The organism is Testudinibacter aquarius (assembly GCF_004342725.1).
GTDB lineage: Bacteria > Pseudomonadota > Gammaproteobacteria > Enterobacterales > Pasteurellaceae > Chelonobacter > Chelonobacter aquarius.
Genome location: NZ_SMCP01000003.1, coordinates 115,344 through 230,686, shown reverse-complemented (window position 1 = coordinate 230,686; position 115,343 = coordinate 115,344). Strand labels below are relative to the sequence as shown.

Genomic DNA, 115,343 nt, shown 5'->3' with positions numbered 1-115,343 from the left:
ACCATTCATACCATCGGTGTGCCAATTCACTGGGGCTTTGCCGGTGTGGGCAAAAAAGGCTTCTTTGCCAATAACTTGACACCAAGTGTCGGCGATGCCAATACACAAACACCAGAATATAAAACCTTCTTGGTGAACATTGAAAAAGTGACGGGGGCTTAATATGGCAGTTCAAACTCAAGATATTATTAAAGCCTCTGCGACTTCGTCCCTGACCCCGCCGCCACAGACGCGGGATCATAAAGTCGAAGTAGCAAAACTGATCGATGTCAGTGCCTGTATCGGCTGTAAAGCCTGTCAGGTGGCGTGTTCCGAATGGAATGATTTGCGTGATAAACCCGGTACGTGTATCGGGATTTACGATAACCCGATTGATTTAACCGCCAAATCTTGGACGGTGATGAAGTTCAATGAAGTGGAAGAGAATGATCGTCTGGAATGGTTGATCCGCAAAGACGGCTGCATGCACTGCGCAGAACCGGGCTGCTTGAAAGCCTGTCCGTCACCGGGAGCGATCATTCAATATGCTAACGGGATTGTGGATTTCCAATCGGATAAATGTATCGGTTGCGGTTATTGTATTGCCGGTTGTCCGTTCAATATTCCGCGTATTAACGAAGCAGACAACCGTGCTTACAAATGTACGCTCTGTTCCGATCGCGTTAATGTCGGGCAAGAGCCGGCATGCGTCAAGACTTGTCCGACCGGCGCAATCCATTTCGGCAGCAAGGAGTCCATGAAGCAGTATGCAGAGACCCGAGTAGCTGATTTGAAAGCACGCGGTTATGAAAACGCCGGTTTGTACGATCCGCAAGGCGTCGGCGGTACGCATGTGATGTATGTGTTGCACCATGCCGATAAACCGGAGTTGTATTCCGGTTTACCGAAAGATCCGTCAATCAGCCCGGTCGTCAGTCTGTGGAAAGGTATGTTGAAACCGCTGGCGGGCATGGCGATGGGTGCGTTGGCAATTGCTTCTGCCGCACATTACATTGGGGTCGGGCCAAATACGGAAGAGGACGATGAAGAACTGCAAAAACCACTCGATCCACATGGGAAAGGAGAATAATCATGGTTGATTTAAACAGAAAAGTTATTCGCCATAACCTGAAAGAGCGGTTGAGCCACTGGTTGTTGGTGCTGTGCTTCTTTATGACCGCACTTTCCGGACTGTCGTTTTTCTTTGCAGACTTTGCTTGGATTGCAGAAGTATTGGGCACACCACAACTAGCACGGGTGTTGCACCCGTTCACCGGTTTGGTGATGATTATCGCCTTTGCCATTTTGGCGAAACACTATTGGCGTGATAACTTGATTGAAAAAGGCGACTGGCAGTGGTTGTTCAATGTGGTTGAGGTGCTGAAAGGTAACGAACACCATGTTGCGGATGTTGGTCACTACAATATGGGACAAAAGTTGCTGTTCTGGACCTTGATTATGGCGTTAGTCATTTTATTGGTCACCGGTGTCATCATGTGGCGTCCCTATTTTGCCGAGAATTTTTCTATTCCAGTGATTCGGATTGCATTATTGCTGCACGCTACCAGTGCCATTGCCCTAATATTGGGGATCATGGTGCATGTGTATATGGCAATTTGGGTTAAAGGCTCGATTCGAGGTATGGTTGAAGGCTGGGTAACAGCGCGTTGGGCAAAAAAACACCATCCACGCTGGTTCCGTGAGTCCATTCTACCTGAATTGGAGAAAGAGCATAGACAAGGGAAGCAAGAGCATAAATAAATGAGTATTCGCATTCTAGCGGAAAGCGAAATCAAACAAGCAGCGGCGGGGTTTTTTGCTCCACCGCTGCTTTTCGCCAATCCGAAAAATTTATATCAACGCCGGGCAGCCCGTTTGCGTAAGCTGAGCGAGAATCACCCGTTGCAAGATTATCTGCGTTTTTGCGCCAATATTGCCGATGCCCAGTTAGACTTATTGCAAACGGCACCGATTGCTGCGGATGTGCGCTTAAGTGCGGTCAAAGACAATGCTGCATTATTGGCACAACAGCCGTTGCATTGGAAAAACTGGCAGCGCGATCCGATTTGGCTTGAACTGTTACAGCAGTTGTTACAACGGATTAAACCGAGTGCCAATGATGCCATTTTAGCGACGATTGAGTGGTTGGAAAAAGCTTCTGCCAGCGAGCTGAACGCACTAGCCAATCAGCTGTTACGTGATAATATGCTGTCTAATCAAAGTGATAAGGCTATCTTTCTGTGGGCGGCACTGTCGTTGTACTGGACTCAATTGGTACAACAAATTCCGCATCAAGCCAAAACCGAACTGGGCGAAAACCGCCAATTCTGTCCAGTTTGCGGCTCTGCGCCGGTTGCCAGTACGATTCAGCTTGGGGAAGTGCAAGGTACGCGTTATCTGCACTGTTCGTTGTGCGAAAGTGAATGGCATATGGTGCGGGTGAAATGCAGCAATTGTGAGCAAGGCGGCAAGTTGAATTATTGGTCGCTGGATTCAGATCATGCGGTGAAAAGTGAAAGCTGCGATGACTGCCATAGCTATCTGAAAGTCTTGTATCAGGATAAAAACCCTGAGGTTGAAGCCGTTGCCGACGACCTCGCCAGTCTTTTCCTCGACGATGAAATGGAGAAAATGGGCTACGCCAAAAGTGCGGTCAACCCGTTTTTATTCCCCTCAGAATAGTAAGAGCAAACAAACAAGGGGGATTGATTTTATCCCCCTTCTATCTTTTAAGCCCTGGCTTTCAGAAAACGCTGTGCGCATTCTGAGGCGGCGGTCAACCCACCTGCCATCATGATAATATCTTTCAAAATTAACCGACCTGCCCCCGACAGGTATGGGAAGCCGTAATTCGGTGTCGGCAGGTCACCGCCTAAATTCAGTACATACGTCTCCGGAGTGGTGATCAAAAACGAGAGCGTAACAATCGACATTCCGAACGTTAGCAAGCCGCCGAGCATGCCTGTCGTCGGATTCCAAATTCCCGATAAGGTCAGTAAGCCAATAGTGACAATCACTGCGCCCAAACCGTAAGAGAACGGATAAGTCCCGTTTTGTTTATGCCAATCAATATTTTTTTGTACCATTTTTCCTTCTGGGTTTTTGTATAAGGTATATTCTTTGACCAACTCGCCTTTCTCATTTTCAACCATTTTTTGACTGTCTTTGTAGAAAAAACTCATAAACGGACTGTTGGCAACAAAATGCACAATGCCGTCGGCTTCATACTGAAATGCCTTCAAGCCGCCAATCCACAACATCACGATACAGATAGCGATTCGGATAAAATTAATAAATATACGTTGTTTATCGGCAAGAAATTCTGCCGCAATTTTGATGATATTAACGCTCATGTTGACCCCATTATTATTAGATTGAAAAATGCCTTAAAAAGCTTCAGCGAAGCGGTATGATTACCTAGATAGCACCGATTGCAACTGAATATTATTCTCATTTAATAAAGTGTGACAGGTGAAATAATCGCAATAACACCGATGTAAAATCTTAATGGCAATAGAATATGATCTCATACATAAAAATAACGAGATGGGAATAAGGCGGAAAGTGCGGTTTGGGCAGATCGCTATTGATCTGCCCAATGTTCAAATGCTTATTTTTTACCGATTTCGTCCGTAACTTGGCCGTAAATCATAATGGTAAACACGACGGTTCCACCGAGAATATTGCCTAACGCTGTCGGACCTAAGAAGGTGACGAAATAGTCATAGAGATTGGCATCTCCTTGAATCACCAGATAAGCCATTTCTGCTGAACCGACCACCACATGAGTAAAATCCCCCAAGGCGATCAAATAGATAAAGAAAAAGATCATCACAAATTTGCCGTTACCGACCGTTGGCATCATCCACACCACCGATGCAATCAAAATACCCGCCGGAATACCGCGCAGAATATTGTCGCTGACCGACATTGAGGCAACGTGATGGGCTATGTCATTCATTGCCACCACAAATTCAGGATTGAAAACGTGGTGGTTTTGTAAAAACAACGCTGCCAAGGTGGTGCCGATTAAATTGGCACCGAACACCGTTGTCCATAACTTTGCTACCGCCAGCAGTTTTTTTAGACTAAGCGGATTAAATAAGGGAACTACGGTAGTAATAGTATTTTCGGTAAACAATTGCATCCGCCCTAAAATCACCAACAAAAATCCGACGGTATAGCCCATATTGGTAATCAACGGAGCCCAAGGTTCATTTGGTGTATAAGCGGTAAATACGGCCTTGAAAATAAAGGAAAATGTAATGACTAATCCTGCGGTAATGCCTGAAAAAATCAGCGCTTTAGTTGGGCGCGATAGTTCTTCAATCCCGTCTTGGCGGATAATTTCATACAGCAAGCGCGGGCTCAAACGCTCGTGTTCCTCCACCGCCATGCGATCGCGATAGGATAATTTGCTGCTGTTTAATTCTGATTTCATTATTCCTCCTGTTCGAGTATAGGGGCTGTTGATCTTTGTTTATAATTTGAGCTATAGACTATTTTTCGCCAATACAAGGAAAAAGTTGTGAAGTTTAGTGATTCTAAACGAACGACTTTTAACGCAGTAGTGGCGAAAAAGAGTCATAGTCCTGCGGATTGTGCTTATTTTAAACGACAACTCAAAATATAAACAAAGATCAACAGCCCCTATTATTTGAGCAAAAAATTAAAAAAGTTTGCCACTATAACATAAACCGTGAGTAAATAAAAAATGCCATCAACAACCGCCCCAACCGCACTTAAATGCAGCAAACAGAATTGTGCCTGTTAAATCGTCGCTAAATATCATATAATTTCTCCCCTTTACAGTGAATTTATAATCGGTATTTAGAATGTTTGAAATTAATCCCGTCAAAAACCAAATCAGTGATCTCGGGCAACGCACCGAGGTTCTTCGGGGGTATCTTTGACTTCGACGGCAAAGTCGAACGATTGGAAGAGGTTAATGCTGAATTAGAGCAGCCGGATGTGTGGAATGACCCGGAAAAAGCACAAGCACTGGGCAAAGAGCGGTCAGCGTTGGATGCGGTGGTCGATACCATTCGCACCTTGGATCAAGGTTTGCAAGATGCCGAAGGATTGTTGGAATTGGCGGTAGAAGCCGAGGATCAGGAGACCTTCGATGAAGCAGTTGCCGAGCTGCAAGAGCTGGAGGCCAAACTGGCGCAATTGGAGTTCCGCCGCATGTTCAGCGGTGAACACGACAGCGCCGATTGCTATGTCGATTTGCAAGCCGGTTCCGGCGGTACCGAAGCGCAAGACTGGACCGAGATGTTGGTTAGAATGTACCTGCGTTGGGCGGAAAGTAAGGGCTTTAAAACTGAATTGATGGAAGCTTCCGATGGTGATGTTGCCGGGATTAAATCTGCTACCATTCGGGTCAGCGGCGAATATGCTTTTGGCTGGCTGCGTACCGAAACCGGTATCCACCGCTTGGTGCGCAAAAGCCCGTTTGATTCCAACAACCGTCGCCACACCTCGTTTAGTGCCGTGTTTGTTTACCCTGAAATCGATGAAGATATTGACATCGACATCAATCCGGCGGATTTGCGGATTGATGTTTACCGTGCCTCCGGTGCGGGCGGACAGCACGTCAACCGAACGGAAAGTGCGGTGCGGATCACCCACATTCCGAGCGGAATCGTGGTGCAATGCCAAAACGACCGCTCACAGCACAAAAATAAAGATCAATGTATGAAGCAGTTGAAAGCCAAGTTGTATGAAATGGAACTACAAAAGAAAAATGCTGAAAAACAAGCGTTGGAAGACAGCAAATCCGACATCGGCTGGGGCAGCCAGATCCGCTCGTATGTGCTGGACGATGCCCGTATTAAAGATCTGCGCACCGGCATTGAAAACCGCAACACCCAGGCGGTGTTGGATGGTGATTTGGACAAATTTATCGAAGCCAGCTTAAAAGCCGGCTTGTAACCGAATATTGAAATAACCCTAAGGAATACATAAGGAATACATTATGTCAGAACAACAACTTCCGGAACTGGATCTGCACGGTGAAATGTTGGTGCGTCGCGAAAAACTGACCGCACTTCGCCAGCAAGGCAATCCGTTTCCGAACGATTTCCGCCGTGAGCATTTGGCGCAAGATCTGCATCGCCAATATGAAAACGAAGACGGCGAAACACTGAAAGCGCAAGAAATTGCCGTGAGCGTTGCCGGACGGATTATGACCCGACGTAAAATGGGTAAGGCTAGTTTTATCACTTTGCAAGATATGAGCGGCAGAATTCAACTGTATGTGGCGCGCGATCTATTGGCGGAAGGCGAATATGAGAGCCTGATGTCGCTGTTGGATTTGGGCGATATTGTCGGTGCCAAAGGTACACTGTTCAAAACCAAAACCGGCGAGTTGACCGTGCGCTGTACCGCACTTGAGCTGCTGACCAAAGCATTGCGCCCATTGCCGGATAAATTCCACGGCTTGAGCGATCAAGAAACTCGTTACCGCCAGCGTTATCTGGATTTGATCAGCAACGATGATTCGCGCCGTGCGTTTGTGATCCGCTCCAAAGTGATCAGTGGCATTCGTCAATTCTTCCTGGATAAAGGTTTTATGGAAGTGGAAACGCCGATGCTGCAAGTGATTCCGGGCGGGGCGGCGGCGCGTCCGTTCGTCACCCATCACAATGCGCTGGATATTGATATGTATCTGCGGATTGCGCCGGAACTTTACCTGAAGCGCTTGGTGGTCGGCGGCTTTGAGCGGGTGTTTGAGCTGAACCGCAACTTCCGCAACGAAGGGGTGTCGGTACGCCACAATCCTGAATTCACCATGTTGGAATACTACCAAGCCTACGCTGATTACCACGATTTGATGGACAACACCGAAGAGCTGTTGCGCAAATTGGCGTTGGATATTCTCGGCACCACCACCGTGCCATACGGTGAATACACGTTTGATTTTGGCAAACCGTTTGAACGCTTGACGATGACCGATGCCATTTTGAAATACGGCGACAATATCCAAGCTGAACAACTACAAGATTTTACCCAAGCCAAAGCCCTAGCGGAGAAATTGGGCATCGAAGTGCAGAAATCATGGGGCTTGGGCAGCGTGATCAATGCCATTTTTGAAGAAGTGGCAGAACACCATCTGATTCAGCCGACGTTCTTGATGGCGCACCCGGCTGAAATTTCACCGCTGGCACGGCGTAACGATGACAATCCGGAGGTGACCGATCGTTTCGAATTGTTTATCGGCGGACGTGAAATCGGCAACGGTTTCTCCGAGTTGAACGATGCCGAAGACCAAAACGCCCGTTTCGACGAACAAGTTGCCGCTAAAGAAGCTGGCGATGATGAAGCGATGTTTAAGGACGAAGACTTCGTGACCGCACTGGAACACGGCTTGCCACCAACTGCCGGTGAAGGCTTGGGCATTGACCGCTTGGCGATGATCTTCTCCAACTCACCGTCAATCCGTGATGTGATTCTATTCCCGGCAATGCGGCAGCATAAAGATTAACTGGTGTTACACAAAGAAAAGCCGCTATCAGCTGATGTTGATAGCGGCTTTTTCGTTTTTCGATTTGCCAACCGCACTTTGTACCATAAGTTATGCCAAGTGCGGTTATAAGAAGTGCGGTTATAAGAAGCTCGGTTATAGAAAATAACGATATAATATAATTAATAAAGTTATACTCTGTAATTATCAGTATAAAAATATTATCGCGTATTTTGTAATTATGAAAAAATGATAAAATTGTACTTTATGAATGCGAAATTAAAATGTGAAATCAAAAGAAGTGATTTCCACGGGTAAATGATGAAGAATGAGTATAGCATACGAATAATTTATATTGTCTTAATGGGGTTTGGTTTTCCTATTATGCGCTATATGAGCTTATATTTTGATCCTTTAAATAATAATGCCATTCGCTTTCTTTTTGGCAGTTTATTTTTATTATTGATTTGTGTATTCAAATTTAGAAGTATTTTAAAAGACTGTTTAGCTGATCCGATTTTAATTTCTAAATTAAGCCTGCTTGGTTTATTGATGACGGCAAATATGTACTGCTTTATGAACGGACTGCGTCACACCAGTGCGTTGACCGGCAGTATTTTCGGGATTTTAGCGATGCCGCTTGGTATCTTGATGATAGCGCTGTTTTATCAGGATGAACGGCGTAAAATTCAGCAGCGTACGTTTTATCTCGGCGGCGGGTTGGCAGTTATCGGCTCGTTAATTTTTGTTTTTTATGGCAATCAAGCCACTGCTGGGAATGAGAGTGCGGATTTTATTCACGGTGCTTTTTTTCTTGCGACGGCTATTTTTATACAGTCTCTACAAAATGTCATTGTCAAAGATATTGCGACAAAACTGCATGTTATTATTATCAGCACCACCACTGCGACGATTGCCGGATTAATTTTTCTAGCGCTAGCAATCTTCAGTGGCAAAATAAATCAACTCAGTGTGGTCAGTGATAGCTTATTAATTGCGTTGGCGCTGTCCGGTATTTATGGCATTTTAAGCGGAATGTTGTTGGCATTTTATATCGTGCAAAAACAAGGTGTGGTGATTTTTAATTTAATCCAATTGTTAGGGTCTGTTAATCTTTATTTATAATTTGAGCTATAGACTATTTTTCGCTAATACAAGGCAAAAGTTGTGAAGTTTAGTGATTCTAAACGAACGGCTTTTAACGCCGTAGTGGCGAAAAATAGTCATAGTCCAGCGGATTGTGTTTAAAATGAACACACTCGTCGTTGTAATCCTCATCAATAGTCCCGCTATTGATTTCGGCTTACGCCTAGATTGTGTTCATTTTAAACAACAACTCAAAATATAAATAAAGATTAACAGACCCTAGTACCATTATCTACTGCGCTGGTCGGTTATGTTGCCTTGAATGAACAAATTAATCTTATGCAGGCAATTGGAGCGCTGATTGTGCTCTGCGGTTGTTTGTTGGCGTTGAAAAAAAGATGAGCCATATTCAAATTGAATACAGCTCATCCACTTTAGTCGGCTGATGAAGGGCGTTATGCGCCGGTAATCTCACTCACCGCGACTTTACGGTTTTCATAGCGGGATTTGGTACAGGCGTCTGCGGTGGCAATTGCCGCCCGTGCCGCTTCGCCGGTCAGCAGTTTGGCAAACTCTTCAGTGGGTTGCATTCCATGCAAAATATCATTGAGATATTTCATCTCTTTACGCATCACAGTATTGAGCCATAATGGTGTCCGTTTGCCGGGTTGGCCGTATTGAATAGCGCCGTCCATGCTGGCGCCGGTATAAATACGGGTGCGGTCGTCATCTTCTTCCTGACTTTCGTGAATTAAAAAGTGTGAATCTTGCCCATTCACGCGCAATGTGCCACCGCAATGGTACATGTCGAGTTTAATGGCGCCTTTTTCCCCTTGAATCAACACATAGTGTTCGCCCCAGCGGAATGCCGAACCCCATTCGAGCAAGGCAAATCGGTTATCATCAAATTCTAGATTAAGGAACAGCATATCGTCTTCATCACCGAAACTTTCTCCCTGATGTGCCACATTGCCGGCGGTCATGGTGACGGTTTTCGGTGCACCGCCCATAATAAACTGCACACAATCCAGTTCATGAATGTGGTGATACAGATGTCCTCCGGATTTTTCACGGATTTTTTTCCAAGAGATTGAAGGCTGTTGTTCTTCCCAGCCGTTGCGCGCCGAGTGACAATACAGCACTTTGCCGATCACCCCTTGTTGAATCAGTTCTTTGGCATAATGAACGCCGTTGAAAAAATTCATGATATGTCCTGCCATAAAGATCACACCGTTTTCCTCACAGGCACGCACCATCTCGTCACAGTCTTGGTAGCTGAGGGCAATCGGTTTCTCACAAAAAACGTGCTTTTTATGTTTTGCCGCTAAAATAACCGGCTCTTTATGCAAATAGTTTGGGGTTGCCACAATCACACAGTCCACATCGGCACGGTTAATCGCCTGTTCTAAACTGGCTGCGGCATCACAGCCCAATTCGGCGGCAATTGTCTCCCCGTTGTCGGGGTCGTATACGACGGTAATGGTGGCATCTTCGGTTTCTTGCATAATGCGCGCCAAATCTGCCCCAAAATAGCCGACGCCGATGACAGCATAATTAATCATTTTTTTCTCCTCACATTGAATTACGGTTTAATACAGATACTTGAATTTGCAATAATTTGATTATTTGACGGATCCTTCAGATAATCCTCCTGCAATCTTGTTTTGGATAAAACAGAAGAAAATCACGGACGGAATAACCACCAGCACCGATGCCGCCATCATATCGCCCCAATCCAAAATTTCTGCACCGTTTAATGAACGCAAGGCAACGGCAACCGTCATTTTGCTGGTATCATTCACCAGAATTAAGGCATATAAGAATTCGTTCCACGCATTGATAAAGGTGTAGATTGCGGTGGCGACAATGCCCGGTGCGACCAATGGCAGCACGATCTTAAAGAACACTGTGAATTTATTGGCGCCGTCAATCCGGGCGGCTTCTTCTATTTCTATCGGCACGGTGCGGAAAAAGCCGACGAGCAGCCAAACCGCATAAGGCACACTGAACGACAGATAGACAATAATCAGTCCGGTGGTAGTGTTGGTTAATCCGACTTTTGCCATGGCAATGGAATAGGGAATCGCCAATAAAATCGGTGGAAAAATATAGGTGGTGATCAGCAATTTCGACATGATTGCACCCAATTTAGGGAAAAAGCGCACAATGCCGTAGGCTGCCATCGAAGAAATAACAATGGCGATAAACGTCGTGACCAGGGCAATCAGCAAGCTGTTTTTAATGTTCACGGCAAAATTCAAGCCGTTAATCACATGATCGAAATAATCGAGCGTTAATACTTTCGGCCAGAAGCGTGTCGGATCACTGGTTAATTCTCCTTTGCCTTTCAGGGAAGAGATCACAATCCAAACCAATGGGAATACCGCAATAATGGTGGCGACAGTCAAAAACAGATACGAGACAATATCACCGAAAATTGAGCTTTTCTTTTTCATCATTTATTCCCCTTCTTTTTCCCAGCGGTTGATCACTTTGAAGTAGATAAAGCAGATTAGCAGCAGGAAGATAAACAACAGTACCGTAACCGCCGAAGAACGACCCAGCATTTTAGTGCCCCAGCCCATGTTGTAGGCATAAATTGGAATGGTCATCGTGGAGTTCGCCGGGCCACCGCCGGTGATCAGATAAATAATATCGAAGTTGTTAAACACCCAGACGGTTCTCAGTACCACCAATAAGCCGATCACCACTTTAATGTGCGGTAACGTAATGTGACGGAAAACCTGCCAAGCATTGGCACCGTCAATTTTGGCGGCTTCATATTGTTCTGCCGGCACGGTTTGCAAAGCAGATAAAACGTTTACCATGATCAACGGCGCACCAAACCAGATGTTAATGAACACCAGACTGACAAATGCCCAAGAGCTGTCGGATAAGAAGCTCGGCGCAATGTCCATCAGCCCCAGTTTGGTGATCATATTCGGCAAGTAGCCGTAAACCCCATTCAGAATCCATTGCCAAGAAAAGGCGATAACAATGGTTGGAAATGCCCAAGGAATAATCAGCAAAATTTTATATAGCCATTGCAGATGGCGGATACGATTTAAGGCGATGGCTAAGGCAAATCCAACCAATACTTGCCCGACCAGTGATAGTACTGTCCATTTAATCGAGTTGAAAAATGCCCACCAAAACTGCGGATCGATCAATACCGCACGGTAGTTGTCAAACCCAACAAAGCTGTAGTGGGGCATGATCAAATTTTTGTTGGTAAAGCTGTAAAAAATGCTGGAAAGAAACGGATAAACAAACAGCGCCGAGACGACCAGCATCGCCGGCAACACAAAAATCCAGCGGGTATAGCTTTTTTGAAGCATAAGTAACCTCCTCTCCATTAAAACAGAGCACGGAAATAACGGGGTTATTGAATTAGGGTGGGTCGAAGCCAGCAAACAGCAGCTCGCCTCGACCCGGAGCGTCTATTTTGCAGTCACTGTTGCAAACAACTCGTTCAGTTGTTTTTCCGCTTTTTGTGCCGCAGCCATTGGATCGGTACCGTGTGTCACAATATCTTGGAACATCGCTTCAATAATGTGTTGGTTAGTCAGCAATCCGCCCTGCACACTCGGACCATGTTCATAGCCGATTGCACTTCCGGTGCGTACCGCACTTTCAATCACTTTTTCTGCATGGGCAAATTGTTGAATCACCGGATTGTCTTTATACGCAGGATCGTCTGAAATACCGCTGACTGCCGGCAGCATCCCGACCGGAACCGAACTTAAAAATTGAATATAGCGATCTTTTTGATATAAGGTTTCAATAAATGCTTTACTGATTTCCGGGTGTTTACTGCTTTTCCAAACAACGAGTGGAATATTCGAGGTTTCAATGCCGTAATCTGGATCGTTTATATTAATTTTTGGCATTGGATAGGCATCAATTTGTTCCAAAAGTTGTGGTGAATTCGCTTTTACGCCACCGATTTGGAAACCGGAATTGAAGTCAAATGCAGTTTTACCTTGATAATACAGTGTGGCTTGTTGCAGCACGTTATAGTTAATCGAATCTTTCGGCGAAGTTTCTTGATACATTTTCACCCAATATTTGATGCCGTCCTGCGCCAGTGGGCTGGTTAAATCTACTTTTAAATCCGGTGTCAGCAAGCTGCCGCCACCGCTCTTGACATAGAAATTCAAAAAGCGGGTTGCCATAAAATCATTGGTTCCCATCGGCACCGACAGCCCGTAAACGCCGTCTTTGGTCAACGCTTTAGCTGTTTGATACAATTCATCCCAGGTTTTTGGCACTTCCAGATTATTTTGTGCCAACAAATCTTTACGAATCCACATCACTTGCGCATGGGAGTACAACGGAAGGGAATAATTTTGGTTATCGACCGTACCTTCGTTAATGGCGGCAGCTGAGAATTTCTCCAGTCCCAGGGTATCAATGACATCATTGATTGGTTGCAAGGCGCCGACATTAATCATTTCCACCACTTGGTTTGGCAGTGCGGTACTCATATCCGGTACATTGCCGGACGCCAGACCGGTTGTCCATTTAGTGTAAAAGTCATTCCAAGAAAAGGTTTCAATTTTGATTTTCACCTGCGGATGTTGTTGCATAAAATCATTGGCGGCTGCTTGAATCACTTCCAGGCGCGGACCTTGAGTGAACGAGTGCCACACGGTAATATTGCCGGCCAATTCACCATTGGTTGTTGCTGGAGTGGCTGTGTTCGCTGTTTTGCTGTCATCGCAACCGCTTAAGACAAAAGCACCCAACACTAATGAAGCCGCTGCCGTCATTACTTTTCTGAATTTCATATCATGCTCCTTATGAATAGCTCGTTACAGGGGGTTATAAGAGCGATTGCTCTGTTTGCGGATCAAAAAAATGTGCCCGTTTCATATCAAACGCCAGGCTGATTTTTTCATCCATCTTGATTTGTTGTCTGGAGTGTACAATCGCTTTAATCGGTTGCTCCCCCAAACTGGTGTGAACAATGTACTCGGCGCCCAGTAGCTCTGCCACATTGACCGGTGCGGTAATCATCGCTTTTTGATACGAACCCAATAATAACGGTTCGTTCGAAATATTTTCCGGGCGAATCCCTAAAATGACCGCTTTGCCGACCGCACTTTGGCGTTCTAGTTGCCGATAAGCCTCATCAGGAATGCTGAGCTGATAGTTATCGGCGGTAACAAAAAAGCCGTTTTCAATTTTGCCGTGCAGGAAATTCATGGTGGGTGCGCCGATAAAACCGGCGACAAACAGGTTGTCAGGGTGGTCATAAATCGCTTTTGGTGAGCCGATTTGTTTGACCACACCACCGCTCATCACCACGATTCTGTCTGCCATTGTCATTGCTTCGGTTTGATCGTGGGTTACATACACGGTGGTGGCATTCAGGGTTTTATGGATGCGGATAATTTCGGCACGCATATTGCTGCGTAATTTAGCATCAAGGTTAGACAGTGGCTCGTCCATTAAAAACACTTTTGGTGAACGCACAATCGTTCTCCCCAGCGCCACCCGTTGCCGCTGACCACCGGACAAGGCTTTCGGTTTACGATTTAACAATTCGTCTAACCCTAAAATTTTAGCGGCTTCTTTAACCTTGCGGTCGATTTCACCACTGTCCATTTTGCGCAACTTCAAGGCAAACGCCATATTTTCATACACACTCATATGCGGATATAGCGCATATGACTGGAACACCATCGCAATATCGCGATCTTTCGGTTCAATATCATTCATTAGCCGGTCATCAATATAAAACTCGCCATCAGAGATACTTTCCAACCCGGCGACCATGCGCAATGTTGTCGATTTGCCGCAGCCGGAAGGACCGACCAGTGCGATAAATTCTTTGTCTGCAACTTCCAAATTAAAGTCTTGTACGGCTTCAAAACCGTTGGTGTAACGTTTAAAAATATGACGTAGTGATAAAGTAGCCATCTTGGTTTCCTTCGGTCATGGAGTGAAGATTTTTCTGACAACGGCAGAAATATGATTTAATATGATGCTATAAACATAAGACATCATACATCTAAAATTGGATAGACATATGATGTCCTATCTTTGAATAAATAACCGTGATGAAGATCACAAAACAATAAAAATGAAGAAATTAACCAAAAAAGCGGCAACTTTGGAGTTGCAAGAGAAAATTAAATCGCTGATTTTAGAAAAAAATCTAAAACCGGGCGATTTAATGCCGACCGAAAATGAATTGATTGAGCTTCTGGGGGTCAGCCGTTCTAGCCTACGTGAAGCCATTAAATCATTGGAAGCACTGCATATTTTGGATATTCATCACGGGATCGGAACCTTTGTCGGCGAATCTTCTCTGGTGCCGATGATTCGTGGCTTGGCATTTCATGCACAACTGCATTTACAAAATGATTTGAAGTGCTTACTGGATATTTTGGATGTGCGCGAGATTTTGCAATATGGTTTTGCACCACTTGCACTGGCAAAAATAAGCGATCAAGCGGTTGAACAGTTGCAACAGCTCGTCTCCACAATAGAACAGAATGCACGGCATGCTCAATTTTCAGCAGGAGAAGAGCAGCAAGTTCACTTGTTAATTTATTACCCGACCGAAAATCAATTGTTGCTGCAATACTTGGATGCTTTTTGGCAGATTTATCAATTGTTGGATCACGAATTGCCACCCAATAATATCACCCCGACCGCACTTGCCATGCAATATCGTGACTGGGTTGATGCCATCGAGGCGCGCGACTTGGAGCGTACTCAACATGCGATTCTGGTCTATTTTCAAGGGATCCGCAGACGTTTAACCGCCACCGTTTAACAAGGAGAACACCTTCCATGAATTCAATCAAAGTTGCGCTGATCGGCTGTGGTTTTTTTGGTCAGCAATTGGCTTACGGCTTTCAAAAAAATGGCGCTGAACTGGTCGGCGTACAGGATATAAACCATCAACAGGCCGTTGATTTAGCGACTTCATTAAATACTGTCGCTTACCTTGATGTCGCTGATATGTTGCAACAAAGTAAGCCAGATCTGGTATTAATCGCCACCTACAACTATGCGCACCGCCAAGTTGCCGAACAGGCTTTACAAGTCGGCTGTGCCGTGTTTATCGAAACGCCGTTTGCCACTGAAGCAGAAGATTGCCAGCAAATTTTGACACTGGCGGCACAGAACGATAAACCGGTATTTATCGGGCATGTGTTGCGTGCTTTGCCGGGGTTGCTCAAAGCGAAACAATTGATTGAACAGCAGGCGCTGGGGAGAATCACCGTTGCCAGAGCTAACCGCCAGCGCTGGATTGATTCGGCGCGGGATAAAAACTGGTGGAAAAATGATATCAAATTAACGGGCGGCAAGCTGCTGCATGAAATTCATGAACTGGATTTATTGTGTTGGCTGTTGGGCGAAGTAGACTCGGTTTATGCTCAATCCACCAATCGCGCCCACTCAGACACGCCGGATAACCATGATATTATTCAACTGTTGCTGCAATTTAAAAACGGCGTTTTTGGCTCGTTGGAAATGGGCACGGCTTACCGTCTGCATGAATGGGGTATTTCGATTCACGGCGAATTGGGATCGTTGGTAGTGAATTTCTTTACCTCAACGCTCACGTTGTCATTTGCTGACGGGCGTCGCCAGCAGTTTAATTTATACGATGAATTCGAGGCGGATTTGTCGTTGCGCGAAAACGGAAAAAGTACGCAAAAATACAACCAAATTAATGAACTCTGTCCGTTTTGGCTGAGTCGCGCGGTAGAAATCGAAGCGCTAAGCGTGTTACAGCACTTGCAAGGACAACAACGCAGCGTGCTGCATGACAGCCCGGCGCGAGCTGTTTGCGTTGCGGTGGCAGCCAAGCGTTCAATTCAGGAAAAAGTATTAATCAAAGTACAATATAATTAATTTTTCTGACCGTACTTTTTAGTTAAACTGAATGTCTGAAATCAACATAGATTAATTTAAAAGGACAACGATTATCGAAGCGTGGCAGCGTGGGTTTGTGCTACATCGCAGACCCTACAACGAAACCAGTCTGTTGGTCGATCTTTTCACTGAGGAGAGCGGACGTTTGACGGTGTTGGCGAAAGGCGCACGAGCAAAGCGTTCGGCGCTGAAAAGCCTGTTGCAGCCGTTTACGCCGTTGCTGCTGCGTTGGAGTGGCAAAGGTGATTTGAAGATTTTGACCAAAGCTGAGGCGATTTCGCTTGCCTTGCCGTTGGAGCATACCGCACTTTACAGTGCTTTTTATATCAATGAGTTGGTGTGTCGGGTGATTGAAACCGAAGCGCCTTATCCGCAGCTGTTTCAGGATTATCTACACTGTTTGACCGCACTTGCTACTTGCCATATCAACCATGCCGGCAATGAAAGTGCGGTTCACACATCAGTCGAACCATTTCTACGCAAATTTGAATTTCAACTGCTACACACCCTCGGCTACGGTGTGGACTTTTTGCACTGTGCCGGCTCAGGCTTGCCGATTGAGCCGCAGATGAGTTATCAATACCGTGCTGAACAGGGTTTTATCGCCTCACTGCTCAAAAACAGCCAAACCTTTTACGGCGATGAACTACTGATCTTCGCCAGTTTAGCCTTCGACAAATTGGGTGCTGAACAAAAGCATATCCTGCAAGCCGCCAAACGCTTTACCCGTATGGCGCTGAAACCTTATCTCGGCAGCCAACCCTTGAAAAGCCGTGAGCTGTTTCAAGGGATTTTACCGGGTAAAATGAAATGATGGCACGTCCTAGCCTTTCGAACGCAGGTTAAACTCTGCCAACGCTTGATCAAATTGTTCAGCGACCGCACTATCTTCCGTAGAAAACAGCGATGAGGTGATGGTGATGAAAGAGCAGATTAAAAAACCCGGAATAATTTCGTACAGCTTGGCTAAATCCGCCCAGCCAAGATACTGCATTAGCGGACTCCATACCACCACCGTCACTGCGCCGCAAAGCATGCCCCACAGGGCGGCTGACGAGGTGATATTGCGATTAAACAGCGATAAAATCACTACCGGTCCGAATGCGGCGCCGAACCCTGCCCAGGCATAAGACACTAGTTTCATCACACCCGAAGAGGGATCTTGTGCAATCAGAATGGCAATGGCGGAAATCACCAAAACCATAAAACGCCCGACCCAGACCAGCTCATTGCTGGAAGCGGTTTTGCGCAGAAAACCTTTATAGAAATCTTCCGTTACCGCAGCGGAACACATTAGTAATTGTGCGGATAAGGTGCTCATCACTGCCGCCAAAATAGCAGACAACACAATACCGACAATCCAAGGATTAAACATCAAACGGGATAATTCAATAAACACCGATTCTGCGTTATCCAACGGAATTTGATTGGCACTAAAATAGGCCAAGCCGAAATAACCGACCGCCACTGCACCGCCAAGACATAAAAACATCCAGGTAATCCCGATTTTGCGCGCATTTTGCAATGATTGCACCGAGTCTGCCGCCATAAAGCGGGCTAAAATGTGCGGTTGTCCGAAATAGCCCAAGCCCCAAGCCAGTGCCGAGATCACACCGATGCCGGACACATTGTGCAGCCAGTTGGCATAGGGAATACCGGTCATTTCCGATTTTGCGGTTAATGCCAAATTGATGTCTTCCCAGGTTAAATGCAGCAACACCATCACCGGCGCCAGCAAGAGAGCAAAAATCATTAAAGTGGCTTGAATGGTGTCGCTCCAAGAGACCGCCAAATAGCCACCGATAAAGGTGTAGGTGATGGTTGCCAGTGCACCCAGCCAAAGTGCGGTCGAATAATCCAGTCCCAGCAGGCTTTGAAACAATTTTGCGCCGGCAACGACACCGGAAGCGCAATAGATGGTGAAGAAAAACAGAATAATCGAAGAGGAGATGATTTTCAGTGCTTTCTTTTGTTGTGGAAAACGCTGGGCAAAAAATTCCGGTAAAGTGAGTGCATTTTTATATTTTTCGGTAAAAATCCGCAAGCGGGCCGCCACCACCCGATAATTCAGATAAGCGCCAATCGTCAGGCCGACGGCAATCCAAGCCTCCGACAGCCCGGATAAAAAGATCGCCCCGGGTAAGCCCATCAGCAACCAGCCGGACATATCGGAAGCGCCGGCCGACATTGCCGTAACAAAGCTGCCCATTTTGCGCCCGCCTAAAATATAGTCGTCAAAATTTTGGGTAGAACGGTAAGCATAAACGCCTATTCCCAAAATAATCAGCAGATATAACCCGAACGTAATATAAATTTGATAGTTTTGCATGGTTCTTCCTATAAGATTATTGTTCTTGTGTTGCCATTAAAGAGGCATTGCCGCCAGCAGCAGTGGTGTTTTCACTGCGTGAAAATTCATCGTAAAGCGGCATAATATCCTGAGTTTGTTGCCAATCATAACATTTAAAAATCGCATCACGGCTTTGCTGTAAAGCTAAACGCTGCGCTGCGCTCAATGGCGCTAAAAACACGCCTTTCTGGCAATTTTTCCACTGTGTGGCAATCCGAACGTCGCTTTGTGGTGATTGCGCCAACGGATGTGACGGCTCGACCACAATCGAGAACCCGAGCGCCCGTAGCCTCTCAGCCGCCTGTTGCGCTGCTTGAAGATCACCGTTTAAAATTGCCACCTCGCCGCTAAAATACGCCAGTGTATTTTCTTCGCCGGTAATACTGTCGAGTTGCGGTTTTGCATGAAGCAAGGTTTTTTCATCACCGAAGCGGCTGTAGTAATCCGTTGCGCGGGTCAGGCGCTGCAAGTAAAATTCGCCGCCGGCTTTCGGGCCGGTGCCGGACAAACCGTGTCCACCGAACGGCTGCACGCCGACCACTGCACCGACAATGTTACGGTTTACATAAAAATTACCGCACTTAAGATGACGTTCGACAAAATCAATCTGCTTGCGAATCCGGCTATGGCAACCGCCGGTCAACGCATACCCTTTGGCATTTATCGCCTGCAACTGCTGTGCCAGCTGTGCTTTGTGGTAAGGCACGATATGTAAAATCGGCCCGAACACTTCTCGTTGCAACGGCTGCAAATCATCCAACAGGTAGATCGCCGGCGCAACATAGTGGCCGTGTGCCTGTGCTTCGGGGTTATCCGCACTTTCCAATTCGATATAACGGCGTGCAAGCCCACGCATTTTAGCTTTGTGCGCCAGCAGATTCTGTTTGGCTTCCTCATCGATCACCGGTCCGATATCGGTCGCCAGCAGGGCAGGATTGCCTAGTGTCAGTTCTTGTAGCGCCTGTGCCAACATAGTATAGAGTTTGTCCGCTACTTCTTGTTGCAACAACAGCACACGCAAGGCGGAACAGCGTTGTCCGGCGGAGTCGAACGCTGAACTCAGCACGTCCGCCACCACTTGTTCGGACAATGCCGATGAGTCCACCACCAACACATTTTGTCCGCCGGTTTCGGCGATTAGCACGGGTTCGTTTTCGGCTTGGGCGCACTGTTCGGCAATCAGTTTGGCGACGTCGGTCGAACCGGTGAATACGATGGCATCGAACGGCAGCTTGACCAAAGCCGCACCGACATCGCCAGCGCCTAAGATCAACTGTAAGGCGCTGCGTGGTAAACCGGCTTGATAGAACAAGTTGACTGCGGCATACGCAATTAAAGACGTTTGCTCCGCCGGTTTGGCGATCACCGCATTACCGGCGGCAAGAGCGGCAGCAATTTGTCCGGTAAAAATAGCCAACGGAAAATTCCACGGCGAAATACAAAGTGCGGTTCCTCTTGGCGGCGCCAGTTTGCCGCGTTGCTGCAAATCATCTAACTGAGCGGCGTAATAACGCAAAAAATCAACCGCTTCACGCAGCTCAGCAATGGCATTCGGCAGGGTTTTCCCCGCTTCTAAAACGGCCAGTTTCATCAATAAACCATGATGTTGCTGATACAAATCCGCTGTTTTGCGCAAAATCTGCGCACGCTGTACCGCACTTTGTGCTTGCCATTCGCTCTGGCGGGCGGCATTGAAGACCGATTCAAGATGCTCGGGCGCAAAAAACGCCACCTCGGCAACGACTTGATTCAGATCTGCCGGATTACGCACCGGATGCGGCGTTAAATGGCTGGCTTCATTGTTCACCGCCAATAGCGATCTTGCGTTGGCAATCTGTGCTTGATTAAGCGCCTGCTCTAATTTATCCAATTCTAATTCATTGGCCAGATCAAAGCCCGATGAGTTGAGCCGATCGGCAAACAGCGCCGACGGCGCACGCACGGCCCTGTTTTCCTCTCCTTGAGAAGCGGCGTAATGTTGCCAAGGCGGTGTCATCAATTGTGCTGCCGGTATGCTTTCGTCGACCAATTGGTGCACAAACGAGGAGTTCGCCCCGTTTTCCAGCAAACGGCGCACCAAATAGGCCAGTAAGGTTTCGTGCGTGCCGACCGGTGCATAAATCCGAACCGGTCGATTGAAATCCTGCCGGTCGATCAGTTGGTCATATAACGTTTCGCCCATGCCGTGCAGACATTGAAATTCATAGCGTTTATCGTGCCCTAATTCGTAAATCGTACACAGAGTTTGCACATTGTGGGTCGCAAACTGCGGATAAACCACATCTTGCGCCGCCAGCAATTTCTGTGCACAAGCTAAATAGGCAATATCGGTGTGGTTTTTTCGGGTATAAAGCGGAAAGCCGTCTAAGCCGTCGGCTTGCGCCCATTTAATTTCGCTGTCCCAATACGCGCCTTTTACCAGACGGATCATTAAATAGGCCGATTTTTCCCTGGCCAGTGCAATCAGGTAATCGATGACATAAGGGCAGCGTTTGGAATACGCCTGCACCACAAAACCGATGCCGCGATAACCTTTCAGTTCCGGTTCATCGAGCAGTTTTTCGACCAAATCCAGTGACAGCTCCAGCCGACTTGCCTCCTCAGCATCAATATTCACACTGATATTGTACTGCTTTGCCAGCAGGTACAGCCGTTTCAGTTTGGGATAAAGCTCCGTCATCACCCGATCATATTGCGCGCGGCTGTAACGGGGATGAATCGCCGATAACTTAACCGAAACACTGTTAGCGCGATAAATATCGCTATGCGCTGCTTTGCCGACAGTTTCGATTGCGGTTAAGTAGTCTTGAAAATAGCGCTCCGCATCCGCTTGGGTCAGCGCTGCTTCGCCCAACATATCGAAAGAGAAACAGTATCCTTTTTCCGTACGCTTTTTCGTGCGGTTTAACGCCTCTTGAATATTAATGCCGGTGACAAACTGCTCCCCCAGTACTTTCATTGCCTGCACCATTGCCAATCTCATCATCGGCGCAGAAAGCCGGGCGAAGCTGCGGGTCAAAGCGCTGGACAATGTCTCCGGATCAAAAGAGCGGCTCAAATTTTTACCCAGCAACAGCCCGTAGCTGGCGGCATTGATGAAAAAAGAGGAGGATTTGCCGATATGTGCCCGCCAATCACCCTCTTTTAACTTATCGTGAATCAATTCGTCACGAGTTTGATTGTCGGGAATCCGCAGCAAGGCTTCCGCCAGACACATCAATGCAATTCCCTCTTCGTCACCTAACGAAAACTCTTTCATCAGCGCATCTACGCCGTACTCTTTTTTCTTGATACTACGCACACGATTAATCAAATCAATACCGTTTTGCGTGATCCGCGCTTGCTGTTCGGTAGTAAAAATTAAGGTTTTTTGTAAAGCATCGACAGCATCTTTTTCATGAATTCGATAGTGTTTGCTGATATTTTGGCGTGACGGGGGGTAATGTTTGGCGAGATGAAATTGCATAGCAAAGCCTCTTTGTTAAATAATTATTAAAAATTAGCAAAAAAAACGTTGCTCGCAAATCTGATTATTATTGTTTTTTGAAACCAATCACTGTTTTCTTCATTATTAGGAGCTGTTGAGATCTGAATTAAAAACATGTGATATGGCTATCTTCGTCCTTACCAAGCTTGGCAGCACGTTTTGAAAAGCTGAGCGCTGTTTTAAAGCGTGCTGCTGAGTAAGTTGGAAGTTTAACATTTGGAAGCTTAAAATGACGAACCCGGTTGCTGCAAAAACGCCTGCTCTTCCGCACTGCTTTCTCTGTTTAAAACGAAATTGCGGTGGGGAAAGCGTCCGAAGCGATCGATTATTACCTTATGTTGCTCGGCAAAATCCAATACCAGCGGATTATTCAGCGCTGCAAACAGTGGCAGCCCTTCCGCCTGCACAGCTTGAGATTCACTGTGCATATAGGGCAGCAGTAAAAATTGACGTTGCTGCAGATTTAACTCGGCATAAGCCGCCAATTGCACGCTTTCCCGTGCTAATTGCAACGCTCGCTCATCTTGCGCAAAGGCGAGTGGGCTATCGCGATGCAAATTACGCGAAAATTGATCCAGCACGATGATTTCCGCTAAACGCCCATAAATGGAGTCACGCCAGAGCAAACATTGATTATTGACCACTGCTTGCCATAATTCACTAAACTTGAGCCTGATTTGCTGATCAAATTCCTCACTTTTCGCAAACCAATACGGCTGGTTTTTTTGATCAAACCAGAAATCTAAGACCTGTTGTATTTGTTGTGCCATGATGTTTACTCCTATATTTATCGGTTCCCTATTGTAGCAACCGCACTTGGCTTATGCTATCAGCTCTTACAAGATGCTCCGGCTTTGTGCAGTTTGCCGAAATCATTTTTCGGATTGGGTTTGCTGATATTGTTTGGTGCACCTTTTTGCACCGGGAAAACCGAATCCATTTGCCAGGCATTCCAACCGCCGTCATAGATTACCGTATTGGTCCAGCCGGTGAGTTGGGTGATAAACCACGGTACGCCGGCGCGCCAGCCGGTGCCGCAGTAAAATGCCAGGTGATCGCCGCGCCGAATGCCTTGCCCTTGCCATAAATTAAAAATTTCATAAGGATTGCGCAAGGTGCCGTCCGGATCGTAATAATCCGCTACATTAGAGGAGTCGGTGCCGGCAAAGCCCCAAATAGCGCCTTGTGGTTCGCCCTTGCCCGGAATGTAGTCATAACCGCTGACTTTGCCGGTATATTCGTCCCACGAACGAATGCTGACCAGTTTTAATTGGTACTTCTTCATTTCGTCGATGGCTTGCTGCGGCATCGAAATAGTGTATTGCGGATTTTGCGGAATGGTTGCACCGAAAGCGGCAACCGGCTGAGGAATGTTCACTTTGGTTTCAGTCGGATAACCCAGATCTTTCCACATATACAAGCCGCCATTCAAATAGCGCACGTCTTGCACCCCAGCCCATTTCAACGCCCAAAAAATCCGCAATGCCGCCAGTTGGTTGTCGGAGTACAGCACGACGGTTTTATCTTTATCGATACCGTTTTTAATCAAATTCTGTTCAATCAACGCCGGATCGGACAGATTCCACACGGGTGCATTTTCGACCCAATCGGTATCAAAATGGTAAGCGCCGGCAATATGTTGGGCATAGCTGTTGGCTTTTTCTAATGGACCCCACGACACTTCAAATACCATCAGGTTGCTCGGATCATTATTAAAACTCTCCGCTTTTTCGCCGTTCATCACCGCATTCAGCCACTGCGGTGACACACTCCAAGCATAATTCGGAAATATCTGCAACGGGTTGCTCTCAACATTGGCGTAATTGATAAACTCGTTAAATACCCGCACTTTGTAGCCTTTTGCCGCAAATTCGGCGCTGATTCGCTCTAAATCATCGAGATTATCGTCATAAAACACCAGGGTTTTATCTTTGCTGATCCCTTTATCGGCGGCAAATGCCTCAAATCGGTCAGCCGAAATATTGTCCAACCAAGTGGTGCTGAATTGGATTGCACCCATGATGTGTCCACCGCGAATCGCATTTGGGCTTTTGAAGCCGTTATACAGACTGTCGTGACGGCTGTCGATAATCACATATTCAGGATTATCCAGATTTTTTAGCAGCTCAGCGGTGTCAATCGTGGTGACAGTTTGGTTATCGCAAGCGGTCATGGCTAAGCCGACGGCGAGGGTAAGTGTAGTTTTTTGCCATAGTTTCATTAGGTTATCTCCAATTTATACGGATTATGCGGAACAATGAAGTTTGCTGAAAAAACGTGAAGTCAGCCAGACACCGATGATCATCATCAAGGTTGCCAACCAGCCTTGCCAAGAGAAATAGGCGGTTGCGACTAAGGTGTTGGCAATGGTGCAGCCACCGGACAGTGCAGCACCAATGCCCATCAAGAAGCCGCCGACCGCACTTTTTGCTAATTGAGCGGGTGCTGGCGAACGCAGGCACAACTCGCCACTGAGTTTTGCTGTCAGCAATGCGCCAAGCGGAATGCCGATCACCAGATAGGTTCCCCAATTTAGGTAACGGCTTTGCCCGGTGACCAGATATTGAATCAGATTGGCAGATGGCACGCTGATCCCCAAACCAAAATTGCGTCCGGTTGGCGCACTCAGCAGCCAAGCGGCGATACCGATTGCGCCAAGCAAAGCGCCGAGTAGTATTGGATTACGATAGGGTTTTAATAAAAAGGAGTTTGAACCGCACTTTGTGGTTGTTTTGGGTAGAGAGGTTGAGCTTTTTAGCCAGCGGTAACTCACAAGTGCGGTGGCGGCGACCAACAGCGCAACCAAAATCCAAGGTGAAATATTTAAGGTTTGGTCGATATTGCCATACTCCGGCGGATCTGCCAGCAGCGGTCTAAACCAGGCTTTCAGCACGCCTCCCTGCGCGGCTGCCATCGTCAACGCAAAAATCAGCACGGTGAACCAGTTATTAATCTTGCCTTCACCACTGCGATACCAGCCACCGGTGGCGCAACACCCCGAAAATGTCATACCGACACCAAACAGCAGCCCACCGATCAACGTTGCCAACAGCGGCAAACTGTCGCTAGGCAGCGTCAAAACACCAACACTTTGTAATGAAAACAGTGCAATCGACTGCAAACTGACTGCAATCAACACAACAATTAGAAAAGGGTGGATTTTTGCCGCAGGCAAATCACGAAAAGCAGACGTCAGGCAAAAGCGCCCACGCTGTAACACAAAGCCGAAAATCAGCCCAAGAAATAAGCCACTGAGAGTCATAGATTAAACCTTAATACTATGAGAAAGAGAGGGAATTATTACAGCATAAAATTTTTGTTAAGGCGAGGGGAAATTTTGAATCCCCGTTTTATTCCTAGTTCAAATAGATTTTATTCGGTGTGTATCAATGCCGGTCATATTTCACTGGTGAAGGTGTTGTTGCAAGGGAGGATGTAAAAATTTGCACAGTGATTGGGTTGCGATTAGGCGGACGGCCCGATGGCGTAAGTTTACAATCTGTACCTTTTTTCTATTTGATTTATAAGTAAAATCTAAGAATTGTAATTATTTTTTCAGCACAAGTTACAAACTTGCGCTATCAGTAGTATTATATTACCCAACAGACGATTGGAAATTGAGCCAACAGGTAATTTACTCTCAACTTCACAAAGGAGATAGCATGTTATTAAACCCCCCACAGCGATTCGCACGTCTGTGCGCTATATTCATGACCGCACTTAGCCTGTTCTTTGCCGCCCTGCCTGCAGCCGCCGCCACGCCAGAGGAAATCACAGAGCAAGGTCTTTCTGCCCAAAGAAATGGCGACTACGACCTCGCCAAATTCTATTATGAACAAGCCGCTGAACAAGGATATGACGAGGCACAAAACAATCTCGGGTACATGTACCAACAAGGACTAGGGGGCAAAACAGACTACGCGCGCGCCAAATTCTATTACGAACAGGCTGCTGCACAGGGAAATGCCGACGCACACAACTATCTCGGGTTCATCTATGAAAATGGACTAGGAATCAAAAAAGACTACGCCCGTGCCAAATCTTATTATGAACAGGCCGCTGCACAAGGATTTGCCAAAGCACAATTTGGTCTCGGGGCCATGTATTACAACGGAAAAGGGATCAAAAAAGACTACGCCCGCGCCAAATCCTATTTCGAACAGGCTGCCGCCCAGGGCGATGAGGAGGCTGCCGAAGCATTACGCGAGTATTTCTAAGGGTTTTAACACGTAAGGCAGATTTTTGCAGGGCAGAACAAGCGCAGCGGTTTCTGCCTTCACGCGGCCTAAAAAATGCGGTAGTTCTGGAAAGTATGCTGGTTATTTTTTACCTTATTCCTCTTGCGTTTTTCAACAGCATATTTTTCAGATCACCATCATACTTTTCAGGTCACCAACAAGCATTCTGCTACGAACTCGACAAAACTTCTGACGGTTGGCACAAAACCCCGATTTTTGTAATAAATCGCATACAGTGGCACCGGGTCGAGAGTCCAATCGGGCAATAGCTTGATCCAGCTTGGATTGATCAAACTACCGACTTCCGGCAGCAGCGCAATCCCGATATTGTCGTTCACCAACTCAGCCAACAGTCCGGCATCGTTGGCATTGACTCGTTTGCTGGCGCTAATTTTTTCACTTTTTCCGTGTTGATGGAATAGCCATTCACGTCCGTCACTCTTATGCAGCAAAGTATGTTGTGCCAATTTATCCGGGGTCTGCGGCGTGCCGTTTTGGCGCAGATAGTCGGCAGAGGCGTACAGTCCTAATGTCATCTCGCCCACCTTCTTCGCGACCAAATCCTCTTGTTCGGGCGAGCCGACGCGCAGTGCAATATCAATCCCATCTTGAATCATATTGATTCGGCGATTTTCCATATGAATATCCAACGACACCTCAGGATAGCGGCGGAGATATTGCCCCAAGTGCGGTGTGATACAGTGGCGCAACACTTCGCTCGACAGCGATATGCGCAGCAATCCGCGTGGTGTACTCAGGCTTTGTGCCACGCTGTTGACCGCATTGTCGGCGCATTCCAACATCATGATCGCATGGCGGTAAAACGGTTCGCCGAGTTCATTTAAACGCACGCCGTTGCGCCCGCGATCCAGCAGTTTACTACCCAGTGCGGTTTCCAATTCGGTCAAACGGCGGCTTAAACGGGATTTGGGCAGATTCAGTTGCTCTGCTGCACGGCTCAAACTGCCTGCTTGCACCGTCGCGACAAAGAAGCGCATATCATTCAGATCAATTCGTTCCATTTATGCAACCTTAAGTTTGATTTTTGTATCTTGTTCACATTTCGCAACGATTATAAACTGCACCCATCAATTCAGCAATCTGGATAACAGAAGGAGGACAATATGCGTATTCCTGAACTGAACCGAATTAATGAACTGGCGCGTAAAGCCAAGCTGACCGCACTTTCAGTGGAGGAATTAAATGAGCGTGATCGCTTGAGACAACGCTATCTCATGGCGATTCGCGGACAAGTCAATAATTCACTTGCCAGCGTGACGGTGGTCGATCCGCTCGGCAATGACGTAACACCGCTGAAACTGCGCCAAGCGCAACGCAGTGGTATGATGACAAATTAATGAATAACAAAGGAAAACACGATGCGTACTATTAACAAAATTTATTCAGCCCCGAGCAAACACTGGGTTGGCGATGGCTTTTATGTTTCTCCGCTGTTTTCACATATGGCGGACGACAAATTTACCAGCCCGTTTTTGATGTTGGATTATGCCATGCCACAACGGTTTGCGCCAAATGAGGCTAATCCACGCGGCGTCGGTTCACATCCGCATGCCGGCTTTGAAACCGTGACTATTGCGCTGCAAGGGGAAGTGGAACACCGTGACAGCGCCGGTAATGGCGGAGTGATCGGCACCGGCGATGTGCAATGGATGACCGCAGGTCGGGGCATTGTGCATCAAGAGTTTCATAGTGAGCGCTTCAGCCGTGAGGGTGGTGTGTTTGAGATGGTGCAATTGTGGGTCAATCTGCCGGCGAAAGATAAAAATGCTGCTGCGGGTTATCAAAGCATTCCGGCGGCCAAGATTCCGGTGTGTGAGTTGGCGGATTCTGAGTCGACAAAGAGTGCCGGCAGTTTGCGGGTGATCGCAGGGAACTACGACGGTAACAAAGGCGCAGCGCACACGTTTACCGAGTTGAATATGTGGGAAATTGACCTCAATCCAAACGGAAAAACTGTGCTGACAATTCCGGCGGAACACAATCTGATGTTAGTGGCGTTGCGTGGCAATGCGTTGATTAACAACGATAAAGTAGCTCGCCCGACCGAGTTGGTGACTTTCAAGCAAGAAGCCGGCGAAATCAGTTTGCAAGCTGGTGATGAAGCCGTCAAACTGCTGCTGCTCAGCGGTGTGCCGATTGATGAACCGATTGCGGCGCACGGCCCGTTTGTGATGAACACCCGTGCCGAGTTGGTCGAAAAATTCAATGCGTTTAATCGTGGTGAATTTGGTGCGCTGTAGCATGAACCGGTAGTAAAAAGTTGTACTAAAAAGTAGAAGTGCGGTTGGGGAGCGATCTCGAACCGCACTTTTGTGTTGTTAATGCTATAAGTGCGGTTTTAATGCAGTGATACAGCGTTCCACCACTTCCTCAAACGAGCCGTCAATATCAATATGCAGCACGTCAGGTTCGTCTTGTTGCGGCACTTCCAACGTATCAAACTGACTTTTCAGCATATCCACTTTCATATAATGCCCTTTACGCTGTTTCATTCTGGCTAACACCAACTCGAAATCTCCTTCCAAAAACAAGAACTTGATATGCTGATTGCCGTCGCGGATGAGATCACGATACTGCCTTTTCAACGCAGAACAGACGATAATCCCGATTTCGCTTTTCTGCTCCAAACTAAACGCCGCATCGCGAATGCGTTCTAACCAAGGGGCGCGATCATCATCATTTAACGGTTGTCCTGATCCCATTTTGAGGATATTGGCACGTGGGTGTAAATCATCACCGTCGATCAACTTGATCCCCAGCCGATGAGCAAGTGCGGTGCCGACAGAGGTTTTGCCGGTGCTGGAAACCCCCATTAGAATAAAACTTTTTCCTTTTGTCGATGTCATTGTGTTCTCCTGAAACGGCTACGATTTAGGTAGTAACATAGCCTAAAATAGGAAAAATAGTTACCGATAACAATTAATATAGTGATCTTGATCACGAATTTATTGATAACAATAAACTTGACTATACCTTTATCTCCTAGATTATTTGAGCTAGATCTCAATTTTACATTTTCATCACAAATATCCCTTTACCGCTAAAATAATAAAAAGTATGTTATCGGTAACGTTATTGAGCAGAGGGGCCATCTGCTTCTTGGATGGCAGGATGTTAGCGGCAGTTTAACCGCACTTTTAAAAGGATCTTACTATGTTAATTTTAACCTTGCTGGTCGCCATTTTGTTGTTGCTGGTGATGATCATCAAATTCAAAGTTCACGCCTTTGTCGCACTGTTGATAGTCAGTTTGCTGACTGCCGTTGCCACGGGAATTCCGGTGGATAAAATTCTGCCGACACTGCTCGGCGGTTTCGGCAGCACTCTGGCATCGGTTGCATTGTTGGTTGGTTTAGGGGCGATGATCGGGCGCTTATTGGAGATCACCGGGGGTGCCAAAGTGTTGGCAGACACGTTGATCAATAAATTCGGTGAGAAAAGAGCGCCGCTTGCGTTGGGTATCGCCTCATTGTTGTTCGGCTTTCCGATCTTCTTCGATGCCGGTTTGGTGGTAATGTTGCCGATTATCTTCAGCGTGGCAAAACAGTTTGGCGGCTCGCTGTTCCGCTATGCATTTCCGGCTGCCGGGGCATTTGCGGTGATGCACGCATTTCTGCCGCCGCATCCAGGCCCGGTTGCGTCCGGTGACTTACTGGGGGCGAATATTGGTCTGTTAGTGATTGTTGGTTTGGTGTGTGCGATCCCGACTTGGTATATTGCGGCCTATTTGTACGGGACATTTTTGGGCAAAAAAATGCATTTGGATCTGCCGAAAGCGTTCTTAAATGCCAATGCCATCAGTGAAACCGTCACGCAAAATCCGCCAAGTTTCCGCAAAGTATTGAGCATTTTGTTGTTACCGTTGCTGTTAATCATGTTGGATACCGTATTGAACACCTTAAGTGTGTCAAAAGTGGTGGACGGTTCAGAAATGTGGGTGCAAACCTTGCGTTTCTTCGGCAAAACGCCGATCGCTTTATTAATCACCCTGCTGTGTGCGATTGTGATGTTAAAAGGACAGCGCAGCTATGAGCAAATCGAGAAAATTTGTGACAATGCACTGGGTCCGATTTGTGCGATTATTTTGGTGACCGGCGCAGGCGGCATGTTCGGCGGCGTATTGCGCGCCAGTGGCATCGGCGATGTCTTGGCTGGCATGTTGTCGGATACCGGGATGCCGGTGATTGTGGCGGCATTTATCATCTCGCTGGCATTGCGTGTGGCACAAGGTTCGGCAACCGTTGCTCTGACCACCGCTTCCGCATTGATTGCGCCGACTGTGGCGGCGACCACCGGCTTAAGCGCATTCGATCTCTGTTTTATCGTGATCGCGATTGCTTCCGGCGCGACGGCATTCTCGCATGTTAACGACTCCGGTTTCTGGTTGGTCAGCCGTTTCTTGGAGATGGACACCAAAACCACCTTGAAAACATGGACAGTGATGGAAACCTTAATCGGCTTTGTCGGCTTTACCATCGCTTGTATCGGCAGTATTTTATTGTAACCTCACCACACTGTGACAACCAACCGCACTTTTCCGCTGTTTTCGGCAGGTCAAGTGCGGTTTTACGTCTTTTTCTCCAATCAATAGTTCGCGACAATTTCTGCATTTATTCGCTTTAATTCCGTGTGAAAAATCGTGTTGAATGATACAATCCTGGCTTAAATTATTCGCCAATCTAAGAGAAAATTATGGCTCGCCAAAAGAAAACCCGCAAAATCAGCGATGTTATGCCGGTGCGCAGAACCGACAAAGCGCCGCCGATGGCAAATGTCAAAAGCAAAAAAGGCCGCAAACCGACCCGTTATGAACTGGACGTGCAGGCACGAGAAGAAAAGCGTAAGAAGAAACACAAAGGGCTTGATGCCGGTTCTCGTCATAGTGCTGCCGATAAAAACAGCAATAAGCAAAGTGTGGTCAAGGCTGATCCACGCGTCGGCAGCCGCAAAAAAATTCCGTTGATGATCGAAATGGTGAATAAACCGGAGAAAGGCAAAGTGATCACCCCGATCAAACCTGAACCAACGGAAATCAAGAAAATTGACCCGATGTTAGAACTGGAACAGTTGGAAAACAACGAATGTTTGAATGAATTGTTGGATCAATTGGATGCTGGCAAAACCCTTTCTGCCGAAGATCAGCAATTTGTCGACGACTGCTTGCGCCGGATTGAACAGCTGATGCAAGAGCTGGGGCTGAATGAAGAAGACGAAGATGAAAATAGTGAAGATGCGCTATACCGCACTTTTAATACGATTGATATCAATAAGTTTCGTTAATGAGTGAGTTTTAACGGATGAACTGGACGATTGTTTTAAGCCTTGTCGCCGTTGTGATTGTGGTGGGATTGGCAAGTTATGCGACATGGCTGTTGCTGGCATTGCGCCGTCAAAAACAAAAAATCGCCGCCGCACGACAAAAACGGCATGATTTTACCTTTGACAGCGTGCAAATTATCGCCAAAGCAATGTTAAACGATGATTGTAATTTATCCGAAGGGGTTTTGCGCCTAAATGCGCTATTGCCGGGGTTGCAACCGCAGGCTTTGGACAAATACAGTGCGATGCAGCAGCTTTATCAGACGGTGATGGAGATGCCGACTCATGAGGCGCGTCGTGCTTTGCCGAAAAATCAGCGGATGCGTTTGGATTTAACCCGTGAAAGCGCCGAAGCCGAACTCGAACAAAAAATCAAATTGGAATTGCGCCAATTGTTGAGTGATATTGAAATAAATAACAGGAAAAATAATGTCAGAAATTGAATGGGATCTCAATCTAATCCAGAAATATAACCAATCCGGGCCACGCTACACTTCTTATCCGACCGCACTTGAGTTTAGCGACGACTATACCGAGCAGGATTTTTTGCAAGCCAGCCAACGCTATCCTGATCGCCCGCTGTCGTTGTATGTGCATATTCCGTTCTGCCACAAGCTCTGCTATTTTTGCGCCTGTAACAAAATTATTACCCGTCATCAGCACAAAGCGGATATCTATTTGGATTATCTGGAAAAAGAGGTACAGCAGCGCGCTAAATTGTTTACCCAGCGCAACGTCACTCAAATACATTGGGGTGGTGGCACCCCGACCTATTTAAGCGAACAGCAATCTGCGCGTTTAATGCAAATGCTGCGTGATCATTTCCGGGTTGATCCGGCTGCGGAAATCAGCATTGAGATGGATCCACGTGAAATCGAGCTGTCGATGCTCGATCATCTGCGTCACATCGGTTTCAACCGCATCAGCATGGGGATTCAGGATTTTAATAAAGACGTGCAGACGGCAATCAACCGGATTCAAGATGAAGCATTTATTTTTTCACTGATGGAAAAAGCCCGTGAATTGGGGTTCACTTCGACTAATATTGATTTGATCTACGGTCTGCCGTTCCAAACGGTGGAGAGCTTTATGGCAACTTTGCAACGGGTCAGTGAGCTGAATCCGGATCGCATGAGCGTGTTTAACTACGCACATTTGCCGTCTCGTTTTGCCGGACAGCATAAAATCAAAGATGCGACGTTGCCGCCGCCGACCAGCAAGTTGACGATTTTGCAAAAAACCATCGAAACCCTGACCGGTGCAGGCTACCGTTTTATCGGCATGGATCACTTTGCCAAACCGGACGATGAACTGGCGATTGCACAGCAAAACGGTGTGCTGCACCGCAATTTCCAAGGTTACACCACCCAAGAAGAAGCTGATTTGCTCGGTTTGGGCGTGTCTGCCATCAGCTTAATGGGCGATCACTATGCTCAAAACCAAAAAGAGTTGAAGCAGTATTATGCAGATGTGGAAGATCACGGCAATGCGCTGCACAAAGGTTTCGTCATGAGCCAAGAAGATTGCTTGCGCCGTGATGTGATCAAAGCACTAATTTGCAATTTCAAATTAGATTATGCGCCATTGGAACAGCAATATGGCATTGATTTCAAAACCCATTTTGCCGAAGATTTGGCACTGTTAAAACCATTGGCAGAAGACGGCCTGCTCACTCTCGGTGATACCGCCCTAACCGTTTCTGCCAAAGGGCGGTTACTGATCCGCAATATCTGTTTGTGCTTCGACACTTACTCACGCCAGCTGGCTAAACGCCAGCAGTTTTCAAGGATTATTTAATCGTTATTATTGGTGGGCTAATAGGGATATTAGCCCATTTTTATCTTTGATAGGGATAAAGCAGCCCCTAAGATAACCGTAAGATTTTTAAGATCAAAGTGCGGTCAGGCAAATAAGTCATTTAATCCTTCGGAAATAGTTGGATGAGTAAAAATCTGATTTTTCAGGTAATCAGCCGGAATGTGATGATCCATTGCCATTTTGAATAGGTTGATGATTTCATGGGCTTCCGCACAAAATAGGGTAACACCCAAAATTTGATTATTGTCGCTATCAATAATCGCTTTTAATAAGCCATCGGTTTGATTTAATATTTTAGCCTTTGGAATTGCCTCTGCACGCAGGGTGGCAACACGATAAGGTCTTCCGCTCTTAGCAGCTTGGCTCTCTGTCATACCAATTTGTGCCAGTGGTGGTTCGGTGAACACGGTGGTTGGAAAGTGCGGTCGATCTTGGGTATTGCGTTTTCCTTCGCCTAATAACTGTTCGCGTACAATACGGTAGTCATCAAGGGAAATATAGGTAAACTGCGGACTGCCGGCTACATCGCCCATTGCCCAAATATGCGGCGCTGCTTGCAGCTGTGAGTTGATTTTGATAAATCCACGTTCTGTCAGCCCAATCCCGGCATTTTCCAACGCCAGCCCGTCAGTGTTTGGACGGCGACCAACCGCAAGCAAAACGGCATCTGCACTGAAAGTACCTTGAGAAGTGATGACTTGAGTTTTGTTTGAATGTTGTTCAAAGCGTTTCACATCAGCACCCAAGATAATGTCAACACCTCGAGCTTGCAACACGCGCGTCATTTCATCGGCAATATCACGATCTTCCCGTGGCAGGAACGTATTTCCACTGTCAATAATCGTTACCTTAGCACCGAATTGGTGATACATAAAAGCAAATTCCAGCGAGATATAACCACAACCGATAATCACTAAACGTTTCGGGTGAGTATTCAAAGATAAAATCCCGGTGCTGTTATAGATCTGTTTTCCGTCTGCGCCGGGAATATTCAGTTCAACGGGCAGGCTCCCGGTATTGATAAAAATACGCTCGGCAGTGACACGGAATTCGCCGTCACGTCCACTGAGGAGCACCGTATTTTGATCTTCAAAACGTGCTTTGGCAGTGATGATTTGCACGTTGTCCAGCGCATCGAGTTTGCTAAAATTCGCTGCGCGTAATTTGGTGACCAGACTATTTTTCGCTTGCATAGCCTGTTGAAAAACATGATTTTTATCAGCGATAGCTGCATTTTGTTCACCTTCAACCAATAGCTTTTTAGATGGAATGCAGCCGATGTTGATGCAGGTTCCGCCATACATTTGCTCACTGGCCTCAGCCAGAATCACTTGCTGTCCGTGTTTTGCCAGGTCAGCAGCTAGGGTTTTTCCGGCTTTGCCAAAGCCGATGATGAGATTTTGAGTGTTCAATTGTTGCATAATTCGATCCTTAAGTATTAAACGAGATTATTTCGCATAAAAATAGTAATTTTAATAATAGATGAATTAGGACGATAACAAGTCTCTATTATGCTCATTATTTACCGAAAAAATCTTATTTCCTGTACATTTTTCAAGCACCATTATAAGCAGATTCTTTCCTAATAAAAATGGTTTCACTGTAATCACCTTTTAATTTCTATTACAATAGACCGAATTCATGTAAAACATCGCAAAAGGCAGGGGAATATGATTATCGTAACAGGCGGCGCAGGGTTTATCGGCAGTAACATTATCAAGGCATTAAACGCAATCGGGCGTAAAGATATTTTGGTGGTCGACAATTTAACCGACGGCACCAAATTCGCCAATTTGGTGGATTTGGATATTGCCGATTACTGCGATAAAGAAGATTTTATCGGCTCGATTATCGCCGGCGATGAATTTGGCGAGATTGAGGCGGTGTTTCACGAAGGGGCGTGTTCCGCCACTACCGAGTGGAACGGCAAATATGTGATGAGCAACAACTATGAATATTCCAAAGAGCTGTTGCATTACTGCTTGGATCGCCGTATTCCATTTTTATATGCATCTTCTGCCGCGACCTACGGCGACAAAACCGAATTCAAAGAAGCGCGCCAATTTGAAGGCCCGTTGAATGTGTACGGCTATTCCAAATTCCTGTTCGACCAATATGTGCGCGAGATCCTGCCGGAAGCGGAATCGCCGGTGTGCGGCTTCCGTTATTTCAATGTGTACGGCCCACGCGAAAACCACAAAGGCAGCATGGCGAGTGTGGCGTTTCATCTGAATAATCAAATTTTGAAAGGCGAAAATCCGAAATTGTTTGCCGGCAGTGAGCATTTCCGCCGTGATTTTGTGTATGTCGGCGATGTAGCACAAGTGAATATCTGGTGCTGGCAGAACGGTGTTTCCGGCATTTATAACTGTGGCACCGGCAAGGCGGAATCGTTTGAAGCCGTCGCCAAAGCGGTGCTGGCATTCCACCAAACCGGACAGATTGAAACCATTCCGTTCCCGGATCACCTGAAAAGCCGCTATCAGGAATATACTCAAGCGGATTTGGCCAATCTGCGTGCCACCGGTTATGACAAACCGTTCAAAACCGTTGCCGAAGGGGTGGCGGAATATATGGCGTGGTTAAACAAAAAGTAACGAATAAAACAGAATTGGAAAACTCGCAATGAGAATTTTGGTCATTGGCCCGTCTTGGGTCGGCGATATGATGATGTCGCACAGCTTGTATCAAGTGTTGAAACAGCGTGATCCCGACTGCGTGATTGATGTGATGGCGCCCAATTGGTGCCGCCCGCTGTTGGCGAGAATGCCGGAAGTGAATCAAGCGATTGCGATGCCGATCGGACACGGCAGTTTTGCCCTAGGCGAGCGTTACCGTTTGGGCAAATCACTGCGCAATCGATATGATCAGGCGATTATCCTGCCTAATTCGCTTAAATCGGCGTTTATTCCATTGTTTGCCAAGATTGCGCAACGACGTGGTTGGAAAGGCGAAAGCCGCTATTTTCTGTTGAATGACTTGCGCAACAACAAACAGGATTATCCGTTAATGGTGCAGCGTTATACCGCACTTGCTTTTGACAAAAGTGCGGTTCCGACGGCAGACCAATTGCCGATTCCTTATCCTTATTTGCAAGTGGACAGCGCACAGATTGCTAAAACTAAGGCAAAATTTGAGCAGCAGACCGCACTTGCCGAACATCGCCCGATTATCGGTTTTTGTCCGGGGGCGGAATTTGGTCCGGCAAAACGCTGGCCGCATTACCATTACGCCAAACTAGCAGAATTGCTGATCGCACAGGGCTACCAAATCCATATTTTCGGCTCCGGCAAAGATGATGCCGTCGCCGAACAGATCCGCAACAGCCTGCCGACTGCACTGCAGCGTTATTGCATCAACCTTGCCGGACAAACCCAGTTGGAAGAAGCGATTGACCTGATTTCCTGCTGCACCGCCGTGGTCAGCAACGACTCTGGCTTAATGCACATCGCCGCCGCCTTGCAACGCCCACTGGTCGCACTCTACGGCCCGACCAGCCCGCAATACACCCCACCACTCAGCGACAAGGTGGAAATTATCCGCTTAATCGACGGCGGTTTAATCAAAGTACGCAAAGGCAACGACAGCACCGAAGGCTATCACCAAAGTTTGATTGATATTCAACCGGAATTGGTGGTGGGGAAATTGACCGCACTTTTGAGTTAATAGGAAATAGCATGAAAATTTGCCTGATCAAAACCCATCAATGGGTTAGCTTTTGCACACTTTACTGATATTGAGCGATGCGCAATGTATGCTGCTGGAGTAGAAATGGTGAATTTGTAACTAAAGATAAAACTCCCTAATACTAATCTAATTATTATAGCTTATTGATATTAGGGAATAATTTAATTAAAGGGAGTAATTTATCAGTAATTTTGCAGTATCTTCATCAATGATTAAATCTGTAATGAAATTTCCTTTAATAGCACCAATCAGCGCATCAAAATTTGATGGGCCGGCACTTAAAAATATTTTAGTTTCTATTTTTTGTAATTTTTCTAAACTAATGCCAAGTAAGCGGTTATCTACATTCTCATATTTAATTGCTTGTCCGTTTATGTCATAAAATCTACCACATAAAACACCAACAGCTCCGAGATCTCTAAAAATTTCCATCTCTTTTTTAGATAATACACCACTGCTGATTAATGGATTCGAATCCTGGGTATTCCCAACGACAATTAAGGCTTTATTGCATTTTTCTAATAAAGAAAAACTATGTTGAATAACTGGTTCACTCATTAATTCTGTTGCTAATTGAGGATTGGAAACGATGGCAGGAACGTGTAATGATACGCATTTTGCGGATAATTTTTGAGCAATTTTAGTTGATGATTCTATTGTTGTGAAATCAGGCTGCGGCAAAATTGAACCGAGCATCTGTATTACATTGACATTATTCAGTCTTTTGGGAGCAATATAGTTTCCTAGCATATGTATAGTTCTGCCCCAAGCAACACCTAAAAAGTCATTATCTTCTATAATATCAGATAAATAGGCAGCTCCAGCATTAGCCATGTGTTGACGGAACTCCTTAGATGGCATGATAGAGGAATGAACATCGGGAACAATTAATACATTATTTAACTTAAATTTATTTTTGATATTAATTGCAGAATAATCATTCAGGTAATCATCAAAATTAAGTTCTATCTTAATAATTCCTCTCTCTCTAGCTTGTAGTAAGTATTTATTGATAGTTAAACGAGATACATTCATTTTATCCGCAACGTCGGATTGGTTCATTCCTTCTTGGTAGTACAGCCATGCGGCATTTAGTATAGGATCGATTTTAAGCGTTTTCTTGTAGGCCGTCATTTCTTCTTCCATTTACTTGATAGGTAGGTATGTACCCTATTCTATCTATAATTCTTGTTGTTAACTACTTTTATACCTTAAAGATATTGCAATTTCAGCCGGTCTCAATTTGTCTGAGACAAAAAATTTAGTCATACCTTCCCTTTTTATTGTGATTATACAAATTGTTAAATTTGTTACCTAGATCACAAATTATACAAAAGTACACATTGAGTTATCAATAGTAACAATGTATCTTATCAAAAGAATATACTTAGTTAACAAATGTAAGTTTGAGGTGAGGTATGTCTGAGAATAGGATTGAGATAGAAGGGATCAAGAAAAAATTTGGTGAACATACTGTTTTACATGATGTTTCTTTAACTATAGCAGGGGGAACGGTTTTAGCATTAATGGGAGCTAATGGGGCAGGAAAATCAACACTGGTAAAAATTTTGAGTGGAGTTTATAAGGCAGATGCGGGTGTTATTAAGATAAATGGTCAACCATGCCGGATACACTCACCGAATGAAGCGATTAGAGAGGGTATTTTGACTGTTCATCAAATCATTAATGATGGTGTAGTGCAGGGTTTAACAGTCGCTGAAAATTTATTATTAGATAAGTTGTGTCTAGCAGGTTCTGAAACATTTATTAACAGCAAAAAATTACAGTCTGAAGCACAGGCTATTGCAGCTTATGTCGGATTAGATTTACCGATGGATATGCAGGTAGCCGAGCTATCCCAAGCCGATAAACAATTAGTGGCAATTGCTAGAGCATTAACAAAAAAACCTAAACTGCTTATTTTAGATGAGCCGACATCAAGTTTATCAGATTCTGAAACAGTTAAGTTATTTGAGGCAATTAAGCGCATGAAGCATGAAGGGGTTGCCATTATTTATATTTCGCACCGTATGTCAGATATTAGAACTTTAGCAGATCGGATAGCAACGCTAAGAGAGGGATGTATTGTTGGCAATTTTGAACAGCCATTAGATTATTCAAAAGCAGTGGATTCCATGCTTGGTCATACTGTAGCAGATATCAAACATACTTATTGTGAGGGGCAAGAGACTATTTTGGAACTTAAAAATTATCAATTAAGAGGGAATTCTGAGCCATTTAATATTTGTTTCAAAAGAGGGGAAATTGTTGCATTGACAGGATTATTATCCTCAGGGTGTGGAACAGTAATTGAATCATTATTTGGTATAGATACAGTATATGCAGGAAGTATCTTTTTGGAAGGAAATATTTGGAAGCCTAATAGTCCAAAAGATTCTATTGATAAAGGTGTCTTTATGCTTCAGGAAGAGAGAGGGAATAATGCAGTTATTCCAGATTTTTCAATTGAACATAATGTTACGCTACCTTTTCTAAGAAATTTTTCAAATAAATTAGGATTTTTAAATCGAAAAAAAGAAAGGAATAATGTTAGGGACATTCTTAAGCAGACAAAAGTTAAATATGAAGATCAACAAGATTTATTGCTAAATTTATCTGGTGGTAACCAACAAAAAGTTATGATGGCCAGATGGATGATTCATGAAAGTAAAGTATTTTTACTAAATGAGCCTTTTCAAGGAGTTGATATTGGTTCCAGAAGAGAAATAGGAAAACTCTTAAGGGATACAGCTCATTTAAGAACCACAATTGCAGTATGTACAGATATAGAAGAAGCTTTGGAAATTGCAGATAGAATTATTGTATTTAACAATAATAATCTAATCGGAGTGCATTATATTAATAATATCAATATGTCTCTAATTATAGAGCAAATAGCATCAGATATTCATCACTGAGTTTATATGTGAATTTAGGAGCGGTTTATGGAAAAAGTAAGAAGTTTTAGTATTAAATATGGTCTAATAATTTTATTATTTATTATGCTTATATTATTCACAGCAATAGAACCTATGTTTATGAGTACATTAAATATGATGATTATTCTTCAATCGGTTTCTATTGTTGCAATATTAGCTTTGGGAATTACAGCGACATTGGCAATAAACGGATTTGATTTATCAGTGGGGTCTACGGCTGCTTTTTCTATGATGGCATCGAGTTATGTAATGGTCGTATTAGATGCTGGCGCTACTACGGCTATGATCGTTTCGATCTCCATTGGAATTATTGTAGGGTTAATTAATGCATTTTTAATCATAAAAATGAAAATTCCAGATTTATTGACAACATTAGGCATGATGTTTCTATTATTGGGATTACAGCTTATTCCAACACAAGGTCGCTCTATTTCTACCGGAATGAGCTTAGCAGATGGAACTAGTGCAGATGGTGTATTTTCGGAGCTATTCTTATTTTTAGGTCGAGCAAGAATATTTGATCTTATTCCTGTCCCGGTCGTGATTATGTTATTCCTTGCTGTTATTACATATCTATTTTTAGAGAAAACTCGGCATGGAAGAATGATGTATGCAATTGGCTCTAATGAGCAAGCGGCTAGATTAGCTGGCGCTAAAGTTCATTTTTATCGTTATGTGGCTTACGTTTTATCGGGAGTTTATGCTTCTATAAGTGGTATTTTGTTGGCTGCCAGAATAGGGCGCGGTGATGTTAGTTCCGGAAGCTCATTATTGATGGATGGTGTAGCAGGCGCGTTAATTGGATATGCAGTATTAGGTGCTGCTCGTCCAAATGCTTTAGGGGCAGCCGTAGGTGCATTATTTGTGGGGGTTTTATTAAATGGATTAACAATGATGAATACGCCTTATTATACACAAGATTTTATTAAAGGTGCTGTGTTGGTTCTCGCGTTGATGTTTACATTTGGGTTGTCTAAAAAAGTAAACAATTAAGTTTAATTTAAAAAGGAGTTCAATATGAAAAAGTTATTATCTGGTTTAGTTTTTTCGGCATTTGCTATGGGCAGTTTGAATACGGTGATAGCAAGTGAATTATCTGATTTTCAGAATCAGAAATTTAAAATTGCCCATGTTCGATATTTATCGCAAGGAGACTTTCCAGAACAGTATTTAAATGGTGTTAAAAAGCAAAGCCAGAGTTTAGGTATGAAGCTTGATGTCTATGATGCTCGGCAAGATGCGGCATTACAGAGAAACCAATTAGAGCAAGTCATCATGAAAGGATATGACGGCATTATTTTACAGCATGGGTTTACCGATTCTCTAAAGGATTTAGCGGAAATAGCTGTGAAAAATGGGATAAAGGTTGTTGCATTTGATGTCAATGCTGAAAATCCGAATATTCCACAAATTAATCAAGATGACCATGAAATAGCAAGATTATCTTTATCTCAGGCGGTTAAAGATAATGGAGATAGTTGGAAAGTTGCTTATGTGTATGTTCCAGGTATTCCACCGCTAGATCGTCGTGATGAAGTCTTTGCAAAATTTAAAGAAAAATACCCGAATATTAAAGAGATTGCTCGATTTGGAACAATGAATAATCCTATTCCTAACCAAGTTGCAGATCAAGCCGCCGCAGTATTTAGAGCAAACCCTGATATTACAGTTGCTTTTTCACCATATGATGAATTTGCTAAAGGAATCAAGATTGCGGTCGATGAAGCAGGCTTAGGTAACAAAGTGAGAATATATAGCGCCGATATTTCTAATTCAGATATTCAAGCAATGAGAGAGCCAAATAGTGCGTGGGTTGCAACTGTTGCAACTAATCCGGCGATTATGGGGGAGGTTAGTGTTCGCGCTTTAGCTAAACTTTTGAAAGGTGAATTTGTAGAAGCTCAAGTTACAGTACCACCAGTATTAATTACACAGGAAATACTTAATAAAAGTAATATTAAAAATATTAATGAGTTAATAGAAAAAATTCCTGAATTCAAATCTTCCGATGTTTTATTAGAAGATTGGATGATTTCAAGTAATTAATTTTTAGAAGGATTGTCATATGAGTTATATACCGTCTACATATCGTGTTTTAAATAGTGATTCATTACCGGCATATTTATCAACTAAATTACCAAAAGAAATTATACTGGGTGGTGAGCCTAGTTCTTGGAAGGTTGATGAAGTAGGTGATGGCAATATTAATCTTGTGTTTATTGTTTCTGGTTCTCAATCCACTATAGTTGTCAAGCAGGCAATTCCCTATGTAAGAGCGGCTGGAGAGAGCTGGGCATTATCGCTGCAAAGAGCTTTTTTTGAATATAACACACTTAAACTTGAATATGAAAATGTCGGGAGAAGTTTAGTTCCTGATGTTTATTTTTATGATGAATCTATGGCTACTTTTGCAATGGAATATATTTCTCCACATATTGTTTTGAGGAAAGAAATGATAAAAGGTAAGAAATTCGATAGTCTAGCTAATGATATTGGAACTTTTTTGGCAAGAAATTTATTTTTCACATCAGATATAGGGCTAAATGCTAAAGATAAGAAAGAACTTACTTCTAAATTCTCATTGAATCATGAGTTATGTAAAATTACTGAAGATCTGATTTTTACTGAACCGTATTATGATGCAGAGAGAAATAATTGGTCGACACCTTTATTAGACGAACATATATATCATATTTGGTCAAATAAAGAATTGATAAGAATTGCAATGAAGTATAAGTATAAATTTATGACGGAAGCACAAGCTTTATTGCATGGGGATTTGCATACGGGGTCTATAATGGTGACTAAAGATAAAACAATTATTATTGATCCGGAATTTGGTTTTATGGGACCAATGGCTTTTGATATTGGTAATTATATTGGAAATCTTATTATGTCTTATACATCTCAACCTGCTCATATTAAAAATAAAAATCAGTTAAAAGATTATCAGACGTGGATTTTAGAACAAATAAATGATACATGGGATAAGTTTGTCAGTGAATTTACTCAATTATGGAATGCTAAACAGGAAGGAGATGCCTACCCAAATGAGATTTATCAACAAAAAACGATGAAAAAATCTCTAATTATAGAGCTTCAATATGATTTTTTTAGAAATGTTTTTATTGATACACTAGTAAATGCAGGGATGGAAATTAATAGAAGAGTAATAGGGTTTGCCGGTGTAGCTGATTTGAAAACAATCTCCGATGAAAATGAGAGAGCTTATTGTTGCCACCATGCTTTAAATATTGGGTGTTACCTAATGTTAAATGCTAGTAAATTTAATACTATTTATGATGTTTCTGATTATATCAGAAGTTCTAATGGGGAGGTTAAATATGAAAATTAATGGTAAATATTATAGAACGATTTGGTTGTCTAATGATGGGCGAAGTATAGAGATTATTGATCAGACAAAACTACCGTTTAAATTCGAAATATTAAGATTATCTACCATAGAAGAAGTTGCAAATGCAATTAAAAATATGAATGTGAGAGGAGCACCATTGATAGGGGTAACGGCAGCATATGGAATGGCAATAGCAATGCATACAGATTATTCTGATAGGAATATAGATAAATCGTATAAGCTACTATTGAATACTCGACCAACAGCCATTAATTTGAAATGGGCATTAGATAGATGTGTTGCAAATTTAAAAGTTATCCCAAAAGATCAGAGAGTTAATAAAGCCTATGCTTTAGCTGAGATTATTGCCAATGAAGATGTCGAAATTTGTCAAGTAATTGGCAGTTACGGACTCAAAGAAATTGAAAGAATCTTAGAAAAGAAACAAGATAAATCTATTATTAATATTTTGACCCATTGTAATGCGGGCTGGCTAGCAACGGTAGATTGGGGAACTGCATTATCACCTATCTATATGGCTCATGAGGCTGGTATTAATGTACATGTCTGGGTCGATGAAACGCGTCCACGTAATCAAGGCGGATTGACCGCATTTGAACTAGGGGCTCACGGCGTACCACATACGCTTATTGCAGATAATATTGGTGGGCATTTAATGCAACATGGGTTGGTTGATTTATGCATTGTCGGTACGGATAGAACAACTGCCAGAGGAGATGTTTGTAATAAAATAGGGACGTATTTAAAAGCATTGGCGGCTAAGGATAATAATGTTCCATTTTATGTTGCTCTTCCTTCGCCATCAATTGATTTTACCGTCCACAACGGCATTAAAGAAATACCGATTGAGGAGCGTTCTGGAGAGGAGCAATCCCATGTTTATGGTATAGATAAAAATAATGAACTGAGTTGGGTTAATACTGTACCTAAAGGAACAGAATGCGGTAATTATGCATTTGATGTTACACCGGCTGAATTAATCACTGGCGGATTAATCACAGAATATGGTATTTATGAAGCATCAGAAAGAGGTTTGAATCAACTTACAGCAGGTAAGAAACTGAAGGCGGTTCATGATGGATAGAGTAAATTTAGCAGAAAAAATAATCTTTATATATCGGGAGATGAATCGATTAGGGCTTAATCAAGGAACATCTGGCAATATCAGTTGCCGATTTAATAATGGAATGTTAATTACTCCGAGTGGTGTTCCTTGTGATGTTTTAACTCCAGAGCAAATAGTATTTGTTGATAATAATGGCTATAGCGAGGAAGGGAAAAAGCCATCGAGTGAGTGGCATTTTCATTTAGCTTGCTATGAAGTCAGACGAGAGTTAAATGCAGTTATTCATAATCATGCTTTGTATTCCACTGCTATTTCAATTCTAAATAAAGATATACCGGCTATTCATTATATGGTTGCTGTAAGCGGGCGTGATTCAATTCCTTGTCTTCCTTATGCAACTTTTGGTAGTTTGGAATTATCAGCGATTGTAGCTAAAGGTATTCAGTTGTCTAAAGCCATTTTATTACAACACCATGGCGTGGTATGTATGGAAGAAACGTTGGATAAAGCACTATGGCTGGCAAATGAAGTCGAGGTATTAGCAAAACAATATGCAATACTATTAAACATTACAAATAATGTGCCGACTCTTTCACATAAAGAAATGTTAGTGGTGCTAGACAAATTTAAATCTTATGGACTTAAATGTTAAAAGATTACCAAACCCATCTTACAAAAAAGGGTTAAATCCATTTTTCGGATTTAACCTTTTTTGTTTAATACGGCGACACTTTATTCAATTCCGGTGGTGACTGAGAACATTCGGCTTTCATGTGGTGCAAGCATAATCAATGTACCACTGCGTTGTGCGGCTAAATAGCCTTCAGGGCGGCAGGTTGCCGGCAGGACAAAGGCGCCGACTTGCTGATCAGCATTATATAAAATCCAGCGGGTGGCATAATTAAAGTGTTCAGATGAAAATTTAGTCAGGTAACAATGCCCATCCGGTGATTGCATACGATATTCTAAATTTGCTTGATATTGCTGCAAATCGTCCATGAAGAAGACGATTTCCGGATTGTATAACTCATCATTATCTAAACAAGTCAAATGGTACTCGCCTTGTTTGATTTTTTCATTGAATGCGCTCCATTTTGGAGTTGGTTTGACATGTGCTGGAACAGACTCGCGCAGTTTTATCGCGGTGTCAGGGATATTTTGACTGAATTTTGCGCCATGTTCATAACAGTAATTCATGTGGCACATATATTGCAGCGGCATTTCGACACTGGCAAGGTTGGTGACTTGCATTTGAATATCAAACAGGCTGCTGTCGGCATAAAGAATGACTTTAGGTTGCGCCAGATAATGATCGCCAAAACCTTTGACATATTCATATTCACTGCAAAGCGCAACATGGTCATCTTCAAATTCCAGCCATGCTTTATCCATTGCGGCGCAGGGCATTTCACCGTGCAGAGGGTGGTTATCTTCCTGCGCAGGGCAACCGTTGCGGATTAAACCCGAATGAAAACTGAAGCAACCGTAAGTATCAATAATTTCGGTACCGCACTTGGGTTCGCTAAACATATTTTTCATCTTCAAGCTATGCCCATTGAAATAAGCATCCCAAATAATTTGTCCGTAGAACGGCAGCACGGTGATAAAGCCTTTTTGGTTACTAATTTTTATCGCTTCGATACCGGAGTTATACTTAAAACCTTCGACGGTAATCTGGCTATTTTGTAAGAGTATTTTTTTCTCGCTACTGAATAGCTCTCTATATAAAGGAATGGTGGTTTTCATTTTTTCCTCACATAATCTTATTTCGTTTCATTGCGTTTGCCGTAGAAATAGTAACCGACATAGGCAAAGCAGAGTAGTGGTACAATAAACGCATGTTGAATTGAGCCGATGGAATCAGAGACTAATCCGTGAATGGCGGGTACGACGGCGGCACCGATAATCGACATCACCACAACCGCCCCTGCGACTTCACGGTGTTCTTGTTCAACCGTGCCCAGCACAGAAGCATAGATTGTCGCCCAACAAGGACCAAATAAAGCGCTGGCAAAAATAGCCGCATAGACCGCAGAGAAATCCGGCACAAATGCGGTGTAAGCCAAGGTGATGACGCCTAATACGGAATACCAAACTAGCACCCAATTCGGTTTGAATTTTGTCATTAAGAAATTAGCAATGAATTTTCCGATGAAGAAGCCGATAAAGCTATAGACCATAAAGTCTGAGGCATCGCGTTCATTCATATTGCTTAAATTCAGCGCCAAGCGGATGGTGAACGACCACACTGCGACTTGCATGCCGACATACAAGAATTGCGCCAAGATCCCTTTTTTGAAAGCACTGTTTTTCAGCAAATATTTTAAGGTATCGATAAAGTGTACATCTTGTTTTTTGCCTTCATTAACCGTTTTACATTTTGGAAATTGCGTGACTAAGAATAAAAAAGCAACGGCAATTAAGACAAAAATCAGATACTTATAAGGCTGTAAGGTGTGTTGCAACATCGCCAGTTTAAAATCGTGCAGCTGCTCCGGCGTCATGGCAGCGACTTGTTCGTGCAGGCTGGCTCCTTCTTGGAAGATTAGATATTTGCCCAACAAAATACCGAAAATAGCGCCGATAGGATAGAAAGTTTGGCTGATATTTAAGCGCAAAGTGGCATAATCTTTATGCCCGATCATTGAACTGTAAGTATTGGCGGAAGTTTCCAAGAAACTTAACCCAATGGCGATCGAAAAAATAGCCGCTAAAAACATGGTGTAAGTCGCCATATGCGAAGCCGGGTAAAACATCAGGCAGCCACCTATATATAAGGTCAGACCAATTAAAATAGCGATTTTATAACTGGTTTTCTTAATGATAAGTGAGGCGGGAATAGCGATCAGAAAATAGCCGCCATAAAAAGCGCTTTGCACTAACGCACTGGCGAAATCGCTTAAGGTGAATACGCTTTTAAACTGGGTGATCAAAATATCATTGAGACTGGCAGCTGCACCCCATAGCGGGAACAGGCAGGAGAGCAAAATGAATTGAAACAGCGGGGTTCTGTTCAGATAGCCGTCAGGCATTTGGATAATATTTTTCATGATACGGCTCCTATTGTTGCGCCTGTTTAAAAAGATTAAATTGTGTTTGGTCAGGATAAGAGGATTGAGTTCCTTTGCCGGTCACGCTGTAAGCCGCATATAACGAGGCTTGCTGCATTGCCTCGAGTACGTTTCCGCTGTGAATATAGTGTTGCGCGAAACAGCCGATAAAGGCGTCGCCTGCACCACTGGTATCGATGGCATTGACTTTACAAGGCGGCACTTTCACGATTTGATCACCGTACAGCCAAACCGAGCCTTTGTCGCCTAAGGTTACAATCAGGTTTTTCAAACCTTTTTCCAGTAAGAAGTGTGCGGCGGCTTGAACCTGATCCATATTAGCAACCGGCATACCGGTCAAGATTTCCAGTTCGGTTTCGTTTGGCATAAAGAAATCACACTTACAGGCGTATTCAAGCGAAAGCGCTTTGCTCGCCGGAGCAGGATTTAAAATCACTTGGATTCCGTACCGATGGGCAAAGTCAATGGCGTAATACACGGTTTCCAGCGGAATTTCCAACTGGAGAATAATTAATTTGCATTGTTGCAATTCAGCGGCAGCGCGATCAATGTCTTCCGGTTTTAAGTGAGCATTGGCGCCTTTGATAATCAAGATTCGGTTTTGTGAACTGGAGTCGACAAAAATAGGCGCGACACCGCTAGAGACACCGCTGACTTTTTCAACATATTGCGTGTTAATCCCGTTTTGTTGAAAATTGCGCAGGGTATTCTCCGCAAAAATATCATCACCGACTTTGGATAACATCATTACGCTTGCCCCAGTGCGGGCTGCGGCAATGGCCTGATTTGCTCCTTTGCCGCCACAACCCATCTGAAAGGTTGGCGCTTCCAAAGTTTCCCCCGCTTTTGGCATTTGGTCGACATAGGTAATCAAATCGACCATGTTTGAACCAATAACTGCAATATCCATAATCTCTCCTTTTTTTGTTAAAATAAAAACATTAATTAATAAAATTAGTTTATAATAATAAAAATGTTAAAAAAGTTACACCGATCACAGATTTTAAATTAAATTGGCATATCATATGAAAAACTGCTTCGTTATGAAGTATAAATTCAATAGGAGAGAAAAATGGAAACTAAAGATATCGTAAAAATGATTGATCATACCGCACTTGCTTGTGATAAGACTGAAGCTGAAATCAGTTTGCTGTGCCAGGAAGCACTTTCAAATGAATTTTATTCGGTGTGTATCAATGCTGGTCATATTCCTTTTGCTAAACAGATTTTAGAAAATTCAAATGTAAAAATTTGCACAGTGGTCGGGTTCCCGTTGGGGGCGACGCTGAGTTCGGTGAAAGCCTTTGAGGCAGCAGAAGCAATTAAGGCAGGGGCGCAGGAAGTGGATATGGTGATCAATGTGGGCTGGGTGAAATCCGCGCAGTGGGACAAGGTGAAAGCTGATATTGACGCAGTGCTGAATGCTTGCGGACAGGTTCCATTGAAGGTGATTTTGGAGACTTGTTTATTAAGCCGTGACGAGATAGTCAGATTGTGTGAAATTTGCCGTGAGCTTCAGGTGGCTTTTGTCAAAACGTCAACCGGTTTCAGTAAAGGCGGCGCAACGGTTGAAGATGTGGCGTTGATGCGTAGTGTTGTCGGGCGTGATATTGGGGTGAAAGCCTCCGGCGGCGTGCGTGATTTTGCCACGGCGTTGGCGATGATTGAAGCCGGCGCCAATCGATTGGGAACCAGTTCCGGCATTGCTATTGCGCATGGATTGCAGGATAATCAAGCGGGTTATTAATGTGAAACAGGAGCCGCTGTGGATACAAAAGTAAGCGCTAGAATTCAACAATTGGAATTCTTGTTAAAACAAATGGATAAGATTCATTTACGTGATGCCGCAGGCATTTTAAATGTTTCTGAAATGACAATTCGGCGTGATCTCAGCACCGATGCCGGTACTTTAGTACTGCTTGGCGGTTATATTGTTAAAGATCCACAGCGTTTTAATGAAAACGGTTATTTTATTTTTGAGCAACAAAGCAAAAATATTGCTCAGAAAATGCAAATTGGAAAACTCGCAGCAGAGCAAGTGAAAGAAGGCGATGTTGTCTTTTTTGACTGTGGTTCTACGATTCCGTTTATTGCTTCCCAGATTCACGATTCGGTTAACTTCACCGCACTTTGTTGTTCTATTAATACTTTTATGATTTTGCAGGAAAAAAGTCAATGCAATTTGATTTTGTGCGGTGGACGGTATTCACGGGATAACTCTTTTCTGGATTCGATTACGTTGCAAAATGAGCTTGATGCAGTGTGTCCGAGCAAAGCGTTTATTTCCGCAGCCGGCGTACACCATCAAAAAGGGGTTACCTGTTTCAGTTTTGCCGAAGCGAAAGTGAAAGCCAGAGCGATACAAAAATCACAGCAGAATATTTTGGTGTTTGACGACAGTAAAATCGATAAGATTCAGCAAGCTTATATTGGCGAGCTGAATCAGTTTGATCTATTGATTTGTAATCAGGCGTTGCCAGAACGTTTTAACCAAACCGCACTTCCGTGCTTGCTTTCCGCATAATTTGAGTCATTAAGCAAGGGGCGCAGAGGGACAATCGAAATATGAAAATCTGCCTGATTAAAACCTCCTCGATGGGGGATATTCTGCACACTTTGCCCGCCTTAACGGATGCGCAAAGTGCGGTTGCGGATTTGCAGCTGGATTGGGTGGTCGAGGAGAGTTTTGCAGAAATTCCCACTTGGCATTCAGCGGTGAATCAGGTGATTCCGATAGCCTTGCGCCGTTGGCGTAAAACGCCATTCAGTGCACAAACACGCCGAGAGTGGCGGCAATACCGCACTTTGTTGCAACAACAGCAATACGATGCGGTGATTGATGCGCAGGGGTTGGTCAAAAGTGCGGTTTTTGCTACCCGTTTAGCGCACGGCGTGAAACTGGGCTATGATCGCCGTTCGATCCGCGAACCGCTTGCCAGCTTTTTCTACGATAAAACTCATGCCATCAGTTACCAACAACATGCGGTCGAACGGATTCGCCAACTGTTTGCATTAAGTTTGGGCTATCGCCTGCCGAAGACACTGGGCGACTATGGCATTGCCCACCATTTTTTAAACCCAGCCAACCATACGACACCGTATTTGATTTTTATTCACTCAACGACCCGAGATGACAAACATTGGTCGGAAAGCGCTTGGCGTGAGCTGATCACCGTGCTTGCCCCGTCGGGTTATCAAATTCAACTGCCGTGGGGCAACAACAAAGAGCGGTTACGAGCTGAGCGTTTGGCACAAGGTTTTGCTTATGTACAGGTGCTGCCGAAAACCACGCTGTCGCAAATTGCCGCAAAAATCGCTCATGCGAAAGCGGTGGTCTCGGTCGATACCGGTTTATCCCACCTCAGCGCCGCACTGGATAAACCCAACATCACCCTCTACGGCGCCAGCGATCCGAGACTCATCGGCGGCTACGGCAAAAACCAAATTGCACTTTGTGCTGACAGTATGTCAGCGATCAGTGCTTCGAAGGTACTCGAGGAATTGTTGAAACTGCTTTAGGGTCTGTTGATCTTTTTCTATAGCTCAAATTATAAATAAAGATCAACAGATTCTAGGCTTTTGATCACAAATCTGATTTTTACTGTAACAAATCTGTTATTTCCTTCCGTGTTTCGATCTCTCGATTGCATGAAAAATAATCTTATTGGCATAAAAAACGTGATCATCTTCACGTTTTGTAAGTTTAAATCGACGTAACCCTTTTTTGGCACGATTTTCGCATCTTCTTAAGGTAAGAAAATTTTTTTCTTTTCTGCTTATTTATTTAACTTATCAAGGAGTAGTTGTATGCAAAAAGGAGCATTAGAAGGGCTGCGAGTATTGGATTTGAGCCGTGTGTTGGCTGGACCGTTTTGTAGCATGATGTTGGCGGATATGGGCGCAGAGGTGATTAAAATCGAACAGCCGGGAAGCGGGGATGATTCCAGACAGTTTGCGCCGATGAAAAACGGAGAAAGCTCTTACTACATGAATCTTAACCGAAATAAAAAAGGTATCACGTTGAATTTGAAGGGTAAAGGGCGTGATATCTTTCTTGAGATGGTAAAACAGGCCGATATTGTGTTGGAGAATTACCGTCCGGGTACGATGGAAAAATTAGGTTTAGGTTATGAAGAGTTGAAAACAGTTAATCCGCGTATTATTTACGGTGCGATTTCTGGTTTTGGGCATACAGGCCGTAATAAGATGCGTCCTGGTTATGACATTATTGCGCAAGCAACCGGGGGATTAATGAGTACGACGGGTTGGCCAGGCGGTGAGCCAACCCGTTCGGGTACTGCAATGGGCGATGTTTTGGCAGGTCTTTCACTTGCCATTGGGCTGTTGGCTGCAGTGAATCATCAAACTCGTACTGGACAAGGGCAGAAAGTCGATATTGCCTTGGTAGATTCCGTAGTTGCCAGTATGGAGATCATCAATCAAATTTATTTAGTTGAAGGACGTTTGCCTGAGAGGATCGGTAACCGGTATGAATCTTGCTATCCTTATGACTCTTTTGCCGCGAAAGACGGCTGGCTGGTTATCGGCGCTGCGAATGATAAATTGTGGCATTTGGTCTGTAAGGTCATTGGACGTGAAGATTTGATCCAAAATTCACGCTATAAAACCAATCCGGATCGCGTCAAAAATCATGCGGAAATTAAACCACTTGTTGAGGATTGGACAAAACAATATCCAGCAGAAGAAGTGATTAATGCCATGTTGGCAGCAGGGGTGCCTGCAGCACCGATTAATACCATCGACCAAATTGTCAATGATCCGCATATTGCGCAAGATCGGGAAATGTTTGTGGATATTGAGCATCCTTTAGCAGGTAAAACCACGTTGACCGGCTCGCATTTAAAATTCTCAGTGACTCAAACCGGGGTCAGAACCGCAGCTCCATTGTTAGGGGAACACAATACGGATATTTATCAAGCACTATTGGGTTATACGCCTGAAGTCTTGTCCGAGTTGAAAGAGAGTGGGGTCATCTGATGCAAAGTGCGGTTGAACATTCAAATCAAACGGTATTTATTCGTGAGGTTTGTCCTCGCGATGGGTTTCAAAATATCTCGCTATGGATAGATACGGAGGATAAAAAACGAATTATCACATCGTTGTTGCAAAGTGGGATTCGCAGTATTGAGGCAACCTCGTTTGTTTCGCCAAAAGCGATACCTCAGATGCGAGATGCCACAGAAATCGCCACATTTACTTTGGAAAAAGCCAAATCAAAAGGAATTGATGTGGTGGCATTGGTGCCAAATTTGAAAGGTATGGAATTGGCATATGCCGCAGGAATTCGTGAAGTGAATTATGTGGTTTCAGTTAGTGAGGCACACAACAAGGCGAATATCAATCGAACGCCTCAGCAATCGTTGCAAGAGCTGAAAAATATTGTGCAGCAATATCCGGATGTCAGTATTCATTTAGTGTTGGCGACGGTATTTGGCTGCCCATTTAGCGGTGAAACGCCATTTGAAAGTATTAAGGCTTTAATTTCAAGTGCGGTGCAAGAGTGTGGAATCAAGGCAGTAACGCTGTGCGATACCATTGGTGTTGCCAATCCGGCACAAGTGAGATCAATACTGGCTGGCTTAATTTCGGCGTATCCGCAAATCTGTTTTACCTTGCACTTACATAATACTCATGGCATGGCACTTGCGAATATTATGGTCGCGTTGGACTGTGGGGTTCGCCATTTTGAAACAGCGGCTGGTGGGCTGGGTGGCTGTCCGTTTGCACCAGGTGCAGCGGGTAATTCCGCCACTGAAGATTTGGTGAATATGTTGCAGCGTATGGGTTTTAAAACGGATATAGATCTACCCGTATTGTTAAGTGCGGTCAAATTGATTGATGAGTTGATTCCAAATTCCGTTTCTAGCCAATTGAGTCGGGCGAGAACGTATCAAGAGTTCGATTTTTTTCCAATGAAGGAGTGTTGAGATGGGCAAAACATTATCAGAGAAAATCTTAGCAAAAAATGCACATCGAGATGTGGTGAATGCCGGAGATGTGGTGTGGGTGGATGTTGATCGTTCCATGATGGATGATATTTTAGGACCAAGGGTTCAGATTGCGGAAAAATTGCCGGAATTGACCCAAGAGATCAAAAATCGTGAGAACGTGATTGTGATTTCGGATCATTATACGCCGCCGGCGAATATTCGTCAGGCTGAAATTGTTAAGTTTACCCGGGATTGGTCGTTAGAAAATAATATCGACAATTATTATGAATTTGAAGGCCCTTGTCATCAGGTGATGGCGGAGTATGGGCACGTTTTGCCGGGAACCGTGATTTTGGGAACGGACTCGCATACCTGTATGGGGGGCGCATTAGGCGCATTTGCCAGCGGAGTGGGATCGACCGAAATGCTGGGCATTTTAGCCACCGGGCAAACGTGGTTAAAAGTGCCTGAAACTATCCAAGTGCGGTGGGACGGACAGCTTAATCCTGGCGTGATGGCAAAAGATATTTCGCTGAAAACCATCGGCGTCATCGGACACGCCGGAGCAACGTATAAAGCGGTTGAATATGTGGGCGAGACTTTTGACCAAATGGAGATCGAACAGCGCATGGCGATTACCAATATGGCGGTCGAAATGGGCGCTAAAGTCGGGTTGATGCCAGTGGATGATAAAACCATTGCATATTTGGATTCTTTGGGGATTCAACGTGACAGCTATTCGGTTTATCACAGTGATGCCGATGCTCGATTCTGCCAAAAATTACATTTCAACAGTGCTGAGCTTTTGCCACAAGTGGCTTGTCCGCATGAAGTCGATAATGTGACGGCGGTGATGAATGTGAATACACCAATTCATCAGGCGTATTTAGGCTCTTGCACCGGCGGGCGACTGAGTGATTTGGTAGCAGCCGCTGAACTGTTAAAGGGCAAGAAAATAGCCAAGGGGATTCGTTTATTGGTTTCGCCAAGTTCGAAGAAAATTTGGAAAGCCGCCAGTGATGCAGGCGTTTTATCTGTGCTAGCCGAAGCAGGGGCAGTAATTTTAGCGCCGACCTGTGGAGTTTGTGTAGGGCTGCATTCGGGCTTATTGGCGCCGAAAGAAGTGTGTATTTCAGCCAGTAATCGTAATTTTATCGGACGCATGGGAAGCAAAGAAGCGTTTATTTATCTGGGTTCTCCGTTAACAGTCGCAGCGTCGGCGATTACGGGTAGAGTGACCGATCCGCGCGAGTTTTTATAAGGGGGCAGCTATGGAATTTGAAGGTAAGGCATGGGTTTTTGGCGATAATATCAACACCGATATTATTTCACCGCCGCAATATATGGAACTTTCTATTGAAGAAGCCGCTGCTTATTCAATGCAGGCAGTTCATGAAACATTTGCGAAGCAAGTCGGCGAAGGCGATATTTTTATTGCCGCCCATAATTTAGGGTCCGGCTCGAGTCGTGAGACTTCGCCGTTGACGTTAAAATATCTGGGTATAAAAGTGGTTGTAGCCAAATCGTTTGCGCGAATTTTTTATCGCAATTGTATTAACTTAGGGATTCCGGCAATTGAATGTCCTGATTGGGACGGGATTTCCGAAGGAGATCAGGTGAGTATTGATGTGGAAAAAGGGGAATTATTAAATTTGACCCGTAATACGCGTTTTAAATGCAGCAAATTACCGGACAACATTATGCAGATGATCGCAGCAGGCGGCTTGGTTAACTACTTAAAAACAATAAAAGGAGAATAATATGCACCCGGAATTAGACAGTTTTACCGTTTCTATTGTACGTGGCGGTACTAGCAAAGGTATTTTTATTTTAGAGAGTGAGCTGCCGAAGCAGCAGCCGACACGCGATAACATTATTTTATCGATTTTTGGTAGTCCGGATATACGTCAGATCGATGGCTTGGGCGGTGCGGACTCGTTGACCAGTAAATTGGCGATTATTGGACCATCAACCCGAGCAGATGCTGATGTGGATTATACTTTCGGACAAGTCAGTCTGACGAAGGCCTTTATTGATTATAAAGGCAATTGCGGCAATATCTCTTCTGCAGTGGGAGCGTTTGCGATTGAAAACGGGTTGGTTAGAGCGATTGAGCCGATCACCAAAGTGCGGGTACATATGGTCAACACCGGACGAATTTTGCTGTTATCAGTTCCGGTTATCGGCAATAAAGCGCGTATTGAAGGGGATTATAAGATTTCCGGTGTTCCGGGCAGCGGTGCCAAAGTTGGGATTGATTGGGCAGATTGCGGTGGCGAGTCAACCGGTAAATTATTGCCTAGCGGTAAATTAATCGATCACATTGAAGTTGATTCTGTCAGTTATCCGGTATCGGTGGTTGATGCGGGCAATATTACTGTATTTATCGCTGCGACGTCACTGGGGCTGAGTGGCATTGAGTCACCATCAGAAATTGAAGCGAATAAAGGGCTAATGACATTGATTGAGAGCATTCGTGGCAAAGTGGCGCAGCAATTGAGGTTGATTGACGATTGGCAACTTTCGGCACAAGAGATTCCGTATGCACCGTTTTTCTCGATTGTCAGCCCTTCGGCAACTTATACCACACGAGATGGCAAATCGGTTGCACAGAGTGAGATTGATATTGTTTCGCGCTTGCTGTTTATGCAAGGTGTTCACAAAACACATCCGGTTACCGGAACCGTGGCATTGGGCGCCTGTTGTCGGATTCCAGGGACGATTGCTCATCAGGCATTATCCGGCGCTGCCGCCAAAACCGATTTGATCTGGATTGGTCATCCGTCAGGGCGGATTGAAATTGAAAGTGCGGTTTCATGTTCTGGTAGCGAGTATCGCTTGGCTAAATCGATTGTGGCAAGAACAGCCAGAATTATTTTGAAAGGTGAAGTGTATGTTCGCAAAAGTATAGTGACCGCAGAATAAACCAAAATAGCTCAACTGCTTTCAAAGTGCGGTTGCATATCGTGTTATATAACTGGAGTTTTTATATGTTAAGCTTTAACGTTATTATTTTACTTTTTATTGTGTTATCGATTGCCGGGGGATATTTTTTTAAAATAAATATTGGTATTTTTGCAATTGTCTTTTCATTTATTGCGGCTTATATCTATGGGCTGAATGCTAAGGATGTTTCCGGCTTATGGGGATTAAATCTTTTTTTTATTTTGCTATCTATCACCTTCTTTTATGGGATTGTGATTTCGAATGGTACGCTCTCGTTGGTCGCAGAAAAAATGGTGTTTGCCGTACGTAATCAGCCGTTTCTTATTCCCATTGTTCTGTTTGTGACGGTGGTGATTTTTGCCGGAATCGGGCCGGGACACTATGCAGCCTTTGCTTTTATGTCACCGCTGGTGATGGTAATTGCCAGTAAAATTAATATGAGCCGCTTGTTGGCGGCGATCATTATCTATAGTGGCGCCGTTGCCGGAGGGTTTAATCCGTTTACGTTAGGGGGGCGCGTAACGGAAGGTTTAATTGAAAAATTGGGTTACAGTGTAGAAATGTCGCAAGCGTATGCTTTAACAGTAGGGCGTAATAGTTTTGTGATTCATACCTTAATTTTTATTTTTGGGTATATTCTACTAAAGGGCTATCAGGTAACATCAGCTCAGATAGAGCAACCCAAATTATTAAATAACCAGCAAAAACGAACCCTAGCTTTAGTTGCGCTGATCTTTTTACTGGTTATCGTGCCGAGTGTACTATTAGCATTAAACCCGCAGTCACTCTTTTTAAGTAAAATGACTAAAATGTTGGATCCAACGTTTCTCTCTTTTTTAGGCATTGTATTGGCACTTGTCCTCAAATTGGGCAACGAAAATGAGGCAATGAAAAACATTCCTTGGTCAATCATCATCATGATCGGTGGTTTAGGGATGTTGACTGAGCTGGCTTCGAAAGCAGGTGCGATGACGGCGCTGTCCAACTATTTGAACAGTATTGATGGTAGCATTGGTGGTGGTGTGATTTATTATTTAGTTGCAGCATTTTCGTCAATGATGTCGGTATTTGCTTCTAGTATGGGGGTCGTAATGCCTACTTTTTATCCAATTGTACCGAACCTACACGTGGATAATCCTGGTTTGATGTTCTCTATCATCACTATGTTTGCTACTTTCACTGGGTATTCACCGTTTTCTTCCGGTGGTGCGCTGGTTATAGCAGGATTGACTGATCCAAAAGAGAGCAAACAATTATTTATCAGACTATTAATCTTACCATTTTTGCTATTAGCGCTAGGTTATTGTTTACTTTATATTGGCGTTCTTTATTAATAACGTGATAACAATAGGGGCTATTGGCCAGGAGGCTGATAGCCTTGTTTTAATTTATAAATTATTGAGGTTTTTATTTTGAACAAAAAGATGTTTAATCTTGTTTTTGTTGCGCCGGATCAAGAGCTTGCCAAATTTGCCAGAATCGAAGCCGATAATCTGGGTTGCAATATGACAATTTTAAATGCCATTTTAGATGCACCAGACATTAGTAAATTAACCGATAACCATAAATCTTACGATGCCGTGATTAGTCGCGGTGGAACAGCCGCTTCGTTGGAAAAAATGTTATCGATTCCGGTAATTTCAATCAATTTTTCGTTATCTGATTTGCTAAACCAGCTCACCCCATATAAAACACGCTATAAAAAATTAGTGCTGATCACTTATGAAAAAATAGCAGGGATTGAATATGTCGCTGCAGCATTAGATCTGAGCATTGAATTTCATAGTTTCCAAAATCAGGCTGATATTGATCGGTTACTGGCGCGCTACACTCCGGAAGAGCATCTCTGTATTATTGGCGGTGTTTTGGTATTTCAGCAAGCACAACAGCGCAACTTCAATACTATTTTATTAAAAACCGCATCTGAGTCGGTACGCGAAGCAATCAGCCGTGCGATATCGGTTAGTAAATTTAAACATGATGTTCAACGTAAAGCCAGTCGTTTGAATACGATTTTATCATCAGTTGCAGAAGGCGTTATTGTTACTGATAAATTTAATCGAATTGAACTGATTAATCCAATTGCCGAAAAAATAATAAAAAATACCCACTTGAACGTTATCGGCAAAGAGATTAGTCAACTGATTCCCTCTTCACAAACTGGATCGGTGATACAAAGTAAAAAAGCGCATAATGGTGAATTAATTGAAATTGGCGGTAAAACCTATGTGGTAAACCGCATGCCAATTTTAGTTAATCAAGAGTGCTTGGGTGTGATTTGTACGTTGACTGAAGATAATAAGATCAAGCATGCAGAATATAAGCTGAGAAAACGTGAAGCTACCAAGCGAGGATTTATTGCTAAATATTGCTTTGATGATATTTTGACGCGTAATGACAATATGGAAAAATGTAAGCTGCTGGCGACTATATATTCAGGAACGGATGCTAATGTTTTGTTGTATGGTGAGTCAGGGGTAGGGAAAGAGTTGTTTGCCAACAGCATCCATTTTGCCAGTCCGCGTAGAGACAATCCCTTTATTGCTATCAATTGTGCTGCCATTCCTGAAAATTTATTAGAAAGTGAATTATTTGGTTATGAGAAAGGGGCATTTACTGGTGCCAACAAGGAAGGAAAAACAGGATTATTTGAGTTGGCCCACACTGGCACTTTATTTTTAGATGAAATTGCTGAAATGCCACTCGCTTTGCAAGCAAGATTGCTACGTGCTTTACAAGAAAAAGAAATTATGCGTGTGGGGGGCAATGAAGTGATCCCAATAGATGTGCGGGTGATCAGTGCTAGTAATAAAAATTTGACACAAGAAGTTGTAAAAGAGCGGTTTAGGCAAGATCTTTACTACCGTTTGAATCACCTTTTTTTAAGAATACCAACGCTGTCTGAGAGACCTGAAGATATTGCTTATTTATCAGAGCTTTTTTTAGCAGAACATAAAATAGATATTGACCGCCTACAATATGAGGCGTTATTGAGTTATTTACAATCTTATTCATGGCAAGGTAACGTGCGAGAGTTGAAATTTATGATGCAGCGCTTAGCTTTGATGATCGGTCTTTTCCCGCAGCAAAGTTACCTTTCATTGTTTAAATCTTTTTGCTTATTTGAGGAGCCAGAGAGTAGAGAACAACATTCTAACCAAGACTTTAAGAGCAGAACATTGGCGTTTCAAGTAGCATTGATTAAGCAGTGCCTGGCTGAACATAATCAGGATTATCAAAGGGTTTCACAAATATTAAATATCAGTAAAATGACGGTTTATCGCTATTTGAAGTTAGATATTCATACCCAAGCTACTCTGTAGAGGTGTATTGTTATGCATGGGGTAAGCCAGAAGCAAGAAATAAGCATAGCATTATCGCCCGACGATATTATACTTTTTAACATACTGTCATTTTCATATGATGAATTGCAGTATTTTATTACTGATCAACTAATGCATAACACGCTGGTTGGTTTTCAAAAAGAACCCTATGTTTATTTTCCAATAACAATATTCGGTGAGGAGATTGAACAGAATCATGAAATAGGTCAACCTATAAGTTTACAGTCAAGCCTATTATTACAGCTTAATGAATTACATTTGAATGAATATGAAACAGAAATTTTGACTTTTATTATTGACTCGATTGATGAGCGAGGCATTTTAACCGTAGATAAGCAGGAGTTGTATAAAGATTGGTTACAATATCAAAGAAAATTTTTTTCTACTGGAGAGTTGTCATATACAGACTTTTATCGCTATATTGAGCTAGTACAAACGTTAGAGCCATTAGGCATTGGTGCTGAATCTGTGCAGGAATGCATCTTGATTCGTTTACGCCATAGTGATGATTCCCACCGCTTATTGGCAGAAAGTATAGTACAGTCAGGCTGGCGCGAACTGGGTAATAAAAATATTTTAAGACAAAAGGTTAAAAAACAATTTACTGATATTAGTGAGCAGGATTTAAATGCAGCGCTGGCATTGATTCAGAGTATTTCTCCATTTCCGGTCAGTTGTTATATTGAGGAGCCAATTAAATATAGAATTCCAGAGTTTTTACTTCGAGTTGAAGCAGGCGAAGTTAAAATAGAAGTATTAAATGAGAGTGACTTTCCATTTCAATCAGTATTGACGCAATCTATCTTAATGCAGGAGAATAACCCGGCACTGGATAGGATAAATGTTATTATTGGTGGAGTAAAATATAGAACGTTACTACTACACAAGCTATTGGAATTAATGATTCAGCGACAAAAATTATTCTTTATCAGTAAAAATCACAGTGACTTAGCGGAATGGGATTTATATGAAATTAGTCGTCGACTGAATTTAAGTCTTTCTAGCTTATATCGTTTAATAAAAGATAAATATATTAAATTTGATAAGAAAATCTATGCATTCACTGACTTACTACCCACCAATAAATACTCAGCCAGTAGCGAATATATCAAGCAGCGAATCAGCGCATTATTACAGAGAAATAATACGCTTACTGACCAAGATATCACTGATGTTTTAACCAATGAAAATATTAAGATCTCTCGTAGAACAGTCAATAAATATCGCCATCAATTACGACTAACTCTAGCTAGATAAAACCTTTCAAGCGCAGGTACAACTGGTTAAAACGTGCCTTTTTGCTGTGGTAATACGCTTGTCTTGCCGGATTTGGTTGATAAATGTGTTCCAATACTAAAGGCGGACAAAAATCGGCTATCGCTTTATCCGGATTTAACGCAATTTGCGCCAACTTTGCCGCGCCCAGTGCGGGGCCGACATCGCCGCCTTGGCGGTATTCCAAGGTCTTGCCGCTGATATCCGCCAACAGTTGCCGCCAGTAATGGCTTTTGGCGCCTCCGCCGATGAGGGTGATGTTGTCCGCCGCAACGCCGCTTGCGTGCAGCACCTCGATGCCTTGCGCCAAGGCAAAACTGACGCCTTCCAACACCGCTTTTGCCAGTATCGCTTGAGTACTGTTGTGGTCCATGCCCCAAAATACGCCTTTGGCGTAAGGGTCGTTATGTGGCGTTCTTTCCCCGGATAAATAAGGCAAGAAAATTACATCGGAATCCTCGGCACTGGCCGCCAGTTCGAAAAAGTGCGGTATATCGTGAATACCAAGCGCTTGGTTCGCCCAATCAACACAAGCGGCGGCACTCAAAATCACCGACATCAAATGCCAACGTTCAGGCAGGGCGTGACAGAAACTGTGTACCGCACTTTCCGGATTGCTGACAAATTTATCTGTGACCACAAAATAGACACCGGAAGTACCGAGCGACAACATCGCTTGCCCCGCTTTATATAACCCAACGCCAATCGCACCGGCAGCATTATCGCCGCCGCCGGCAACCACCGGAACCGGGTTCATACCCCATTGGTCGGCAATATCGGGCAACAAATAGCCGGAAATCTGGTTTCCTTCCATCAGCTCCGGCATATTTTCAATCGATAGCCCACAAGCCGTTAATAATTCGTTGTTCCATGCTCTTTTGCCAACATCCAGCCACAGGGTTCCGGCGGCATCGGACATATCGGAGACATGGCGCCCCGTCATCAACAAGCGTAAATAATCTTTCGGCAATAACACTTTATGAATTTTTTCGAAGCGTTGCGGCTGATGTTTTTTGAACCATTTTAACTTAGGCGCAGTAAAGCCGGGCATCATTAAATTGCCGGTAATCAAGCGTGAATCAGGGACTTGCTGTTCCAATTCCTGGCACTCGGCAACACTGCGCCCGTCATTCCATAAAATAGCGGGATAGAGCGGTTGGTTTTGCTTGTCGAGCATCACCGCGCCGTGCATTTGTCCGGTCAGCCCGATGGCTTTAACCTGTTTGAGATCATGCTGGTTTTTCAGGGCTTGAATGCCGGCATTGACCGCTTGCCACCAGTCGTGCGGATTTTGCTCCGACCACAGCGGCTGCGGACGACTGAGCGCAAGTGCGGTTGAATGAGTGACGACAATGGTTTGCCGCTCGTCTAATAATACCAGTTTGACACCCGAAGTGCCTAAATCAATGCCGAGGTACATAATTTGCTCCGTCGATAAAAAGTCAGGGGCAGGCTGGCTAACCCCTGAGCATGTTGCTGATTATTTATAGATATAGGCGTTGACAATATTTTCCAACCGCTCTTGCTGTCCGGAAACCGGCTGCGGTGCAAGTGCTTGGCTTTCAACCAATTGTGCCAGATCAGCCAGCGACGCTTTACCCGTCAAAATCGATTGCCCGAGTTCGGTATTCCAACCGACATAACGTTGATCAACGATATTTTGTAATTGTTGATCTTCAATCATATCGGCGGCAATCAGTAATGACTGGGCAAGTACATCGATTGCACCGATATGCGCATGGAACAGATCATATTTATCAATACTTTGTCGTCTGATTTTAGCATCGAAATTGAAACCGCCGGTTGTGAGCCCGCCTGCTTTCAAAATTTCATAAAGCACCAGTGCATTTTCTTCAATGCTGTTCGGGAATTGGTCGGTGTCCCAACCCAGTTGCGGATCACCGCGATTAGCATCAATTGAACCGAGAATACCTAATCCGACCGCACTTGCCACTTCGTGTTGGAAGGTGTGCCCGGCTAACGTGGCGTGATTGGCTTCAATATTGACTTTAATTTCTTTTTCTAAGCCGAATTGTTTTAAGAAGCCATATACGGTGGCAACATCGTAATCATATTGATGTTTGGTCGGTTCTTGCGGTTTCGGCTCAATTAATAATGTACCGTTAAAGCCGATTTTGTATTTGTGCTCAACCACCAGTTGCATAAAACGCCCGAGCTGTTCCCGTTCGCGTTTTAAATCGGTATTGAGCAGGGTTTCATAACCTTCGCGCCCACCCCATAAGACATAGTTCTCGCCTTGTAGTTTTTGGGTGGCGTTCATCGCATGGAACACTTGGGTTGCGGCACAAGCAAAGACTTCAGGGTTTGGGTTGCTTGCCGCACCTGACATATAACGTGGATTGGTAAAACAGTTCGCTGTTCCCCACAGCAATTTAATCCCACTTTGTGCTTGTTTCTCAGCCAAAACATCGACGATGGTTGAGAAATTATGCAGATATTCTTTGAACGAATTACCTTCCGGTGCAACATCGATATCGTGAAAGCAGTAGTACGGCACATTCAGTTTTTTAATAAATTCAAAGGCGATATCGGCTTTTTGTTTTGCCGCTTCTAATGGAGGTTGTGCTTGTTGCCAAGGACGATCTAACGAACCACTACCGAACATATCCGTTCCATTCCAACAAAACGTGTGCCAATAACAGACCGCCAAGCGCAGATGCTCAGCCATGGTTTTGCCCAACACAACTTTATTTGCATCGTAGTAGCGGTAAGCAAAAGGGTTGGTGCTGTTTTTACCTTCATATTTAATTTGATCAATCTTTTCAAAATAGCATGCCATAGTCTTCTCCTGTTTGAATATGCTTGTTTCGGGATAAAGATAAAGCCAAGCCGCAGAGGGTATCAATTATGTTATTTTACTTCGCTATTCATAATATTGTTTTATGTGATAGGTATCACAAACAAGTAAATAGTGAGTTGTGATTAGAATCACATAAAACATAAATCGTAATATGAAAATTAAATTCATTAATTGTGTTTTTAATTAAAATAGAAAATATTGGAGCTGTCATATAGACAAAGTGACCTTTTATTAATTACATGTGAGGTATTTTATATGAAACTTAAAGGTGGTTTATTATTGGCGGCACTGGTAGTTGGAGGAATGAGCGCTGCTGTTAATGCAAAGGACTTAACTATCGGAATGTCGATAGATGATTTGCGTTTAGAGAGATGGCAAAAAGATAGTAGTATTTTTACTCAAAAAGCAGAGGCATTAGGGGCAAAAGTATTTGTACAGTCTGCAAATGGGGATGATAGTGCGCAAATCTCTCAAATTGAAAACATGATTAACCGTGATGTCGATGTTTTGGTAATTATTCCACACAATGGTGATGTGCTGAGTAATGTAATTGCAGAAGCTAAAAGATCCGGTATTAAAGTTTTAGCATACGATCGATTAATAAATAATGCGGATCTGGATTTCTATGTTTCATTTGATAATGAGAAAGTCGGCGAGCTACAGGCGGAAACGATTGTCAGCATCAAACCGGAAGGAAATTATTTCTTAATGGGCGGCTCTCCGGTTGATAATAATGCAAAATTATTCAGACAAGGTCAGATGAATATTCTACAACCTTTAATTGATAAAGGTGCGATTAAAGTGATCGGAGATCAATGGGTCGACTCTTGGTTGCCGGAAAAAGCGTTGCAAATTATGGAAAACGCCTTAACTGCCAATAAGAATAACATTGATGCAGTTGTTGCTTCCAATGATGCAACAGCAGGTGGTGCAATTCAAGCTTTAAGTGCGCAGGGTTTATCCGGCAAAGTCGCTATTTCCGGACAAGATGCGGATTTAGCTGCAATTAAGCGGATTGTAGAAGGCACACAAACCATGACCGTCTATAAACCGATTACAAAATTAGCAGATAAAGCGGCGGAAATTGCTGTCGGATTGGCTAAAGATGAGAAAATTGAAAGCAATGCCAGTCTGAATAATGGGATGAAAGAAGTTCCTTCCTATTTGCTCGATCCGATTGCAGTTGTTAAAGGAAATATTGAAAAAACGATTATTCAAGACGGATTCCATAGTAAAGAGAGTATTTATAATAAATAAATTCAAACTTCTGCTAAATATAAGGGAGGAACATTCTCCCTTAAAATAAACATAATTAATTTAGGTGGTTGCTATGGATTCATTATTAGAGATGAAAGGGATTGTAAAAAAATTTGGTGATGTGAAAGCACTAAATAATGTCTCTATTTCGATTTCACCGGGTAAAGCACTTTCATTATGTGGGGAAAATGGTTCAGGAAAATCAACATTAATGAAAGTATTATGCGGAATATATCCTTATGGAGATTATGAAGGTGATATTTACTTCGCAAATGAATTATTAAAATCAAAAAATATTAAAGATACCGAAAGTAAAGGTATTTCGATTATCCATCAGGAATTGGCATTAGTGAAAAATATGTCAGTTATGGATAATATTTTTCTCGGAAATGAAATTTCTCAGTATGGTTTAACCAATGAAAATGAAATGTATATCCGGGCGAAAAAAATTTTATCTCAAGTGCAACTTGATATCGATCCCGACACGATAGTTGGTGAGCTTGGACTTGGACAGCAACAACTCGTAGAGATCGCAAAAGCGTTAAATAAAAATGTCAGATTATTGATTTTAGATGAGCCTACCGCTTGCCTAACGGAAAAAGAAACCGATGTTTTATTAGCCCTGATTCAAGATCTAAAAGAACACAATATTGCCTGTATCTATATTTCGCATAAACTGAATGAAGTGAAGGCTATTTCGGATCACATTTGTGTTATTCGTGATGGCGAGCATATTGGTACGAGAGATGCGAAAGAGATGAGTGAGGATGATATTATCACTATGATGGTCGGACGAGAGATCACGTCATTATATCCCCATGACGCACATCCGATTGGTGAAGAATTATTGCGGGTTGAGAATTTGACTGCTTGGCATTATGTCAATACACACATTAAACGGGTCAATAATGCTAGTTTTCATTTGTGCCAAGGTGAGATTTTGGGAGTGGCGGGATTAGTCGGTTCGGGACGAACTGAAATGGTTCAGTGTATTTTTGGGGCTTATGCCGGGAAGTTTAATGGAAAATTTTATTTAAATAACAGACTGGTACAACATAAAGACTGTGCCTCCGCAATTAATAATGGCATTTTTATGGTGCCGGAGGATAGAAAACGACATGGAATCGTGCCAATAATGGGGGTAGATAAGAATATTACACTTTCTTCATTAAAAAACTATTCGATTAAGCGCATTATGATTAATGAACCTCTCGAAGAAACGATCATTGAACGTTCGATTAAAGAATTAAAGGTAAAAACATCTTCCCCAGATTTGGCAATAGGTCGCTTAAGCGGTGGAAACCAACAAAAAGCGATTTTGGCAAAAGCGCTACTGCTAAACCCTAAAATTCTTATACTTGATGAACCCACCAGAGGTATTGATGTCGGTGCGAAATATGAAATTTATAAGTTAATCAATGAATTGGCAAAGAAAGGTGTTGGTATCATTGTGATCTCTTCCGAATTGCCCGAAGTTCTCGGTATTAGTGACCGGATTTTGGTGATGCATCAAGGGAAAATAAAGGGAAACCTAATTAATCAAAACCTCACCCAAGAAAAAGTCATGGAAGTTGCACTTAAGGAATAATGGTATGAAAAATTTAAAATCGATCAATTTGCAAGTTTATATAATGTTAATCGCTATTGTTGCCATTATGCTATTTTTTTCGATGATGACGGACGGTGCATATTTAAGTGCGAGAAATATTTCAAATTTGTTAAGACAAACTTCCATTACCGGTATTTTGGCAATAGGGATGCTATTTGTCATTATCTCTGCGGAAATTGACTTGTCAGTTGGTTCTTTGATGGGATTATTAGGCGGTTTCGCAGCTATTACTAATGTGTGGTGGGGCTGGCCATTACCGGCAACAATTATGGCGACATTGCTGTTGGGATTAATGTTTGGCATCTGGAATGGGTGGTGGGTTGCATATCAAAGGGTACCTTCGTTTATTGTTACTCTGGCTGGATTATTGGCATTTAGAGGAATTTTAATTGGGATAACGAATGGTACGACAGTATCTCCGACATCAGCTTCAATGACACAAATAGGACAGGGTTATTTATCGGATGAACTAGGCTTTATCATCGGCAGTATTGCGATTGCATTGTTTGTAACTTGGGGAAATTATCAACGTCGCTCCAGACAAAAACTAGAACTGCCGGTACCGCAAATTTCAAAAGACTTTTTGAAATATGTTGTGATAGCCATACTGTTGCTCGGTGCAATTTATCTTTTAAATGATTATCGAGGTATCCCGGTTCCTGTATTGATTTTGTCCTTGCTGGCAGTTGTTGGCTATTTTATCTCTAAGAAAACGGCATTTGGACGCTATATTTATGCCATCGGTGGCAATATTGAAGCTGCCAGATTATCCGGTATTAAAGTAGAAAAAATAAAGTTAGCCATTTTTTCGATTAATGGGGTTATGGTCGCAATTGCAGGGCTAATTTTGAGTGCCCGTTTAGGTGCAGGTTCACCGTCGGCTGGGCAAAATGCGGAGTTAGATGCGATTGCTGCCTGTGTTATCGGTGGTGCAAGCTTGGCTGGTGGTGTCGGTAGCGTATGGGGCGTGATTATTGGGGCGCTGATTATTGCCTCATTAGATAACGGCATGAGTATGTTAGATGTCCCGACATTTTGGCAATATATTGTCAAAGGTGCTATCTTGCTATTAGCAGTTTGGGCAGATTCAATGAGTAAGAAAAAAGCATAAAATTCAATTTATTAGACTTAAAAGGCCACTAATTTGGTTAGTGGCTTTTTTATTAAGCACTAATATGACAGTTTCTTGTGAAGGGAATCACAAAAGAGAAAAAACATAATCACATAAAAAAATCTAATAATTGCATGGGAATGATAATGTCATCAAACTGCAATACATAGTTAATGTATTGTTGTTGTTTGTTTATTGTTCAAATTTATATAAATCAAAGGATAGTGAAGTATGAATTATTTTAAAAACCCCATTATTCCAGGAATGGCTCCAGATCCCTCAATTATTAGAGTAGATGATACTTATTATATTGCAACCTCAACCTTTCATTGGAATCCGCCTATTCAAATTTTTGAATCAAAGGATTTAGTGAATTGGGAGTTGATTGATTATGCTTTAAAAAAAGAGGAGGTAAATTTGAGAGGTTCTAATACTCCAGCAGGAGTTTGGGCGCCTCATCTATCTTATGATGCTAAAACAAAACGTTATTGGATTATTTATTCTCATATGTTGAATATGGCAGGAAGAGAGTTTAATGCGGATAACTATGCGATTTATTCTGATAGCATTCACGGTCCTTGGTCTGAGCCGATTTTTTTAACATCAATCGGATTTGATCCTTCTCTTTTCCATGATAAAGATGGCAAGACTTATCTCAGTATTTTAGAGTGGGAAACTCGTCAAGGCTATCAAGCGCCAGGGCATATTGTGATTGCTGAAGTTGATTTAAAACAAGGAACTGTGGGCGATTGGCACCGTATTTGTCATGGATTTACTACTCGTGGTTGTGCAGAAGCGCCGCAACTATATAAACGCAATGGTTATTACTATTTGGTGATTGCGGCAGGTGGAACCGGTTATGGGCACGGCGTTGAAATTGGGCGTGCTAAAAATATTTTCGGCCCTTATGAACCCCACCCGTCAGGCGAGCCGATTTTGACTTCATCGCCCCGACATTTATTTTCCTTAGGTGATCCCGATGCCGGGCATTTTGAGATGTTTAACCCCAATTCATTAATGCAAAAAGCAGGGCATGGTTCATTAGTTGAGACGCCATCGGGTGAATGGTATATGGCACATTTGATGTCAAGACCGTTGCAAGGTGCTTTGTTGAATCCTTTGGGAAGAGAAACCGCACTTCAAAAAATGGTTTGGACACAGGATGATTGGTTAGTGATGGCAGACGGTTCAACTTTAGCCAAAATGGAGTTTGAAGGGATTACGGGGGTAGAGCTCAAGCAAAAACCAAATCAAGATATAGAAGAGCATTTCAACGGTGCTTATGATTTGCGTTTTATGACCCCTTATCGTCCACAGAAAAGCATGTGGGTCAACACAAACGAGAGGGCTGGATATTTGCGCATTTATGGTGAAAACTCATTTTTTTCACAAAATAATCCAGCAATTATGGCAACTAGAGCTACTTCATTTGATTATCAAATTGAGACAAAAGTAGAATTCTCACCTGATCATTATTCAGAAACTGCGGGTGCAGGGCTGTATTATGATTCTAATAATTGGTTGTATATTCATTTAACTTATTCCGAAGAAATATCAGGAACTATATTAACCGTATTGCAGGCGAAATTAGGTAACCGAATTGAATATCCCCACCACCGTATATCTATTCCTAATAATATCGCTGGTTTAAAAATAGATTACCAATTAGGTAAGGCAAAGTTATCTTACAAATTAGATGGTGATTGGATGGTATTGATCGAACAAGTAGACGTGTCTTATTTATCCGATGAAGGTGTTAATGGTGAGCCGGGTGAAATTGGCGGTTTTACGGGGCTTTTCAATTTTATTGGTTCTGTAGATGCATATCAACGTGATTCTTATGCTGATTTTGAATATTACAAAATAAAAAATAACTAATGGAGAATATATTATGAGTAAAACAATACCGTTAAGACGATTAGTGCCAGGGTTAATTGTCGGTCCGGCTTCTTGGCTAGGTCCTTATATTGTTGCCGTCAGCCTTTTCTTACCTGCATTATTACAAGAAATTGATGCAGAAAATAAAATCGAACTTCTTGCATTATTTTCCACTTGTGGAATGATTGTTGCCTCGATTTCAAATATGGTTGCAGGTTATCTCTCGGATAGAACATATTCGAGATACGGGCAAAGAACACCTTGGATTATCGGTGGCGCAGCTGCTTTTATGCTGGCGATGGTTCTAGCATCGACTGCCAAATCAGTTGCCTTTTTGCTTCTGGCTTGGATGTTGGGACAAATCGCTTTAAACTTCATTGTTGCACCAATGGTCGCTTGGCTAGATTCTGCACCGGAGGAAGGTAAGGGAACGGCATCGAGTGCTTATGGTGGTTTGGGGATGGCACTAGGTAATAATGGTTTCAGTATTTTTGGCGCAATGTTTTTAGGGCAATTTCGGTTGGGATTTATTATTTTTGGTGTGATTACCTTAATCGGTACTTTATTAGCAGTTTATATTGTTAAAGAACCTTCCAACTTAGAGGATAAAAATAAATTAGATTCTAATAAACCAGTACGTAAAGAAAAAGAATCACTGAGAAGTATTTTAAAAATATTTCCTGCTTGGCATATTGGACGAGATTATTATTTAGCATTGATCGGAAAAATTTTTCAAGGGATTGGTAATTTTGCGATTGTCGGTTATTTTCTTTATATTATGACCGATTTTATGGGAAAAGATACATCAGGTGCACAGACCTCAATCCAAATAGTCAATATGATTATGCTTATTTTTGGTATTGCAATGGGGTTTTTAGCTGGACCTATTTCAGATAAATATAAAATTCTAAAATACCCCGTTGCCCTATCAACAATATTGCTTGCAATTGGCGCTTTAAGTATTTACTTCTTAAGAAATGATATGAGTATTTGGATCTACGGTTTCACTGCAGGATTAGGAATGGGAATTTGGAACTCTTTAGATAATTTGCTTAATTTAAAAGTGATTCCAGATAAAAATCAGGTGGCATTTTTCTTAGGCGTTTACAACTTAGGGAATACACTAACTCAAGCATTTGCACCGATTATTGCAGCCTTTGTTATCAAGCAATTTGATTTTTCAGCAATATTCCTTGTTTCATTTACTTTTGCACTATTAGGTGGAATTTGTATTCTATCAATTAGAACAGTGAAACGTTAAGTAAAAAAACACAATTAATTAAGGGTTGGCAATTCTATTGCTAACCCTTTTGTTTATCATTTTTTTATTTTATAGTTGCTGGACTTTTTGATGATTTGATTGAAAGGATCTTGCCATGACTACCGAATATCACCGCATCGCGCTGCTGTTTAATGCTAATAAAGTTTATGACCGCGAGGTCATGGAAGGAATTGGTGAGTATATACAGGCTTCGTTATGTAACTGGGATATTTTTTTGCCAGACGATTTTGTTCATCATGACGAGAGTATCAACTTGGCGATGGTGGATGGGGTGGTTGCTGATTTTGATAATCCTCAGTTGGCACATAAATTACAAGAATTAAATCTTCCGCTGGTTGCTGTTGGCAGCTCTTATCATAATAGTGCAGATTATCCTCCGGACATTCCTTATGTCGCAACTGACAATCAACAATTAATCGAAATAGCATTTAACCATTTGAAAGGAAAGGGGTTAAACCATTTTGCTTTTTATGGTGTGCCGACGGCGAATCCTTGTCATTGGTCTGAAGAAAGGCGCTATGCGTTTGAAAAACTGATGCAGGAAAATCAATATCAAAGCCAAGTGTATCTGGGATATGAAACCCGGCATGACAATTGGCAGGATTCACAACAGCAACTGAATCAATGGATTCAATCTTTACCAATACACACGGGAATTATTGCTGTGACTGATGCTAGAGCGCGGCATTTATTGCAAACCTGTGAGCATTTGAAGATTGCCGTACCGGAACAAATTTGTATTATCGGCATTGATAATGAAGAATTAATCCAATATTTTTCACGGGTGTCGCTATCATCGGTAATGCAAGGCACGAAAGAAATGGGTTACCAAGCGGCTAAGCTGTTACATCGGCTATTGACCGGTAAAAAAGTGAAAAGCCAACCGATTTTGATTCCGCCGGTGAAAGTGGCTGAGCGAGCTTCAACCGATTATCGCTCAATCCATGACCCATTAGTGATGCAAGCCATGCACTATATCCGTTTGCACGCCTGCTCCGGAATTAAAGTGGAACAAGTGCTGGATTACGTCAAAACGTCGCGTTCTAATTTAGAGGGCCGTTTTAAAACGGAAATCGGCAAAACGATCCATCAAATTATTTATCAAGAAAAAGTAGAACGAGCCAGAAAATTGCTGAGATCAACCTCGATTTCGATTAATGACATTTCAGAAATATGCGGTTACCCGTCCATCCAATATTTTTATTCGGTTTTTAAAAAGGAATATTCACGGACTCCGAATGAATACCGACTACAGTACAGCCGAAAATAAAGCCGCTGATTACCTTGAAACCGCACTTTTTATCTCCATATAAATGACATTAAGCCAATCAGAATGAGGTAATTTATTTATGACCACGATAGTAAGTGTGCGCCGCGACGGGCAAGTTGTCGTCGGTGGCGACGGGCAGGTTTCTTTAGGTAATACGGTGATGAAAGGCAATGCGAGAAAGGTGCGCCGTTTGTATCACAACAAAGTGCTGGCGGGTTTTGCAGGTGGTACGGCGGATGCGTTCACGCTGTTTGAGCTGTTTGAACGCAAACTGGAAATGCACCAGGGGCATTTATTGAAAAGTGCGGTTGAGCTGGCGAAAGAGTGGCGTACCGACAGGGCTTTGCGCCGTTTGGAAGCGATGCTGATTGTGGCGGATGAAACCGAATCGCTGATCATCACCGGGAACGGCGATGTGGTGCAGCCGGAAGACAATATTCTGGCAATCGGCTCCGGCGGCAACTATGCGATGTCGGCGGCACGGGCGTTATTGGAAAACACTGACTTGTCGGCACGCGAAATCGTGGAAAAATCACTGAAAATTGCCGGTGATATTTGTGTATTCACCAATTTGAATCAAACTATCGAGCAGTTGCCCGAGTAACTGTTGTCTGAATAAGTAATAGGAAGAAAAATTATGTCTGAGATGACACCACGTGAGATTGTATCCGAATTAGATCAACATATTATCGGGCAACACGATGCCAAAAGAGCGGTCGCGATTGCATTGCGTAACCGCTGGCGCAGAATGCAGTTGAATGACGCACTGCGCCATGAAGTTACACCGAAAAATATTCTGATGATTGGACCAACCGGGGTCGGTAAAACCGAGATAGCCCGCCGTTTGGCAAAACTGGCAAATGCGCCGTTTATCAAAGTGGAAGCGACCAAATTCACCGAAGTTGGTTATGTCGGCAAGGAAGTGGATTCGATTATCCGTGATCTGACCGACACAGCGATGAAGCTAGTGCGTCAAACGGAAATTGACAAAAACCGCTATCGTGCGGAAGAGATGGCGGAAGATCGCATTTTGGATATTCTGCTGCCGCCGGCGAAAAACAGCTGGGGCGCCGAAGAGGAAGCCGATAAACAGAGTGGCACTCGCCAAGTGTTCCGTAAAAAATTGCGTGAAGGGCAGTTGGACGAAAAAGAGATTGAAATTGATGTGGCGGCGGCTGCGGTCGGCGTAGAAATTATGGCGCCGCCGGGGATGGAGGAGATGACCAATCAATTGCAGTCGATGTTCCAAAATATGTCAAGCGGACAGACCAAAAAACGCAAAATGAAGATTAAAGATGCGTTGAAAGTGTTGATAGAAGATGAAGCCGCAAAATTGGTCAATCCGGAAGAGTTGAAACAAAAAGCGATTGAAGCCACCGAACAGCACGGCATCGTGTTTATCGATGAGATTGATAAAATCTGTAAACGTGGCGAAACCTCCGGTCCGGATGTGTCGCGCGAAGGAGTGCAGCGCGATCTGCTGCCGTTAGTCGAAGGCAGCACAATCAATACCAAACATGGTATGGTGAAAACCGACCATATTTTGTTTATCGCCTCCGGGGCATTCCAAGTGGCACGCCCGTCGGATCTGATCCCTGAATTGCAAGGACGTTTACCGATTCGGGTCGAGCTGAGTGCCTTGAGCAGCAAGGATTTCGAGCGGATTTTGACGGAGCCCAATGCGTCATTGACCCAGCAATACAAAGCCTTGATGGCGACTGAAGGGGTGAACGTTGAATTTACCGATGATGCGGTGGCAAAAATCGCTGAAGCGGCTTTCCGTGTCAACGAAAAAACCGAAAATATCGGTGCGCGCCGCTTGCATACGGTGTTGGAGCGTCTAATGGACAAGATCTCATTTGATGCCAGTGAAATGTCCGGTCAAAGTGTCAGCATTGATGCCAACTATGTCAGCACCGCACTTAGCGACATTGTGGAAGACGAGGATTTAAGTCGCTTTATTCTTTAATCATCTTGAAATGAACTGACCGAAACGGTTTGTTAGTTATAACAAACCGTTTTTTTATACGTTACTTTGCGCTTCTCTATTTTTGCTTGAATAAAAGCATATTCTTGGGTGATTTATTTGATACTAAAGCGTATTAATAAATGTTGTTTAAGTTATAGCATGAGGTCTCTTTTAAGCCAGCCAACTGATAAGGAAGTGAAAATGAAACCTCATGATCGCAGTAAACAGATTGTTAACCGTATTTTAGAACATGCTGGGATTACAGTGAACGGCTCCCGGCCATATGATATTCAGATCGAGAATTCTAAGACGTATGCTCGAGTAATTCAATTTGGTTCACTTGGACTGGGAGAAAGCTATATGGACGGATGGTGGCATTGTAAGCGACTTGATCAGTTTTTTTATCAATTATTGCGCAACCATGCTGATCGCATATTACCAGCCAATATTCCGGATTTGATTTACGCACTTTTGATGCGCAGCACGAATATGCAATCACGTCGGCGTGCTTGGATTGTAGGGCGTGAACATTATGATTTAGGTAATGAGCTTTTTGAGCAGATGTTAGACAGTAATATGCAATATTCCTGCGGGTATTGGGCGAATGCCGTGGATTTAGAGCAGGCTCAAGTAGCAAAATTACGCATGATTTGCGACAAATTAGGTTTAAAAGCCGGAATGACTTTGTTAGATATCGGTTGTGGTTGGGGCGGTTTGGCAAAATATGCCGCGGAACACTATGGGACTAAAGTGACCGGTATAACGATTTCAAAGCAGCAGCAAATTCTCGCACAACAGCGTTGTCAAGGACTGGATGTGGAGATTTTATTGCAGGATTATCGGGATATACGACAACAGTATGATAGGGTGGTCTCGGTGGGAATGTTTGAACACGTCGGGCCTAAAAATCATGCGGAATATTTTAAGGTGGCTGCCCGTGCATTAAAAGAGGATGGTATTTTTCTGTTACATACGATCGGTTCGAATATCACGTCGAATAAAGTTGACGGTTGGGTTCATAAATATATTTTCCCGAATGGCAATCTGCCTTCGGCACGACAGATAGCACAAGCCGCAGAAGGGCATTTGCTCATGGAGGATTGGCATAATTTCGGTAGCGATTATGACAAAACATTAATGTCATGGTATGCGAATTTCTGCCGGGCATGGCCATCACTGGCGGCTGATCGAAAGTATGATGAGCGCTTCAAGCGAATGTTTACTTACTACCTGAATTGCTGTGCCGGCGCTTTTCGTGCTAGAGATATTCAACTATGGCAAGTGTTATTCAGTCTAAATGGAGTGGAAGGGGGGATCAAACGCTACTGCTGATGTGGTAAAAACTAGCCCCGTCCATTAAAACGGGGCTGAACCGGATTAGTTTTGTGGTACTAGCAGAGACTGCTTGGTTCGAATCAATTGCTGGAGGCCTTTTTCTCGAATACGTTGTGCTTCGATGCTGTCACCCAGTTGTTCATAAGTATAAGCTGCCATCGTAAAGTCACTGGATTTAACCAAGTGCGGTTCGGACAGCACATTATTCAGGTAAGTTTTGGCGGATTCAAATTCACCTAAACGAACATCCAAATAACCCAAGGCACGATTGTAGGCGACCTTGAGTTCACTGTCGTTTTCGTTACGCAGCTGTTTTTCTAGGATTTTAATTAGTTTACTGTCATTTTCCAGCTGTAAGTGCGGTAGTTGTTGTAACAGTGCTAAGCGATCCACTTTTTTATCTACTTTCTTAATGGTTTCCAGTGCGATTTCATAGGCGGAGTCATGATCATTGGCAGCGATCAAACGTTTGACCATACCGATTTTGGCATAAATATCATTGTGGCGTTTGCGTGGCTGCGCTTCCCACCAGGCAAGCAGCCCATCCACCCCGTCTTCATTCAATTTCTCATCTTGCAAGCCGTCCTCGATTTGATGGCGCAGCTGCAACAGTTTTTCAGGACTGTAATTCAGTTTGTTTTCCACCCGACCGAACAATTCGTCTAATGAGGTATAGGCTTTGGATTGCAGGTAAATATCGGCGGCGAGACGTAATACTTCCGGATTATAGGGGGCGATCAGTAATAAACTGTCAATCGAACTGCGCGCCGCAGACAGCTTACCTTGTTGCAACAGAATTCGGGTGCGTGCCAACTCAACCACAAGATTATCGTTGCCGGCAAGTTTGGTGGCTTCAATCAAATATTTATTGGCGCTGAATTCATCACCTTTTTGCTGTGCCGCTTCCGCTGCTTTAATGAAATTGAGCACAGGTTCGCTGGCGTGTTTCGCATTTTTGCCGATCAATTTTTCCGCTTTGGCGTAGTCACCCTCATCCATTTTGATCAAACCCGCGAGGGTTTGTTTTTCCGCTTTCAGGCGTTTACGTCGCGAGAACCAGCCGTAGGTGCTTTTGTTCAAGCGGCAAAAACGGGAGATAACAGTTTCAACGGTATAGACGGCTGCAAGCGCCAATACAAAGAAGATGACTAAGGTCGGAATTGTCATTTCAATATTGTGGCTTGAGGTCGAAATTAGCACATAACCCTGTTTGCCGGATAAATACGGCCCGGCAATCAATCCAGCAAGTAAAATCAGCATTAAAAACAGTATTTTAAACATAACGGCAAGCTCCTATTATTGTGCAGATTCGGCAGCAGGATCTTTGCCGGCGTCAGTGGCTGCATCGGCTGCCGGTGCTGTTTGAGCCTCCGGAGCAGTGGTTGGTGTTGTCGTCGGTTTTGCCGTTTCGGTTACCACAGGTTTTTCAGCGGTGTTGCCGATGCCACCACTTATAGCGTCAGCATTGGTGCGGTTAGATGTTGCAGCAGCATCGTTTGAAATTCGTTCCAAAGTGCGGTGATCACGGTTTAGCAGGGTGCCGATGGCTTGCCATGAGTTGAGTTGCTGCGGTGCATCAATATAGATCGACTGCTCTTTCAGTTGGTCAACTTGTTGTAGGAATTGTTGCACCGAAAAATCATCGGTATCAAAGTAGCTGCGTAGCCAAGTGGCAACCGAATTGAGAGATTGTTTATAGACTTCATTTTGTTGACGAGGCACTGCTGAAAGTGCGGTCAGCAAGCTTAAGCGGATATTCTCTCTTAAGTAAATGTCTTGGTTCGGCGCCAATAATTCCGGGCGATCTTCCTCTTTTTTACTGATACGGATAAAGTGATCCAAGAAAGAAGAGGCGCTTTTTTCTAAGTTACTTTGCCAATCATTAATTGAATCACTGACTTCACTGCTGTTGCCTCGATTTGGATTGAGCGCCAGCACTTTAAGATTATCGACTTGCGAAACCAATAGGCTTAGCTGTGACATGATTAAGTCTTGATCGACTTCATTTAGGTTTTGTAATTGGTTGAGATCATGGCTGATTGCGGTTCTGACCGCAACAGCTTGCGAACCGGAAACTTTTTGTAAGGTTTGGTTGGCTTCTTGTAAGAGTGAAACCACAGTATCAATATCGTTGTCCAGCACCAGTTTGCGCTGGGCATTGGTCAATAAGAAATCGGCTTCCGACATCAGCCAATCATTCGGCTCGGCTTTACTGTCAAATGTTAATTTATTCAGTTGGTTGCGAAGTTCATTGTTTTCTGCTTTTTGTAAATTCAGATCGCTAATTAATTGCTTGATATCGCTTTGTGTCTGTTGCTGCACACTTTCCTGCTGATTTTGTAACGCATTGAGCTGTGCGTTTATGGTTGCATTCAGTTCAGACAACGCAGGTTCAGGTGTGGACGAGGAAGCAGTAGCCACCGGTTGGGATTGCAGTTGCTGCAATTGAGCGGAAAGTGCGGTCACCTGATTGCGTAAGGTATCAAGTTGCTGGTTACCCCAATAATAGCCGGCACCGCCGATGCCTAATGCGATTAAGATCGCCAACAGGGAAAATCCTGTACCGCCGGATTTTTTGGTTGTAGTTGCTGAAGTGGTGTGTTGGCTTTTGGCTTCGCTCTGTTTTGGGTTGCTCATTGGTTTTTCCGCTATCGGTTTTTCAACTGATGTTGTTGTGGTTGAATCTGTTGCGTTTGTTTTTTTATCGGCAGCACTGGCTTTCGGCGGGGAGTCTTGAGCTGTAGATGCTTTCGCTACCGAAGCTTGCTCGCCACTTTTAGAGGCAGATGAGGCGGCGCTTTTAGCACTTTCAGCCACTTGTGTCTTGCTGTCGCTGGCACTATTTTGCTCGGTTTGTGGCTCTGGATTACCGGGAGCTTTGATATTTTTCTCACTCATTTGTTCTACCTCGCTAGTTCAATCTTTGCTCATTCAGTTGTTTTTTAATGGCTGTTTTTTAAAAGTAGTAGCGTTTCTAATATTGATGCGTTATCAGCACGAGCAGTTTGGGTGATTTGTAACCAACCATAGGCTTTGGCTAATTGGGTAATACGTCGGCTGATGCTGATTAAATGACACTGCATTAACCAATTATGGTCATTTTTGGGCACAAATTCCACTAAATAACGTAAAATTTCATTGCTGGTCACCACTATCGTGTTGATTCCCGCCCGTTTCCACACGCTGATTTGTTCAATATTATCATATTCTTTGGCAATTCGCTGATAACATTCGATAATCTCAACGTTGCCACCACGTGTTTCGGCTTGTCGGCGAAACAGTTCGCGTCCGCCGTTGCCGCGTAGCACCAGAATTTTTTTGCCATTCAAATCCTGCATTTGTGGTAAACGGAGTAAGCCTTCGCTGGTCTCATTTGGGTAGGGGTAGAGCACCGGCTGTTCGCTCAACGCAGTGAAATATTCAGCACTGCGTCTGCCGACACTGAAATAATGCAGGTCGGAACGCCAGTGTGACCCGACGTTGTGCAACACTTGATTAGCATAACTGATAGCATTCTTGGAGACGGCAAAAACTAACGAGCCGCTTGGCAAGTTTTGCAGCTTAGTCGGCAATTGGTTGAGTTCGCGTCCTTTCTCGATATTGAATAACGGAGTATATAAAGTGGCAAATCCCTGCTGGTTGAGCAACTTGCACAGGGGTTCGCCATTGGGCTGTGGCCGGGTGATTAAAACAGCCATGTTAAACTCCGTGTTATGCTTGGTGGTAAATGGCTTGTAAGATTCGATCTGCGCCTTGTGCCAGCAACTGTTCGCCGACAGAGATCCCCAGTTGTTCGGCTTGAATGGCGCTAGCGCTGCCTTCCGCACGCAAAATCAATGAGCCGTCAGGCTCGGCAACTAAGGCTTTTAAATGTAGTTGCCCGTTTTGCAACGTGGCGTAACCGGCAATCGGCACTTGACAGCCACCTTGCAGATGGCGGTTCATGGCGCGTTCGGCGGTGACGCAACTGGTGGTTTCTAGGTGTTGCAACGGTTGCAGCAGCTGATTGATTTCATGATCGTCAATACGGGTTTCAATACCGAGCGCGCCTTGTCCGGCGGCAGGCAGCGATTGGCTTTCCGGAATGATCGAGCGAATACGTTCGCTCAGTCCTAAACGTTTTAAACCGGAGGCGGCAAGAATAATGGCATCATAATCACCGTTATCCAATTTATTCAAGCGTGTTCCGACATTGCCGCGTAACGAATGGATTTGCAGATCCGGGCGCAGAGCTTTTAGTTGGGCTTGACGACGTAGACTGGAGGTGCCGACAACCGCACTTTGCGGCAAATCGTCAAGTGCGGTATAGCGGTTGGAAACGAACGCATCGCGCGGATCTTCACGTTCGCAAATCACACTTAAGCCTAAGCCCTGCGGAAATTCCATCGGCACATCTTTCATGGAATGCACCGCTATATCGGCACGGTTTTCTAATAAAGCTGTCTCTAATTCCTTTACAAACAATCCTTTACCGCCGATTTTCGCCAATGGGGTATCCAAAATAATATCGCCTTTGGTCACCATCGGAATCAATTCAATGCGCAGCTCTGGATACAGCTGTTGTAAACGGGATTGAATAAAATGGGCTTGCCATAAAGCCAGCGGACTTTGTCGTGTTGCAATTTTGATAGATTTCTTCATAGTTGATTTTGCAAAGCGGATAAGAATGCCATCATCCTATCATTGTTGCGCTTCGTTGTCAGCGAAGAAGCCGTGATTCTGATCGATTTCAGCATGATAAAGCGTAAATTTATGCTAAAAAACAGAAAATTATGATTTTTTCAACAGATTAATTTTTGATTTTTTAATCGTTTTCCTCTATGTTATCCATCAATATTTATTGATTATCACTTATAGGGGTTTGTTGTGAATATTCGAGACTTGGAATATTTGGTTGCATTATCGGAATATAAGCATTTTCGTAAAGCGGCGGATGCCTGCCATGTCAGCCAACCGACGCTTAGCGGACAAATCCGTAAACTGGAAGACGAGCTAGGTATTTTGCTGTTAGAACGCACCAGCCGTAAAGTATTGTTTACCCAATCCGGTATGCTATTGGTTGAGCAAGCTCGAAAAATTTTACTTGAGGTGCAAATTTTCAAGGAGATGGCAAGTAATCAGGGCAAAGAGATGAGCGGACCGTTGCACATCGGGGTGATTCCGACTTTAGGTCCGTATTTATTACCTTGTATGCTGCCGGTGTTAGAACAGGATTTCCCTGAACTGGAGTTGTATTTGTATGAGGCACAAACCCAAAGCTTATTGGAAAAGCTGGAAATGGGGCAATTGGATTGTGCTATTTTGGTGCAGGTGCCCGAAACTGCCGGGTTTATTGAAGTGCCGATGTTTAAAGAAGAGATGATGTTAGCGGTCTCGCCAAAACATCAATGGGCAAAAGAGCGGTCATTGCCGCTGAGTGTGCTGAAAGATCATGAAATTCTAATGTTAGACGATGGGCACTGCCTGCGCGAGCAGACTATGGATTACTGTTTTACCGCCGGCGCACATGAGAATGGACATTTTAAAGCCACCAGTTTGGAGACTCTGCGCAATATGGTGGCAGCCAATACCGGTGTTACCTTGATGCCTAAATTGGCGATTATCAACGAGGGGAACCGCCAAGGCGTGGAATATATTCCTTTTAATGACCCTGCGCCATATCGTAGTGTTATCTTAGTTTACCGTCCGGGCTCACCGCTGCGGGCGCGTTATGAACGGATTGCGAAAATGATTCAGGCGGTAGTGACGCCGATTCTAACTTAAGCTTAAAACAGTGGAAAAATGCGATGGCAGGAGTGCGAGCCCAACAAAAAGAGAAAACACGTCGTGCTTTGATTGACGCAGCGTTTAACCAGCTGAGTGCCGAAAAAAGCTTTTCAACACTCAGTCTGCGTGAAGTGGCACGCGAAGCTGGCATTGCACCGACTTCGTTTTATCGTCATTTTCGTGATATGGACGAGCTGGGATTGACCATGGTTGATGAAGCCGGTTTGATTTTGCGCCAACTGATGCGCCAAGCACGCAAGCGGATTGAGCGTGGTGGCAGTGTATTGGTGATTTCGGTGGAAACCTTTTTTGAATTTATTAGTGAGCGACCGAATATGTTCCGCTTATTATTGCGCGAAAGTTCAGGTACTTCACAAGAGTTTCGTACCGCTGCGGCGCGTGAAATTCAGCATTTTGTGGCAGAATTGACCGAATATATTGCGGTGCAAGAAAAAGATTCGCGCTACCTTGCTTATGTTCAAGCCGAAGGCATGGTCACCATTGTGTTTACTGCTGGATCGCATGCGTTGGATATGAATCACAAAGAACGTGATGCCTTAAAGCAGCGTCTGATTTTACAGTTGCGCATGATTGCCAAAGGCGCCTTGAAAATTGTGGAGGAAAAAACGCAGCAGACCGCACTTTAAGTGCAATGTTGACAATAGTTGATGTGTGGCATTGTCAGTAATGTGGTGGTGGTGTCTCTTCTGACTGTGATGCAATATTAGACGGCTGCAAATCACTGAGTTTGTGTGCTATCAGTCGTAATTGGTGTTGCAATTTGTCAATAAGAAATTGCTGTTCAATTATGGCTTGGTTCAAATCTTCGATTGTGCCTTCCTGAAAGGTGATTTTCACCTCTAATTCGGCGAGCTGTTGTTGTAATTCGTTGAGTGATGGCATATTGATTTCGTAAAAAAGACCCATATATAAAAAATACACTTTAACCTATTCGGCATCAAATATATAGTATAAGATGATTTACCTAAACCACAGCAAACCAATTAAGGGGTAACAAACAAATGTCAATCAAGAAAAAATTATCGATCGTCGCGCTGTTCGTGGCAAGTACGGTATCCGCTTCGGCTTTGGCGGCAGAGGGTGACAACTTAAAGAATCCTAAATTTGTTGAGGACTCTTCCTATGCACTGGGTGTTTTAATGGGGAAAAATATCCAACAAGTGGTTGAAACACAAAAAGATTTTATCGTGTATGATCAAGCGAAAATTATTGAAGGTCTGAATCAAACATTAGACGGCAAAAGCAAATTGGATGACAAGCAGCTAGAGCAACAATTGCGTCAGTTGGATCAGGAATTGGCAGCGGTAGTGGCAAAACAAGAAGCACAGGATGCAAAAGACAATGCTGACAAAGGCGCTGAATTCCGTAAAGAATATGCCAAAAAAGATGGTGTTCAAAGCACAAAATCCGGTTTGTTATACCGCATTGAAGCTGCCGGAACTGCGGCAGGCGACAGTAAAGTAGAACCAACGGATACGGTGAAAGTGCATTATCAAGGCAAGCTGATCAATGGGGAAGAGTTTGATAGTTCTTATAAGCGTGGTGAGCCGATTGAATTTCAATTAAATCAATTGATTCCGGGCTGGATTGAAGGTATTCCGTTAATTAACAAAGGTGGCAAAATTGAACTGGTTATTCCACCGGAACTGGGTTATGGCGAACATGCTACCGGCAATATCCCGCCTAATTCGACTTTGATTTTTAACATTGAATTACTTGATGTTAAAAAAGCCAACGCAGCAGGCAAAAAATAATAAACTCTCGACAGAACTACGGTAAAGTGCGGTAGTCCTGCTTTTATTTTCAGTTTTTACTTAATTGATTACCGATAAATTTATGGTACAGGATACTCGACCTTTTACTGAACAAGATCACGCTATTTTGCAATCCTACCTTGCGGTGGTTGACGGTGTGGCGGCATTGATTGGCGAACACTGTGAAATCGTGCTGCACTCGTTGGAAGATTTGCAGCGTTCGGCGATTTATATTGCAAATGGTCATAATACTAACCGTAAAGTCGGCTCACCGATTACAGATTTGGCACTGAGTTCGTTGCATCATATGCAGACCGATAATGTGTCTAAGCCCTATTTTACCAAGGCAAAAGGCAACCTATTAATGAAGTCGGTGACCATTGCGATCCGTAATCGGGAAAAACGCATTATCGGCTTGTTGTGTATCAACATGAATCTGGATGCACCGCTGTCGCAAGTGATTCATGCGCTGATTCCAACCGGTACCCAGCCGGAATTATCGGCGGCAGTCAATTTTGCCAATTCCGTGGAAGATTTGGTGTCACAGACTGTGGAGCGCACGATTGAAGAGATCAATGCCGATGGCAGTGTTGCCAATAACAGCAAAAATAAACAAATTGTGACTTCGCTGTTTGAGAAAGGTATTTTCGATATTAAAGATGCGATTCACCAAGTTGCCGAACGATTAGACATCTCACGCCATACAGTCTACCTGTATATCCGGCAAATTAAGCAAGATGACAGCCCGGAAGTGTAAATGCGCTACGTATTACAAGTAACCCAGCCGCTGTATGGAGGACAAGGATCCGCGTTGGCATTGCAGTTGGCGCAGGCTTTGATCACTGCTGGGCATCAACTTGAACAGGTTTTCTTTTATGGTGACGGGGTTTATCATGGCAACGCCTTCACTTATCCGGCAAATGACGAACCAAATCTGCTGCAAGCGTGGCAAACCTTGGCGCAGCAACATCAAGTGCGGTTAAACTTATGCGTGGCGGCCGCACAACGGCGTGGTATTGTGGCGCCGCAAAGTGCGGTTGATGGCATACAAAATAATTTGGCAGAGAGATTTGAAATTGCCGGTTTAGGCGATTTCAGCCGTGCAGTCTTAGTCGCTGACAGGCTGGTGACAGTATGAAATTGGCATTTGTGTTTACTCAATCGCCATTTGCTTCTGCCGCCAGCAGAGAAGGATTAGATGCCCTATTGGCAGCAACTGCCTTTGCGGAAGCAGAGGATATCGGCGTGTTTTTTATTGAAGATGGGGTGTTGAATCTCAGTTCAGCGCTGCAACCGCACTTGTTAATGCAAAAAGACAGCTCAGCAGCATTTAAGCTGTTGGATCTGTATGACATTGAACAACGCTATGCTGCTGAAGAGGCTTGGCACAGTTTTGGCATGAATAACCGGAACGGCTTAATTCAGACTCAGCGACTGCCACTTAATAAACTAATGCAAAAGCTTGCCACTGCTGAAAAAGTGCTGACTTTTTAGAGAAAATAATGCTGTATACTTTCGCCCATGCAAGTTACGATTTGCACTTATTCGAACAATATGCTCAATCAGCAAGCTGTAATGATGCCTTACTTTTTTGGCAAGACGGTGTGTGGGCATTGTTTAAACATGCGTCAGTTTTAGCGGATTGCAAAGCGGATTTGTATGTATTACAGCAGGATTTGGAGGCACGTAATCTTTGCCTCACGCAGTTAGCACCAAATTTGAGCGTCAAAGCGCTGAATTTGTCCGATTGGGTAGTGCTGACTGAGCGTTACACCCCACAATTTACTCGTTGAAGCCACCACGCGAAGATTAAAGTGCGGTCTGAAACAATCTTCTTGTACGCTGAGCAGAAAATAATCAGTGCCATTGTGCGCTAATCCTTGACATTCACCCTTTCAACGTCTAAAATTCGGCGTCCACTCTATTATTGGGTGGATTTATCTTTTACATTCTTTTATGAATAATATTAATAAACTGGAGCTTTTTTAATGGCAACTATCAACCAGCTGGTACGCAAACCGCGCGTCAAGAAGGTTGTAAAAAGCAACGTTCCTGCTTTGGAAGCATGTCCGCAGAAACGTGGCGTGTGTACTCGCGTGTACACTACTACACCTAAAAAACCGAATTCCGCATTACGTAAAGTATGTCGTATTCGTTTAACTAACGGCTATGAAGTCACCTCTTATATCGGCGGCGAAGGTCACAACTTGCAAGAGCACTCCGTGGTATTGATTCGCGGCGGTCGTGTTAAAGACTTGCCGGGTGTGCGTTATCACACCGTACGTGGCGCATTAGACTGTGCAGGCGTTAAAGATCGTAAACAAGCGCGTTCAAAATACGGCGTTAAGCGTCCTAAATCTTAATGGAACTCCGTTAAGTAAGGCCAAACGTTCATATTTTTAAGCATAATATTAACCATAACTCCAGTCATAGAGTTTTGGGTAACCTGAAGAAAAACAACGGAGAAATGCCATGCCACGTCGTCGTGTAATTGGTCAACGCAAGATCCTTCCAGATCCTAAGTTCGGATCAGAATTACTTGCAAAATTTATCAATGTATTAATGGTAGATGGTAAAAAATCTATCGCAGAAAAAATCGTCTACAATGCCCTGGATACTTTAGCTCAACGTACCGGTAAAGATCATTTGGAAGCATTTGAAACCGCACTTGACAATGTTCGTCCAACAGTTGAGGTTAAATCTCGTCGTGTTGGCGGTTCAACTTACCAAGTACCTGTTGAAGTACGTCCGGTTCGTCGTAATGCATTAGGCATGCGTTGGATCGTAGATGCTGCGCGTAAGCGTGGTGACAAATCAATGGCGTTACGTTTAGCGAATGAATTGTCCGATGCTGCTGATAACAAAGGCGCAGCAGTTAAGAAACGTGAAGACGTTCATCGTATGGCGGAAGCCAACAAAGCGTTTGCACACTATCGCTGGTAATACCCCGATATTGTTGATTCGCATGACAGGCTTGATTTTTTCAAGCCTGTTTCAAAAGAACATTTTTTTCAACGCCTAACGAGAGGAAATAATCGTGGCTAGAACAACTCCAATTGAGCGTTATCGTAATATCGGTATCAGTGCTCATATCGACGCAGGTAAAACAACGACGAGTGAACGTATTTTGTTCTATACCGGTGTCAGTCATAAGATTGGTGAGGTGCATGATGGTGCCGCCACCATGGACTGGATGGAACAAGAGCAAGAGCGTGGAATTACTATTACTTCTGCGGCTACAACGGCATTCTGGAGAGGAATGTCCAATCAGTTCGAACAACATCGTATTAATGTTATTGATACCCCGGGACACGTTGACTTCACTATCGAAGTAGAGCGTTCAATGCGTGTACTTGATGGTGCGGTAATGGTGTATTGTGCTGTGGGTGGTGTGCAACCTCAGTCAGAAACTGTATGGCGTCAAGCAAACAAATATAAGGTTCCACGTATTGCTTTTGTTAATAAGATGGACCGTACCGGTGCTAACTTCCTGCGCGTGGTTGAACAAATTAAATCTCGTTTGGGCGGCAATGCTGTACCTTTGCAATTACCAGTCGGTGCTGAAGAGAACTTCAAAGGCGTGATCGACTTGGTGAAAATGAAAGCAATCAACTGGAACGAAGCTGATCAAGGTATGACCTTCACTTACGAAGACATCCCGGCTGAATTACAAGATTTAGCTGAAGAATGGCAACAAAATTTGATCGAATCCGCCGCTGAAGCTTCTGAAGAGTTGATGGAAAAATATTTGGGCGGGGAAGAGCTGACTGAAGAAGAGATCAAATTCGGCTTACGTCAACGTGCCTTGAACAGCGAAATTATTTTGGTTACTTGTGGTTCTGCGTTTAAAAACAAAGGCGTGCAAGCGATGTTGGATGCGGTAATCGAATATTTACCAGCGCCGACGGACGTACCAGCGATTAAAGGCATCAATTTAGACGAAACCGAAGGTGAGCGTCATCCATCTGATGATGAGCCGTTCTCTGCATTGGCGTTTAAAATTGCAACTGACCCGTTTGTAGGGAACTTAACTTTCTTCCGTGTTTATTCCGGTGTGATCAACTCCGGTGATAGCGTGATGAACTCAGTGAAACAAAAACGTGAGCGTTTTGGTCGTATCGTTCAGATGCATGCCAACAAGCGTGAAGAGATCAAAGAAGTTCGTGCGGGCGATATTGCTGCGGCAATCGGTTTGAAAGATGTGGGTACCGGTGATACATTGTGTGACCAAAATGCGCCAATTATCCTTGAGCGTATGGAGTTCCCTGAGCCGGTTATTTCGGTTGCAGTTGAACCAAAAACCAAAGCTGACCAAGAAAAAATGGGTATCGCTCTGGGACGTTTGGCACAAGAAGATCCTTCATTCCGTGTTCATACTGATGAAGAATCGGGCGAAACCATCATTTCCGGTATGGGTGAATTGCACTTGGATATCTTGGTTGACCGTATGCGTCGTGAATTTAAAGTAGAAGCGAATATCGGTAAACCACAAGTTTCTTATCGTGAAACTATTCGTGACACGGTTAAAGACGTTGAAGGTAAGCACGCTAAACAATCCGGTGGTCGTGGTCAATACGGTCATGTGGTGATCGATCTGTATCCGTTAGAGCCGGAAGGTCCGGGATATGAGTTCGTGAACGAAATCAAAGGTGGTGTGATTCCTGGCGAATACATCCCAGCAGTTGATAAAGGTATTCAGGAACAATTGAAATCCGGTCCATTAGCAGGTTATCCTGTTGTTGATCTGGGTGTGCGTTTGCACTTCGGTTCTTACCATGATGTTGACTCCTCTGAGTTAGCGTTTAAATTGGCAGCCTCATTAGCGTTCAAATCTGGCTATATGAAAGCGAAGCCAGTATTGCTTGAGCCGATCATGAAAGTTGAAGTAGAAACACCACCGGATTATGTCGGTGACGTTATCGGTGACTTGAGCCGTCGTCGTGCTTTAGTGAATGGCCAAGAAAGTAATGAATTTGTTGTAAAAATCAATGCCGAAGTTCCACTTTCGGAGATGTTTGGTTATGCAACAGACCTTCGTTCGCAAACCCAAGGTCGCGCTTCTTATTCAATGGAACCATTGAAGTATGCTGAAGCACCGACTAGCGTGGCAAATGCTGTAATCGAAGCACGCAAAGCGAAGTAATTTATTAAACAAATCTACAAGCCGTTTGGCTTGTAGACTTTACATAAGGAAACTTAATCGTGTCTAAAGAAAAATTTGAACGTACAAAACCGCACGTTAACGTGGGAACAATCGGCCACGTTGACCATGGTAAAACAACTTTAACTGCAGCAATCACCACTGTATTGGCAAAAACCTACGGCGGTGCCGCGCGTGCTTTCGATCAAATCGATAATGCGCCGGAAGAAAAAGCGCGTGGTATCACCATCAACACTTCACACGTTGAATACGACACCCCAACTCGTCACTATGCGCACGTTGACTGTCCGGGACACGCCGACTATGTGAAAAACATGATCACCGGTGCGGCACAAATGGACGGCGCAATCTTAGTTGTTGCGGCGACTGACGGTCCGATGCCACAAACGCGTGAACACATCCTGTTAGGTCGCCAAGTAGGCGTGCCTTACATCATCGTATTCTTAAACAAATGCGATATGGTGGATGACGAAGAGTTATTAGAATTAGTTGAAATGGAAGTGCGTGAACTTCTGTCTCAATACGATTTCCCGGGCGATGACACGCCAATCGTACGCGGTTCTGCGCTGAAAGCGTTGGAAGGCGATGCTGAGTGGGAAGCAAAAATCATCGAATTAGCCGGTCACTTGGATACTTATATCCCAGAACCTGAGCGTGCGATTGACCAACCGTTCCTGTTACCAATTGAAGACGTATTCTCAATCTCCGGTCGTGGTACAGTAGTTACCGGCCGTGTTGAACGCGGTATCGTGCGTACCGGTGACGAAGTTGAAATCGTCGGTATCAAAGCGACCACCAAAACCACCGTTACCGGTGTTGAAATGTTCCGTAAACTGTTAGACGAAGGTCGTGCAGGGGAGAACATCGGTGCGCTGTTGCGTGGTACAAAACGTGAAGAGATCGAACGTGGTCAAGTATTGGCGAAACCGGGTTCAATCACACCACACACTGATTTCGAATCAGAAGTGTACGTATTGTCGAAAGATGAAGGCGGCCGTCATACTCCGTTCTTCAAAGGCTACCGTCCACAGTTCTATTTCCGTACAACGGACGTAACCGGCACCATCGAGTTACCGGAAGGCGTGGAAATGGTTATGCCGGGTGACAACATCCAAATGGTTGTTAGCCTGATTCACCCAATCGCGATGGACCAAGGCTTACGCTTTGCGATTCGTGAAGGTGGCCGTACAGTAGGTGCGGGTGTTGTAGCGAAAATTATCAAATAATTTGATTAAATAAGCTAAGAAGGCGTATCGTTTGATACGCCTTCTTTATTTAGTTTGCAGAGTTTTTGCTTGTACATCTAATCATTCAGATATCACCTCTATAGCGTAATGTTCTGGGCAAATAAAGCTTTCGCTAAACTCAATAGGTGAGCGTTCTAAATTATAAATTAAGCGTTCAATTTTGATTAATGTGATCTCTTCGCCTTTAGATATTTCTTGAGTTTCTGCTATATCAGCAGGTAGTTTCACAGCTTTGATTTGCATTTTCATAGGTAAATTAGCCATATTGCTTTCTAAATGAAGCTCATCAGATAAGCTGGCTCCCTGCTGGATATGCTCAATCATTTCCGGCGATAAACGATGGGCTAAAATATAGCGGTTTTGAATTTTCCAAATTTTATCATTCAAAAGAGAAGTTTGTATTATTTTGATAACCGGCTCTAAACCATTTTTACTCCCTAATTTTATTGAAATTACGGGATTTTGGCTCGCTGGAAGAACTGTAGTTTCTGTTTTCTCAATGGATGTACTATGCGAATGTAGGGGGGAAATCTCACTGAGCAATACTTTTTTATGGCGTATATTACGGCGTACAAAAGTACCAATACCCTGTCTGCGAATAACGTATCCATCACTGACTAAATCATTTAAAGCTTTTACGACAGTTGTATTACTTGCATTATATTTTTGCTTTAAATTATTTTCTGAATAAATTTTATCACCAGGTAAAAAAATACTATTTTCAATGTCAGCAATAATATCCCTCTTAATTTTTTCATATTTTGGTAACAAAATAAACTCCTAAGGAAATATAACAATAAGATATTTAAGACTCTATCATAGACGTAAGAAAAAATAAATAGCAAACTAAATACCTTCTTCACAATTATTAATTATTTTCTGTCGAGTCATCACGGAAGCTAATAAAATAGTTTCTTTTCCAATACCTATAGCCTGTTGTGCTAATTCAGAAACTGAACTCTCAAAGTCTCTAGCCATAGCTATTTCAATTAACATCGGTAGATTTGTACCACATAATACTTCTATATTTTCTACTTTTTGTGTAACCGATATTGCTGTTTTAAATGGTGTACCACCAAGAATATCTGTAAAAATAACTACGCCATCAGTCTCTTCCAATAATACGTCTATTGCATGTTCTAATGATTTTTCAAATTCGTGAAGGGAGGCATTCTGTTTAAAAGGTATAGCTTGAAAATGTGTTTGGTTACCAGCTATCATTTGTAATGAATCTGCCAAACCTGTTGCAAATTCGCCGTGTCCTGTCAATATAATACCAATCATCTTTATTTCCTTAAATTTTTATATTACTAAATCGCTTTTTATGAATAGCTTTATTTCATTCCATTTTGCCTGTAATAATCATTTATCTACAATATGAGAATTTATGTAGTAACTAGATTAGGAATAGATAAATAACCACAAAGATCTTCTGAATGAGTCTATCGTTACATAGGCAGTTTTAGAATTAATATGAACCGCCGTAAGGTGATGCCAGAGGAAGGTGGGGGCCCCCACCTCTGCTGGATAAAAGCAGTTCTCTAGGTTACTGTAAAATACCTAATGAAGAAGCGGCTATACCTATACCAAACAATAGGAACAAAAGTTGGTAAGTATTCCAATTACGTTTTTTCAATAGATAATAAACAAGAATAGTAACTAATACTGGTAGTAAATTTGGCATAATTTTATCTAAAATCGTTTGGAATGCTACAACTTGTTTTTCCCCTGTATCTAATATAGTGGTGTATTCTAGCGCAATTTTGGCTTTAACAAAGAGTGTTGCTAATCCCGCGATAACTGTAACGCCCACGATACTAGCTGCTTCTGATACTCTACCAATTTGATCACTAAGCGATTGAATTGCACTCGTTCCTAAACGATAGCCGAGTGTCCCCATACTTAATCGTAATACTAATAATGATAATATCATCGCAAACCAATAGCCCATAGGTGCAAAACCTAATCCATCAAGGGCAAGACCTGCAAAAATTGTAGAAAAAAGTGGCGCTAGACCAAATTGTGCAATGGAGTCGCCTACGCCTGCCAATGGTCCCATCATAGCCATTTTAATACTGCGTGCTGTAGTGACATCCTGACCATTGTCATACATCGCCAATTGCATATTTGTTACAAAAGGTACCATATGAGGATTTGTGTTATAAAACTCCAGATTAGCAGTGGCAACTTCCTTTAATTTTGCTTGATCATTGTGATAGATTTTACGTAATGCAGGAAAAATAACATTCAAATAGCTCACACCTTGATAAGCTGTATAGTTAAATGCACTTTGTAACAAATAAGAGCGGATAGATGTAATAAAATAATCTCTTTTTGTTAGTATCGGTTGCTTAGATTCCATCGTTAAAGTCCTCTTTACTATTCATGGTTACTTGGGATTGTTGGTCATTATTATTACTTTTATTAAAGTAATAGATGCAGGCAAAAATACCACCTACTAGTGCGACTGCCATTGTCGGAAGTTTTAAATAAGCAATACAGACATAGCCTAGTAATAGATATGGAATAAGTTGCTTTTTTATCATTACAGAAAGGATCATTGCAAAACCAATCGCCGGGATTAAGCCACCAGCAACGGCAAACCCATTAATTAGCCATTGTGGTAGAGCTTCTACAAAAGCTTGTAGTGCTGGGCGACTTAATGCAGCAGCTAAGCCGATAAAGAAACCGGTGATAGCAAAACCAATATAAGTCGCATTAGCTAACAAGTGAAATTTAGAATATCTCCCTTCCTGAATAGCTTTTGATGTCCAACGAGGTAATCCTGCGAAAGCGGTATAAAGAGCGGTCGAAACAAATTGGAATAACACCGCAAATGGGAAAGAAAGTGCCAATGCGGACTCTGGTGTTACACCTTGATCTTTTAGTGTAATGACCATAATTGTACCAACAATACCCGGGCCAACAGGATTAGGTGGAACAGTGCCGCCAGCACCTACACCAAACCCCATATATGCAAGTTCTGCAAGTGCACCAAAAATAATTGCAGTTGGTAAATCACCCAAAATTAGCCCAACAAAAAAAGACATCACAATTGCTCGGTTGGTATAAATGCCAAGTAACATTCCTGAATAGCAAAATGCAGTAACAAGCCCTATGAGAAGGCCTTGAATTAGCGTAATTTCCATTTTAATTACTCCTTATTGAATTGCTTTTAATAAGTTATCGATGTCTTGCACCCCATCATTAGAAACTGGGGACGTTTTTGTATTAAATTTTATATGATATTTTTGTTGTAGTTCTTGTAAATCCATTTTTTCATTTGTACTTAGATAGATAAATTGTGAGATTTTTTGTTTGTTTTCAGCATGATGAATATTTCCAATGTTCAATTCTGTCATTGGGAAGCCAAGTTCACATAATTTTTTAGCATCAGCAACAGATGCAACGATGACGAAAATAGTTTGATGTGGTGCTGCTTTATGAATAACTTCAGCAGTTTTTTCTATAGTCCAAAAACGGACGCCAACATCTTCTGGTATAACTGTTTTCATCAAAGTTTGTTGAAATTCGTCAGTGGAAACTTGATCGTTTGCACAAATAACTAAATTTACGCCTAAATTTTTAATCCAAAGTTGTCCTTGCCCATGAATTAAACGCTCATCAATGCGGACCATTTTGATGTTTGGTGTTGTCATATTTTCTCCTTACCAATACATTTTCCAGTGCTTTTTAAAACGAATTAATGCTTCTAAGTAGAAATAATCGCCCCATAAATTACCTTCATTTACACCTTTTCCAGAGTGCCAAGAATAAACCCCCTCATTAATTAGCGCTGTAATACCAGCTGTTTTTAACTGTGTATAATTATCAATTAAACTACCAAGTATTGCATGTTGCGCATATTTATAAGTTAATTTTAAAGAATCTGCTTCAGGTAAAAATTGTGACATAAGATTCATTCCACATACTGCAATAGCTGCGCTTGATGAATCTTTAGATTGACCAGAGCCATCTTGAAAAATTAGATCCCAATAACAAATAAAGTCTTTCGGTAAACGATTTAGAAAATAATTATTGACGGCTTTAAAGAGAGGTAGGTTTTTTAGTTGTTCATGATAACTGTGATTTAATGCAATACCATAGATTAGCCAAGATTGTCCTCTTGCCCAACTTGAGTCATCAGAATAACCTTGGCGCGTTTTTCCATAAAGTGGCATGCCAGTTGTGTTATCAAAATAGAATGTATGAAATGCAGAAGCATCATCACGAATCGCATTATCTATTGTTGTGTTATAATGTTTCTCAGCTACTTCTCTATATTTTGGGTTATTTGTAATATCTGTTGCCCAATATAATAAAGGAATATTTAGTAGGCAATCAACAATAAGGCGGTAGTTATCTTGTGCACCTAAATTCCCCCAAGCTTGAATAAAATAACCTTTTTTTTGATAACGACCAATTAATTTCTCTGCTGCTAATAATGCGGCTTTTTTAGCAATTTCTGAACCTGTCAATTTGTACGCGCTTACACAAGAAATACTATATAGAAAGCCTAAATCATGATGGTCCACCTCTATATTGTGTTCTATTCTATGTAAAAATGAAATGACGTGTTTTTCAGCTAATATACGATATTTTTCTAAGCCGGTTTCTTCGTAACAAAGCCATAAAATACCTGTCCAAAAACCATTAGTCCATTCGGTATTAGGCATTGGTTGGTAAGTATTGTTTAACGTTGCTGGAGTAGGAAATAATTCTCCAAGTTTAGCAATGTTGCTGTCTATTTTATCTAAACAGCGTTGAATAGCGTGTTCAATTTTTTGTTGTGATAGAAGACCATTATTAAAGTAGCGTTCACTTTGTAATAATGGCTCTATAGCAAGATTTCTCATAATATCCTCTTTAAAGATGTTAGCTTATAGCGTTAACCGGTTATGGTGGTAATCTATAAGTTATATATTTCTCTATCAATCATTTTTATCTTAAAATTAGAACTACATCACACTTTTTAAGAAAAACGCTTATCTTATTACTAGATATGTAGCAATAAGTTATGGCCTTTATTGAGGCTTCGAGGATGTTAAAGAACATAATCCGGCTAAATTCACCTATATAATAGCTATTCAGCTGACATACGTTCATTCACCCAGCTGGATGGTATAAGCAAACAGTCTTTATTAAGTGGGTGTTTTTTGCTCAAGATGTGTCCTTGTCCTGTTTTTGCTTATAATCCATCTACACAATTCATAAAGAAAGTGCTACAATCGCTCGTTCAAAAATATACCGTTATTCATTGGATCGGATAGATAAAAAGCATGAGTTCAGAAAATATTAAAAAACAAGCACTTATTGAAAGTCATGAGGGTAAAGGCAAAGCAGTAAATAATTTGCTTTGGCTTTTAGCTGTGTTATTGATCGTTGTTGCTGCGGTGGGGAATACCTATTTTGCCGATCAATTTGCGTTGGCAATTCGTATCGTTGCCATGGTAATCTTAATGGTCGCAGCTTTAGGACTGGTCGCAGTCACTAATCAAGGTAAAAAAGCGATTGGTTTTTTCAAAGAGTCACGTGGTGAATTAAGAAAAATCGTTTGGCCGAAACGCTCCGAGGCTATGCAAACAACATTGATTGTTTTTGGTGTAACCGTGGTTGCTTCTTTAGTGCTTTGGGGATTTGATTCCTTGATTATTGCGGTTATCTCCTTTATTACTAACCTGAGATTTTAATTTATGAGCGAGAATACAGCACCAATAAAACGCTGGTATGTTTTACAGGCTTTCTCCGGTTTTGAAGGCCGTGTAGCGAAAACATTAATCGAATATATCAAACAACATAATATGGAAGATCAGTTTGGTGAAGTGCTAGTGCCAACTGAAGAAGTGGTTGAAAATATTGCGGGTAAACGTCGTAAAAGCGAGCGTAAATTCTTCCCCGGTTATGTACTGGTACAAATGGAAATGAACGATGACACTTGGCATTTGGTGCGTAGTGTGCCTCGTGTGATGGGGTTCATTGGTGGTACGCCAGACAAACCTGCGCCGATTTCTAAACGCGAAGCCGATACGATTTTAAACCGTCTACAACAAGATGGTGATAAGCCAAGACCGAAAACGCTGTTCCAACCGGGCGAAGAAGTGCGGGTTACCGAAGGTCCATTTATGGATTTCAACGGCACGGTTGAAGAGGTCGATTACGATAAAAGCCGTATTAAAGTATCAGTATCGATTTTTGGGCGTGCAACACCGGTGGAGCTGGAGTTCCGCCAAGTGGAAAAAGCGGTTTAAGTCGGCACGTTCAAGGCATAATTTCTCAAGTATTTTACGCTAAAATGCTTGAAAAACAGGCAGTGTTTAATTAGAATACTGCCTTTTATAAACAGGGGAGCCGCAAGGCGATAATACCCGCAAGAGGAAAATAAAAATGGCAAAGAAAGTACAAGCCTACGTTAAGCTGCAAGTTGCAGCCGGTATGGCAAATCCGAGTCCACCGGTTGGTCCTGCATTGGGTCAACAAGGTGTCAACATCATGGAATTCTGTAAAGCATTCAACGCTCGTACTGAGGGCTTGGAAAAAGGTTTACCGACTCCAGTTGTTATCACAGTCTATGCAGACCGCTCTTTTACCTTTATCACTAAAACTCCGCCGGCAGCAGTATTGCTGAAAAAAGCGGCAGGTGTTAAATCTGGTTCTGGTAAACCGAATAAAGAGAAAGTCGGTAAAGTCACTCGTGCACAAGTGCGTGAGATCGCTGAAGTTAAAGCAGCCGATATGACCGGTGCAAGCGTCGAAACTAAAATGAAATCTATTGAAGGTACCGCTCGTTCAATGGGCTTGGTAGTGGAGGACTAATCAAATGGCTAAACTTACCAAACGCATGAAAGCGATCCAAGAGAAAGTAGATTCAACAAAAGCCTACGAAATCAACGAAGCTGTTGCTTTGTTAAAAGAATTAGCAACTGCAAAATTCGTTGAAAGCGTTGATGTTGCTGTTAATTTGGGTATCGAAGCGCGTAAATCTGACCAAAACGTGCGTGGCGCAACGGTGTTGCCACACGGAACTGGTCGTGAAGTACGTGTTGCCGTATTTACTCAAGGCACAAACGCTGAAGCAGCAAAAGAAGCCGGTGCAGATTTAGTCGGTATGGAAGATTTGGCTGAATTAGTCAAAAAAGGCGAAATGAACTTCGATGTGGTTATTGCTTCTCCGGATGCAATGCGTGTTGTAGGTCAATTGGGTCAAATCTTAGGCCCTCGTGGCTTAATGCCAAACCCGAAAGTCGGTACAGTAACCCCTAACGTAGCGGAAGCGGTTAAAAACGCGAAATCCGGTCAGGTTCGTTACCGTAACGACAAAAATGGTATTATCCATACCACTATCGGTAAAGTAAATTTCTCAGAAGACCAATTGAAAGAGAATTTGCAAGCCTTGTTGGCAGCTTTAGTGAAAGCAAAGCCAGCAAGCTCTAAAGGGATCTTTATCAAGAAAGTCAGCCTTTCGACCACTCAAGGTGCAGGCGTAGCGATTGATCAAACCAGCTTGAGCTAATAAAACTTTACAGCGGGGAGAATTGTGTTTATAATCCTCCCCTTATTTTCCGATGGCAGTTTAGTCGGAAACTTCTGGTTGGTGCTTGACCTTATTCAAGCCCCATCCAAGACCGCAGGGGAAGTTGTGTGAGCAAACTCAGATAATTTCTTAATTATCCTGCGTAGATGGTGAACAGAATGAGAATAATTTTCTGCTTCTGCGCACCGAAAGACGTCTTGATATGCTTGCATATCAAGGAATTTAAATCCGGGAAACCGGAGTGTATTCAGGAGCTATAAGCCAATGGCATTAAATCTTCAAGACAAACAAGCAATTGTTGCTGAAGTAAACGAAGCAGCCAAAGGTGCCCTATCAGCAGTGATTGCGGATTCTCGCGGTGTGACTGTGGATAAAATGACTGAATTGCGTAAAACTGCGCGTGAAGCCGGTGTTACTATGCGTGTCGTGCGTAATACTTTATTACGTCGTGCGGTAGAAGGCACTGACTACGAGTGCTTGAAAGACGTGATGACAGGTCCGACACTTATCGCATTTTCTAATGAGCATCCGGGCGCAGCTGCACGTTTGTTCAAAGATTTCGCAAAAGCGAACGATAAGTTCGAACTTAAAGGTGCCGCTTTCGAAGGTAAAATCCAAGATGTTGAATTCTTAGCAACATTGCCGACTTACGACGAAGCGATTGCACGTTTAATGGGTACTATGAAAGAAGCTGCGGCAGGCAAACTTGCTCGCACTCTTGCGGCATTACGCGACAAATTACAAGAAGCTGCTTAATTATCAAAGCGTTTCTTACCTCGTTTAATTTATTTACTTTAGGAATTGATTGTCATGTCATTAACTAACGAACAAATCATTGAAGCGATTGCTTCTAAAACTGTCACTGAAATCGTAGAATTAATTTCTGCAATGGAAGAAAAATTCGGTGTTTCTGCAGCAGCGGCAGCAGTAGCTGTAGCAGCAGGTCCAGCAGAAGCAGCAGAAGAGAAAACTGAATTCGATGTAGTATTAACTGCAGCGGGCGCTAACAAAGTTGCTGTTATCAAAGCAGTACGTGGTGCAACCGGTTTGGGCTTGAAAGAAGCGAAAGACTTGGTTGAATCTGCACCGGCAGCTCTGAAAGAAGGCATCTCTAAAGCTGAAGCTGAAGAACTGAAGAAAACATTAGAAGAAGCGGGCGCTTCTGTTGAACTTAAATAATTAATTTTATTTAGGTTTATAGCCTGTTATAGGCGGATGGCTAGCGGTTTAGACTGCTAGCCATTTTGTGCCTTTAAAAAATAGAAGTGAATATGCCGTTTTTTTATTTCTATAACTGCTTGATAAAATAGTGATTATTGATTTTATCGAGCCTGCACCAGAAGTTTTGCCGGTGATTATTCGGCAAAAAAGTGAAAGTGCGGTACCAACAAACGGTATCGATAGCATTGCCACCTTGTTAATTTGATCGCAAGTGTGCGCGAATTTTGGGTCACCGATCAGCGAGCAGAGGAACCCTATGGTTTACTCCTATACCGAGAAAAAACGTATTCGTAAAAACTTTGGCAAACGTCAACAAGTTTTAAATGTACCTTATTTATTAACAATCCAAATCGATTCTTTCGATAAATTTATTCAGCAAGATCCGGAAGGGCAGCAAGGACTGGAAGCGGCGTTCCGCTCAGTGTTTCCGATTGTCAGCAATAACGGCAGCACTGAATTGCAATATGTGAGCTATAAGTTAGGTGAACCAGTATTTGATGTCCGTGAATGTCAAATCCGTGGGACAACTTATTCTGCGCCGTTGAGAGTTAAACTGCGTTTAGTCAGCTACGATCGTGATGCTGCACCGGGTACGGTAAAAGACATCAAAGAAAATGATGTGTATATGGGGGAAATCCCATTGATGACCGACAACGGAACTTTTGTGATCAACGGCACCGAGCGTGTTATTGTTTCGCAATTACACCGTAGTCCGGGGGTTTTCTTTGACAGCGATAAAGGTAAAACCCATTCTTCGGGGAAAGTGCTGTATAACGCACGTATTATTCCTTACCGTGGTTCATGGCTGGATTTTGAATTTGATCCGAAAGATAACTTATTTGCGCGTATCGACCGTCGCCGTAAATTACCTGCTACGATTATCCTGCGTGCATTGAACTACACCACTGAAGAAATTCTGGCGCTGTTCTTTGAGAAAGTGAACTTCAGCATTGATGACAATAAATTGATGATGGAACTGGTGCCGGAGCGTTTGCGCGGTGAAACTGCCAGCTTTGATATTGAAGCTAACGGCACCGTTTATATTGAGCGCGGACGTCGTATCACGGCACGCCATATCCGTCAGTTAGAAAAAGATAAAATCTCTCAAGTTGTGGTTCCGACAGAATATATTGTCGGCAAAATTATCGCTAAAGATTATGTTGATCTTGAGAGTGGTGAATTGATCTGTGCGGCGAATGCGGAAATTACATTAGAAATTTTGGCTAAATTGAGCCAAGCCGGTTATAAAGATATTGAAGTGCTGTTCACCAATGATTTAGATCATGGACCTTATATTTCAGAAACTTTACGAGTGGATCCGTCACATGACCGTTTAAGCGCACTGGTTGAAATTTACCGTATGATGCGTCCGGGCGAACCACCGACAAAAGAAGCGGCTGAGTCGCTGTTTGACAATCTATTCTTCTCTAGTGATCGTTATGATCTTTCTGCGGTTGGCCGCATGAAATTCAACCGCTCTTTGAATATTCCGGAAGGGGAAGGCAGCGGTATCCTGAGCAATGATGACATTGTGATGGTGATGAAAAAACTGATCGAGATCCGTAACGGTCGTGGTGAAGTCGATGATATCGATCACTTAGGCAACCGTCGTATTCGTTCAGTGGGCGAGATGGCGGAAAATCAATTCCGCATCGGCTTGGTGCGTGTTGAAAGAGCGGTTAGAGAGCGCTTGTCGTTAGGCGATTTGGACGGTGTAACGCCACAAGATTTGATCAATGCCAAACCGATTTCGGCGGCGGTGAAAGAGTTCTTTGGTTCGTCCCAATTGTCGCAATTTATGGATCAGAACAACCCATTGTCGGAAGTGACCCACAAACGCCGTATTTCTGCTTTAGGGCCGGGCGGTTTGACTCGTGAGCGCGCCGGCTTTGAGGTGCGTGACGTTCACGCGACTCACTACGGTCGTGTTTGTCCGATTGAAACCCCTGAAGGTCCAAACATCGGTTTGATCAACTCCTTGTCGGTGTATGCACGTACTAATGATTACGGTTTCTTGGAAACCCCATATCGTAAAGTGGTTGACGGGCAAGTGACGGAAGAAATCGAATATTTGTCAGCGATTGAAGAAGGCAAATATGTGATTGCACAGGCGAACTCCAACTTGGATGAAAATTCACGCTTTACCGATACCTTCGTGACTTGTCGTGGTGAACACGGCGAAGCCGGTTTGTATAAAGCCGATGAAATCCAATATATGGATATCTCCACGCAACAAGTGGTTTCGGTGGCGGCGGCCTTGATTCCATTCTTGGAACACGACGATGCCAACCGTGCCTTGATGGGTGCGAACATGCAACGTCAAGCGGTGCCTACTCTGCGTGCCGATAAACCGTTGGTCGGAACCGGAATTGAGAAAGCGGTAGCCGTGGACTCCGGGGTAACCGTGGTCGCCAAACGTGGCGGTTATGTACAATATATCGATGCTTCACGCATCGTGATTAAAGTCAATGAAGACGAAACCGTACCGGGCGAAGCAGGAATTGATATTTATAACCTGACCAAATACACCCGTTCGAACCAAAACACCTGTATCAACCAAGTGCCTTGTATTTCACTGGGCGAACCGATTGAGCGTGGTGAAGTGTTGGCAGACGGTCCGTCCACCGATTTGGGTGAATTGGCGTTAGGTCAAAACATGCGCGTGGCATTTATGCCATGGAACGGTTATAACTTCGAAGACTCGATGTTGGTTTCTGAGCGAGTAGTACAAGAAGATCGTTTTACGACGATTCACATTCAAGAATTGACCGCAGTTGCGCGTGATACCAAACTGGGCGCAGAAGAGATTACTGCCGATATTCCTAACGTAGGTGAAGCAGCACTGAGCAAACTGGACGAATCCGGTATCGTATATATCGGGGCGGAAGTCAAAGGTGGCGATATTCTGGTGGGTAAAGTCACCCCGAAAGGTGAAACACAATTAACCCCGGAAGAAAAATTGTTGCGGGCGATCTTCGGTGAAAAAGCCTCTGATGTAAAAGATTCTTCTCTACGGGTACCAAACAGTGTTTCCGGTACGGTAATCGACGTACAAGTCTTCACCCGTGATGGTGTAGAAAAGGATAAACGTGCGCTTGAAATTGAAGAGATGCAGTTAAAACAAGCCAAGAAAGATCTGGTGGAAGAACTGGAGATTTTGGAAGCCGGTTTGTTTACTCGTGTGCGTAACCTGTTATTGAATAACGGTATTGAAGAGAAACAACTGGATAAGCTGACCCGTAACCAATGGTTGGAACAGTCTTTGGCTGATGAAAATCAACAAAATCAGTTGGAACAGTTGGCAGAGCAGCATGAAGAGTTGCGCAAAGAGTTTGAACGCAAACTGGAAATTAAACGTCATAAAATCATCCAAGGCGACGATTTAGCACCGGGTGTGTTGAAAATCGTCAAAGTCTATCTGGCAGTGAAACGTCAGATTCAGCCGGGTGATAAAATGGCGGGTCGCCATGGTAACAAAGGGGTTATCTCAAAAATCAATCCGGTTGAAGACATGCCGTACGACGAAAACGGGCAGCCGGTCGATATCGTCTTGAATCCATTGGGCGTACCGTCACGGATGAATATCGGTCAGATTTTGGAAACACACTTGGGCTTGGCGGCTAAAGGCGTGGGTGACAAGATCAATGCAATGATTAAACAGCAACAATCTGTAGCTAAATTACGTGATTATATTCAACGCGCGTATGATTTGGGCGGCGAAAGTCAAAAAGTGGATCTTGCAACCTTCAGTGATGATGAAGTGATGCGTTTGGCGCAAAACCTGCGTAAAGGAATGCCGTTGGCAACACCGGTATTTGACGGTGCTCACGAAAGCGAAATCAAAGGCTTGTTAGAATTGGCAGATCTGCCAACTTCCGGTCAGATTACGTTGTTTGACGGGCGTACCGGCGAGAAATTCGAACGTCCGGTAACCGTAGGCTATATGTACATGCTGAAATTGAACCACTTGGTTGATGACAAAATGCACGCCCGTTCCACCGGTTCGTACAGCTTGGTTACCCAACAACCATTGGGTGGTAAAGCCCAGTTCGGGGGACAACGTTTCGGGGAGATGGAAGTATGGGCATTGGAAGCTTATGGTGCTGCTTATACCCTGCAAGAGATGCTGACCGTGAAATCCGATGACGTGAATGGTCGTACCAAAATGTATAAAAACATTGTGGACGGCGCACATCAGATGGAACCGGGAATGCCTGAATCCTTCAATGTGTTGTTGAAAGAGATTCGCTCGCTGGGGATTAATATTGATCTGGATGAAGATCGTTAATCTCTTCCATCTGAGCAACGATAAAATATGCTCAAGTGCGGTTTGACCGCACTTGAATTAAGTTTAACTCCGACAGGAGCAAATCTGTGAAAGACTTAGTTAAGTTTTTGAAAGCACAAACGAAATCTTCAGAAGATTTTGATGTGATTAAAATTGGGCTGGCTTCTCCCGACATGATCCGTTCATGGTCTTTCGGTGAAGTGAAAAAGCCGGAAACCATTAACTACCGTACGTTTAAACCGGAACGTGACGGTTTATTTTGCGCACGCATTTTCGGGCCGGTTAAAGATTACGAATGTTTGTGCGGAAAATACAAACGCTTAAAACATCGTGGCGTAATCTGTGAAAAGTGCGGTGTCGAAGTTACGCAAACCAAAGTACGTCGTGAGCGTATGGGACACATCGAACTGGCTTCACCGGTAGCGCATATCTGGTTCTTAAAATCGCTACCGTCCCGTATTGGTTTATTGTTAGATATGCCATTGCGTGATATTGAGCGTGTGCTGTATTTCGAAAGCTATATTGTTACTGAGCCGGGCATGACCGACTTGGAGCGCGGTCAACTGTTGACCGAAGAACAATTTATGGATGCGGAAGACCGTTGGGCGGACGAATTCGAAGCCAAAATGGGGGCAGAAGCGATCCAACATTTGTTGCAACAAATGGATTTGGCGCACCAATGCGAAACGCTGCGTGAAGAGCTGCAAGAAACCAGCTCTGAAACCAAACGTAAAAAAATTACTAAACGTTTAAAATTGCTGGAAGCCTTTATTCAATCCGGCAACAATCCTGAGTGGATGGTGTTGACTGTGCTGCCGGTACTACCGCCGGATCTGCGTCCGTTAGTGCCGTTGGATGGGGGACGTTTTGCGACATCTGATCTGAACGATTTATATCGTCGTGTGATCAACCGTAACAACCGTTTGAAACGCTTACTGGATCTGGTTGCACCGGATATTATCGTACGCAACGAAAAACGGATGCTGCAAGAATCGGTCGATGCGTTGTTAGACAACGGTCGCCGTGGTCGTGCGATCACCGGTTCCAACAAACGTGCGCTGAAATCCCTTGCGGATATGATCAAAGGAAAACAAGGCCGTTTCCGTCAAAACTTGTTGGGTAAACGGGTTGACTATTCCGGTCGTTCGGTTATTACCGTCGGTCCATACCTGCATTTGCATCAATGCGGTTTGCCGAAAAAAATGGCGTTGGAACTGTTCCGTCCGTTTATCTATGCCAAATTAGAAAGCCAAGGCTATGCTTCAACCATCAAAGCTGCCAAGAAAATGGTAGAGCGTGAAGATGCGATTGTTTGGGATATTCTGGCTGATGTTATCCGTGAACATCCGATCCTGTTGAACCGTGCGCCAACCTTGCACCGGTTGGGGATCCAAGCATTCGAACCGTTGTTGATCGAAGGTAAAGCGATCCAATTACATCCATTGGTGTGTGCGGCATTCAACGCCGACTTTGACGGAGACCAAATGGCGGTACACGTACCGTTGACGCTAGAAGCGCAATTGGAAGCGCGTGCGTTGATGATGTCGACCAACAATATCTTATCACCGGCAAACGGTGAGCCGATCATTGTTCCGTCACAAGACGTGGTGTTGGGTCTGTACTATATGACCCGTGAAAAAGTGAATGCTAAAGGCGAAGGCATGTATCTGCAAAATCCACTGGAAGCAGAGAAAGCCTACCGTACCGGACAAGCAGAATTGCATGCGCGGGTTAAAGTGCGGATCACCGAATATGTAAAATCTTCTAGCAATGAGTTTGAAGCGGTCACCACGCTGACCGAAACCACTATCGGACGTGCAATCTTATGGATGATTGCGCCGAGAGGCATGCCGTTTGAGTTATTTAACCAAACTTTAGGCAAAAAAGCGATTTCTCGTTTAATCAATGCCTGTTACCGTTTGTTGGGCATGAAATCCAGCGTAATTTTTGCCGACCAAATCATGTATACCGGTTTTGCCTATGCGGCACGTTCCGGTGCATCGGTCGGGATTGACGATATGGTGATTCCGGATCAGAAAAATGAAATTATTTCTGCGGCGGAAAGTGAAGTTGAAGAGATTCAGGAGCAATTCCAATCGGGTCTTGTAACCGCCGGTGAGCGTTACAATAAAGTCATCGATATTTGGGCGGCAGCGAATGAACGTGTTGCCAAAGCGATGATGGAAAACCTGTCAACCGAAGAAGTGATTAACCGTGACGGAGTGCCGGAAAAACAAGCCTCCTTTAACAGCATCTTTATGATGGCGGATTCTGGCGCGCGGGGTTCTGCGGCGCAGATTCGTCAGTTGGCGGGAATGCGTGGCTTGATGGCGCGTCCGGATGGCTCGATCATTGAGACGCCGATTACTGCGAACTTCCGCGAAGGCTTGAACGTACTGCAATACTTTATTTCCACCCACGGGGCGCGTAAAGGTTTGGCAGATACCGCACTTAAAACAGCGAACTCCGGTTACTTGACCCGTCGTCTGGTTGACGTGGCGCAAGATTTGGTGATTGTCGAAGACGATTGTGGTACCGAAGAAGGTATCGTCATGACCCCGTTAATCGAGGGTGGTGATGTTAAAGAGGCGTTGCGTGAACGCGTATTGGGGCGTGTGGTCGCAGAAGATGTTCTGGTACCGGGCACTGATCAGGTCTTGATTCCACGCAATACTTTGTTAGACGAAAAATTGTGCGATGTGATTGACGCCAACTCGGTAGACAGCATCAAAGTGCGGTCAGTGGTAACCTGTCAAACTGATTTTGGTGTGTGCGCGAAATGTTATGGTCGTGATTTGGCTCGCGGGCATATCATCAACAATGGTGAAGCGGTTGGGGTTATTGCGGCGCAGTCTATCGGTGAGCCGGGAACACAGTTAACCATGCGGACGTTCCACATCGGGGGGGCAGCTTCCAGAGCGGCTTCTGAATCCAGCATTCAGATCAAAAATAACGGTAGTGTGCGTTTGGCAAATGCCAAGTTCGTTACTAACAAAGACGGCAAATTGGTGATTACTTCGCGTAATACTGAACTGACGGTGATTGACGGCTTCGGACGCACCAAAGAGAACTATAAAGTGCCTTACGGAGCGACATTGAGCAAGCATGACGGCAGTGATGTTAATGCCGGCGAAATCATCGCTAACTGGGATCCGCATACCATGCCGGTTATCTCGGAAGTAGAAGGTTTTGTGCAGTTCGTGGATATCGTTGATGGTGTGACGGTTAGCCGTCAAACCGACGAATTGACAGGATTGTCTTCCGTTGTGGTACAGGATGTGGGTGAACGTGCGACTGCCGGTAAAGACTTGCGTCCAGCGTTGCGTGTGGTCGATGCTAAAGGCAATCCGGTGCTGATTGCAGGTACTGATGTGCCGGCGCAATACTTCTTGCCGGGTAAAGCGATTGTCACCTTGGACGATAACGCCGAAATCAATATCGGGGAACCATTGGCACGTATCCCGCAAGAGTCTGCCGGAACCAAAGATATTACCGGTGGTTTGCCGCGCGTTGCCGATTTGTTCGAAGCACGCAAACCGAAAGAACCTGCAATTATGGCAGAAATTTCCGGTATCGTCTCGTTTGGTAAAGAGACCAAGGGCAAGCGTCGTTTACTGATTACACCGAGCGAAGGTGAAGTGTATGAAGAGATGATCCCGAAATGGCGTCAATTGAACGTGTTTGAAGGCGAGTTGGTGTCTCGCGGTGATATTATCTCCGAAGGGGCGGAAACGCCACATGATATTCTGCGTTTGCGCGGAATCCGTGCGGTGACTGAATATATCGTCAACGAAGTGCAAGAAGTTTACCGCTTGCAAGGGGTAAAAATTAACGATAAGCACATTGAAGTCATTGTACGTCAAATGTTGCGTAAAGCGATTATTACCCAAGCGCATGATTCTGAATTCTTAGAAGGTGAGCAAGTGGAAGTGGCGCGCGTGAAAATTGTGAATCGCCAACGCGAGGCTGAAGGTAAGCCGTTGGTTGAATTCGAGCGTGAGTTGCTAGGTATTACCAAAGCGTCCTTGGCAACTGAGTCGTTTATTTCCGCGGCATCGTTCCAAGAAACCACGCGTGTGTTAACTGAAGCAGCAGTTGCCGGTAAACGTGACGAGTTGCGTGGTCTGAAAGAAAACGTCATCGTGGGTCGCTTGATTCCTGCAGGTACCGGTTATGTTTATCACCAAAACCGCCACAGCAACAAAATGGCTAAGGCAGAAAACGTACCGTTGGAAGAGATCGAAACCAAGTTTGACAGCGATGAAGCTGCAGCAAATTTGGCTGAAATGCTGAATATGTCGGCTGATTTCGAGTAAGCGAAGTATCTGAAAACAGAGGCCCGAAGTGTTAGCGCACTTTGGGCTTTTTTCTAGCTTTTTTAATGCGTTCTGCTGTGATAATGCTTTATAATAGCGACAAAATTATGCTATCGGAGAACAAATGCAGCGCTTACAGACGAAAGATTTTGGTTATTGGCTGCTGACCAAAGGCAGCAATATTTATTTATCGGACGGCAAATTGCCGTTCGGAACCGCCGACGAGTTAGCGCTAGACGATAAGTGCGGTATGGTGATCGGCGAATATCAAGATGCGCCACTCTGGTTGGTGGAAGAGTTTGATGACAGCCGAAATTATTTCTCGTTGCGTGATCAATTGATTCTGCCGGAGCGGATTTTCAATTTACTGAATCGTGGCGTAGCACTCAATTATTTTTGGAAAACCCATCGTTTTTGTGGGGTTTGCGGTGCTAAAACCCAAGTAATGACACCACAAGAATGGGCAGTCGAATGTACACAGTGCCAACACCGCACTTACCCGATGATTGCACCGTCGATCATTGTGGCAGTGCGCAAAGGCGATTCCATTTTACTGGCAAATCATGTACGCCATCGTGAAGAAAAAATTTATACTACGTTGGCCGGTTTTGTGGAAGTGGGCGAGACTTTGGAGCAGACAGTAGAGCGAGAAGTTTTTGAAGAGAGTGGTTTGAAAATAAAAAATCTGCGTTACATTGGCAGCCAGCCATGGTCGTTCCCCAATTCATTGATGTTGGGTTTTTTGGCAGATTATGCCGAGGGAGAGATTGCGATTCAGCCGGAAGAGTTGAATGATGCAGGTTGGTTTCGCTATGATGCCGGATTACCGCACTTGCCGCCACCCGGCACGATTGCACGCAAACTAATTGAACTCAGTCAGCAAATTTGCGCAGATGAAGCACAACAGCCCTAATAAGGAAGAAAAATGTCAGCATTAAAAAATGATCGTTATTTACGCGCGTTATTGCGCCAACCAGTTGATATGACGCCGATTTGGATGATGCGTCAAGCCGGACGTTATTTGTCGGAATATAAGGCAACCAGAGCCGAGGCTGGGGATTTTATGTCGCTGTGCCGCAATCAGGAGTTGGCATGCGAAGTCACCTTGCAGCCGTTACGCCGTTATGCGTTAGATGCGGCAATCCTGTTTTCTGATATTCTCACCATTCCTGATGCTATGGGCTTAGGTTTGAGTTTTGGCGCCGGAGAAGGGCCTAAATTTGCCAAACCAATTGAAAACCAACGTGATGTGACTAATTTGCCGATACCTGACCCGGAGCAAGAGTTGCAGTATGTGATGAATGCGGTGCGCACCATTTATAACGCACTGGACGGCAGTGTGCCGCTGATCGGTTTTTCCGGCAGCCCGTGGACGTTGGCGACCTATATGGTCGAGGGCGGCAGTAGCAAAGCCTTCACCAAAATTAAAAAAATGTTGTATGCTGAACCGCACTTGTTGCACCAGCTGTTGGATAAACTGGCAGATAGCGTCGTTTTGTATCTGAACGCACAAATTAAAGCGGGCGCTCAGGCGGTAATGGTATTTGATACTTGGGGTGGCGTGTTGGCGCACCGTGATTATCGTGATTTCTCACTGCAATATATGCACAAAATTGTGGATGGCTTAATTCGTGATTATCGTGGTCGTCGTGTACCGGTGACGCTGTTCACCAAAGGCGGAGGTTTATGGCTGGAAGCGATGGCAGCAACCGGTTGTGATGCGCTGGGCTTGGATTGGACGGTAGATTTAGCGCAAGCACGCGCCCGAGTCGGACATAAGGTCGCCTTGCAAGGGAATATCGACCCGAGCGTACTGTATGCCGATCAAGCACGGATTGAACAGGAAGTGCAGCAAACCTTACAAGATTTTGGCGCAGGTAGCGGACATGTGTTCAATTTGGGACACGGCATTCATCAAGATGTCTCGCCGGACAGTCCGAAATATCTGGTTGATGCGGTGCACCGTTTTTCACAGCACTACCACGCAACGGAGAAATAACAGATGCGTAACCCGATTCAAAAACGCTTGGAACATTTTGAAACTTGGCAGCATTTGGCGTTTATGTTGTGTTTGTGCGAAAGAATGTATCCCAATTTTCAGCTGTTTTGCCAAATGCAGGATAAAATGCAGGACAGCAAGGTGTATCACAATATTCTCAATCTGGTTTGGGAATATTTGACAGTTAAAGGGGCTAAAATTAATTTTGAATCGCAACTGGAGAAGCTGGAAGCGATTATTCCGGATATTAATGAATACGATTCTTATGGTGTTATTCCTGCGGCAGATGCCTGCGAAGGTTTGTCACAAGTGCTACATACCATTATTTCCGGATCAAGCTTAGAACAGGCGATTTTGGTCAGTAAATTGTCACTGCAGACAGTGGCTTCTCTGTTGGAAACCGAACAAGACCGCACTTTAAATGAAAAGGAACTTAAAGAGTCGGCAGAGATTCAACAAGAATTAGACGTGCAATGGCTGATTTACCGCACCTTAAATGAAGCGGAAGAACGAGATGTTGAATTGCTGCTGAGTCTTAAAAATGAATTACGCGAAGAGGCAGTTAGCAATATCGGTATAAAAATTGACCTTTAAGTGTGATTTTTCGCTGAATTTAATGATTTATAGCTTTCAATCTCAAGCAACTTAGATTAATCTTAGGTTACTGTTTTTAGACAGCTATTGCACCAAGAATATCCAGATATTCAATCCATACAAAAGCTTAACTTAAACATCAATAACAAGGGGTACTATCTTATGAATAAAGCAGAACTGATTGATGCAATTGCATCTGCTGCAGAGTTAAACAAAAAACAAGCTAAAGCAGCTTTAGAAGCGACTTTAACTGCAATTACTGACAGCTTGAAGGCAGGCGATCCGGTTCAATTAATCGGTTTCGGTACTTTCAAAGTGAACCAACGACAAGCCCGTACCGGTCGTAATCCACAAACCGGACAGGAAATCCAAATTGCAGCGGCTAAAGTGCCGGCATTTGTTTCCGGTAAAGCATTAAAAGATGCTATCAAATAATAGAATTGAATTTTGTGTGATAAGAACCTCTGGCGACAGGGGTTTTTTTATACCTGAAATTTGACAATATCTGTTTTTTTACTCTATTTGATAAAAGAATAGTTGAAGTTTTGAATCTGTTTCGATATTATTTCGAACCGAAACTTATGAGGCTTTTTTTAGTAGGGTAAAATGTCAAAACGAAATAGTTCACAGCGCCGCCATTTGATAATGCAACGCTTGCAAGCCAGTGGTGAAATCTCAGTTGATGAACTAGTGCAGCATTTCAGTACTTCCGAAGTGACTATCCGTAAAGACCTGACCGCACTTGAAAATAGTGGTTTACTGTTGCGTCGTTACGGCGGGGCTGTATTAATGCCGGCTGAGATTTTGACTGATGAAAATGATGAACCGTTTTCAAAAGATAAGCTGTCGATTGCCAAAGTTGCAGCAGCACGGATTCGCGATCATAACCGGATTATTATTGATTCCGGTAGTACCACCGCAGCACTGATCAAACAGCTGAACCCGAAGCAAGGCTTGGTGGTGATGACCAATTCATTAGCGGTAGCCAAACAACTGACCGAATTGGAAAACGAGCCTACTTTACTGATGACCGGCGGTACATGGGATATCCGTTCTGAATCCTTTCAGGGACAGGTTGCGGAGCAGGTGTTGCGTTCTTATGATTTTGATCAATTGTTTATTGGTGCAGACGGCATTGATTTGGCGCGTGGCACCACAACGTTTAACGAGCTGGTCGGTTTAAGCCGGGTGATGGCAGAAACGGCTCGGGAAGTGGTGGTGATGGTCGAATCACAAAAAATTGGACGTAAAATGCCAAATTTGGAGCTGAACTGGCAGCAGATCGATGTTCTGGTGACGGATAATCAAATCAGCCAAGAGATGAAGCAAAAGATCGAAGCCAATGATGTTGAAGTAGTTTTGGCTAACTAATTTATTATTGATTAAACAAAGGAAAAAATATGTGTGGAATCGTAGGTGCTGTTGCTCAACGTGATGTAGCAGAAATTTTAATTGAAGGTTTACACCGTTTGGAATATCGTGGTTATGATTCTGCCGGCGTTGCCGTAGTGGATGAACAGCATAATTTACAACGCGTGCGTTGTTTAGGTAAAGTGAAAGCGCTGGACGAAGCCGTTGCCAAACAGCCGTTAATCGGCGGCACAGGGATTGCACACACCCGTTGGGCGACCCATGGCGAGCCGTCGGAAGCCAATGCGCACCCGCACGTTTCCGGCGAAATTACGGTGGTGCATAACGGTATTATCGAAAACCATGAAGAATTGCGCGAAAGCTTGAAAGCGCGTGGTTACGTTTTCACTTCGCAAACCGATACCGAAGTGATTGCTCACTTGGTCGAATGGGAAAACCGCACTTCAGCCAGCTTACTGGAAGCAGTACAAAAAACCGTGCGACAACTGATCGGTGCTTACGGCATGGTGGTGTTGCACCGTGCACAGCCGGAACACCTGATTGCGGCGCGCTCCGGCAGTCCGTTGGTGATCGGCTTAGGTTTGGGCGAAAACTTCTTGGCGTCCGATCAACTGGCGCTGTTAAGCGTGACCCGCCGTTTTATCTTCTTGGAAGAGGGTGATATTGCTGAAATCAGCCGCCGTAACATTGATATTTATAGCCGTGACGGTGAGAAGGTTGAGCGTCAGGTGCACGAATCCAACCTGGAAAATGATGCTGCTGAAAAAGGCAAATACCGTCATTTTATGCAAAAAGAGATTTTTGAGCAGCCGACTGCGATTGTCAATACGCTGGAAGGGCGGATCGCCAATGACAGCGTCATTATCGAAAGCATCGGCAACGGCGCACGTGAGATTTTGGAAAAAGTAGAACACGTACAAATTGTGGCGTGCGGTACCTCGTACAATTCCGGCATGGCGGCACGTTACTGGTTCGAAGCGTTAGCTGGGGTCAGCTGCGATGTGGAAATCGCCTCTGAATTTCGGTATCGTAAATTCGTCACTCGCCCGAACAGCCTGTTGCTGACCCTGTCGCAATCCGGCGAAACCGCCGATACCTTAGCGGCATTGCGTCTTGCCAAAGAGAAAGGCTATATGTCGGCAATGACAATTTGTAACGTCTCCGGCTCATCGCTGGTGCGCGAATCCGACTTGGCGTTTATGACCCGTGCCGGGGTTGAAATCGGGGTTGCATCGACCAAAGCCTTTACCACTCAATTGGCGACGATGTTATTATTGGTGCTGGCGATCGGCAAATTAAACGGCAATATTTCGGCTGAAAAAGAGCGTGCAATCATCAAATCGTTACAAAGCCTGCCGGCAAAAATCGAGCAAGCGTTGGCGTTTGATGGTGCCATTGAAAAATTATCAGAAGATTTTGCCGAGAAACACCATACCCTGTTCTTAGGGCGTGGCGAATACTACCCGATTGCGATGGAAGCGGCGTTAAAATTGAAAGAGATTTCCTATATCCACGCCGAAGCTTATGCTGCGGGTGAGTTAAAACACGGTCCGTTAGCCTTGATTGATGCGGATATGCCGGTGGTGGTGGTGGCTCCGAACAATGAATTGCTGGAAAAACTGAAATCTAATATTGAAGAAGTGCGTGCCCGTGGCGGTCAGTTGTATGTATTCGCCGATGAAAAAGCCGGCTTTAATTCTACACCGGATATGAAAATCATCACCATGCCGGAGGTGGACGAAGTCGTGGCACCGATTTTCTATACCGTGCCAATGCAGCTGCTGGCATACCATGTGGCTTTAATCAAAGGCACCGATGTGGATCAACCACGTAACTTGGCAAAAGCGGTGACAGTGGAATAAGCCAATTCGCCTTTATCACAAGCAAACCGCACTTTGGGGTTGAAACCTAAAGTGCGGTTTTTTTAATGGCTCAAAGAAGAGTCTGGATTTTATCCCATAAAAAATCCCGATCCATTGGATCGGGATTTTGTTGTATATGCCTGTCAACGATATCAACTATGCCGTGGTATATTTCGGTTCGCTGAACACACTGACTGCCGGTGCTTCGCCACTGTATTTTTCTACTTGCAAAATAGCGGTGTTAGGTGAATTGCCTTGTGCCAGTTTAGACGTGCCGATATCCATCGTCAGCACATTCGGGTTACCGAATTTACACAGCGGTTTTTCTGCCGTGCCCAACTCGGCAGGGTCGTACCAAGCCCCTTCGTGCAAGGCGACCGTGCCTTTAATCACGCCATCACTCACCACTGCCCCGGCAAGCACTTGTCCACGTTGATTGAACAAGCGTACAATATCGCCGTTTGCGATGCCGCGTGCTTGCGCATCATCCGGATGGATCAGCACCGGTTCACGACTGTTGACAGTATATTTCTCACGCAGTGCGCTCGAGAAACACAATTGGCTGTGTAAACGGTAATAAGGGTGCGGGGTGACCAACGCCAGCGGTGCTTCGGCGGTGGTGTTGCCGGCATACTCCTCCGGCACCATCCAGCTCGGATGGCCTTTGCAGTCGTCATAGCCCATCTTAGCGACGGTGTCGGAATAGATCTCAATTTTACCCGATGGCGTGCCCAGTGGATTGAGTAGCGGATCGGCACGGAATTCGGCATAGCGCACCCATTGCTTGGCTTTATCACCCACTTTGAACGTAATCGGCTGATTGGCTTCCCAGAACTGTTCAAAGCGTGGCATTACGACCCGATTCTTGCGCGCCGCATCATAAGCGGATTGATAGAAGCCTTTCAGCCAATCCATCTCTGATTTACCTTCGGTAAATTTGTCTTCCACGCCTGCTAGTTTGGAAAGGGCAGCGAAAATATCATAATCGCTTTTCGCTTCAAATTGCGGCTCGACCGCTTTTTTCATCGGGAAGATATTCAACATCGAATAGTCGCCGCTCATGGTCAAGTCATTACGCTCAAACGAGGTGGTGACCGGCAGGACGATATCCGCCATCCGGGCAGTTGGTGTCCAGTAAATTTCGTTGACAATCACCGTATCCGGTTTTTGCCAAGCCTTGATCAGGGTGTTCGTGTCTTGGTGATGCGTAAACGGATTACCGCCCGCCCAATAGATCAATTTAATATCAGGATAAGTCACTTCGGTGCCATTATATTGGATCACTTTGCCCGGATTGAGCAGCGCATCAGAGATACGTGCCAGCGGAAAACTCATTTTTGAGGTTTCGTCCAGCCAAGTTTGCCCACCGCTTTCACCGGAGGTGTTGGCTGAAATCGCACCGACAATGCCGCCGGTTGCTGTAGGTACTCCGCCGTTGGCATAGTGGTAGCTCAAGCCGAATCCACCGCCCGGCAAACCGATTTGTCCGATCATGGAAGCTAAGGTCACCAGTGTCCAGTGAGTTTGTTCACCGTGGCGTTGGCGCTGCATGCCCCAGCCACCCATCAGCATGGTGCGTTTGGCGGCAAAATCCAGTGCCAGTTGTTTGATGGTTTCTGCCGGGACACCACAAATTTGGCTGGCCCAAGCGGCATCTTTGACCACGCCGTCTTCAGCTTTGCCCAACACATAGGCTTCGAATTTGTCATAACCGACAGTATATTTTTTCAGGAATTCTTGGTCATGTTTGCCCGCGGTGATCAAACTGTGTGCGATGCCCAGCATCAACGGTACATCGGTGGCGGTATTGACCGGAATCCATTCTGCCCCCAGATAGTCACAGGTTTCGCTGCGCACCGGATCGATACAGATCACCCGTTTGCCACTCTCTTTCAGCTTTTTGAAGTAGTCGGTTCCCTGTTGATCGGTGGAAGTCCAAGCGTTGCGCAGGGTGGTCATCGGGTTGGCTGACCATAGCACGACAATTTCGGAATGTTCCAGAATCATTTCCCAGCTGGTTTGTTGTTCGTAAACTTCTATGGTTCCCATTACATGCGGCATGATCACCTGGGCGGCACCGGTGGAGTAGTCCCCTTTAGTGCCGACAAAGCCACCGGTCAGATTCATAAAGCGGTGTAACAGGGTGCGGCTGGCATGCAGCGAGCCGGAGCTGTACCAGCCGTAGGAACCGGCAAACACGCCGGAAGGTCCTTGGCTATCGCGAACTTGTTTTAAGCCGTTATGCACCAATTCCAGCGCTTTGTCCCAAGAAACTCGTACCCATTCGTCATGTCCGCGTAAACTGGTGTCGCTTTTACCCGGATTCTCCAGATAGCCTTTACGTACCATCGGATATTTAACCCGCAC

At 43.9% G+C, this 115,343-nt stretch carries 103 protein-coding genes and 1 pseudogene (2 of these 104 cut by a window edge); 71 read left to right on the top strand and 33 right to left on the bottom strand.

Translation table 11 applies throughout. The features are described from left to right. The 4 genes in view from fdnG to fdhE are tightly spaced (at most 2 nt apart) and all read left to right on the top strand, a layout consistent with a single transcriptional unit that may run on beyond the window. Window positions 1-162 carry the final stretch of a formate dehydrogenase-N subunit alpha gene (gene fdnG / locus EDC16_RS04565; protein ID WP_139690358.1) on the top strand. 2,895 nt of this gene lie to the left of the window's left edge, so 162 of the gene's 3,057 nt are visible here — the last part of the coding sequence; its start codon lies beyond the left edge, outside the window; it ends in the stop codon at window positions 160-162. Between the two features lies 1 nt (window position 163). Further along, window positions 164-1,069 carry a formate dehydrogenase subunit beta gene (gene fdxH, locus EDC16_RS04560; RefSeq protein ID WP_132965864.1) on the top strand — a complete coding sequence of 302 codons (906 nt, stop codon included), beginning with the start codon at window positions 164-166 and terminating at the stop codon, window positions 1,067-1,069. 2 nt (window positions 1,070-1,071) lie between these two features. Next, window positions 1,072-1,740 carry a formate dehydrogenase subunit gamma gene (locus tag EDC16_RS04555; protein WP_132965862.1) on the top strand — a complete coding sequence of 223 codons (669 nt, stop codon included), beginning with the start codon at window positions 1,072-1,074 and terminating at the stop codon, window positions 1,738-1,740. Continuing rightward, window positions 1,741-2,661 carry a formate dehydrogenase accessory protein FdhE gene (gene fdhE / locus EDC16_RS04550; RefSeq protein WP_132965860.1) on the top strand — a complete coding sequence of 307 codons (921 nt, stop codon included), beginning with the start codon at window positions 1,741-1,743 and terminating at the stop codon, window positions 2,659-2,661. 47 nt (window positions 2,662-2,708) lie between these two features. On the opposite strand, the gene EDC16_RS04545 is transcribed toward fdhE, so the two are convergent. Further along, entirely contained in the window at window positions 2,709-3,332 is a 624-nt protein-coding gene (locus tag EDC16_RS04545) for a DUF417 family protein (RefSeq protein ID WP_132965858.1), read from the bottom strand. Window positions 3,333-3,589: 257 nt separating this feature from the next. Beyond that, the gene (locus EDC16_RS04540) at window positions 3,590-4,420 is read right to left on the bottom strand and encodes a formate/nitrite transporter family protein (protein WP_132965856.1); all 831 of its coding nucleotides are present in this window, start codon (window positions 4,418-4,420) and stop codon (window positions 3,590-3,592) included. 394 nt (window positions 4,421-4,814) lie between these two features. On the opposite strand from EDC16_RS04540, the gene prfB reads away from it, so the two are divergent. The 4 genes and pseudogenes from prfB to EDC16_RS12895 form a co-directional block, all read left to right on the top strand. Beyond that, a protein-coding gene (gene prfB, locus EDC16_RS04535; RefSeq protein ID WP_132965854.1) for a peptide chain release factor 2 occupies window positions 4,815-5,913 on the top strand; the annotation gives its coding sequence in 2 pieces (ribosomal slippage) (window positions 4,815-4,889 and window positions 4,891-5,913; 1,098 coding nt in all). Window positions 5,914-5,956: 43 nt separating this feature from the next. Next, entirely contained in the window at window positions 5,957-7,465 is a 1,509-nt protein-coding gene (gene lysS / locus EDC16_RS04530; protein ID WP_132965852.1) for a lysine--tRNA ligase, read from the top strand. A 297-nt stretch (window positions 7,466-7,762) separates the two neighbouring features. Beyond that, window positions 7,763-8,569, top strand: coding sequence for an EamA family transporter (locus EDC16_RS04525; protein ID WP_341866882.1), 807 nt, complete (start codon window positions 7,763-7,765; stop codon window positions 8,567-8,569). A 249-nt stretch (window positions 8,570-8,818) separates the two neighbouring features. Beyond that, a pseudogene (locus tag EDC16_RS12895) lies at window positions 8,819-8,932 on the top strand (DMT family transporter); the annotation flags it as partial. 53 nt (window positions 8,933-8,985) lie between these two features. Here the strand turns inward: EDC16_RS12895 and EDC16_RS04515 are convergent. From EDC16_RS04515 to EDC16_RS04495, 5 genes are all read right to left on the bottom strand, one after another. Next, complete coding sequence (locus EDC16_RS04515) at window positions 8,986-10,092, bottom strand: Gfo/Idh/MocA family protein (RefSeq protein WP_132965848.1); 1,107 nt, start codon at window positions 10,090-10,092, stop codon at window positions 8,986-8,988. A gap of 60 nt (window positions 10,093-10,152) precedes the next feature. Continuing rightward, window positions 10,153-10,989 carry a carbohydrate ABC transporter permease gene (locus EDC16_RS04510; protein WP_232517236.1) on the bottom strand — a complete coding sequence of 279 codons (837 nt, stop codon included), beginning with the start codon at window positions 10,987-10,989 and terminating at the stop codon, window positions 10,153-10,155. Then, window positions 10,990-11,868, bottom strand: a complete 879-nt coding sequence (locus EDC16_RS04505) for a carbohydrate ABC transporter permease (protein ID WP_132965846.1) — start codon at window positions 11,866-11,868, stop codon at window positions 10,990-10,992. A 102-nt stretch (window positions 11,869-11,970) separates the two neighbouring features. Then, window positions 11,971-13,320, bottom strand: coding sequence for an ABC transporter substrate-binding protein (locus EDC16_RS04500; protein WP_132965844.1), 1,350 nt, complete (start codon window positions 13,318-13,320; stop codon window positions 11,971-11,973). A gap of 34 nt (window positions 13,321-13,354) precedes the next feature. Next, window positions 13,355-14,455, bottom strand: coding sequence for an ABC transporter ATP-binding protein (locus EDC16_RS04495; protein ID WP_132965842.1), 1,101 nt, complete (start codon window positions 14,453-14,455; stop codon window positions 13,355-13,357). 163 nt (window positions 14,456-14,618) lie between these two features. Here EDC16_RS04495 and EDC16_RS04490 point away from each other — a divergent pair, with 163 nt between their 5' ends. The 3 genes from EDC16_RS04490 (at window position 14,619) to recO (ending at window position 17,240) form a co-directional block, all read left to right on the top strand. After that, on the top strand, window positions 14,619-15,317 hold the full coding sequence (locus tag EDC16_RS04490) for a FadR/GntR family transcriptional regulator (protein ID WP_132965840.1): 699 nt from the start codon (window positions 14,619-14,621) through the stop codon (window positions 15,315-15,317). A gap of 17 nt (window positions 15,318-15,334) precedes the next feature. After that, a complete protein-coding gene (locus EDC16_RS04485; protein WP_132965838.1) occupies window positions 15,335-16,405 on the top strand; it encodes a Gfo/Idh/MocA family protein in 1,071 nt (356 codons plus the stop codon). Between the two features lie 70 nt (window positions 16,406-16,475). Beyond that, on the top strand, window positions 16,476-17,240 hold the full coding sequence (gene recO, locus EDC16_RS04480; RefSeq protein WP_132965836.1) for a DNA repair protein RecO: 765 nt from the start codon (window positions 16,476-16,478) through the stop codon (window positions 17,238-17,240). A 9-nt stretch (window positions 17,241-17,249) separates the two neighbouring features. Here recO and putP read toward each other — a convergent pair whose 3' ends face one another. From putP to EDC16_RS04455, 5 genes are all read right to left on the bottom strand, one after another. Beyond that, window positions 17,250-18,755, bottom strand: a complete 1,506-nt coding sequence (putP, locus tag EDC16_RS04475) for a sodium/proline symporter PutP (RefSeq protein WP_132965834.1) — start codon at window positions 18,753-18,755, stop codon at window positions 17,250-17,252. A 16-nt stretch (window positions 18,756-18,771) separates the two neighbouring features. Beyond that, a complete protein-coding gene (gene putA / locus EDC16_RS04470) occupies window positions 18,772-22,242 on the bottom strand; it encodes a bifunctional proline dehydrogenase/L-glutamate gamma-semialdehyde dehydrogenase PutA (RefSeq protein WP_132965832.1) in 3,471 nt (1,156 codons plus the stop codon). Window positions 22,243-22,487: 245 nt separating this feature from the next. Continuing rightward, window positions 22,488-23,033 (bottom strand): DUF924 family protein, encoded by a 546-nt coding sequence (locus tag EDC16_RS04465; RefSeq protein WP_132965830.1) that lies wholly within the window; start codon window positions 23,031-23,033, stop codon window positions 22,488-22,490. A 59-nt stretch (window positions 23,034-23,092) separates the two neighbouring features. After that, window positions 23,093-24,484 (bottom strand): rhodanese-like domain-containing protein, encoded by a 1,392-nt coding sequence (locus EDC16_RS04460; RefSeq protein ID WP_132965828.1) that lies wholly within the window; start codon window positions 24,482-24,484, stop codon window positions 23,093-23,095. 24 nt (window positions 24,485-24,508) lie between these two features. Then, window positions 24,509-25,525, bottom strand: coding sequence for a YeeE/YedE family protein (locus EDC16_RS04455; RefSeq protein WP_132965826.1), 1,017 nt, complete (start codon window positions 25,523-25,525; stop codon window positions 24,509-24,511). Between the two features lie 400 nt (window positions 25,526-25,925). Here EDC16_RS04455 and EDC16_RS04450 point away from each other — a divergent pair, with 400 nt between their 5' ends. Continuing rightward, window positions 25,926-26,480: a tetratricopeptide repeat protein gene (locus EDC16_RS04450; protein ID WP_132965824.1), complete on the top strand. Its 555-nt coding sequence runs from the start codon at window positions 25,926-25,928 to the stop codon at window positions 26,478-26,480. Window positions 26,481-26,647: 167 nt separating this feature from the next. Here EDC16_RS04450 and EDC16_RS04445 read toward each other — a convergent pair whose 3' ends face one another. After that, complete coding sequence (locus EDC16_RS04445; RefSeq protein ID WP_132965822.1) at window positions 26,648-27,523, bottom strand: LysR family transcriptional regulator; 876 nt, start codon at window positions 27,521-27,523, stop codon at window positions 26,648-26,650. 102 nt (window positions 27,524-27,625) lie between these two features. On the opposite strand from EDC16_RS04445, the gene EDC16_RS04440 reads away from it, so the two are divergent. After that, window positions 27,626-27,859, top strand: coding sequence for a DUF896 domain-containing protein (locus EDC16_RS04440; protein WP_132965820.1), 234 nt, complete (start codon window positions 27,626-27,628; stop codon window positions 27,857-27,859). A 21-nt stretch (window positions 27,860-27,880) separates the two neighbouring features. Next, window positions 27,881-28,762: a pirin family protein gene (locus EDC16_RS04435; RefSeq protein WP_132965818.1), complete on the top strand. Its 882-nt coding sequence runs from the start codon at window positions 27,881-27,883 to the stop codon at window positions 28,760-28,762. 84 nt (window positions 28,763-28,846) lie between these two features. Here the strand turns inward: EDC16_RS04435 and EDC16_RS04430 are convergent, their stop codons facing one another. Further along, entirely contained in the window at window positions 28,847-29,368 is a 522-nt protein-coding gene (locus EDC16_RS04430) for a gluconokinase (RefSeq protein WP_132965816.1), read from the bottom strand. A gap of 307 nt (window positions 29,369-29,675) precedes the next feature. On the opposite strand from EDC16_RS04430, the gene EDC16_RS04425 reads away from it, so the two are divergent. From EDC16_RS04425 to hemN, 4 genes are all read left to right on the top strand, one after another. Then, window positions 29,676-31,025, top strand: coding sequence for a GntP family permease (locus tag EDC16_RS04425; protein WP_132965814.1), 1,350 nt, complete (start codon window positions 29,676-29,678; stop codon window positions 31,023-31,025). A gap of 188 nt (window positions 31,026-31,213) precedes the next feature. Further along, the gene (yihI, locus tag EDC16_RS04420) at window positions 31,214-31,801 is read left to right on the top strand and encodes a Der GTPase-activating protein YihI (protein WP_132965812.1); all 588 of its coding nucleotides are present in this window, start codon (window positions 31,214-31,216) and stop codon (window positions 31,799-31,801) included. Between the two features lie 17 nt (window positions 31,802-31,818). Then, on the top strand, window positions 31,819-32,283 hold the full coding sequence (locus EDC16_RS04415; protein WP_132965810.1) for a DUF2489 domain-containing protein: 465 nt from the start codon (window positions 31,819-31,821) through the stop codon (window positions 32,281-32,283). Next, a complete protein-coding gene (gene hemN / locus EDC16_RS04410; protein ID WP_132965808.1) occupies window positions 32,270-33,637 on the top strand; it encodes an oxygen-independent coproporphyrinogen III oxidase in 1,368 nt (455 codons plus the stop codon). Before EDC16_RS04415 ends, hemN begins: the two co-directional genes overlap by 14 nt. A 104-nt stretch (window positions 33,638-33,741) precedes the next feature. Here hemN and EDC16_RS04405 read toward each other — a convergent pair whose 3' ends face one another. Continuing rightward, the gene (locus EDC16_RS04405; protein WP_165894190.1) at window positions 33,742-35,079 is read right to left on the bottom strand and encodes an FAD-dependent oxidoreductase; all 1,338 of its coding nucleotides are present in this window, start codon (window positions 35,077-35,079) and stop codon (window positions 33,742-33,744) included. Between the two features lie 249 nt (window positions 35,080-35,328). Between EDC16_RS04405 and rfaD the strand changes: the two genes are divergently transcribed. Together rfaD and waaF are read left to right on the top strand one after the other, a co-directional pair. Further along, window positions 35,329-36,255, top strand: a complete 927-nt coding sequence (gene rfaD / locus EDC16_RS04400; RefSeq protein WP_132965806.1) for an ADP-glyceromanno-heptose 6-epimerase — start codon at window positions 35,329-35,331, stop codon at window positions 36,253-36,255. A gap of 28 nt (window positions 36,256-36,283) precedes the next feature. After that, window positions 36,284-37,324, top strand: a complete 1,041-nt coding sequence (waaF, locus tag EDC16_RS04395) for a lipopolysaccharide heptosyltransferase II (protein WP_132965804.1) — start codon at window positions 36,284-36,286, stop codon at window positions 37,322-37,324. A 186-nt stretch (window positions 37,325-37,510) separates the two neighbouring features. On the opposite strand, the gene EDC16_RS04390 is transcribed toward waaF, so the two are convergent. Next, window positions 37,511-38,479: a sugar-binding transcriptional regulator gene (locus tag EDC16_RS04390; RefSeq protein ID WP_198362748.1), complete on the bottom strand. Its 969-nt coding sequence runs from the start codon at window positions 38,477-38,479 to the stop codon at window positions 37,511-37,513. A gap of 284 nt (window positions 38,480-38,763) precedes the next feature. On the opposite strand from EDC16_RS04390, the gene EDC16_RS04385 reads away from it, so the two are divergent. From EDC16_RS04385 to EDC16_RS04360, 6 genes are read left to right on the top strand one after another with little or no spacing between them, the layout of a single operon-like run. Further along, window positions 38,764-40,263, top strand: a complete 1,500-nt coding sequence (locus EDC16_RS04385; protein WP_132965802.1) for a sugar ABC transporter ATP-binding protein — start codon at window positions 38,764-38,766, stop codon at window positions 40,261-40,263. 27 nt (window positions 40,264-40,290) lie between these two features. Next, window positions 40,291-41,277, top strand: coding sequence for an ABC transporter permease (locus EDC16_RS04380; RefSeq protein ID WP_132965800.1), 987 nt, complete (start codon window positions 40,291-40,293; stop codon window positions 41,275-41,277). 24 nt (window positions 41,278-41,301) lie between these two features. Continuing rightward, on the top strand, window positions 41,302-42,330 hold the full coding sequence (locus EDC16_RS04375; protein WP_132965798.1) for a substrate-binding domain-containing protein: 1,029 nt from the start codon (window positions 41,302-41,304) through the stop codon (window positions 42,328-42,330). Window positions 42,331-42,349: 19 nt separating this feature from the next. Beyond that, window positions 42,350-43,639, top strand: coding sequence for an S-methyl-5-thioribose kinase (mtnK, locus tag EDC16_RS04370; protein WP_132965796.1), 1,290 nt, complete (start codon window positions 42,350-42,352; stop codon window positions 43,637-43,639). Then, on the top strand, window positions 43,629-44,744 hold the full coding sequence (mtnA, locus tag EDC16_RS04365; protein ID WP_132965794.1) for an S-methyl-5-thioribose-1-phosphate isomerase: 1,116 nt from the start codon (window positions 43,629-43,631) through the stop codon (window positions 44,742-44,744). The genes mtnK and mtnA overlap by 11 nt, the downstream gene beginning before the upstream one ends. Further along, window positions 44,737-45,378, top strand: a complete 642-nt coding sequence (locus EDC16_RS04360; RefSeq protein WP_132965983.1) for an L-fuculose-phosphate aldolase — start codon at window positions 44,737-44,739, stop codon at window positions 45,376-45,378. The genes mtnA and EDC16_RS04360 overlap by 8 nt, the downstream gene beginning before the upstream one ends. Window positions 45,379-45,458: 80 nt before the next feature. On the opposite strand, the gene EDC16_RS04355 is transcribed toward EDC16_RS04360, so the two are convergent. From EDC16_RS04355 to rbsK, 3 genes are read right to left on the bottom strand one after another with little or no spacing between them, the layout of a single operon-like run. Next, window positions 45,459-46,472: an aldose 1-epimerase family protein gene (locus EDC16_RS04355; RefSeq protein ID WP_132965792.1), complete on the bottom strand. Its 1,014-nt coding sequence runs from the start codon at window positions 46,470-46,472 to the stop codon at window positions 45,459-45,461. A gap of 17 nt (window positions 46,473-46,489) precedes the next feature. Continuing rightward, on the bottom strand, window positions 46,490-47,776 hold the full coding sequence (gene fucP, locus EDC16_RS04350; protein WP_176551982.1) for an L-fucose:H+ symporter permease: 1,287 nt from the start codon (window positions 47,774-47,776) through the stop codon (window positions 46,490-46,492). Between the two features lie 10 nt (window positions 47,777-47,786). Continuing rightward, window positions 47,787-48,707: a ribokinase gene (gene rbsK, locus EDC16_RS04345; protein WP_132965788.1), complete on the bottom strand. Its 921-nt coding sequence runs from the start codon at window positions 48,705-48,707 to the stop codon at window positions 47,787-47,789. A gap of 162 nt (window positions 48,708-48,869) precedes the next feature. On the opposite strand from rbsK, the gene deoC reads away from it, so the two are divergent. The 11 genes from deoC (at window position 48,870) to EDC16_RS04290 (ending at window position 61,295) form a co-directional block, all read left to right on the top strand. Next, the gene (gene deoC / locus EDC16_RS04340; protein ID WP_132965786.1) at window positions 48,870-49,544 is read left to right on the top strand and encodes a deoxyribose-phosphate aldolase; all 675 of its coding nucleotides are present in this window, start codon (window positions 48,870-48,872) and stop codon (window positions 49,542-49,544) included. An 18-nt stretch (window positions 49,545-49,562) separates the two neighbouring features. After that, complete coding sequence (gene deoR, locus EDC16_RS04335; RefSeq protein WP_132965784.1) at window positions 49,563-50,321, top strand: DNA-binding transcriptional repressor DeoR; 759 nt, start codon at window positions 49,563-49,565, stop codon at window positions 50,319-50,321. A gap of 41 nt (window positions 50,322-50,362) precedes the next feature. Further along, window positions 50,363-51,316, top strand: coding sequence for a lipopolysaccharide heptosyltransferase RfaC (rfaC, locus tag EDC16_RS04330; RefSeq protein WP_132965782.1), 954 nt, complete (start codon window positions 50,363-50,365; stop codon window positions 51,314-51,316). 288 nt (window positions 51,317-51,604) lie between these two features. Then, window positions 51,605-52,795, top strand: a complete 1,191-nt coding sequence (locus EDC16_RS04325) for a CaiB/BaiF CoA transferase family protein (protein WP_132965779.1) — start codon at window positions 51,605-51,607, stop codon at window positions 52,793-52,795. Then, a complete protein-coding gene (locus EDC16_RS04320) occupies window positions 52,795-53,745 on the top strand; it encodes a hydroxymethylglutaryl-CoA lyase (protein WP_132965777.1) in 951 nt (316 codons plus the stop codon). Before EDC16_RS04325 ends, EDC16_RS04320 begins: the two co-directional genes overlap by 1 nt. 1 nt (window position 53,746) lies before the next feature. Further along, window positions 53,747-55,009 (top strand): 3-isopropylmalate dehydratase large subunit, encoded by a 1,263-nt coding sequence (locus tag EDC16_RS04315; protein WP_132965775.1) that lies wholly within the window; start codon window positions 53,747-53,749, stop codon window positions 55,007-55,009. 10 nt (window positions 55,010-55,019) lie between these two features. Further along, a complete protein-coding gene (locus EDC16_RS04310) occupies window positions 55,020-55,508 on the top strand; it encodes a LeuD/DmdB family oxidoreductase small subunit (protein ID WP_132965773.1) in 489 nt (162 codons plus the stop codon). 1 nt (window position 55,509) lies between these two features. Continuing rightward, window positions 55,510-56,673: a 2-methylaconitate cis-trans isomerase PrpF family protein gene (locus EDC16_RS04305; protein ID WP_132965771.1), complete on the top strand. Its 1,164-nt coding sequence runs from the start codon at window positions 55,510-55,512 to the stop codon at window positions 56,671-56,673. 65 nt (window positions 56,674-56,738) lie between these two features. Continuing rightward, window positions 56,739-58,028 carry an SLC13 family permease gene (locus tag EDC16_RS04300; protein WP_132965769.1) on the top strand — a complete coding sequence of 430 codons (1,290 nt, stop codon included), beginning with the start codon at window positions 56,739-56,741 and terminating at the stop codon, window positions 58,026-58,028. A gap of 78 nt (window positions 58,029-58,106) precedes the next feature. Then, window positions 58,107-60,017 (top strand): sigma 54-interacting transcriptional regulator, encoded by a 1,911-nt coding sequence (locus EDC16_RS04295; RefSeq protein ID WP_132965767.1) that lies wholly within the window; start codon window positions 58,107-58,109, stop codon window positions 60,015-60,017. A gap of 12 nt (window positions 60,018-60,029) precedes the next feature. Further along, window positions 60,030-61,295, top strand: a complete 1,266-nt coding sequence (locus EDC16_RS04290; RefSeq protein ID WP_132965765.1) for an RNA polymerase factor sigma-54 — start codon at window positions 60,030-60,032, stop codon at window positions 61,293-61,295. Here EDC16_RS04290 and xylB read toward each other — a convergent pair. Beyond that, on the bottom strand, window positions 61,288-62,733 hold the full coding sequence (gene xylB / locus EDC16_RS04285) for a xylulokinase (RefSeq protein WP_132965763.1): 1,446 nt from the start codon (window positions 62,731-62,733) through the stop codon (window positions 61,288-61,290). The genes EDC16_RS04290 and xylB overlap by 8 nt on opposite strands. Before the next feature lie 60 nt (window positions 62,734-62,793). After that, window positions 62,794-64,113: a xylose isomerase gene (gene xylA, locus EDC16_RS04280; protein WP_132965761.1), complete on the bottom strand. Its 1,320-nt coding sequence runs from the start codon at window positions 64,111-64,113 to the stop codon at window positions 62,794-62,796. Window positions 64,114-64,389: 276 nt separating this feature from the next. On the opposite strand from xylA, the gene xylF reads away from it, so the two are divergent. The 9 genes from xylF (at window position 64,390) to cfa (ending at window position 75,842) form a co-directional block, all read left to right on the top strand. Continuing rightward, window positions 64,390-65,391, top strand: a complete 1,002-nt coding sequence (xylF, locus tag EDC16_RS04275) for a D-xylose ABC transporter substrate-binding protein (protein WP_132965759.1) — start codon at window positions 64,390-64,392, stop codon at window positions 65,389-65,391. Between the two features lie 73 nt (window positions 65,392-65,464). Further along, entirely contained in the window at window positions 65,465-66,979 is a 1,515-nt protein-coding gene (gene xylG, locus EDC16_RS04270; RefSeq protein WP_132965757.1) for a D-xylose ABC transporter ATP-binding protein, read from the top strand. Between the two features lie 4 nt (window positions 66,980-66,983). Next, entirely contained in the window at window positions 66,984-68,111 is a 1,128-nt protein-coding gene (locus EDC16_RS04265; RefSeq protein ID WP_132965755.1) for a sugar ABC transporter permease, read from the top strand. Between the two features lie 231 nt (window positions 68,112-68,342). Continuing rightward, on the top strand, window positions 68,343-69,989 hold the full coding sequence (locus EDC16_RS04260) for a glycoside hydrolase family 43 protein (RefSeq protein ID WP_132965753.1): 1,647 nt from the start codon (window positions 68,343-68,345) through the stop codon (window positions 69,987-69,989). Between the two features lie 13 nt (window positions 69,990-70,002). Next, entirely contained in the window at window positions 70,003-71,250 is a 1,248-nt protein-coding gene (locus EDC16_RS04255) for an MFS transporter (RefSeq protein ID WP_132965751.1), read from the top strand. 115 nt (window positions 71,251-71,365) lie between these two features. Further along, window positions 71,366-72,541: a XylR family transcriptional regulator gene (locus tag EDC16_RS04250; protein ID WP_132965749.1), complete on the top strand. Its 1,176-nt coding sequence runs from the start codon at window positions 71,366-71,368 to the stop codon at window positions 72,539-72,541. Window positions 72,542-72,620: 79 nt separating this feature from the next. After that, window positions 72,621-73,145, top strand: a complete 525-nt coding sequence (gene hslV, locus EDC16_RS04245) for an ATP-dependent protease subunit HslV (RefSeq protein ID WP_132965747.1) — start codon at window positions 72,621-72,623, stop codon at window positions 73,143-73,145. A gap of 33 nt (window positions 73,146-73,178) precedes the next feature. Further along, on the top strand, window positions 73,179-74,510 hold the full coding sequence (gene hslU / locus EDC16_RS04240) for an HslU--HslV peptidase ATPase subunit (protein ID WP_132965745.1): 1,332 nt from the start codon (window positions 73,179-73,181) through the stop codon (window positions 74,508-74,510). 159 nt (window positions 74,511-74,669) lie between these two features. After that, window positions 74,670-75,842 carry a cyclopropane fatty acyl phospholipid synthase gene (cfa, locus tag EDC16_RS04235; RefSeq protein ID WP_132965744.1) on the top strand — a complete coding sequence of 391 codons (1,173 nt, stop codon included), beginning with the start codon at window positions 74,670-74,672 and terminating at the stop codon, window positions 75,840-75,842. Window positions 75,843-75,887: 45 nt separating this feature from the next. On the opposite strand, the gene EDC16_RS04230 is transcribed toward cfa, so the two are convergent. The 4 genes from EDC16_RS04230 to hemC are packed head-to-tail and all read right to left on the bottom strand — an operon-like array spanning window position 75,888 to window position 80,486. Then, complete coding sequence (locus EDC16_RS04230; RefSeq protein WP_132965742.1) at window positions 75,888-77,126, bottom strand: heme biosynthesis HemY N-terminal domain-containing protein; 1,239 nt, start codon at window positions 77,124-77,126, stop codon at window positions 75,888-75,890. Window positions 77,127-77,141: 15 nt separating this feature from the next. Continuing rightward, on the bottom strand, window positions 77,142-78,743 hold the full coding sequence (locus EDC16_RS04225) for a uroporphyrinogen-III C-methyltransferase (protein WP_132965740.1): 1,602 nt from the start codon (window positions 78,741-78,743) through the stop codon (window positions 77,142-77,144). 44 nt (window positions 78,744-78,787) lie between these two features. Beyond that, window positions 78,788-79,543, bottom strand: a complete 756-nt coding sequence (locus EDC16_RS04220; RefSeq protein WP_132965738.1) for a uroporphyrinogen-III synthase — start codon at window positions 79,541-79,543, stop codon at window positions 78,788-78,790. 13 nt (window positions 79,544-79,556) lie between these two features. After that, window positions 79,557-80,486, bottom strand: coding sequence for a hydroxymethylbilane synthase (gene hemC / locus EDC16_RS04215; protein WP_132965736.1), 930 nt, complete (start codon window positions 80,484-80,486; stop codon window positions 79,557-79,559). 225 nt (window positions 80,487-80,711) lie between these two features. Between hemC and oxyR the strand changes: the two genes are divergently transcribed. After that, window positions 80,712-81,608: a DNA-binding transcriptional regulator OxyR gene (gene oxyR, locus EDC16_RS04210; RefSeq protein ID WP_132965734.1), complete on the top strand. Its 897-nt coding sequence runs from the start codon at window positions 80,712-80,714 to the stop codon at window positions 81,606-81,608. A gap of 23 nt (window positions 81,609-81,631) precedes the next feature. Then, window positions 81,632-82,258: an HTH-type transcriptional repressor FabR gene (gene fabR, locus EDC16_RS04205; RefSeq protein ID WP_132965732.1), complete on the top strand. Its 627-nt coding sequence runs from the start codon at window positions 81,632-81,634 to the stop codon at window positions 82,256-82,258. 34 nt (window positions 82,259-82,292) lie between these two features. Here fabR and EDC16_RS04200 read toward each other — a convergent pair whose 3' ends face one another. Further along, complete coding sequence (locus tag EDC16_RS04200) at window positions 82,293-82,514, bottom strand: SlyX family protein (protein ID WP_132965730.1); 222 nt, start codon at window positions 82,512-82,514, stop codon at window positions 82,293-82,295. A gap of 119 nt (window positions 82,515-82,633) precedes the next feature. Here EDC16_RS04200 and fkpA point away from each other — a divergent pair, with 119 nt between their 5' ends. From fkpA to tuf, 9 genes are all read left to right on the top strand, one after another. After that, window positions 82,634-83,386 (top strand): FKBP-type peptidyl-prolyl cis-trans isomerase, encoded by a 753-nt coding sequence (gene fkpA, locus EDC16_RS04195; RefSeq protein ID WP_132965727.1) that lies wholly within the window; start codon window positions 82,634-82,636, stop codon window positions 83,384-83,386. An 82-nt stretch (window positions 83,387-83,468) separates the two neighbouring features. Beyond that, the gene (locus EDC16_RS04190) at window positions 83,469-84,143 is read left to right on the top strand and encodes a helix-turn-helix transcriptional regulator (protein ID WP_132965725.1); all 675 of its coding nucleotides are present in this window, start codon (window positions 83,469-83,471) and stop codon (window positions 84,141-84,143) included. Further along, window positions 84,144-84,524 carry a sulfurtransferase complex subunit TusD gene (gene tusD / locus EDC16_RS04185; RefSeq protein ID WP_132965723.1) on the top strand — a complete coding sequence of 127 codons (381 nt, stop codon included), beginning with the start codon at window positions 84,144-84,146 and terminating at the stop codon, window positions 84,522-84,524. It abuts the gene before it with no gap. Then, entirely contained in the window at window positions 84,521-84,880 is a 360-nt protein-coding gene (gene tusC / locus EDC16_RS04180; RefSeq protein WP_132965721.1) for a sulfurtransferase complex subunit TusC, read from the top strand. Before tusD ends, tusC begins: the two co-directional genes overlap by 4 nt. Window positions 84,881-84,888: 8 nt before the next feature. Then, window positions 84,889-85,179, top strand: a complete 291-nt coding sequence (locus EDC16_RS04175) for a DsrH/TusB family sulfur relay protein (RefSeq protein ID WP_132965719.1) — start codon at window positions 84,889-84,891, stop codon at window positions 85,177-85,179. A 195-nt stretch (window positions 85,180-85,374) separates the two neighbouring features. After that, window positions 85,375-85,749, top strand: coding sequence for a 30S ribosomal protein S12 (rpsL, locus tag EDC16_RS04170; RefSeq protein WP_132965717.1), 375 nt, complete (start codon window positions 85,375-85,377; stop codon window positions 85,747-85,749). 109 nt (window positions 85,750-85,858) lie between these two features. Further along, entirely contained in the window at window positions 85,859-86,329 is a 471-nt protein-coding gene (gene rpsG, locus EDC16_RS04165) for a 30S ribosomal protein S7 (RefSeq protein WP_132965715.1), read from the top strand. A 94-nt stretch (window positions 86,330-86,423) separates the two neighbouring features. Further along, window positions 86,424-88,529, top strand: coding sequence for an elongation factor G (gene fusA / locus EDC16_RS04160; protein ID WP_132965713.1), 2,106 nt, complete (start codon window positions 86,424-86,426; stop codon window positions 88,527-88,529). 59 nt (window positions 88,530-88,588) lie between these two features. Then, entirely contained in the window at window positions 88,589-89,773 is a 1,185-nt protein-coding gene (tuf, locus tag EDC16_RS04155) for an elongation factor Tu (RefSeq protein WP_132965711.1), read from the top strand. Window positions 89,774-89,854: 81 nt separating this feature from the next. Here tuf and EDC16_RS04150 read toward each other — a convergent pair whose 3' ends face one another. From EDC16_RS04150 to EDC16_RS04125, 6 genes are all read right to left on the bottom strand, one after another. Beyond that, window positions 89,855-90,565, bottom strand: a complete 711-nt coding sequence (locus EDC16_RS04150) for a GntR family transcriptional regulator (RefSeq protein ID WP_132965709.1) — start codon at window positions 90,563-90,565, stop codon at window positions 89,855-89,857. Between the two features lie 75 nt (window positions 90,566-90,640). Beyond that, a complete protein-coding gene (gene agaF / locus EDC16_RS04145) occupies window positions 90,641-91,078 on the bottom strand; it encodes a PTS galactosamine/N-acetylgalactosamine transporter subunit IIA (RefSeq protein WP_132965707.1) in 438 nt (145 codons plus the stop codon). A 262-nt stretch (window positions 91,079-91,340) separates the two neighbouring features. Next, window positions 91,341-92,156 carry a PTS system mannose/fructose/sorbose family transporter subunit IID gene (locus tag EDC16_RS04140; RefSeq protein ID WP_132965705.1) on the bottom strand — a complete coding sequence of 272 codons (816 nt, stop codon included), beginning with the start codon at window positions 92,154-92,156 and terminating at the stop codon, window positions 91,341-91,343. Next, window positions 92,146-92,943, bottom strand: a complete 798-nt coding sequence (locus EDC16_RS04135; protein ID WP_132965703.1) for a PTS mannose/fructose/sorbose/N-acetylgalactosamine transporter subunit IIC — start codon at window positions 92,941-92,943, stop codon at window positions 92,146-92,148. The genes EDC16_RS04140 and EDC16_RS04135 overlap by 11 nt, the downstream gene beginning before the upstream one ends. Window positions 92,944-92,955: 12 nt before the next feature. Next, window positions 92,956-93,453, bottom strand: a complete 498-nt coding sequence (locus EDC16_RS04130) for a PTS sugar transporter subunit IIB (protein ID WP_132965701.1) — start codon at window positions 93,451-93,453, stop codon at window positions 92,956-92,958. A gap of 9 nt (window positions 93,454-93,462) precedes the next feature. After that, on the bottom strand, window positions 93,463-94,650 hold the full coding sequence (locus tag EDC16_RS04125) for a glycoside hydrolase family 88 protein (RefSeq protein ID WP_132965698.1): 1,188 nt from the start codon (window positions 94,648-94,650) through the stop codon (window positions 93,463-93,465). A gap of 423 nt (window positions 94,651-95,073) precedes the next feature. Here EDC16_RS04125 and secE point away from each other — a divergent pair, with 423 nt between their 5' ends. The 14 genes from secE (at window position 95,074) to glmS (ending at window position 112,976) form a co-directional block, all read left to right on the top strand. Further along, the gene (gene secE, locus EDC16_RS04120; protein WP_132965696.1) at window positions 95,074-95,484 is read left to right on the top strand and encodes a preprotein translocase subunit SecE; all 411 of its coding nucleotides are present in this window, start codon (window positions 95,074-95,076) and stop codon (window positions 95,482-95,484) included. 3 nt (window positions 95,485-95,487) lie between these two features. After that, window positions 95,488-96,042: a transcription termination/antitermination protein NusG gene (nusG, locus tag EDC16_RS04115; RefSeq protein WP_132965694.1), complete on the top strand. Its 555-nt coding sequence runs from the start codon at window positions 95,488-95,490 to the stop codon at window positions 96,040-96,042. Between the two features lie 136 nt (window positions 96,043-96,178). Continuing rightward, window positions 96,179-96,607 (top strand): 50S ribosomal protein L11, encoded by a 429-nt coding sequence (gene rplK, locus EDC16_RS04110; RefSeq protein ID WP_132965692.1) that lies wholly within the window; start codon window positions 96,179-96,181, stop codon window positions 96,605-96,607. Window positions 96,608-96,611: 4 nt separating this feature from the next. Next, complete coding sequence (gene rplA / locus EDC16_RS04105) at window positions 96,612-97,304, top strand: 50S ribosomal protein L1 (protein ID WP_132965690.1); 693 nt, start codon at window positions 96,612-96,614, stop codon at window positions 97,302-97,304. A 285-nt stretch (window positions 97,305-97,589) separates the two neighbouring features. Beyond that, the gene (gene rplJ / locus EDC16_RS04100; RefSeq protein WP_132965688.1) at window positions 97,590-98,081 is read left to right on the top strand and encodes a 50S ribosomal protein L10; all 492 of its coding nucleotides are present in this window, start codon (window positions 97,590-97,592) and stop codon (window positions 98,079-98,081) included. A gap of 54 nt (window positions 98,082-98,135) precedes the next feature. Further along, window positions 98,136-98,504: a 50S ribosomal protein L7/L12 gene (gene rplL, locus EDC16_RS04095; protein WP_132965685.1), complete on the top strand. Its 369-nt coding sequence runs from the start codon at window positions 98,136-98,138 to the stop codon at window positions 98,502-98,504. Between the two features lie 298 nt (window positions 98,505-98,802). After that, complete coding sequence (gene rpoB, locus EDC16_RS04090) at window positions 98,803-102,834, top strand: DNA-directed RNA polymerase subunit beta (protein ID WP_132965683.1); 4,032 nt, start codon at window positions 98,803-98,805, stop codon at window positions 102,832-102,834. 86 nt (window positions 102,835-102,920) lie between these two features. After that, on the top strand, window positions 102,921-107,150 hold the full coding sequence (gene rpoC, locus EDC16_RS04085; RefSeq protein ID WP_132965681.1) for a DNA-directed RNA polymerase subunit beta': 4,230 nt from the start codon (window positions 102,921-102,923) through the stop codon (window positions 107,148-107,150). Between the two features lie 124 nt (window positions 107,151-107,274). Then, window positions 107,275-108,063, top strand: coding sequence for an NAD(+) diphosphatase (gene nudC / locus EDC16_RS04080; RefSeq protein ID WP_132965679.1), 789 nt, complete (start codon window positions 107,275-107,277; stop codon window positions 108,061-108,063). A gap of 12 nt (window positions 108,064-108,075) precedes the next feature. Further along, the gene (gene hemE, locus EDC16_RS04075) at window positions 108,076-109,149 is read left to right on the top strand and encodes a uroporphyrinogen decarboxylase (protein ID WP_132965677.1); all 1,074 of its coding nucleotides are present in this window, start codon (window positions 108,076-108,078) and stop codon (window positions 109,147-109,149) included. A gap of 3 nt (window positions 109,150-109,152) precedes the next feature. Further along, window positions 109,153-109,743, top strand: coding sequence for a YjaG family protein (locus EDC16_RS04070; RefSeq protein WP_132965676.1), 591 nt, complete (start codon window positions 109,153-109,155; stop codon window positions 109,741-109,743). Between the two features lie 162 nt (window positions 109,744-109,905). Further along, window positions 109,906-110,178: an HU family DNA-binding protein gene (locus tag EDC16_RS04065; RefSeq protein WP_084256904.1), complete on the top strand. Its 273-nt coding sequence runs from the start codon at window positions 109,906-109,908 to the stop codon at window positions 110,176-110,178. Between the two features lie 171 nt (window positions 110,179-110,349). Then, a complete protein-coding gene (locus EDC16_RS04060; protein WP_132965675.1) occupies window positions 110,350-111,114 on the top strand; it encodes a DeoR/GlpR family DNA-binding transcription regulator in 765 nt (254 codons plus the stop codon). 29 nt (window positions 111,115-111,143) lie between these two features. Further along, window positions 111,144-112,976: a glutamine--fructose-6-phosphate transaminase (isomerizing) gene (gene glmS / locus EDC16_RS04055; RefSeq protein ID WP_132965674.1), complete on the top strand. Its 1,833-nt coding sequence runs from the start codon at window positions 111,144-111,146 to the stop codon at window positions 112,974-112,976. A 156-nt stretch (window positions 112,977-113,132) separates the two neighbouring features. Here the strand turns inward: glmS and torA are convergent, their stop codons facing one another. Further along, window positions 113,133-115,343, bottom strand: partial view of a trimethylamine-N-oxide reductase TorA gene (gene torA, locus EDC16_RS04050; RefSeq protein ID WP_132965672.1) — the 3' portion only. 279 nt of this gene lie beyond the right edge of the window; the window shows 2,211 of its 2,490 coding nt (coding positions 280-2,490); its start codon lies off the right edge, out of view; the stop codon is at window positions 113,133-113,135.

Coding starts and splice junctions, on each gene's coding strand:
- EDC16_RS04515 (WP_132965848.1), bottom strand. CDS start 10,092: ATGATTAATTATGCTGTCATCGGCGTCGGCTATTTTGGGGCAGATTTG.
- rfaC (WP_132965782.1), top strand. CDS start 50,363: ATGAAAATCTGCCTGATTAAAACCTCCTCGATGGGGGATATTCTGCAC.
- EDC16_RS04415 (WP_132965810.1), top strand. CDS start 31,819: ATGAACTGGACGATTGTTTTAAGCCTTGTCGCCGTTGTGATTGTGGTG.
- rfaD (WP_132965806.1), top strand. CDS start 35,329: ATGATTATCGTAACAGGCGGCGCAGGGTTTATCGGCAGTAACATTATC.
- hslV (WP_132965747.1), top strand. CDS start 72,621: ATGACCACGATAGTAAGTGTGCGCCGCGACGGGCAAGTTGTCGTCGGT.
- EDC16_RS04505 (WP_132965846.1), bottom strand. CDS start 11,868: ATGCTTCAAAAAAGCTATACCCGCTGGATTTTTGTGTTGCCGGCGATG.
- rplK (WP_132965692.1), top strand. CDS start 96,179: ATGGCAAAGAAAGTACAAGCCTACGTTAAGCTGCAAGTTGCAGCCGGT.
- EDC16_RS04460 (WP_132965828.1), bottom strand. CDS start 24,484: ATGAAACTATGGCAAAAAACTACACTTACCCTCGCCGTCGGCTTAGCC.
- mtnA (WP_132965794.1), top strand. CDS start 43,629: ATGAAAATTAATGGTAAATATTATAGAACGATTTGGTTGTCTAATGAT.
- rplJ (WP_132965688.1), top strand. CDS start 97,590: ATGGCATTAAATCTTCAAGACAAACAAGCAATTGTTGCTGAAGTAAAC.
- fkpA (WP_132965727.1), top strand. CDS start 82,634: ATGTCAATCAAGAAAAAATTATCGATCGTCGCGCTGTTCGTGGCAAGT.
- tusC (WP_132965721.1), top strand. CDS start 84,521: ATGAAATTGGCATTTGTGTTTACTCAATCGCCATTTGCTTCTGCCGCC.
- rpoB (WP_132965683.1), top strand. CDS start 98,803: ATGGTTTACTCCTATACCGAGAAAAAACGTATTCGTAAAAACTTTGGC.
- EDC16_RS04555 (WP_132965862.1), top strand. CDS start 1,072: ATGGTTGATTTAAACAGAAAAGTTATTCGCCATAACCTGAAAGAGCGG.
- EDC16_RS04425 (WP_132965814.1), top strand. CDS start 29,676: ATGTTAATTTTAACCTTGCTGGTCGCCATTTTGTTGTTGCTGGTGATG.
- EDC16_RS04070 (WP_132965676.1), top strand. CDS start 109,153: ATGCGTAACCCGATTCAAAAACGCTTGGAACATTTTGAAACTTGGCAG.
- lysS (WP_132965852.1), top strand. CDS start 5,957: ATGTCAGAACAACAACTTCCGGAACTGGATCTGCACGGTGAAATGTTG.
- EDC16_RS04200 (WP_132965730.1), bottom strand. CDS start 82,514: ATGCCATCACTCAACGAATTACAACAACAGCTCGCCGAATTAGAGGTG.
- EDC16_RS04260 (WP_132965753.1), top strand. CDS start 68,343: ATGAATTATTTTAAAAACCCCATTATTCCAGGAATGGCTCCAGATCCC.
- EDC16_RS04445 (WP_132965822.1), bottom strand. CDS start 27,523: ATGGAACGAATTGATCTGAATGATATGCGCTTCTTTGTCGCGACGGTG.
- rbsK (WP_132965788.1), bottom strand. CDS start 48,707: ATGGATATTGCAGTTATTGGTTCAAACATGGTCGATTTGATTACCTAT.
- EDC16_RS04430 (WP_132965816.1), bottom strand. CDS start 29,368: ATGACATCGACAAAAGGAAAAAGTTTTATTCTAATGGGGGTTTCCAGC.
- fabR (WP_132965732.1), top strand. CDS start 81,632: ATGGCAGGAGTGCGAGCCCAACAAAAAGAGAAAACACGTCGTGCTTTG.
- deoC (WP_132965786.1), top strand. CDS start 48,870: ATGGAAACTAAAGATATCGTAAAAATGATTGATCATACCGCACTTGCT.
- glmS (WP_132965674.1), top strand. CDS start 111,144: ATGTGTGGAATCGTAGGTGCTGTTGCTCAACGTGATGTAGCAGAAATT.
- EDC16_RS04190 (WP_132965725.1), top strand. CDS start 83,469: ATGGTACAGGATACTCGACCTTTTACTGAACAAGATCACGCTATTTTG.
- EDC16_RS04525 (WP_341866882.1), top strand. CDS start 7,763: ATGATGAAGAATGAGTATAGCATACGAATAATTTATATTGTCTTAATG.
- EDC16_RS04265 (WP_132965755.1), top strand. CDS start 66,984: ATGAAAAATTTAAAATCGATCAATTTGCAAGTTTATATAATGTTAATC.
- rplA (WP_132965690.1), top strand. CDS start 96,612: ATGGCTAAACTTACCAAACGCATGAAAGCGATCCAAGAGAAAGTAGAT.
- EDC16_RS04495 (WP_132965842.1), bottom strand. CDS start 14,455: ATGGCTACTTTATCACTACGTCATATTTTTAAACGTTACACCAACGGT.
- putP (WP_132965834.1), bottom strand. CDS start 18,755: ATGCAAAACTATCAAATTTATATTACGTTCGGGTTATATCTGCTGATT.
- EDC16_RS04060 (WP_132965675.1), top strand. CDS start 110,350: ATGTCAAAACGAAATAGTTCACAGCGCCGCCATTTGATAATGCAACGC.
- hemC (WP_132965736.1), bottom strand. CDS start 80,486: ATGAAGAAATCTATCAAAATTGCAACACGACAAAGTCCGCTGGCTTTA.
- EDC16_RS04380 (WP_132965800.1), top strand. CDS start 40,291: ATGGAAAAAGTAAGAAGTTTTAGTATTAAATATGGTCTAATAATTTTA.
- EDC16_RS04325 (WP_132965779.1), top strand. CDS start 51,605: ATGCAAAAAGGAGCATTAGAAGGGCTGCGAGTATTGGATTTGAGCCGT.
- EDC16_RS04440 (WP_132965820.1), top strand. CDS start 27,626: ATGCGTATTCCTGAACTGAACCGAATTAATGAACTGGCGCGTAAAGCC.
- fucP (WP_176551982.1), bottom strand. CDS start 47,776: ATGAAAAATATTATCCAAATGCCTGACGGCTATCTGAACAGAACCCCG.
- EDC16_RS04250 (WP_132965749.1), top strand. CDS start 71,366: ATGACTACCGAATATCACCGCATCGCGCTGCTGTTTAATGCTAATAAA.
- yihI (WP_132965812.1), top strand. CDS start 31,214: ATGGCTCGCCAAAAGAAAACCCGCAAAATCAGCGATGTTATGCCGGTG.
- EDC16_RS04135 (WP_132965703.1), bottom strand. CDS start 92,943: ATGGAAATTACGCTAATTCAAGGCCTTCTCATAGGGCTTGTTACTGCA.
- nudC (WP_132965679.1), top strand. CDS start 107,275: ATGCAGCGCTTACAGACGAAAGATTTTGGTTATTGGCTGCTGACCAAA.
- EDC16_RS04500 (WP_132965844.1), bottom strand. CDS start 13,320: ATGAAATTCAGAAAAGTAATGACGGCAGCGGCTTCATTAGTGTTGGGT.
- hslU (WP_132965745.1), top strand. CDS start 73,179: ATGTCTGAGATGACACCACGTGAGATTGTATCCGAATTAGATCAACAT.
- EDC16_RS04485 (WP_132965838.1), top strand. CDS start 15,335: ATGAATTCAATCAAAGTTGCGCTGATCGGCTGTGGTTTTTTTGGTCAG.
- EDC16_RS04355 (WP_132965792.1), bottom strand. CDS start 46,472: ATGAAAACCACCATTCCTTTATATAGAGAGCTATTCAGTAGCGAGAAA.
- putA (WP_132965832.1), bottom strand. CDS start 22,242: ATGCAATTTCATCTCGCCAAACATTACCCCCCGTCACGCCAAAATATC.
- EDC16_RS04310 (WP_132965773.1), top strand. CDS start 55,020: ATGGAATTTGAAGGTAAGGCATGGGTTTTTGGCGATAATATCAACACC.
- EDC16_RS04385 (WP_132965802.1), top strand. CDS start 38,764: ATGTCTGAGAATAGGATTGAGATAGAAGGGATCAAGAAAAAATTTGGT.
- hemN (WP_132965808.1), top strand. CDS start 32,270: ATGTCAGAAATTGAATGGGATCTCAATCTAATCCAGAAATATAACCAA.
- xylF (WP_132965759.1), top strand. CDS start 64,390: ATGAAACTTAAAGGTGGTTTATTATTGGCGGCACTGGTAGTTGGAGGA.
- EDC16_RS04315 (WP_132965775.1), top strand. CDS start 53,747: ATGGGCAAAACATTATCAGAGAAAATCTTAGCAAAAAATGCACATCGA.
- cfa (WP_132965744.1), top strand. CDS start 74,670: ATGAGGTCTCTTTTAAGCCAGCCAACTGATAAGGAAGTGAAAATGAAA.
- mtnK (WP_132965796.1), top strand. CDS start 42,350: ATGAGTTATATACCGTCTACATATCGTGTTTTAAATAGTGATTCATTA.
- EDC16_RS04375 (WP_132965798.1), top strand. CDS start 41,302: ATGAAAAAGTTATTATCTGGTTTAGTTTTTTCGGCATTTGCTATGGGC.
- EDC16_RS04465 (WP_132965830.1), bottom strand. CDS start 23,033: ATGGCACAACAAATACAACAGGTCTTAGATTTCTGGTTTGATCAAAAA.
- EDC16_RS04140 (WP_132965705.1), bottom strand. CDS start 92,156: ATGGAATCTAAGCAACCGATACTAACAAAAAGAGATTATTTTATTACA.
- EDC16_RS04220 (WP_132965738.1), bottom strand. CDS start 79,543: ATGGCTGTTTTAATCACCCGGCCACAGCCCAATGGCGAACCCCTGTGC.
- EDC16_RS04125 (WP_132965698.1), bottom strand. CDS start 94,650: ATGAGAAATCTTGCTATAGAGCCATTATTACAAAGTGAACGCTACTTT.
- EDC16_RS04130 (WP_132965701.1), bottom strand. CDS start 93,453: ATGACAACACCAAACATCAAAATGGTCCGCATTGATGAGCGTTTAATT.
- EDC16_RS04360 (WP_132965983.1), top strand. CDS start 44,737: ATGGATAGAGTAAATTTAGCAGAAAAAATAATCTTTATATATCGGGAG.
- fdxH (WP_132965864.1), top strand. CDS start 164: ATGGCAGTTCAAACTCAAGATATTATTAAAGCCTCTGCGACTTCGTCC.
- EDC16_RS04455 (WP_132965826.1), bottom strand. CDS start 25,525: ATGACTCTCAGTGGCTTATTTCTTGGGCTGATTTTCGGCTTTGTGTTA.
- rplL (WP_132965685.1), top strand. CDS start 98,136: ATGTCATTAACTAACGAACAAATCATTGAAGCGATTGCTTCTAAAACT.
- xylB (WP_132965763.1), bottom strand. CDS start 62,733: ATGTACCTCGGCATTGATTTAGGCACTTCGGGTGTCAAACTGGTATTA.
- xylG (WP_132965757.1), top strand. CDS start 65,465: ATGGATTCATTATTAGAGATGAAAGGGATTGTAAAAAAATTTGGTGAT.
- EDC16_RS04435 (WP_132965818.1), top strand. CDS start 27,881: ATGCGTACTATTAACAAAATTTATTCAGCCCCGAGCAAACACTGGGTT.
- waaF (WP_132965804.1), top strand. CDS start 36,284: ATGAGAATTTTGGTCATTGGCCCGTCTTGGGTCGGCGATATGATGATG.
- EDC16_RS04450 (WP_132965824.1), top strand. CDS start 25,926: ATGTTATTAAACCCCCCACAGCGATTCGCACGTCTGTGCGCTATATTC.
- EDC16_RS04175 (WP_132965719.1), top strand. CDS start 84,889: ATGCTGTATACTTTCGCCCATGCAAGTTACGATTTGCACTTATTCGAA.
- EDC16_RS04545 (WP_132965858.1), bottom strand. CDS start 3,332: ATGAGCGTTAATATCATCAAAATTGCGGCAGAATTTCTTGCCGATAAA.
- hemE (WP_132965677.1), top strand. CDS start 108,076: ATGTCAGCATTAAAAAATGATCGTTATTTACGCGCGTTATTGCGCCAA.
- EDC16_RS04290 (WP_132965765.1), top strand. CDS start 60,030: ATGCATGGGGTAAGCCAGAAGCAAGAAATAAGCATAGCATTATCGCCC.
- EDC16_RS04390 (WP_198362748.1), bottom strand. CDS start 38,479: ATGACGGCCTACAAGAAAACGCTTAAAATCGATCCTATACTAAATGCC.
- rpsL (WP_132965717.1), top strand. CDS start 85,375: ATGGCAACTATCAACCAGCTGGTACGCAAACCGCGCGTCAAGAAGGTT.
- EDC16_RS04255 (WP_132965751.1), top strand. CDS start 70,003: ATGAGTAAAACAATACCGTTAAGACGATTAGTGCCAGGGTTAATTGTC.
- fdhE (WP_132965860.1), top strand. CDS start 1,741: ATGAGTATTCGCATTCTAGCGGAAAGCGAAATCAAACAAGCAGCGGCG.
- EDC16_RS04320 (WP_132965777.1), top strand. CDS start 52,795: ATGCAAAGTGCGGTTGAACATTCAAATCAAACGGTATTTATTCGTGAG.
- EDC16_RS04225 (WP_132965740.1), bottom strand. CDS start 78,743: ATGAGTGAGAAAAATATCAAAGCTCCCGGTAATCCAGAGCCACAAACC.
- EDC16_RS04540 (WP_132965856.1), bottom strand. CDS start 4,420: ATGAAATCAGAATTAAACAGCAGCAAATTATCCTATCGCGATCGCATG.
- EDC16_RS04490 (WP_132965840.1), top strand. CDS start 14,619: ATGAAGAAATTAACCAAAAAAGCGGCAACTTTGGAGTTGCAAGAGAAA.
- EDC16_RS04065 (WP_084256904.1), top strand. CDS start 109,906: ATGAATAAAGCAGAACTGATTGATGCAATTGCATCTGCTGCAGAGTTA.
- EDC16_RS04510 (WP_232517236.1), bottom strand. CDS start 10,989: ATGATGAAAAAGAAAAGCTCAATTTTCGGTGATATTGTCTCGTATCTG.
- rpsG (WP_132965715.1), top strand. CDS start 85,859: ATGCCACGTCGTCGTGTAATTGGTCAACGCAAGATCCTTCCAGATCCT.
- EDC16_RS04405 (WP_165894190.1), bottom strand. CDS start 35,079: ATGCAACAATTGAACACTCAAAATCTCATCATCGGCTTTGGCAAAGCC.
- agaF (WP_132965707.1), bottom strand. CDS start 91,078: ATGATTGGTATTATATTGACAGGACACGGCGAATTTGCAACAGGTTTG.
- EDC16_RS04305 (WP_132965771.1), top strand. CDS start 55,510: ATGCACCCGGAATTAGACAGTTTTACCGTTTCTATTGTACGTGGCGGT.
- xylA (WP_132965761.1), bottom strand. CDS start 64,113: ATGGCATGCTATTTTGAAAAGATTGATCAAATTAAATATGAAGGTAAA.
- tusD (WP_132965723.1), top strand. CDS start 84,144: ATGCGCTACGTATTACAAGTAACCCAGCCGCTGTATGGAGGACAAGGA.
- nusG (WP_132965694.1), top strand. CDS start 95,488: ATGAGCGAGAATACAGCACCAATAAAACGCTGGTATGTTTTACAGGCT.
- secE (WP_132965696.1), top strand. CDS start 95,074: ATGAGTTCAGAAAATATTAAAAAACAAGCACTTATTGAAAGTCATGAG.
- EDC16_RS04300 (WP_132965769.1), top strand. CDS start 56,739: ATGTTAAGCTTTAACGTTATTATTTTACTTTTTATTGTGTTATCGATT.
- EDC16_RS04230 (WP_132965742.1), bottom strand. CDS start 77,126: ATGTTTAAAATACTGTTTTTAATGCTGATTTTACTTGCTGGATTGATT.